We start from the raw sequence: 113919 nt of genomic DNA, 5'->3' as shown, positions 1-113919 counted from the left end.
CCGTCTCAAGGGGGCGACACCGGCGAGGAAATCAAAAGCATCATGGCCAAGAAAACCGAAAACAGCGGCCCCTCCGTCAGCGCCGAGGAGGCGCTGGAATTCCACGCCATGGGCCGCCCCGGCAAGCTGGAGATCGTCGCCACCAAGCCGATGGCGACGCAGCGCGATCTGAGCCTCGCCTATTCGCCGGGTGTCGCGGTTCCTGTGCTGGCCATCGCCGAAGACCCCAGCCGCGCCTTCGACTACACGACGCGCGGCAACATGGTCGCCGTCATCTCCAACGGCACCGCCATTCTCGGCCTCGGCAATCTCGGCGCGTTGGCCTCCAAGCCGGTGATGGAAGGCAAGGCGGTGCTGTTCAAGCGCTTCGCCGATGTCGATTCCATCGATCTCGAGGTCGACACCGAGGATGCCGACGAATTCATCAATTGCGTGCGCTTTCTCGGCCCGTCCTTCGGCGGCATCAACCTGGAAGACATCAAGGCGCCGGAATGCTTCATCATCGAGCAGCGCCTGCGTGAATTGATGGACATCCCGGTCTTCCATGACGACCAGCACGGCACCGCCATCATCTCGGCCGCCGGGCTGATCAACGCGCTGGAGATCACCGGCCGCGACATGAAGACCACGAAAATGGTCTGCAACGGCGCCGGCGCCGCCGGCATCGCCTGCATCGAACTGATGAAGGCGATGGGCTTTGCCCCCGAGAACATAATCCTGTGCGACACCAAGGGCGTCGTCTACCAGGGCCGCACCGAAGGCATGAACCAGTGGAAGTCGGCGCATGCGGTCAAGACCGACACGCGCAGCCTGGCCGAGGCGCTGGACGGCGCCGACGTCTTCCTCGGCCTGTCGGCCAAGGGCGCATTGACCACCAAGATGGTGCAGTCGATGGCCAAGAACCCGATCATCTTCGCCATGGCCAATCCCGACCCGGAGATCACGCCGGAGGAAGTGGCCGAAATCCGCACCGACGCCATCATGGCCACCGGGCGTTCCGACTACCCCAACCAGGTCAACAATGTGCTGGGCTTCCCCTACATCTTCCGCGGTGCGCTGGATGTCAGGGCCACCACCATCAATGACGACATGAAGATCGCCGCAGCGAGAGCGCTGGCCGACCTGGCGCGCAAGGACGTGCCCGACGATGTCGCCGCCGCCTATCAGGGCAACCGGCCGAAATTCGGCCCGAACTACATCATCCCGGTGCCGTTCGATCCGCGCCTGATCTCGGCCATCCCGCTCGCTGTGGCCAAGGCGGCGATGGAGTCAGGCGTCGCCCGCAAGCCGATCCTCGACCTCGACCGCTACGCGCAGGAACTGTCGGCCCGCCGCGACCCGATCGCCTCGACCTTGCAGCGCATCTACGACCGCGTCCGCCGCCAGCCCAAGCGCATCGTCTTTGCCGAGGGCGAGGAAGAACAGGTGATGCGCGCCGCCGTCTCCTATGTGAACCAGAAGCTCGGCACCGCGATCCTGCTCGGCCGCGACGATGTCATCAAGGAAAACGCCAGGCACGCCGGCATCGACCTCAACAAGCAAGGCATCGAGATCATCAATGCCAGGCTGTCGCGCCGCAACGGCATCTATACCGATTATCTCTACGAGCGCATGCAGCGCAAAGGCTTCCTGTTCCGCGACTGCCAGCGGCTGATCAACAACGACCGCAACCATTTCGCCGCCTGCATGGTGGCGCTGGGCGATGCCGACGGCATCGTCACCGGCGTCACCCGCAACTATTCCACGGCGCTTGACGATATCCGCCGCGTCATCGACGCCAAGCCCGGACACCGCGTCATCGGCGTCTCCATCGTGCTCGCGCGGGGCAAAACAGTCCTCGTCGCCGATACCGCCGTGCACGACATGCCCAATGCCGAGCAGATCGCCGACATCGCCGAAGAGGCGGCGGGATTTGCCCGCCGCATGGGCTACGAGCCGAGGCTCGCCATGCTTGCCTATTCGACCTTCGGCCACCCGCAGGGCGAACGCTCCGAGCGGGTGCAGGAAGCGGTGCGTATCCTGGACAAGCGCCGCGTCGATTTCGAATATGACGGCGAGATGGCCGCCGACGTTGCGTTGAACGCCCGCGCCATGGCGCAGTATCCGTTCATCCGGCTGACCGGCCCGGCCAACGTGCTGATCATGCCGGCGTTCCACTCGGCCTCGATCTCGACCAAGATGCTGCAGGAACTCGGCGGCTCCACCGTCATCGGCCCGCTGCTGGTCGGCCTCAACAAGCCGGTCCAGATCGTCTCGCTGAACGCCAAGGATTCGGACATCGTCAACATGGCTGCGATCGCGGCCTATAGCGCGGGAGCCTGATTGGCGGCAAAATCGCCAACCCATAAGAGATTGATAATATTCGGCTGCTATAGGGAACGTTCTCGCCCCCTATGGCCTTATGGCATTGGCGGCGCGCTCAGACCGCCAAAACGGGGATGCGGCCATGAAGCATGACACGGCATCTGTGGTCGGCCAGGGGGTCTATCACGACGAGCGCCTGGATGCGCTGCTGAGCATCACCGGCCGCATGGACGGTTATCTCTACCGTTGCCGCAACGATGCGTCCTACACCATGCTCTACATCAGCGACGGCATTTTCACCGTCAGCGGTTATCGGCCGAGCGACTTCATTCAAAATGCTGTGCGCGACTATGTCTCGGCCATCCACCCGGATGATCTCGCCGCCGTCTATGCCGCCGTCGATACCGCGCTCGAGGCGCGCTGCAACTGGAACGTCGACTACCGCATCGTGCCGCAGGTCGGCGAGCCGCTCTGGGTCCGCGAGATCGGCGGCGGCGTCTGGGACGAGGCCGGCGAACTGGAATTCCTGGAAGGTTTCGTCGTCGACATCAGCGACCGCAAGGTCGTCGAGGATCTCAACGCCGAGCTGCTGCTCGAACTCAAGGCCGCCAATGAGGAACTCTCCGTACAAAAGCGCGAGATCGAGCTGGCCAAGCAGCACAGCGACCACTCGGCCAACCACGATGCATTGACCGGCCTGCCCAACCGGCGCGCCTTTCACAACGAGCTGAGGTCGGTGATCGACCGCTGCGACAGCACCGGCCAGGCGGCCGGCCTGCTGTTCATCGACCTCGATAGGTTCAAGAAGGTCAACGACACGCTCGGCCACGAGGCCGGCGACGCGCTGCTGCATGAGGTGGCGGGTGAGCTTCGCACCGTCCTGCGCAGCGCTGATTTCGTGGCGCGGCTCGGTGGAGACGAGTTCGCATTCCTGTTTTCAGGAGAGGCTAGCCGGGCCCGACAGAAGGCCGTGGGCGTCGCCGAACGTATCCTGGAAAAGCTGCGGATCAAGGTGCCGACGCCGAATGGTGCCATCCATGTTGGTTGCACCGTTGGCGTCGCCATCTACCCGGCGGAAGCCTCCGATTCGGAGGCGCTGATAACGCTCGCCGACCGACTGATGTACATCGGCAAAAAGAGCGGCCGCAACCGGCTGGTCACCGCCGGGGCTTTGGAACCCGGGCCTACGTCCGACGACCTTCGCCGCACCGCCTGAGCGGAGCGCCGGACAGCCTCAACCGGCGGGCACCCCTCATCTGGCTCGGCGCTGCGCGCCGAAAGACGGCCCTACAGCAACCCCGCCAGTTGGGCCGCGCTGCGCAAATTCTGCCGCGGCCTTGGCCCAAGCTGCTGGATCACCAGCCCGGCGGCTAGCGAGCCGAGATCGCCGCAATCCTTCAGGCTGCGCCCGCTCGTGTAGCCGTAGAGGAAGCCGGCGGCGTAGAGGTCGCCGGCGCCGGTGGTGTCGACCAGCTCGCGGATCGTCGTCGCCTGGATGGTGACGGTCTCCTCGCCACGCACGATCACCGAGCCTTTTTCGGAGCGGGTGACAGCGGCAATCTTGCAGTCCTTGCGGATAGCCGCCAGCGCCTCGTCGAAGGATTTTGTCTGATAGAGCGACTTGATCTCGTGGCTGTTGGCAAAGACGATGTCGACAGTGCCCGAGCGCATCAGTTCGAGGAACTCGTCGCGGTAGCGGTCGACGCAGAACGAATCCGACAACGTCATCGACACTTCGCGTCCGGCCTCGTGTGCGAGCTTCGCCGTCTGCCGGATCGCCTCCTTGGCGCGCGGCGGATCCCACAGATAGCCCTCGAAATAGGTCACCTTGGCGCCCGACGCCTTGTCGGCCTCGACATCTTCCGGCCCGAGTTCGATGCAGGCGCCGAGATAGGTGTTCATCGAGCGCTCGCCGTCGGGGGTGACGAAGATCATCGAGCGCGCCGTCGGCGGCTGGCCCTCGAGCGGCCGGGTGTCGAAGGCGACGCCCTGGGCATGGATGTCATGCGCGTAGATTTCGCCGAGCGGATCGTTCGACACCTTGCCGAAGAACGCGGCGCGGCCGCCGAAGCTGGCGATGCCGGCGGCGGTATTGCCGGCGCTGCCGCCGGAGGCCTCGATCGCCGGCCCCATGCGGCTGTAGAGCAGCTCGGCGCGCTTGGTGTCGATGAGGTTCATCGCACCCTTGATGATGCCGTTGGTCTCGAGAAAAGCGTCGTCGCACTGGGCGATGATGTCGACAATGGCATTGCCGATGCAAAGCACGTCAAAATCCGGCATCAATGTCTCCGCCTTGGAACCTGCCGGCTTTCTGCCGCGCCCGGGCGGGTCTACAGCATCACCCCGAAAAATGGCAACCGATTTCCACCCTTTGCCCGCCCAGGCCGGCGCGCGCGCCTGGGACGAGGCTCCATCACAGTTCGACCGTGGCCGAAGCATCTGACCGCCGGGTCGCCTACAAGCTTGGCCTCAGATCAAGCGCTGGAAGCACCCTGCATGCAAGCAAAGACCGACATGACCACCGAACTGGCGCTGCTTGGCGTGCTGGCCGCCCTGTGGGGCGCGTCCTATACCTTCATCAAGATCGGTGTCGAGACGATCCCGCCGATAACCTTCATCGCTGCTCGCACCCTGATCGCCGGCGCCATCCTGCTCGTGCTGATCCGCTGGCGCGGCCTTTCCATGCCCAAGGACGGCGCGACCTGGTGGCGGTTCATGGTTCAGGCCTGCCTCAACAGCGTCGTGCCATTCACGCTGATCGCCGCCGCCGAGCGCTCCATCGACGCCGGCCTCGCCACCATTCTCAACGCGACCTCGCCGATCTTCACCTTCCTGCTGACCGCGCTCATCACCCGCCACGAAACCGTAACCGCGCGCAAGCTGTTCGGTGTCGGTGCAGGCATTGCCGGCATTTGCCTGATCGTCGGCACCCAGGCGCTTGGCGGGCTCGGCCATCAATTGTGGGCGCAGCTTGCCGTCATTGCCGCCACGGTCTGCTATGCCGGCGCCGCCATTTTCGGCCGCAGCTTTAGGGGACTCGACCCGATGCTGCCGGCCACCGGCTCGATGCTGTGCGGCGCGGTCATCCTCGTCCCCTTGAGCCTGGCCTTCGACCGCCCGTGGACGCTGTCGCCTTCAATGGCGTCGATACTGGCCTTGTTCGCATTGTCGGTGTTCTCCACGGCGCTGGCCTTCTGCATCTTTTTCCGCCTCATCCACACTCTGGGTTCGGTCGGCACGACGTCGCAGGCCTATCTGCGCGTGCCGATCGGCGTCGGCATCGGCGTCGTGTTTCTCGGCGAAAGCATCGGGCCGACGGCGCTCTGGGGCATGGGCTGCGTCGTCGCCGGCGTTGCGGCAATGACCATCCCAGCCCGCTCCCGGGCGCTGGCGCGCTAGATCATTATCAGATTTGGTTGAAATCTCATCATGATCTAACCCTTTGTTGGAGTATGATCTTTTCCAAAAACCGGTCCCCATTTTTTGGGATCATGCTCTAGTTAGTTCCCGTCCGGAATTGCGCCCGCTCCAGCAGGCTTGCGGCTGATAGGGTCTCCGCCTATGTCGGAGATGTCCGTTTGTTCCTGGGGGTGGAAACGCCGTGATCTCCAACGCTGCCCGCGCCGCCTTCAGCCGGCTGTTTTCTCCCGAATTCCGCGCGGTTTTCCTGAAGACGCTAGGCTTGACAGTGCTGGCACTGGTCGCCTTGTGGTTCGCTTTGACCGGGCTTGTCGATTGGCTGGCGCTGCCATGGGTTCACTCCTTGTTGCCCGGCCTGCCGTCCTGGGCCGGATGGCTGGGCGGCATTATCGCGGCCATCGCTCTTGCCTTCGGGATGGCGCTGCTGATCGCGCCGGTGACGGCAATCGTGGCCGGCCTGTTTCTCGACGACATCGCCGAAGTGATCGAGCGCACCGACTATCCGGCCGATACCGTCGGACGCGCCATGCCGGCGCTGCGCTCGCTCGTGTTGTCGGTGAAATTTTTCGGCGTCGTCATCCTGGGCAACATCGTCGCCCTGCTGCTTCTGTTGGTTCCGGGCGTCAACATCGCCGCCTTCTTCATCGTCAACGGCTATCTGCTGGGACGTGAATTCTTCGAATTCGCCGCCATGCGCTTCCGCCCGGAAGATGAGGCGAGGGCGTTGCGCCGGAAATATGCCGGCACCGTCTTTCTGGCCGGGCTGCTCATCGCTGCCTTCCTCGCCGTGCCCCTGCTCAACCTGCTGACGCCGCTCTTTGCCGCCGCCATGATGGTGCATCTGCACAAGGCGGTCGGCGCGCGGGAGAGCGCCGGGCGATAGGCCTATCAACGCAGAAGAAAACCGCGTCCCAATTCGTCATCCGGCTCGACGGTGAATTCCGCCCGGCCCGAATAGTAGGCGCGGCCACCGACGCGGGCGATGATCGCATCATGCGGGCCGGCCATGGTCGTGCGCGCCACCGCTCCGGAAAAGCGCGAGCCGGCGATGCTTTCGAAGGACCGCTCCTGACCAGGGTTGATCTCACCCTTGGCATGCATTGCCGCCAGCCGCGCGGTGACGCCGGAGCCGGTCGGCGAGCGGTCGACCTCGGCATCGGCAAAGACGCAGATGTTTTTTGTTGCCTCGCCGGAGAACGCATCGTGTCCATCGGTGAGGATGGTGCCGTAGAGGAAAGCGAGATCGGCATGGTCGGGATGCGATAGAGGGAACGCCGCCTTCAGCCGCTCGGTCAGCGCGGTTGCCGCGTCGACGAAATCGCGCACCCGGCTGCGGCCGAACTCCAGGCCGAATTGATGGCAGTCGGCCAGCGCGTAGAAGGCGCCGCCATAGGCGATGTCGAACGCAATCTTGCCGTATCCCCCCAATTCGATTTGTTGGTCATGGGCAAACAGAAAGGCCGGCACGCTTTCGAACGACACCGATCCCGCTTTGCCGTCCTTGACCTCCACCGAAGCGACGACCAAGCCGCACGGCGCCTCGATGTTGACCATGGTGATTGGCTCCTGTTTCGCCACCAGGCCTTCGTCGACGGCGTAGCGGCCAAGCGCAATGATGGCGTGGCCGCACATGGTGGAATAACCCTCGTTGTGCATGAACAGCACGGCCAGCTCGGCGCCGGGCAGGTCGGGCTCCACCAGCAGCGCGCCATACATGTCGTAGTGGCCGCGCGGCTCGAAGATCAGCAGCTTGCGCAAATGGTCGAGGTGGTCGCGCACATAGGCGCGCTTTTCCAGGATCGTGCCTTTGGGAATGTCTGGATAGCCGCCGGTGACGATCCTGAGCGGCTCGCCGCCGGTGTGCATGTCGACGACGGTGAGCGTCATGCGCCGGGACCCCCTAGCCTGAGGATTTGGAAAACAGCGCCTGCAATTTGCCGAACGGGATGGCGGCCCGGGTGAAGCCGAACGTGCCGTCCTGCTGGATCTCGCGCGCCGCGGTTTCCAGCATGCCGAAGGCGAAATTGGTCAGCCACGGACCGAGCGAGATGCGCTTGACCCCGGCCATGGCAAGGTCGGCGATGGTGAAGGCCGGGAGTGCCATGACATTGACCGGCCTGCTCACTGCCGAGCAGACGTTCCGGATGGTCTCGACATCTTTGAGGCCCGGCGCATAGAGCACGTCGGCGCCGGCCTTTTCGAAGGCCTGCAGCCGCTTGATAGTGTCGTCGAGATCCGGTTTGCCCCAAAGGAAATTCTCGGCCCGTGCGGTGAAGACGAAATCATGCTTGAGCGCCCGTGCGGCCTCAGCAGCAGCTGCAACGCGCTCGACGGCGTGTGAAAACTCATAGATGGGCTTGTCGGGATCGCCGGTATGGTCCTCGATCGAGCAGCCGGCGAGACCTGCCGCTTCGGCCGCAAAAACCGTCTCGGCGGCACTCGTCGCGCTGTCGCCCTTGCCTTTCTCGAGATCGGCCGACACCGGCAGGCTGGTCGCCGCCGTCAGCTCGCGGCAATGGTGGATCATCGCCTCGAAGGTCACTGCGCCATCGGGCAGGCCGCGCGAGAAGGCAAAACCGGCGCTGGTCGTCGCCAGCGCCTTGAAGCCGAAGGAGGCCAGGAGCTTGGTCGTGCCGACATCCCAGGGGTTGGGCATGACGAAGGTCGAGGCGTGCAGGTCGCGAAAGATCTTGCCCTTGTCCATGAGTGCTCCCTTCAGATGCGGAATATCGGCAGATTCTATCGTGCAGAAATGCACCGGGCAAACGAATGCGGTTGGCTCAGAAGCGTTTGGCGTTCTCTCCTGCCAATCTGTCCAGCGCGTCGGAATCCTTGACGTAGTGCAACGTCTTCTTGTCCCAATGATAGGTAACGGAAATTGTGTGGGCTTCAGGCTTGGGCGGCTGGCCGTCGCAGCTCTCGCCGTTGAGCACCGTGGCGTCGGTCACCGTCACTTTGACCGCGGCATAAGGCTGTCCGTCAGCGATCGTCTGGAAAGCAACATCCTGCTTGCGGCTGTAGGCGCACAGGTTCTCATCGAAGGTGAAGATCATGTCGATCAGTTGGAATTTGTCGTCGCGCACCATGATCAGCGGCGTGATCGCGTAGTTTTGGCTTGAATTGAAATGCGCGCTCATGGTGATCACGATGTCGTCGTTCGGCCCAACGGAAAGCTTGCCCGGTTCACGGAAATAGGTGCCGCGGTCGAGCGCGACATTGACGACGTCGAGCAGCTTCGGCCTGTCTGTGATGTCGTAGAGCGCCAGCACGGCATAGCCTTCGGCGCTGTCGGGAGAGTCGCCGAGGTCGTAGAGCATCGCCAGCCGGTCCTTACCCCCGGCCTTGATGGCGAGCACGCCGGCGTTGGAGAGGCCCGATGTCTCAGGCGGCGAACCGCCGCCATCCGGTCCCTCGATGTGGCGCATCTCGATCGGCAATCCACCCCGGTAGAAACCGTTGCTGTCACCTGCGAGGCCGGGAATGACCATCCTTGCGAGGTCCAGATAGGTCACATCCATGTGGCCGGGGATGGCGCTGCCGAATTCCGGGAAGCTGACGGCTTGCGCGCCGGCTGCGGTCCAAAGCCACGGCAGCAGCACAAGCGCTAGAGCAATTTCAGGAAAAGTGTGTGCAGTTTTCCGGCCCGAAATTGCGACAAAACAAAAAGATAGAGCGGTTCGCCGTTTCCATGAAACGGTGAAACGCTTTAGGATGGAGCGAAGCAGGTTCGTTGGCATGGGTGCCTCAGGCTGGCCGCGCGGAACCTAACACAGCTTCAGTGGATCGGCACCAGCCCGGCAAGTTCGCGCATGTCGTCGAACAGGACGCCGCCGGCGCCGGCCAGGCCATCGCGGTCGGAATAGGGATCGCCGTGATAGGAATAGACGCGCATGCCGGCAGCAATACCTGCTTCGGTGCCGGCGACGCTGTCCTCGATGACGATGCAGTCGGCGGGCGCAAAGCACATGGTCTTTGCCGCATGCAGGAACAGGTCCGGGAACGGCTTGCCGCGGCCGACCATGGTCGAAGAGAACATGGCATGCTCGAACAGCGGCAGCAGCCCGGTCTGGCCGAGCGTGATGTGCATCTTCGAGATACGCGCAGAAGTGGCGACGCAATAGGGAATGCCGGCCGCGCGAACCGCCTCGATGAAGTCGCGCACATAGGGGATCGCCTCGACGCCATGCGCAAACAGATCGGGCAGGCCGGCATTCCAGCGATCGACGAAATCGGCGCCGAGCCGCACCGTGGTCGTCTCTTCGATTTCCTTCTGCACCGAAGCCATGCTGCGGCCGGAAAAATATTTGCGGCAATATTCGAATGTGGTGGGATAACCGGCGGCAACAAACCACTCGGCAAGCCGCCGGTTGGCAAGGTTCTCGGTGTCGACCAGGATACCGTCGCAGTCGAAGATGACCAGTTTCGGTATGCTCATTCAGGCGGTGCCGGTCGATCCGAACCCGCCCGCGCCGCGCGTCGTGGCGCCGGCCAGCGAGCGCTCCTCAACCGTCACCTGCGTCACCGCGGCAAAGACGATCTGGGCAATGCGCATGCCGCGCGTCACCGCGAAATCCTCGTCGCCGAGGTTGACCAGCAGCACCTTAACCTCGCCGCGATAGTCGCTGTCGACCGTGCCTGGTGAATTGAGGACGGTCAGCCCATGCTTGAAGGCAAGGCCGGAGCGCGGCCGCACCTGGCCTTCCATTCCTTCGGGAATTTCCAGGATCAGACCGGTCGGCACCAAGGCGCGCTTGCCAGGCAGGATCAGCAGCGGCCGGTCTTCCGGCACCGCGGCGCGCAGATCCATGCCGGCGGCGCCGGTGCTTTCATAGGCGGGAAGAGGAAGTCCATCTCCATGCGGCAACCTGACGAAGCCGACAGTGGGACCAATGACGGAGGAATTTTGGAAGGCTGCGCGCATAAAATCGATCCTATCGGCGCGAACGGCGATTCGGTCAACTCGTCCGCAGGCCTATAAACGGCTTTCTTTCAGGCGTCAGTGTGACCTAGCGCAATTCCACCGGAACGACGGTCGTCTCCTTGATCTCCTCCATGACGAAGGAGGCCGAAACGTCCGACAGCGCCACCTTGGCGATCAGCCGCTGATAGAGCCGGTCATAGGCCTTCATGTCAGCAACGCGGGCGCGCAGCACGTAGTCGAGATCGCCGGACATGCGATAGACCCCGGTGATCTCGGGAAAACCAGTCACCGCCGCACGGAACTTCTGCAGCCAGTCCGGGTCATGATTGGAGGTGCGGATCAGGATGAACACCGAGAGCCCGAGCCCGAGCTTGTCGGCATCGACCAGCGCCACCCGTCCGGTGATGACGCCGTCCTCTTCAAGCCGCTTGACGCGGCGCCAGCAGGCGTTGCGCGACAGCGACACTTTTTCGGAGAGCTGATCGACCGACAGTGTGCCGTCGCGTTGCAGCTCGGCCAGCAATCTTCGGTCGATTTCATCGAATTCAAGCGCCATGTTGGGATGAATGTCCCGAACCACGGCGTTAGACAAGGACAAATTGAGACCGATGAACCTTTACCCCGTGGCAGGATACCCACATCGGGGCTTATCCCGGCAGGAGGGATCACCATGACGACGCTGTTTTCGAAGCTGTTCACCTCTCACCCGGCCAAGGTGGGCGAGACCTATTTCAGCCATATGGCCTTTGCCGCCTGGTTCTGCTCGCGCCTCCTGATGGCCGCTGGTGCGGCACTCGTTCACGCTTTCTTGCCGTTTCTCTTCGAAACTACGGCAAGCCGAATCGTTCGCGAACTCTACGAGCGGACGCACAACAGAGGCTCGCACGCGGTCAAGGAGCCCCAGGCTCTCTTGGATCGCGCCTAGGATTGGTTAGAATCCATGTGCCGATGGGCGGCCTATCTGGGTGAAGCGGTCTTCCTCGAAGACGTCGTCACCGCGCCTTGCCACTCGCTGATTGCCCAGAGCCATTGCGCCCAGGAAGCCAAGTCGCCGACCAATGGAGACGGTTTCGGCCTTGCCTGGTATGGCGACCGGCCCGAGCCCGGCCTCTACCGCGACATCCTGCCGGCCTGGTCGGATCCCAATCTGAAAAGCCTGTGCCGGCAGATCAAATCCGGCCTGTTCCTCGCCCATGTCAGGGCGTCGACCGGCGGCGCCACCAGCCGCATGAACTGCCATCCCTTCATCTCCGGCAACTGGTCGTTCATGCACAACGGCCAGATCGGCGGCTTCGAAAAGATCCGCCGCGCGCTGGAGAACTCGCTCTCTGACGCCGTCTTCGACCAGCGCGAGGGCACCACCGATTCCGAATTGTTTTTCCTGCTGATGATCGACGAGGGTCTTGCTGGCGACCCGCAAGGGGCAGTATCGCGCGCCACCGCTCGGGTTCTGGAGGCGTCACGCCACGCCGGTCTCGAACCGGCCTTGAAACTCACTGCGGCCCTTTCGGATGGGCGCGCGCTCTATGCCGTGCGCTACGCAAGCGATGCCCACGCACCGACCCTGTACACGTCGCTCCGCAACGGCGGTCGTTGCATCGTGTCCGAACCCTTCGACCGCGAAGGCGGCGACTGGCAGGCGATCCCGCCGGCGAGTTTTGTCACGATCACTGGCGATGGGATGAGCATTCGGCCGTTCGTGCCGGCTGTGGCAAGGCTGGCACTGGTCGTCTAGGCCCTAGTCTAAGCCGCATTCCTTCGCGCCCCCCTCTGTCCTGCCGGACATCTCCCCCACGAGGGGGGAGATTGGAGGTCACGGCGGCCTTCGCCAATTTTCAACGCAGGAAAAGGGGCGCCGAAGCCAAAGCTGCCAATCTTCCCCCAAAGTGGGGGAGATGTCCGGCAGGACAGAGGGGGGCGCCGTAGAGCGCCAACCTCTACCGACCGGCAAGCGCAATTTTGATCAAGCGCCGATGATCTCCGAATGCTGAACTTGGTTTTAAACCGCGATACGTTTGGCAGCAGCCGGAGCAATCATGGACCTCGCCTTTTCCTCGACCATCGATCTCGCCGCCGCAATCGCGGCGCGAAAGATCTCCGCCGTCGAAGCTCTGGACGCCCATCTGACCCAAATCGACCGACACAGCGAGGCGGTCAACGCGGTCGTCAATCTCGATCGGGAAGGCGCCCGCGAGCGCGCGAAACAAGCCGACGCGGTGCAGGCGCGCGGCGATGCGCTCGGACCGCTGCATGGCGTGCCTTTCACGTTGAAGGACATGCACCAAACCGCTGATATGAAGACCACGGTTGGTTTCGCACCATTCGCCGACTATGTGGCAAAGGCAGACAGCCCGGTCGTCGCCCGATTGAAAGCCGCAGGCGGCATCCTGATTGGAAAGACCAATGTCGCGACGATGCTGGGCGACTGGCAATCGGACAATCCGCTGTTCGGTCGCACCAGCAATCCGTGGAACCGATCGCGCACGTCAGGCGGGTCCAGCGGTGGCGCAGCGGCAGCGGTGGCGGCCGGCATGACGCCGTTCGATGTCGGCACCGACATGCAGGATTCGATCCGCCTGCCGTCGGCTTTTTGCGGCGTCTACGGGTTGAAACCGACCGAGCACCGCGTGTCCCTGGCCGGCGCCTTCCCCGATCCGAACGGCGCGGCGCGTAGCGTGCGGCTGATGTCCTGCCTCGGCCCGCTGGCGCGCAGCGTGGAGGATCTTGCGCTGATCTACAAAATCATCGCCGGCCCGGACGGAGCAGACACCGACCTCGCGCCGGTGCCCGTAGAGGCCATGCCCAGGCTCGACCTCAAGACATTGCGCATCGCCGTCGCGCCGTCCTTCCCCGGCTTTCCGGTGGCTGGTAAAATCGCTGTCGCGGTCGAAAGCCTGGCCAAGCGGTTGCAATCAGCAGGGGTGATTGTGGAAGAAGCGAACTTGCCTGAGATCGATCTGCATGACGATCTGGAGCAGGGCGGCGATCTGATCGGCATGATGCTGGAGGCAGCGCAGCCCGAACCGCCGGAGCAGCCAACGCCGATCACCAATTGGTTCGAGGCGCTCGCTCGCCGCGACCGCTCGATCCTGGCCTGGGACAGGTTCTTCGAAACCTGCGATGCCTTGCTGTGCCCGGTCGCCATGACCACGGCCTTCGCGCATTGTGAGCCCGGCACGCCGATCGAAGTCGACGGCAAGGAGCAAAGCTATTGGATGCTACCGGCCTATGGCGCGGTCTTCAACTATTCCGGCCATCCGGCACTCTCGCTGCCCTGCGGGCAAGACCGCGACGGCCTGCCCATCGGCCTGCAACTGGTCGGCAAGCGCTGGTCGGAATCGCGGCTGCTCGGCATCGCCAAGGCGATCGAAGCGTTCACCGGCGGCTTCAAGCGTCCGCCGGGCTACTGAGCAAACCGACCCAACCCATAAGGCGTCAGCAGCGGATCACGCTCGCCGTCGAGAATTTCGCGCGTGGCGAACAGCCCGACCGCCGGCGCCAGCGTTATGCCGGAATGCATGACGGCGACATAGAGACCTTCCGTGCCCTCGGCGCGGCCGATGATCGGAAAGCCGTCGATCGGCGTCGGCCGGTAGCCAACCGTGTGGAAATCAAATTCCAGTTCGTCGGCGCCGCGCAAAGCCGCCTTCATTGCTGCAAACAGCTCGCGCGCCGTGGCGTCGGGATTCTCACCGGGATCGCTCCCCGCGAAATCCGAGCCGGCGATGATGCGGCCCTCCGCCGTCTGGCGCATATGCAGCTTTTCGGCATGCACCAGCCCGTTGAGGAGCTTCTTGTAGGGCTGCGAGTGGACGATCAGACCGGGCGGCGTCTCGATCGGCAGCTTGATGCCGACGGTAGCGGCAATATCGGGCGCCCCGACACCGGCTGCGATCACCACCTCTTCGGCTGGCATCAGCCCATGCGATGTATCGACACCGGCAATCCTGCCATCGGTCTGGACAAGTGCGGTTACAGAACTGGAGAGAACGCGCGCACCTTGCCGTTCTGCGTCGGCCAGCAGCGCCTTGGCCGCTGCGACCGGTTCGGCCACGCCTTCTTCCGCGACATAGATAGCGAATTCCGGCGGCTCGACGAGATTGGGCTCGATTTGCGCTGCCCGCCCGGCGTCGACGCGTTCGATGCCGTAACCCCAGGAAGCGTGCTCAGCCGCGTAGGCTTCGAGCCTGTCGGCCGGCAGATCCCAGCACAGCCCGCCGCACCAGGCGAGCGGCAGGCCGGGCAGCTCGTTTGCCAGCCGCTTCCATTCGGCCATCGCACGGATGCGCAGCCGGAAATAGATTTCGGGATTGCCCCAGCTGGCGTTGATCCAGGCAAAGGAGTTTGGCGTGGCGACGCCGCCGGCACCACTATCGGAAATCACAGTCACCCGCGCGCCGGCTTTGGTGAGGTGCCAGGCGATGGACGCCCCGATAATGCCGGCGCCGATGACGATGACTTCTTTAGCGCTGCTCATACCGGACCTCTCAAAATGGGCTCCTCTGATGCCACCGCAGCGGGTTAAGCTCAAGGGCGGTCGAGGCCTGCCGGCCCGAAACGGTCGACAGGCCAGCAATGCGCTGCTAGAAGCCCGCGCCACAGACAGGATTCCACAAATTGGCAGAAGACATCGAACAGGCGGTATCGCGCCGCCGCACTTTCGCGATCATCGCCCACCCAGACGCCGGCAAGACGACGCTCACCGAAAAGCTGCTGCTGTTCGGCGGCGCCATCCAGCTTGCCGGCGAGGTCAAGGCCAAGAAGGATCGCATCCAGACCCGGTCCGACTGGATGAAGATCGAGCGCGAGCGCGGCATTTCGGTCGTCACTTCGGTGATGACCTTCGAATATGAGGACAATGTCTTCAACCTGCTCGACACGCCAGGTCACGAGGATTTCGCCGACGACACCTATCGTACGCTCTCGGCGGTCGACTCGGCCGTCATGGTCATCGACGCCGCCAAGGGCATCGAGCCGCGCACGCTGAAACTGTTCGAAGTCTGCCGGCTGCGCGACATCCCGATCATCACCTTCATCAACAAGATGGACCGCGAAAGCCGCGACCCGTTCGAAATTATCGACGAGATCGAGCAGAAGTTGGCGCTGGACACCGCCCCCATCACCTGGCCGATCGGCCGCGGCAAGACTTTTGCCGGCACCTACCACCTGGCGCTCAACGCTGTGCGCAGGGGCGATGCCGAGAAAGACCGCACGCCGGTCAACGGCCCCGACTCCAACCGCGTCGCCGGCCTGCTGCCGGAAAACGAGCGCGAGGCCTTCATCGAGGAGCTGGAGCTCGCGCGCGAAGCTTGCCGCCCGCTCGACATCGACGCCTTCCGCGAAGGTCATCTGACACCGGTCTATTTCGGCTCGGCGCTGCGCAATTACGGCGTGCGCGACCTGATCGAGGCGCTCGGCGCCTTCGGCCCGCCGCCGCGTGCGCAGGACGCAGACACCCGCAAGGTCGAGGCGACGGAGGAGAAGATGACGTCCTTCGTGTTCAAGATCCAGGCCAATATGGACCCCAACCATCGCGACCGCATCGCCTTCGTGCGCGTCTGTTCGGGCAAGCTCGAGCGCGGCATGAAGGCCAAGCTGGTGCGCACCGGCAAGCCGATGAGCCTGTCGGCGCCGCAGTTCTTCTTTGCCCGCACCCGCGTCACCGCCGACGAAGCGTTTGCCGGCGATGTCGTCGGCATTCCCAACCACGGCACGCTGCGTATCGGCGATACGCTGACCGAAGGCGAGGAGATACTGTTCCGCGGCGTACCCAACTTCGCGCCGGAAATCCTGCGCCGTGTGCGCCTCGGCGACGCGATGAAGGCGAAAAAACTCAAGGAAGCGCTGCACCAGATGGCCGAGGAAGGCGTCGTGCAGCTGTTTTCGCCCGAGGATGGCTCGCCGGCCATCGTCGGCGTTGTCGGCGCGCTGCAGCTCGACGTCTTGAAGGAAAGGCTGAATTTCGAATACACGCTGCCGGTCGAATTCGAAATGTCGCGCTTCTCGGTCTGCCGCTGGATCTCTGCCGACGACAAGGCCGAAACGCTTCGCTTCATTGAGGCGCATCGCGGCGACATCGCCCGCGACCTCGACAACGACCCTGTGTTTCTGGCCCAGCACGCCTTCTCGCTGAACTACGAAGCCGAACGCTGGAAGGCGATCCGCTTCGCAACCGTCAAGGACTACCAGGTCCGCGACAAGGCGGCGTAAGGCGCCCCTTTTCCTTCTGCCCGTTTACGGGGAGAAGGTTGCCCGAAGGGCGGATGAGGGGCAGCGCCGACGTTGAAGGGTCAATTGGCTCCAACCCGCGCCGGCCCTTCGCATGGCTCAGCGTGTTCGAAGCTCGAAAAGCCAAGCAATTGGCTTTTCGTCCGCTACGCGGACCGCCTCTCACCCCTCCGCAGCTTCCTCGATCTTGGCAATATCGATCTTGCTCATCTGCATCATCGCCGACATCACCCGCCCCGCCTTGGCCCGGTCCGGATCCAGAAGCAGGCGCGGCAGTTGCTCCGGCACGACTTGCCAGGAGACGCCGAACTTGTCCTTCAGCCAGCTGCATTGCGACGGTTCGCCGCCGCCTTCGATGAGCTTGTCCCAGAAATAGTCTACCTCTTCCTGCGTCTTGCAGTCGATCGACTGTGACATCGCCTCGTTGAACTTGAATTGCGGTCCGCCGTTGAGCGCCTGGAACCGCACGCCGTCGAGTTCGAACGTGGTTACCAGCGCCTTGCCGGCATCGGTATGGCCTTCGGGCCAACGCAGCACGCTCAGTACCTTCGAGTTCTTGAAGATGGAGACGTAGAAATTCGTCGCCTCTTCGGCCTGGCCGTCGAACCACAGGCAGGTGGTGATCTTTTGCATGTCATGCTCCTCGGGTGTTTGGTTGCGGTTACAGGTGAAGCGGCTGATTTGTAGAAATGATGCCATTCCCTTGCCGTCGTCCCAAGGACGGATGCCGGGCTAGCGATCCGACACTGGCCGGCAATCTTTTTCGAAACCCTGATTTTCAGCGAGACTCTGGCGCATTGCAAAAATGTGGCCAGACCATACTTGCCGGTCTATAAACCCTGCGGTCCAAATTAAGCGCCGCCACGCTCCGCGTTGAGCGCAGCCAGCCAGCCAAGGAAGATTCATGCCTGCCTATCGCTCCCGCACCACCACCCACGGCCGCAACATGGCCGGCGCCCGCGGCCTGTGGCGCGCCACCGGCATGAAGGATTCGGATTTCGGCAAGCCGATCATCGCGGTGGTCAATTCCTTCACCCAGTTCGTGCCGGGTCATGTCCATCTGAAAGACCTTGGCCAGCTGGTGGCGCGCGAGATCGAGAAGGCCGGCGGTGTCGCCAAGGAATTCAACACCATCGCCGTCGATGACGGCATCGCCATGGGCCATGACGGCATGCTCTATTCGCTGCCGTCGCGCGAGCTGATCGCGGACTCGGTCGAATACATGGTCAACGCGCATTGCGCCGATGCCATGGTCTGCATCTCCAATTGCGACAAGATCACGCCCGGCATGCTGATGGCCTCCTTGCGCCTCAATATCCCAAGCGTCTTCGTCTCCGGGGGGCCGATGGAAGCCGGCAAGGTGGTGCTCGCCGGCAAGACACAGGCGCTCGACCTGGTCGACGCCATGGTTGCCGCCGCCGACGACAAGATCTCCGACGAGGACGTCAAGGTCATCGAACGCTCGGCCTGCCCGACCTGCGGCTCGTGCTCCGGCATGTTCACCGCCAATTCGATGAATTGCCTGACCGAGGCGCTCGGCCTGTCGCTACCCGGCAACGGCTCGACCCTGGCAACCCACGCCGACCGCAAGCGGCTGTTCGTCGAGGCCGGCCATCTCATCGTCGATCTCGCCCAGCGCTACTACGAGCAGGATGATGAGTCCGCACTGCCGCGCAGCATCGCCTCCAAGGGCGCCTTCGAGAACGCCATGACGCTCGACATCGCCATGGGAGGCTCGACCAACACCGTGCTGCATATCCTGGCCGCCGCGCACGAGGGCGAAGTCGACTTCACCATGGAAGACATCGACCGGTTGTCACGGCGGGTTCCGGTGCTATGCAAGGTCGCACCGGCCAAGTCCGACGTGCATATGGAAGACGTCCACCGCGCCGGCGGCATCATGGCCATCCTTGGCCAGCTCGACAATGCCGGGCTGCTCAATCGCGACCTGCCCACGGTGCATACGGCGAGCCTTGGCGAAGCGCTCGACCATTGGGACATTTCCCGCACGTTGAGCCAGAGCGTCCGCGATTTCTTCCTCGCCGCTCCGGGGGGCGTGCCGACGCAGGTCGCCTTCAGCCAGGACCGCCGCTGGGACGAGCTCGATCTCGACCGCGAGAAGGGCGTCATCCGCTCAGCCAAGACGCCGTTCTCGAAAGACGGCGGCCTCGCCGTGCTGAAAGGCAATCTGGCGCTCGACGGCTGCATCGTGAAGACCGCGGGCGTCGATGAATCGATCCTGAAGTTCACCGGCCCGGCCCGCGTGTTCGAAAGCCAGGACGCCTCCGTCAAGGCGATCCTGTCCAACGAGATCAAGGCCGGCGATGTTGTCGTCATCCGCTATGAAGGACCGCGCGGCGGTCCCGGCATGCAGGAAATGCTCTATCCCACGAGTTATCTGAAGTCGAAAGGCCTCGGCAAAGCCTGCGCGCTGGTCACCGACGGCCGCTTCTCCGGCGGCACATCAGGCCTGTCGATCGGCCATGCCTCGCCCGAAGCAGCGGAAGGCGGCACGATCGGACTGGTGCAGGAAGGCGATACGATCGAGATCGACATCCCCAACCGCACGATCCGGCTTGCTGTCAGCGACGCTGAACTCGACGCGCGCCGCGCGGCCATGGAGGCAAAGGGCGCCATGGCCTGGAAGCCCGAGGAAAAGCGCAAACGCAAGGTGACGACCGCGCTGCGCGCTTACGCCGCCTTCGCCACCAGCGCCGACAAGGGCGCGGTGCGGCACGTGCCGGAGTGAGGGGGGGCGGCGCCGACCCCTACCTCCCCCTACCTCCCCCTTGTGGGGGTGAGAAGTGGTCCGCATAGCGGACGAAAAGCCAACTGCTTGGCTTTTGGAGCTTCGAATGCCCTGAGCCTGCGAAGGGCCGGGCATTACACGGTCCGCCGGCCGGGTCCCCGCTGCTTCGCAGCGTCCCGGCGTTCGCCGGCCTTTCATCGTGCCACTGGCACGATGAATTCGCCTTCGGCGAACCGGCTGCTCACCCCCACAAGGGGAGGGTAAAGCTCACGGCATCAACTGGTACTCATAAAGCTTCTGATACAGCCCGCCTTGGTTGAGCAGCGTGCGATGCGCGCCGCTTTCCACCATCTTGCCGGCCTCCAGCACCACGATCGTGTCGGCCTGGTGCACGGTCGACAGGCGGTGGGCAATGACGATGGTGGTGCGCCCGACCGTCAGCTGCTGCAGCGCGTCGCGGAAAAGCGCCTCGGATTCGGCGTCGAGCGCGCTGGTCGCCTCGTCCAGAAGCAGGATTTCGGCATTGCGCAGCATGGCGCGTGCGATCGAGATGCGCTGGCGCTGGCCGCCTGACAGCAGCGCGCCATTCTCGCCGACATCCGTGTCGTAGCCTTTCGCCTGGGCGCTGATGAAGTCATGTGCATTGGCGGCCCTTGCGGCGGCCATTACTTCCTCGTCGGTGGCGCCCTCGCGCCCGAGCCTGATGTTGTGCATGATCGTGCCGGCAAACAGGAACGTGTCCTGGCTGACATACGCGATCTTTTCCCTGACCGAGGTGAGCGTGGCACAAGAAATGTCCTGGCCATCGAACATCACCTTGCCGACCTGCGGGTCGTACATGCGCATGATCAGGTTGAGGATGGTCGACTTGCCGCTGCCCGAGGGTCCGACCAGCGCCGTCATCTTGCCGGCGGCAAGCGTCAGGTCCAGTCCCTCGAACACCGGCGCGCTTTCGGGGTAGGCGAAGCTGACATTGTCGAAATGGATCTCGCCCGGCCCTGCCCGCAGCGGCTTTGCATCCGGCTTTTCGGCCAGCGTCAGCGGCCGGTCGGCGAGCTGGAACATCATGCGCACGCCGACAATGCCGGTTTCAAGCGAGATGCGTACGCGGGCCAGGCGCTTGGCCGGCTCATAGGCCAACAGCAGCGCCGCGATGAAGGCCATGATGTTGCCCGGCATCTGACCGCCGCCGCCCAGAACCAGGAAGCCGCTGACAAAAACGGCGCCAGCGATGGCCAGCCCCGCAAGCGTTTCCATAACCGGGCTGGTGGCGGCCTCCAGCGTGGCGATGTTGTTGGCGCGGCTCTCCACGTCCGACACGGCCTTGTACATGCGCTTCCGCATGGCGCCTTCGAGGCCGAAGGATTTGACGACGCGCACGCCGATCGCAGTTTCCTGCATCACCTGCACGATCTGGCCGAGCGAACGGAATTCTTGCGAGGCAATTTTTCGGACGCGCTTCAGGATACGATTGACGCCGTAAATGGCGATCGGCCCGATCACCAGACAGATCAGGGACAGCGCCGGCTGCTGCCAGACCATCACCCCCACCAGCGCAGCCAGCGTCACCAGGTCGCGAACATAGGACGTGACGATTTGGTCGAGCACGCTGCGCGCGGCCTGGGCATTGTTCGTCATGCGCGAAATCAGTTCGGACGAAGAGGTCGAATGATAGAATTCGATGCCTTGCGCGAGAATGCTGTCATAGATCTTGCGCTGCCGGTCGGCGATGATGGCATTGCCGACCCTGCTCATGAAGTAGGCCTGGATGAAGTTTGCGAAGCCCTTGAGAATGAAAATCGCTCCGGTCGCCGCCGCGATCAGATTGACCTGCCCAATCCTCTTGTAAACCACGAATTCATTGGTGATTTCGCGCAGCATATAGGCGCTGGCTGCTGTCGTTGCCGCCACAACCAGCATCGACAGAATGGCCGCAGCGTAGCCAAATCTATGCGCGTGAAAGGATTCCCGCAAAAGCCTTGCGATAAGGCGCTGGTTTTCCGTCGAACGGAAGAAGCGAAACAAATGGCCGATCCCATGCCTGACTGACGAATTTCGGATTCGCCACCAGGGCGAAAGGCGGCTTATAGAGCGAGTTGTGGCCGGATGGAACCTTTCGCTGTTGCGGAGGCAAACGGCTGCGGCACGGTGTCTTTTGTGCCACGATTGCGGCGATTGATCTGCGGGGAGATGACGACAGATGGATTTCGACCTTGTTGTGCGCGGCGGAACGCTGCCCGACGGCACCGTCGCCGACCTCGGCATCATCGGCGAGACGATCGTCGCCATCGAGCCCGAACTGCATGTCAGCGCCGGCACGTCGATCGACGCCCGTGGCAATCTGATCTCGCCGCCCTTCGTCGATCCGCATTTCCATATGGATGCCACGCTGTCCTACGGCATTCCACGCATCAACGCTTCGGGTACGCTGCTGGAGGGCATTTCGCTATGGGGCGAGCTGAAGCCGCTCCTGACGCATGACGCGGTTCGCGAGCGGGCGCTCGCCTATTGCGACTGGGCGGTCTCGATGGGCCTGCTCGCCATCCGTACCCATGTCGATGTCTGCGATGACAGGTTGCTGGCGGTCGAGGCGCTGCTCGACGTCAAGAAGATTGTTGCGTCCTATATCGATCTGCAACTGGTCGCTTTCCCGCAGGATGGCTTCTACCGTTCGCCGACGGCGCGGCAGAACACGCTGCGCGCGCTCGACATGGGCGTCGACATCGTCGGCGGCATCCCGCATTTCGAACGCACCATGGCCGACGGCACGCGCTCGGTGACCGAATTGTGCGAAATCGCGTCGAAGCGCGGGCTGATGGTCGACCTGCATTGCGACGAGACCGACGATCCACTGTCGCGCCACATCGAGCAGCTTGCCTATGAGACCCACCGCCTTGGCCTTCAGGGCAAGGTGGCCGGCTCGCACCTGACTTCCATGCACTCGATGGACAATTATTACGTCTCCAAGCTCCTGCCGCTGATTGCCGAGGCCGGTGTGTCGGCGATCCCCAATCCGTTGATCAACATCATGCTGCAGGGCCGCCATGACACGTTTCCCAAACGCCGCGGGATGACCCGGGTGAAGGAGATGCTGGCGCTCGGCATCCGCGTCGGTTGGGGCCAGGATTGCGTTCTCGACCCCTGGTATTCGCTGGGCACCGCCGACATGCTCGACGTCGCCTTCATGGGGCTTCACGTCGCTCAGATGTCGAGCCCTGCCGACATGGCGCGCTGCTTCGACATGGTCACCAACGTCAACGCCGCCATCATGGGCCTCGATCATCTCGGCCTTGCCGTGGGCAAGCGCGCCAGCTTCGTCATTCTCGATGCCGGCAACCCGATCGAGGCCTTGAGGTTACGTGCCGAACGGCTGTGCGTCGTCGCCAGGGGCAAGGTGGTGGCCGAGCGCACGAAGCAGGAGACACGGCTGTCGATCGCCGGCCGTCCCGGACAGGTGAACCGGCGGCACAAAACTGCGTAGAAACAGCCGATTTCCGCCGCTGGTCTTACCGATTTGCCTCGTCAAAGCGGCCGCTTGCAGCTAGGGAGCCGCATGGCCCAGTCGCTCGTCCGCACCTTTACCATCAGGAACGTGCTTTTGGCCGGCATCCTTTTGATGCTGGCCGGCGACTTCATGTTCGCGCTGAACGACGCGATGGGCAAATGGCTGGTCGCCAGCTTCTCGGTCGGCCAGGTGGTGCTGATCCGATCGATCGGCGCCTTCATCGTGCTCGGCCCGATGATCGCCAACCAGGGCGCCGGCAGACTGTTCCGGATGGAGCGGCCGGTCCTCCAGATTCTGCGCGTGCTGGCGACCACGGTGGACACGGCGCTGTTCTATGCCGCCGTCGTCTATCTGCCGCTTGCCGACGTGATGAGCTTCTACATGGCCGGGCCGATCTATGTGGCGGCGCTGTCGCATTTCCTGCTCGGCGAAAAGGTCGGCTGGCGCCGCTGGGCCGCCATCCTGGTCGGCTTCTGCGGCGTGCTGATCATCTTGAAGCCCTCTTCGGCGGCGTTCTCGCAGTCCTCGCTGTTCGCACTGGTCGGCAGCATTGCCTTCGCCTTCGCCATCATCCTCAGCCGCCGCCTGCGCGGCACCAGCGACACCACGTTGGTCACATGGCAGACGATCGGCACGCTGCTGGTTGGCGCCGTGATGACCATCGGCGCCTGGAAGGCGCCGCCGGCACTCGATTTCGGCGCCATGCTCCTGCTCGGCATCGTCTCCTGCAGCGCGCATCTGATGATTACCAGGGCGCTGAAACTGGCCCCTGCCTCGACGCTGGCGCCGCTGCACTACAGCCTCCTTCTATGGGCGGTGATCTTCGGCCTGGCCTTCTTCGGCGACGTGCCGGGACCGCGCATTCTGATCGGCTCGGCCATCGTCGTGCTCGCCGGCCTGTTCATCTTCCACCGCCAGAAGGTGGTCGAAACAGTCGTGCCGCCGGAGAACGTGCCGAAAGGCGTGAATTGACCTAACCTTGGCGCACCGCCGCCAGATGCCGTGAAAACTCAGGCGTTTCCATCAGCGCCTTGCAACGGGCGAAGCGGCCGTCGGCATAGGCGCGGAAGTCCTCGACCGGGTTGTTGTTGGCAAGCTGGATCAGCCCCCACAACGTCCACAACAGGTCGCACATCGCCTTGTAGATAACGACGCGGCCGCGCTCGGCCGGTTTCGCCTCGCCGCCGAAATAGGCGCGCATCATCTCTTCCTCCTGCGCGGTGTCGAACCGGCCTTCGACCGAGAGGTCGCCGAGGTCCCAGAGCGGGTCGTTCATCCCCGAATATTCCCAGTCGACGATCCACATCCGCTCGCCCGTATCGAGAAAATTCTCGCACAGCGGATCGCAATGGCAGGCCGCAAGCGGCAGTCTATGCGCGGCAAGGGCGGCACGCACGGTGTCGGATTCGCGCACCACGTCGTGGTAGCCCGGCGGCAAGGCGACGTCCTTGGTCGATAAGACCTTGAGATAGTCGTCGATCATCGCAAACAGGTCGAAGCGGAACGGAAACACCGCACCGGACGTGTGCAGCTTGCGGAAGGCTTCGCCGGCGCGGGCCGGGCTGCCGGCGCGCAGCTTGAACTTGTCCGGCGACATCGTCACGGCGCCGGCAACGAAACGGCTCGCCAGCACGCCTGTCGCGGGGTCGACATGCAGCACCTCCGGACTGACGCCCGCTTTGGCCGCCTCACGCGCCGCCACCGCTTCATTGGCGCGGTTGATATATTCCTCGGTGCCTTTGCCGGGGATGCGCAGGCAGATATCGCCGGCCCTAAAGACGAGATTGGTCATCCCGCCCAGCCGCTCCAGCGGTCCGTCATAGCCCGCCAATGCCGGAATCGCTGCAAGTGTTGCGCGTGCCTCGTCGGTCCCCATGCCTGTTGCCCCTGGCGTGTTATTTCTTGCGACAACGGTTCCACAGTTTTCGCCGTTTGGCTATCATCCCGATCGAGGGTGAGCAGCGAGCTGGCGGAGAAACAGCCATGGCGGGCAACAAGGATCATGGCGGGCTTGGCGCCGCCTATTCAGCGCAACGGCCCGAGGACGTCGCCGCGATCTATGACAATTGGTCGGAAACCTACGATGCCGATATGTCGGCCGCCGGCTACCGCCATCCGACGATCTGCCTGGCCCTGCTCGCACGGCATCTGCCGCGCGGCGCGGCCCCGCTTCTCGATGCCGGGGCCGGCACCGGGCTGATCGGCGAGTGGCTGGCCATCACCGGCTATCCCCAGGTCGAAGCGCTCGATATTTCGCAAGGCATGCTGGCCAAGGCGGCGGCAAAGGGCGTCTATTCGGCGCTGCATTGCCTGGCGCTCGGCGGGCCGCTCCCCTTTGCCGACAATGCCTATGCCGGCATCGTCTCGGCCGGCGTTTTCACCTCCGGGCATGTCGGCGCCGAGGGACTGGACGAACTGATCCGCATCTGCCGGCCGGACGGCATCATCGTGCTGACGGTCAAGAACACGCTGTGGAACGCCGGCTTCGCCGAACGCATCGCTGTACTCGAAGCTGAGGGCAGGGTTGTCCGCGCCGAGGAGACGGCGCCCTATGTCTCGATGCCGGGCGAGTCGGATACCGTGCCCAGCCGCGGCCTCGTGCTTCGTGTGAGCTAATCCAGGTTTCGTCTACGCTTTGATCTTGCTCATCGCCGAATCGTACATCGGCTCGAGATGGATCTTGGCCGGCGTCCGTTCCATCGCCACCACCAGCTCATAGTCGCCTGAGCTGAGAAAATCGTCGCCGACGCCATCGGCATTGCGGACATAACCGTAACCGATGTTCTTGGCCAGCGTGTAGCCATAGCCGCCGCTGGTGAGGTAGCCGACCGGCTCGCCATTGCGCAAAATCGTCTCGCGTCCGACCAGCACGATACCGGGATCGTCGACCGTGAAGCCGGCAAAGCGTTTCTTCAGGTCGGCGCCGCTGATCTTTTCGAGCGCCCGCCGGCCGACGAAATCGGTGTTCTTCCTCAGCTTCACCGCCCAGCCGAGGCCGGCCTCCTGAGGCGTGTCGTTGGGGGTGATGTCGGAGCCCCAGGCGCGGTAGCCTTTCTCCAGCCGAAGTGATTCCAGCGCCCGGTAGCCGATCGGCCGGATGCCGTGCGGCTTGCCTGCCGCCATCAGCGTGTCGAAAATCTCGCCGGTGGCGGCGATCGGCACATGCAATTCCCAACCAAGCTCGCCGACATAGGTGACGCGCAGCGCCCGAACCGTATGGCCGGCAGTCGTGATCTCGCGGATATGGCCGAACGGGAAGGCGGCGTTCGAGACATCGGCATCGGTCACGGCAGCCAGAACGTCGCGGGCCCGCGGTCCCATCAGTGAGAGCGTGCCGAAATCCTCGGTGACATCTTTCAGCGTCACGTCGAGGCCCTTGCCGACATGGTCGGCGATCCAGGAGAGATCATGCGTGCGGAAGCCGGTGCCGGTCACGATGTAGAATTTGTCTTCGGCGAGCCTGGCCACCGTCAAATCGGCCTCGATGCCGCCGCGCGTGTTGAGAAGCTGCGTGTAGGTCAGCCGTCCCACCGGCTTGGCGACATCGTTGGCGCAGATCCAGTCCAGCGCCTTAGCCGCATCCGAACCCGTCATTTCGTATTTGGCGAAGGACGACTGGTCGAAGATGCCGACTTTCTCGCGCACATGGCGATGCTCCTCGCCGACCGGGCCAAACCAGTTCTGCCGGCCCATGGAATAAATGTCTTCGGATGTGGCGCCCTGCGGCGCGAACCAGTTCGGCCGTTCCCAGCCGAGCTTGGAGCCGAACACCGCGCGGTGCGCTTTCAGCCGCTCGTAGAGCGGCGAGACGATGCGCGGCCGGCCCGACAAATACTCCTCATGCGGAAAGCCGATCGTGTAATGCTTGCCATAGGCTTCCAGCGTGCGATCGCTGACCCATTGCCGATCGCGATGCAGGCCGGAAAAGCGCCTGATGTCGACCACCCAGAGGTCGAGCGGCGCTTCACCGTCGACCACCCATTGCGCCAGCACCCAGCCGGCGCCGCCGCCGGAAGCGATGCCGAAGGCGTTGAAGCCGGCGCCGACGAACATGTTGGCGCATTCGGGCGCGACACCGAGGATGAAATTGCCGTCCGGCGTAAAACTCTCCGGCCCGTTGATCATCTGCTTGACGCCGACCGTCTCCAGCGCCGGCACGCGCGCGATCGCCTGGCTCATATGCTGTTCGAAATGATCGTAGTCGTCGTCGAACAGGCGGAACTCCCAGTCATCGGGGACATCGCCGCCGGGCAGGCCGGTCGCCCAGGCCTGCGGGTTCGGCTCATAGCCGCCCATCACCAGCCCGCCGACCTCTTCCTTGAAATAGGTGCGGCGGTCGGGATCGCGGATTGTCGGCGCGTCGGTCGCCAGCCCGTCGATCTTCTCGGTGATGATGTACTGGTGCTTGACCGGTTGCAGCGGCACGCAAATGCCGGCCATCGCGCCGACCTGGCGTGACCATTGCCCGGCGCAGTTCACCACCTTGTCGCAAGCAATGTCGCCCTTGTTGGTCTTCACCGCGGTGATGTGCCCGTCCATCATGTCAAATCCGGTGACGCGGACATCCTCGAACAGCTTCGCGCCATGCATGCGCGCGCCCTTGGCCAGCGACTGCGTGATGTCGGAGGGGCTGGCCTGCCCATCGGTCGGCAGCCAGGAGGCGCCGACGAGGTCGCTGGTCTCCAGCAGCGGCCACACCTTTTTGACCTCCCCTGGCGACAGCAACTGCATGTCCATGCCGAAGCTCCTGGCCGTCGTCGCCAGCCGTTTATATTCGGTCCAGCGGTCGGCATTGGTCGCAAGCCTGAGGCACCCGGTCATCTTCCAGCCGGTAGCGAGCCCGGTTTCGGCTTCCAGTCCCTTGTAGAGCTCGACCGAATATTTGAGCACGCGGGTGATCGAGGCCGACGAGCGCAACTGGCCGACCAGCCCGGCCGCATGCCAGGTCGAGCCCGAGGTCAGCTTGCCCTGTTCCAGCAGCACGACATCGGCCTTGTGGTCGCGCGCCAGGTGATAGGCCGTCGAACAGCCGATAATGCCGCCGCCGATGACGACGATGCCGGCATGTGTAGGCAATGTCATGACTGTGTCCCGTACTTCGTGCGGTAATTGTCCAGCGCCGCGTCGAGCCGCGTCAGGTTCTCCGCGGTGTAGGCGACGTAGTCGATGCCGGGCGCGTCGAGGTAAAGTTCGGAAACCATGCTCCACATCGCCTCGCGCAGCAGCGAGGCGCATTGCATGGCCGCGTGCGAGCGGCGGATCGCCTCATCCGGCTCGCGCATGAAATACGCCGTGAGGAAAGTGAAGGACTCCGCGTCGCTCATCTCGGCGTTGGAGGCAACGCCGGCAAGATCGAACATCGCGGTGTTGAAACCGGCATATTCGAAATCGATGAGCCACAACCTGTCGCCATCGTCGAGGATATTTGCCGGCAAAAGATCATTGTGGCCGAACACGATCGGCAGCAGCTTCTGCGCCCGCTCCAGTTCGTCGGCCAGCGCCAGCAGCCTGGGCAGCTCGTCCCGCTTGCGGCTGCCGCCTTCGCTCAGCGTTCGCGCATAGTCGCGGATGACATGGAAGACCCAGAACATGAAGCCGGCGCCGGAGATGTGATTGGGCATCTCGCGATGGAACCCGCGCATAAGGGCTGCGACGCGGCCGATATTGGCGCGCACATCCTCGGCGACAAAGGTTTTCGCGCCGAGGAATTCCGTGACCATAATGCCGGGTTCGGAATGGCGGACCGCCGGCGCGAAGCCTGCGGCGTGCGCCGCGCGGGCCGTCATCACCTCGCGGTCGCGAAAGACGTGGTGAAATGGATAGTCCTGGCCGAAGCGCACGACATGCCGCCCGGCTGCGTCCTTGACCAGATAATTGGCGTTGCTGAGGCCGCCCGGCAGCGGCGCAATGTCGATGTTGCCGTTCCAGCAGGGCAAGGCCCGGATGCGGTCTTCAGCAGTCACGGGACCATCCCTGACTTTTGCGGAGCTTTCTTGGGCGCCATGCGCCGCGCAACGAGCGTTGGGAAACGCAAAAATCTCGTCGGTGCGGGACGCAGGAACTCCTATCCCGCGCCGCACCGACGAGCCCCTCTGGCCAGGTTTTGATACCCGGTCTCCGCCCCCGCGGATTTGAGAAACTTTTGTGCCAGTTCAAACCCAGACGGTCTGGCCAGACGGTCCGGTCCGTGAATTGCGGCTCTGCCATCACCCTCCCGTGGCAGTTCCGAAGCTGTCACGCCGTCAATGTCACGCCAGTGCTACCTAACTGTCAATGAAATGTTGTGACTTTTTTTGGGTGTTTTGCCCGAAACCACGAGCAATTCCTTTAAAAACGGCGGCATTGCCCTAAAACCGGGCAGGCCGCAAAATTCAGGAAGCCAGATGATCCATTCGAAACGGCATGGCGAAATCCTCCGCCTCCTCAAGGAAGAGGGCACCGTCACCATTGCCAGCCTCGCCGACCGGCTGGGGGTTTCGCTTGAAACGGTGCGCCGGGATGTCAAGCCACTGACCGGCAATGGCTCGGTGCTCAAGATGCATGGCGCCATCGGCCTGCCGTCGATGGCCGGCGAAGCGCCCTTCGAGCGGCGCATGCGCGACAATGCCGAGGCCAAGCGGCTGATCGCCCGCATGGTCGCTGCCACCATTCGCGACGGTGAATCGGTCATGCTGGACACCGGCACCACGACCTCGTTCCTGGCCCGCGAACTGCTCGGCCACCGGCGGCTGACGGTCGTCACCAACTCGTCCGATATCGCCCGCACGCTGGCCACCGTCAACGGCAACAAGGTCTATATGGCCGGCGGCGAATTGCGCAGCGATTCCGGAGCCGCCTTCGGCGCCTCGGCGATCGATTTCGTCAGCCGCTTCTCGGTCAGCCATGCGGTGATTTCGATCGGCGCCGTCGATGCCGCCGCAGGCCTTGCCGACTACGATCTGGAAGAGGCGGAGTTCGCCCGCATGGTGCTGTCGCGCGGCCAGCGCTCGCTGGTCATCACCGACCACACCAAGTTCGGTCGCCAGGGTCTAGTCCAGGTCTGCGGCTTCGACGGTTTTTCCGAACTCGCCACCGACCAGCCGCCGCCGCGCGACATTGCCTCGGCACTTGCCGAGGCTGGAGCGCGCCTCAGCATCGCTGCCGCCTAGCCAAATACCAGCGGCTGGTGCGCCGCAATCCCGGCCATGCCGCCACCCGAGCCGCGAAGGCGATGTTGTGCATCATGCGCGCCGCGTCGCCCGGCCGCAGAAGATGTCATTGTGGGGGAAGAATTTCTTTTTCACACATCCCGCTCTTCGCAATGTCCATGCAACTTGGCAGCTGCAAACAGCGCCTCGTCGAAATGCGGGCCGGGCGAATCGCCCGCATCAGCAATGAGGCCACCATGCTGCAAACGATGCCTTGTCTTTCCTCATGGCCTGGACGCTTGCGCGCTCCGACCTTGAAGCCGACCCGGCTTGGCCGGACATTCCGCAACTTTCCGCCGGCGACGGTGTATGACGGTGTATAAGGTGTCCAGGATCAAGAACCTCAAAACCTATGACTGGCGCTTCGCATGACTGATCCACTGTCGGCGATCCTGGGCTTCGGCCTGCTCGGCGTCGCCTGCCTCGCCTTCACAGAAAAGATCCTGCCGCTGCCGCCCTCGCATGTGCTGCTGCTGTTCCTCGGCATGACGGCAGCCCCCGATCTCCCGGCGCTGGCGATCCTGCTTCTGGTAACGACGCTGTCCGCCATCACAGGCTGCCTTGTCTGGTATAGTTTGGGTCGTCGGATTGGCTTGGATCGTGCCGACAGGCTGGTCCAGCGTTTCGGCAAATATGTCTGCTTGCGCTATGCGACCTACAGCAAGCTTGGTCAGGCCTATCGCCGCCATCATGTCCGGGTCTCCTTGCTGGCGCAGTTCATCCCGACGGTTCGCAACTATCTGCCGATCGCGGCCGGCGCGCTCCGTCTTCCACTCTTGCCCTTCGCGGCGGCGACGCTGCTCGGCGCCACGCTATGGAACACCGGCTTCCTCGTCACCGGCTACCTTATGCGCGGCAGCGGCCGGGATTCCTATGCCATCGGCTTTCGCATCATCGTCATCGTCATGGCGCTGGAGACGGCGTTCATGCTCGCGCTGCGCTACGGTTCAGCCTGCCGGCGGCGCCTCGGGTTCGGCTGACCAGGAGGCGCCTCAAGCCGTATGGGTATAAGCTCCGCCTTCGGCTTTCCTTCCCCGGCGCGCCGGTGTTTAGTCCGGCCATGGCTTTCACCATCCGCCAGCTGCAGTTCTTCATTGCCGTCGCCGAGCAAGGCACGGTGTCGGGCGCCGCACAAAACCTCTCCATCTCGCAATCCTCGGTCACCGAGGCGATCAAGGAGCTGGAGAGCGATCTCGGCGTCGAATTGTTCGAGCGCCATCCGCGTGGCCTCAACATTACCCACAAAGGCCACCAGTTCCTGCGCCATGCGACCAAGATCCTGGCCGACGTCTCCGACGCGCGCCGCGCTTTTTCCGACGACCAGGTGGTGGCCGGCGGGCGGCTGCAGCTCGGCGTCACCTCGCTGGTCGCGGGCTATGTGCTGTCCGATCTGCTGGCGCGCTACCGCCGCGCCTATCCCGGCGTCGATGTCTCGGCCATCGAGGACAATGGCGACTATCTCGAACATCTGCTGATCGGCGGCAAGCTCGACATTGCCGTCATGGTCACCTCCAATTTGCGCGACCGCACCGCGCTGCAGTCGGAAATCCTCGAGGTCTCGGCCTACCGGCTGTGGGTCCCGCTCGGCCACAAGCTGGCCAGCGCCGACATTATCGGCATAGGCGACATTGCCGGCGAGCCGCTGATCATGCTGACCGTCGACGAGATCGAGGAGAACACCGGCAAGCTTCTGGCGGCGATCGGCGCCAGGCCGCATGTCGCCTTTCGCACCCGCTCGGTCGAAGCCGTTCGCAGCCTCGTCGCCACAGGTGCGGGCGTGGCGTTGCTGCCCGACCTAGTCTACCGGCCGTGGTCGCTGGAAGGCGACCGCATCGAATCGCGCGACATTTCGGGTTCCCTGCCGGTCGTCCAGGTCGGCATGGTCTGGCGCCGCGGCTCCGGTCTGCCGCAGGCGTCGCGCGACTTCATCGGCCTTGCCCAGTCGCAGCGTATGGTACGCCAGCAGCGTTGATAGGGTGCGTGGTTATCTATCGGAAAAACCGATATCGCGTTTCTGATAAATGAATTTGCGAAACCGGAATTTTCCGAGCACTTTTCATGTCAGGGACGAAAGCCGCCATCAGAGCGGCAACGTGCCATCGGATGAACTGACGCTTTTCAGCCTGCGGCTGACCGCGGCGGCGACTCGCTTCGCAGTCAGGCGCCAAAATGGGAGATTGACGATGAATTCATTCCTGAAGACGTGCACCGCCTTGACGGTCGCGCTGACCTTTTCCGGTCAGGCCGTCGCCCAGGTCAAGGAACTTGGCAAGGGCGAAGGGGAGGTCAGCATCGTTGCCTGGCCGGGGTACATCGAGCGCGGCGAAACCGACAAGGGCTATGACTGGGTGACCTCCTTCGAGAAGGAGAGCGGCTGCAAGGTCAACGTCAAGACCGCGAACACCTCCGACGAGATGGTCTCGCTGATGAATGAGGGTGGGTTCGATCTAGTCACCGCTTCGGGTGACGCATCGCTGCGCCTCGTTGCCGGCAAGCGCGTGCAGCCGATCAACACCGATCTCATCCCGAGCTGGAAGGCGGTAGACGACCGTCTGAAGGATGCGCCCTGGTTCACCGTCGACAAGGTGCATTACGGCGTTCCCTATCAGTGGGGCCCGAACATCCTGATGTACCACACCGATGTCTTCAAGGAAGCGCCCAAGAGCTGGAACGTCGTCTTCGAGGAAATGAACCTGCCGGACGGCAAGTCCAACAAGGGCCGCGTCCAGGCCTATGACGGCCCGATCCACATCGCCGACGCCGCCAACTATTTGATGTTCCACAAGCCGGAACTCGGCATCAAGGATCCCTACGAACTGAACGAGGACCAGTACAAGGCCGCACTCGAACTGCTGCGTGTTCAGCGGACGCTGGTCGGTCGCTACTGGCATGACGCCGCCATCCAGGTCGACGATTTCCAGAACGAAGGCGTCGTCGCCTCCGGCTCATGGCCCTACCAGGTCAACACGCTGGTCGCCGCCAAGAAGCCGGTCGCCTCGACCGTGCCGGAAGAAGGCGTCACCGGCTGGGCCGACACCACCATGATGGAGGCCGACGCCGCGCACCCGAACTGCGCCTATATGTGGCTCGAGCATTCGCTGTCGCCCAAGGTCCAGGGCGACGTCTCGGCCTGGTTCGGCTCGCTCCCGGTCGTGCCCGCTGCTTGCAAGGGCAACGAGCTGCTCGGCGAGGAAGGCTGCAAGACCAACGGCTACGAGAACTTCGACAAGATCAAGTTCTGGAAGACGCCGGTCTCCAAGTGCGCAACCCAGAACGACCAGTGCGTGCCTTACTACCGCTGGGTGTCCGACTATATCGGCGTCATCGGCGGGCGTTGAGCTCCCTTAACCCTCCCCCTTGTGGGGAGGGTCGACGCGCAGCGTCGGGGTGGGGGCAACGCTGACGTCCGGTGCTAGTCACCCCACCCGCGGCTTCGCCGCGACCTCCCCCATCGAGGGGGAGGTGAAGTGCCGTGCCCGCTGGCCTGATTGGTGGCGGCAAGAGCTATTTCGACGAACACAAACCGGCAACAGACGGACAGCCCATGACATCGGCCGTTTCCTTCCAGAAAGTCTCTCGCCATTTCGGCAGCGTGCGCGCCGTCGATGCGGTCGATCTCGATATCGTGCCGGGCGAGTTCTTCGCCATGCTCGGTCCGTCGGGGTCCGGCAAGACGACCTGCCTGCGCCTCATCGCCGGCTTCGAGCAGCCGACCTCGGGCTCGATCTCGATCTTCGGCGACCGCGCCGAGGGCGTGCCGCCCTATCGCCGCAACGTCAACACGGTGTTCCAGGACTACGCGCTGTTCCCGCATTTGAACGTGCTGGACAATGTCGCCTACGGGCTGATGGTCAAGGGCATCGCCAAGCCGCAGCGGCAGAAGGCGGCGGAAGAGGCATTGTCACTGGTGCGGCTTCCCGGCTATGGCGCCCGCCGTCCCGGCCAGCTCTCCGGCGGCCAGCGCCAGCGCGTGGCGCTGGCCCGTGCGCTGGTCAACCAGCCCAAGGTGCTTCTGCTCGACGAGCCGCTCGGCGCGCTCGATCTCAAACTGCGCGAGAACATGCAGGAAGAGCTGAAGTCGCTGCAGAAGGCGCTCGGCATCACCTTCGTCTTCGTCACCCACGACCAGGGCGAAGCGCTGTCGATGGCCGACCGCGTCGCCGTCTTCAATGACGGCAAGATCATGCAGATCGGCACGCCGGAAGACATCTACCAGCGGCCGAAGACCCGCTTCGTCGCCGATTTCGTCGGCTCCTCCAACGTACTGCCGCCGGACTTCGTCCAGCGCTATTCCGGCCAGCACCGCTGGGGCAGCCTGCGTCCCGAATCCATCCGCATCGGCCGCGCCGCCAAAGGCGAGGGCGTTGCCGCGCGCCTGGTCGGAACCAACTATCTCGGCGCTACGACCAAGCTGGCGCTCGACGCCGACGGGTTGAGGCTGCACGCCATCGTGCCGGCCGGGACAAAGCTGCCGGCGGAAGGCGAAGCGGTGGTGCTGACGTTCAACCGCGAGCATTTGCATTTGATGGACGAGCCGGCATGATTGAGGTTTGCGCCAAGCACCCCCCTCTGTCCTGCCGGACATCTCCCCCTCAAGCGGGGAGATTGGCTGTTCCTCCCGGTTTCGCCAATCTTCAACGTTGGGGATTTGGCGAGACAGCGAAACTGCTGATCTCCCCCCTTGAGGGGGAGATGTCCGGCAGGACAGAGGGGGGTGTGAAGGAACGCGGCTTCTCAGGGTTCCTTCAGCACGCGGTCGCCCCATGACCATCGCCGCCCTCAACTCAAACCCCGCCCCCGCCATCCTGCCCGGCAGCGGTGGCATGCGCGGTGCGCTCTCGGATCTATTCTGGCGCCGGCCGCAATTGCTGCTGTTCCTCATGTTGCTGCCGCCGGTTTTGTGGCTCGGCGTCGTCTATATTGGCTCGCTGTTCGCGCTCCTGGCGCAGAGCTTTTTCTCGATCGACGAATTCTCCGGCCTCATCAACCATGAGTTCACGCTGAAGACTTACGGCGACCTGTTCCAGGCCGCCAATCTCGACATCATCCTGCGCACGGTGACGATGGCGGTGCTGGTCACGCTGGCGTCCGCCATCATCGCCTTCCCCATCGCCTATTATGCGGCGCGCTATGCCCGCGGCCGCTGGAAGGCGCTGTTCTATCTCGGCGTCATGCTGCCGCTGTGGTCGAGCTACCTGGTCAAGATCTACGCCTGGAAGCTGATCCTCGCTAAGGAAGGCATCCTGACCTGGCTGCTGGCCAAATTGCATCTGCTTTGGGTGCTCGACGGCTGGCTGTCGCTGCCGGTCGTTGGCGGCAACTCACTGTCGGTCTCCGCCACCGGCACCTTCATTGCTTTCGTCTATGTCTGGCTGCCCTTCATGATCCTGCCGGTGCAGGCGGCATTGGAGCGTGTGCCCGGCAATCTGATCGAGGCCTCGTCCGATCTAGGGGCGTCGCCGGGCCAGACCTTCCGCAACGTGCTGTTCCCGCTGGCGCTGCCCGGCATCGTCGCCGGCTCGATCTTCACCTTCTCGCTGACGCTGGGCGACTACATCATCCCGCAGATCATCGGCACATCTAGGCTGTTCATCGGCCAGGCCGTCTATTCGCAGCAAGGCACCGCCGGCAACATTCCGCTCGCCGCCGCCTTCACCGTGGTGCCCATTGTCATCATGGGTTTCTACCTCTGGGGCGCCAAGCGCATGGGGGCCTTCGATGCGCTCTGACGGTTCGCAATCCGCTCCGCTCGGCCTCAAGATCGCAGCCGCCTGCGGCCTGCTGTTCCTGCATCTGCCGATCCTGCTGATTTTCGTCTACGCCTTCACCACCGAAGAGAAGAGCTTCGTCTGGCCGCCGCCGGGGCTGACCACGCAATGGTTCGCCGTCACCTGGAACCGGCCGGATGTGTGGGAAGCGCTGTCGCTCTCGGTCCGTGTTGCCGCCATCTCGACGGCGATTGCCTTGATACTGGGCACGCTATGCGCCGCCGCCGTGTCGCGAACGAAATTCTTCGGCCGCGAGACCATCTCGCTGTTGGTCATCCTGCCGATTGCGCTGCCCGGCATCATCACCGGCATCGCGCTGCGCTCAGCCTTCTCGCTGGCCGACATCCCGTTCTCGTTCTGGACGATCGTGCTCGGCCACGCCACCTTCTGCGTGGTCGTCGTCTACAACAACGCCGTTGCCCGCTTCCGCCGCTCCTCGGGCTCGATGATCGAGGCCTCGATGGATCTCGGCGCCGACGGCTTCCAGACCTTCCGGCACGTCGTGCTGCCCAACATCGCCACCGCACTGCTCGCCGGCGGCATGCTGGCCTTCGCGCTGTCGTTCGACGAGGTCATCGTCACCACCTTCACCGCCGGCCAGCAGCAGACTGTGCCGATCTGGATGCTGGAGGAACTGATCCGTCCGCGCCAGCGACCGGTCACCAATGTTGTCGCCATGGTCGTGGTGCTGGTGACGCTGCTGCCCATCCTGTTGGCCTATTACCTGACCCGCGACGGCGACCAGATCGCCGGTTCCGGCAAATAACTCACAAGGGAGAGACGTCCATGGACACCCAGATGCTGATCGGCTCGATCTTCGACAAGGGCACCGAGACCGAGGAGCCGATCCTCAATCCAAAGACCGGGGCGACCATTCTCAATTTGCCGGAAGCAAGCCCGGCGCAGATCGAGGCTGCTGTCGCGGCGGCGGAAAAGGCGTTCGTCTTGTGGTCGCGCACCACGCCGGCGCAGCGCTCGAGCTATCTCCTCAAGATCGCCGATCGCATCGAGGCCGAGGCCAAAGAGTTCGCCGCGCTCGAGGCGCTGAACTGCGGCAAGCCGATCAATGCCGTGCTCAATGACGAGATCCCGGCGATCGTCGACTGCTACCGTTTCTTTGCCGGCGCTGTCCGTTCCATGCCGGGCGTGGTCGCCGGCGAATATCTTCCCGGCCACACCTCGATGGTGCGGCGCGACCCGATCGGCATCGTCGCTTCGATCGCGCCCTGGAACTATCCGCTGATGATGATGGCGTGGAAGCTGGCGCCGGCGATTGCCGGCGGCAACACCGTCGTCTTCAAGCCATCGGAACAAACACCGCTGACGGCGCTGAAGCTGGCCAAGATCCTCGCCGATGTCCTGCCCGCAGGCGTCGTCAATGTCGTGCTCGGCCGCGGCGACAGTGTCGGCAACACGCTGATCAACCACGCCAAGGTCAACATGATCTCGATCACCGGCGACGTCGCCACCGGCAAGAAGGTGCTGCAGGCCGCCGCCAAGTCGGTCAAGCGCACGCATCTGGAGCTCGGCGGCAAAGCGCCGGTCATCGTCTTCGACGATGCCGACCTAGGTGCGGTGGTCAACGGCCTGCGCGCCTTCGGCTACTACAATGCCGGCCAGGACTGCACCGCCGCCTGCCGCATCTATGCCGGCAAGAAGATCTACGACAAGCTCGTCGCCGATCTGTCCTCGGCCGTCTCGACCATTAAGTACAACCAGCCGGACGACACCGAGAACGAGATCGGCCCGCTGATCTCGCGCCGCCAGCGCGACCGAGTCTCAAGCTTCGTCGAGCGCGCTTCGGAATTGAAGCACATCGAGATCACCACCGGCGGCAAGCCGGGCGAGGGCTCCGGCTTCTACTACCAGCCGACCGTCGTTGCCGGCGCGCTGCAGGAAGACGAGATCGTGCGCCGCGAAGTGTTCGGCCCGGTCGTCTCGATCACCCGCTTCTCGGAAGTCGACGAAGCCGTGAACTGGGCCAATGACAGCGATTACGGCCTTGCGTCCTCGGTGTGGACCAAGGACGTCTCGCGCGCCATGGCGACGGCCGCCCATCTGCAATATGGCTGCACCTGGATCAACACCCATTTCATGCTGACCAACGAGATGCCGCATGGCGGATTGAAACAGTCCGGCTACGGCAAGGACATGTCACTCTACGCGCTGGAGGATTATACCGCCGTTCGTCATGTGATGGTGGCTCACGGGTAAAGGCCGCCAATATCTCTAAAATATTCGCCACGCCGTTTTCTGCACATTAAGCGTAAGTAACTTTTGCGGCGCGACGAGTGTTCACGTTTTACTGAATATTCAACCTGAACGAGCAGCCTCTTTGCCGAGAAACCGCGCGGCGAGGGGGTTTGCGCATGAACACGACCAAGATCAAATTGGTACTCATTGGTGGCTTCTGCATGCTGATCGCTGTGTTCGGCGGCAAGGACATTATCAAGAAAAGCGGCTGGCTCGAGGCGCCTGCCGAAATCCTAGCGGTCAATGTCGAATGCGACATGGAATCGACCGCCCACAAGATCGTCTACAAGACTGTCAGCACTGCCACGATCCCCTGCGAGCTGGTTGACGCGTTCAAGACTGTGCATGCGGACAAAGAGTGGAAGGTGACCCAGAAATTTACCGGCACCTTGCGCGTCGGCACCGGCACTGACGCCGTCGAGGCCACGATGGGGCTGAGCAAGAACGGCGACCGCGAACCGCAGGTCGGCGACAAGCTCACCGTTGTCCAGAACCCCGCCAACCCCACCCAGATTGAACGCACCGGCATGACCGGCACCCGCCTGACGATCGTCATCGGCGCCGGACTGCTCGGCGCGGTGCTCCTCTATATCGCCTTCCGACCGCGCAGGCAGGCATCGGCCTACGCGACAGCCGGCAACCTTGCCGGAGATGCCGGTGCGGACCAGCGCGCGCGCCAGGCCGACGCCATGATCGCGGCCGCCCTTGCCAAGCAGGCCACGCTACCCAATCAGCCGACGCCAACGGCGGCGGCCGGATTGGCCAGGGAAGGCCGCTTCGCCGGGCAGCGGACGAATTTCGGCCGCCGCAACTGACGGCCGAAAATCGCGGCGTCCTCTTGTTTTGACGCAATTCCGGACGGAAAACCGCTCACACTTTTCCTGGAATTGCTCCTACTCCACGATGCGGTAGATGTTCCAAAGGCTGGTGCCCGACACGACGTAGGGCTCCATCTCCTTGCCCCATTTTGCGTGCGCATCGATCTTGCCGATCCTGGCGAAGAACGCCTCCAACTGGGCAAGGCTCTCGACCTGGTGATGCGACTCGACCGTCGCCTCCCGGGCGCCGATCGAACCGGTCATGATCTGGAACTCGAGATCGGCGATGCCGACCTGAGAGCCGATCTCGCGCTCCCATTTCTTGAGCAGTTCGAGCACGGTCTGCTTGTGCCCGAACTTGGCGTCGATCTGCCATCTGGCGCTGAACATGTCTCTCCTCCTCACTCGTCCCAGGCCTGCACGACGGTCTGTCGCGCAATGCGGCCGTTCTTCAACTCCAGCATCGCTACACAGAACACTTTCGTTCCGTCCGGATAGGCGCAGGCCTGGGTAAAGGCGAGATTGTCGCCATCGGCGATGGTGGTGTCGACCTTGTGGGTCATTGCCCGGCTGCAGATGTCGTCCCAGAACGTGCTGATCGCCGCCCGGCCGCGGATCTCGCGCGGCTTGCTCGGCGGGTTGTTGCGATCGATCACCCGCACCAGCGCATCGTCGGCATAGAAGCTCGCCAGCATCCTGCCGTCCCGTCCTTCGATCGCTTTCTTGATCGCCGCGCCGTCCACGCTTTGCGTCTTTGTCAGCATTTTTTCCTCCATGGCCCGTCGATCGGGCGGTTGATGACCATAAGCCGTGCCCGGCGCTCATCGCCGGGCAGAGTCTTTCACTGCGACTTGGCTTTGACGGCGGCGAACACGCCGTCGGTCTGCTGTTTGAAAGTCGCGAAATCGACCTGGCTGCCGTTGAGCATCGTCGACCAGTGGCGCACGATTGCCGCCATCGCGATCGTCTCCTTGATCTCCTCATCGGTCGCGCCATTGAGCTTGGCGGCCTCGGTGTGGAAATAGATGCAGTACTGGCAGGGGATCTGCGAGGCGACGGCCAGGCCCATCAGCTCCTTGGTCTTGCCGTCGAGCGCGGTCTTGGGGTTGAGTTGCACGCCTTTGATCTCGGCCCAGGCGCCGGCAACCGCGACATCCGGCAGCGTCTTGAACATGTCCGGCACCGAGCCGAGTGTCGCCTCGATGTCCTTGTAGGCGGCCGCCGCTGTGGCGTCCTCGGCCTTGGCAGGGGCGATCGTGAACAGTGCGCCAACGCCTGCCGCTATCACCAGCGATTTGATCGACCTGTTTGACTTCACCATGTCATCCTCCGTTCGCAGCGCCTTCCGCGGCGACATTCGCCTGGCCTGCATGGAGAGAATTGGTAGCGCCTGCGCGCCCTTGGCCGCTTCGCCCGAAAGCGCCATGGCTCCTATGGCCCGTCCGGGCCAGTGTGCCTGGCGGAAAATGCCGCTGCCGCCGCCCGCGACGGCAGGTCGAGCTTCAGCAATATGTTGGCGACATGACGCTTGACCGTATGTTCGCTGAGCCTCAGTTCGGCAGCGATTGCGGCATTGCTCTTGCCGTCGGCGATCAGGCTCACCACCTCGCTTTCGCGCGCCGTCAATTGAGCCGGCTCGGCAGGCCTGGCCTTGGGACGGCAAGCGGGCTCGAGATGCTGTTCCGACGTCACCTGGACCAGCGCCAGCGGCTCGTCCAGCTCATCCACCGTGACACGCCCGGCATCGATGAAATGCAGGCCGGAACCGGCCGCCAGATCGGCGACCAGCCGCGACGCCAGAATATCGCCGCGCCCGGCATGGGCGGCGATCTGCATCGTCACCCGTGCCATTAGTCCCACCGGCGGCCCGCGCATTTCGACCTCGCCGACATGCGCGCCCTGGGCGCTTGCAATGCCCATATGCTGCGCCGCATCGCGCAGCGCCGCCGCGCAGCGTATGGCCCGCGCCGGCCCGTCGAAGCGCGAGATCATCAATTCGCCATGGATGCCGGCGACGCGTCCGCCATGGCGGCCGACCAGCTGCCGCCAGCTCTCCTGGAAGCGCTCGCTGCGTTCGCTCCACATGCGGTCGCCCACTCGCGCCGTATCGTATACGCGTGTCGCCAGAAGAGCGGCAAGCACGCGCTCCGCTTCTGCCACGGCACGCTCGCCGGTCAGGAATTCCTCGATCAGGTCTCCCACCCGGTCGACGTCGCCAGTCCAGATCGGGTGATCGCGGCCGGGGATTTCGACCAATCGCGCATTCGCGATCTTCTTGGCCAGGAAGCGGCTGGCGTCGGGGTCGACCCGCACATCGTTACGGCGATGGATGAGCAGGGTCGGTGCGCCGATCGCCGAAAGCACGCCGCGCACGTCGATGTCAGCATTCATCCGTGCCAGGGCCGCCGCTGCTGTCGGGCTCGCCGACAGCCGTTCGAAGCGCGCCCACCACTGGGTGAAATGCGCGTCATCGACCCTGCCTGGCGCAAAGTCGGGCAGAGTGGCGCCGGTGCCCCAGGTTGTGCCGGCGGTCGCGATGAAGGCCTCGAGGCGTTCGGGCGGCATCACCCATTTGTGGAAATGCGCATAACCGCCATAGAGCGTCAGCGCCCGTGTCCGTTCCGGATAGGTGGCGGCGAACAGCATTGCCATCGGCGCGCCTTCCGAGGCGCCGAGCAGGGCGGCGCGGCCGCTGCCTGTGGCATCCATCACCGCGCGCACATCGTCCATGCGGGTTTCGAGGCTGGGCAGATGGCGTGGGTCGACCCGGTCCGAAAGGCCGGTGCCGCGCTTGTCGAACAGGATCAGCCGCGAGAACGCCGAGAGCCGTTTCAACAGCCTGGTATAACCCTCGTCTTCCCATTGGAGGTCGAGGTTAGAAATGAAGCCGGGCACGAAAACCAGGTCGAACGATCCCTGGCCGACCACCTGATAGGCGATCCGCACGTCGCCACTGAGGGCATATCGCGTCTCGATCGGCCTCACGACTGCATCCCGCCCGGCCAGACGACTTCTGATCGTCGACCATAGCAGACGCCTGCCAGATGCGGCAGTCAAACTTTAGAAAACAGGAATATAGCCTGGCGGCCCGAACGGCATTCGCCCCGTTTATTCTGGCGATCGGCTATTTCTGGGGAGCGGCGCTCTGTACCTGTGGCTGGGTGTAGCCGATCCTCATATCGGCCTGCTCTTCGGTCTTTGGCCGCTTGATCCGGGCCGAGGCCTCGACGACGAGCTCGTCGAAACCTTCGCCGCCGCTGTCCAGCATCTCGAAGAACTGACGCCGCATCCTGGGCTCCCAGAACTTGTTGATGTGCTCGGCTACACCCGCCACGCCTTCCTCGCGCGGCCTGGAATGGAAGAAGGCGGCGATCTGGTTGGCCATGCGCACCAGCTTTTCCCTGGTGCTCGTGATGTGGTCTTCGTCATGCGACATGCTGGGCAACTCCCAAGACCACCCGTTCCGGGTGGGTGAAAACATCGAAATCGTTGCCGCGCACCAGCGCCACCAGCGTCATTCCCGCCTCTTCCGCTGTGCGGATGGCAAGCGCGGTCGGCGCCGAGACGGCCATGATGAAAGCCGAGCCGATGGCCGCCGTCTTCTGCACCATCTCGACCGAGACGCGTGAGGTCACGACAACGGCGCCCGAGGCACCGTCAATGCCGGCCTTTGCCAGCGCGCCGGCCAGCTTGTCCAGCGCATTGTGGCGGCCGACATCCTCGCGCGCCATGACGATGCCCTTGCCGGGGATGTAAAAGCCGGCTGCGTGCACCGCGCCGGTTTCCGAATGCAGCGGCTGCACCTTCGACAACAGCCTGACCGAGCGAACAATGTCGTCTGCGCCAAGCGTAAGCTTGGACGCACCAATCTTGTCGACCGAGCGCATCGCTTCCTCGATGGATTCGATGCCGCACAGCCCGCAGCCGACCGGCCCGGCCAAGCGCCTGCGTCGCGCCTCGAAGCGCGTATTGGCCTGGTCCTTCAGCCGGATCTGGATATCGATCCCGGCGCCATGGTCCTCGACCTCGATCGCCTCGATCTCGTCAGGCAAGGCGATGATGCCTTCGGTCAGCGAGAAGCCGAGTGCGAAATCCTCGAAATCCGCCGGGCTCGCCATCATCACCGCATGGGTGGTGCCGGCAAAGGAGAACGCCACCGGCGTCTCCTCCGGCACCATGCGGTTCGCGGCCACGGTGCCGCTGGCGCGGTGCGCCAGCCGCGATATCCGCGTCGTTGCTTTGCGGTGCGCGGCCAAGACTACTCCGCCGCCTGTAGCGGAGCGATGCGGCGGCTGTTGCGCGCCTGCTCGTCATAGTCGCGCTGCCAGTCCGAAGGCCCGTTCGACGCGCCGACCTGCACGGCGGTCACCTTGTACTCCGGGCAATTGGTCGCCCAGTCGGAGAAGTCGGTGGTGATGACGTTGGCCTGCGTGTCCGGATGGTGGAAGGTGGTGTAGACCACACCCGGCGACACCCGGTCGGTGATCAGCGCACGCAGCGTCGTCTCGCCCGAACGGCTGGTCAGCCGCACCCAGTCGCCATCGTGCAGGCCGCGGTTCTCGGCATCGTGCGGATGGATCTCCAGGCGGTCCTCCGAGTGCCACATGACGTTTTCGGTGCGCCTTGTCTGTGCACCGACATTGTACTGGCTGAGGATGCGGCCGGTGGTCAGCAGCAACGGGAAACGCGGCCCGGTCCGCTCGTCGGTCGCCACATATTCGGTGCGGATGAACTTGCCCTTGCCGCGCACGAAGCTGTCGATATGCATGATCGGCGTGCCGAGCGGGGCCTTCTCGTTGCAGGGCCATTGCACCGATCCGACACGGTCGAGCAGATCGAAGGAGACGCCGGCGAAGCTTGGCGTCGTCTTGGCGATCTCGTCCATGATCTCGGAGGGATGCTGGTAGTTCCAGTCAAGCCCGATCGCACGGGCAAGCTCCTGCGTCGCTTCCCAGTCGGCGTAGCGCGCCTTCGGCTCCAGCACCTTGCGCACCATGTTGATGCGGCGCTCGGCATTGGTGAAGGTGCCGTCCTTCTCCAGGAAGGTCGAGCCCGGCAGGAAGACATGCGCGTAGTTCGCCGTCTCGTTGAGGAACAGGTCGTGCACGACCACGCATTCCATCGCCGCCAGGCCGGCCGCGACATGCTTGGTATCGGGATCCGACTGCAGGATGTCCTCGCCCTGGATGTAGATGCCTTTGAAGGAGCCGTCGACAGCGGCATCCAGCATGTTGGGGATGCGCAGGCCCGGTTCGTCGTCGAGCTTCACGCCCCACAAGCTTTCATAGATGTCGCGCACCGCCTCGCCGGAGATGTGGCGGTAGCCCGGCAGTTCATGCGGGAACGAGCCCATGTCGCATGAGCCCTGCACATTGTTCTGGCCGCGCAGCGGATTCACGCCGACGCCCGGGCGGCCGATATTGCCGGTCGCCATCGCAAGGTTGGCGATAGCCATAACCGTGGTCGAGCCCTGGCTGTGTTCGGTGACGCCGAGGCCGTAATAAATCGCGCCGTTGCCGCCCTTGGCATAGAGCCGTGCAGCGCCCCGGATCAGCTCCGGGTCGACGCCCGAAAGCTTGCCGACGGTCTCGGGGCTGTTCTCCGGCAATGCGACAAAGGAGGCCCAGTCCTGGAACTCCGTCCAGTCGCAGCGTTCGCGGATGAAGGCTTCGTCGAAAAGCCCTTCGGTGACGATGACATGCGCGAGCGACGTCAGCACCGCCACGTTGGTGCCGGGCTTCAGCGGCAGGTGGTAGTCGGCCTCGACATGCGCCGACTTGACCATTTCGGTACGGCGCGGGTCGAGCACGATCAGCTTGGCGCCCTGGCGCAGCCGCTTCTTCAGCCGTGAAGCAAATACAGGATGGGCGGAAACCGGATTGGCGCCGATGATGACGGCGACATCGGTGAACTCGACGGAATCGAAATCCTGGGTGCCGGCCGAGGTGCCATAGGTCTGGCCGAGGCCGTAGCCGGTCGGCGAGTGGCAGACGCGGGCGCAGGTGTCGACATTGTTGTTGCGGAAGCCTTGGCGCACCAGCTTCTGAACCAGATAGGTCTCCTCGTTCGTACAGCGCGAAGACGTGATACCGCCGATCGAGGTGCGTCCGTATTGATATTGGATACGGCGGAATTCCTTGGCCGTATGGGCGATTGCCTCTTCCCAGCTCACCTCGCGCCAGGGATCGCTGACCTTTTCCCGGATCATCGGCGACAGGATGCGGTCCTTGTGGGTCGCGTAGCCATAGGCGAAACGGCCCTTCACACAGGAGTGGCCGTGGTTCGCCTTGCCGTCCTTGTAGGGCATCATGCGAATGACTTCGTCGCCCTTCACTTCGGCCTTGAAAGAGCAGCCGACGCCGCAATAGGCACAGGTGGTGACGGCGGAGCGCTCGGGCATGCCTTTCTCAAGCACGGTCTTTTCACGCAGCGCGTCCGTCGGACAGGCCTGCACGCAGGCGCCGCAGGACACGCATTCGGAGGCGATGAAGTCCTCGTGCATGCCGGCGACCATGCGCGATTCGAAACCGCGGCCCTCGATCGTCAGCGCGAAGGTGCCTTGCACCTCCTCGCAGGCCCGCACGCAGCGCGAGCAGACGATACATTGCGCGGGATCATAGGTGAAATAGGGGTTGGACTCATCGCGGGCGATGTAGTCGACCGCCAGCGAGCCATGGCCGGGCGCGACGCCGTTTTCCTGCTTGACGTGGTTGCGGCCCTCGATGCCGAAGCGGTTCTCGGTCAGGCCAACCGATTTCGCCACAACGTCGAACTCGCTGGCGCCGGTACCGGCCTTCTCGTTCCAGCCGGTCGGATGATCGGAAACGTAAAGCTCCATGACACCGCGGCGGATGGCGTTAAGCCGATCGGATTGCGTGCGCACCACCATGCCTTCGCCGACCGGCGTCGTGCAGGATGCCGGCGTGCCGCCGCGCCCTTCGATCTCGACGAGGCAGACGCGGCAGGAGCCGAACGAGTCCAACATGTCCGTGGCGCAGAGTTTTGGGATCTCGACCCCGCCTTCCATCGCCGCGCGCATGATCGACGTACCCTCCGGCACGCTGATACTGCGGCCGTCGACGATCAGCGTGACCTGCTTTTGCGCCTTCGATTCCGGGGTTCCGTAGTCGAGTTCTTCGATGAGTGTCGGGAAGTCGGCCTTGATATTCATCTGCCAGCTCCTATTCAGCAGCTACGCGCGCCGGCGCGGGCTTGAAATCTTCGGGGAAATGGGTGATCGAGCTCATCACCGGGTAGGGCGTGAAGCCGCCCAGCGCGCAGAGCGATCCGAACTTCATCGTGTTGCAGAGATCGGTGACCAGAGCCAGGTTCTTTTCCGGCTCGATGCCGGCGGCAAGCCTGTCGATGGTCTCCACCCCGCGTGTCGAGCCGATGCGGCAGGGCGTGCACTTGCCGCAGCTTTCGATGGCGCAGAACTCCATGGCGAAGCGCGCCTGCTTCAGCATGTCGGCCGTGTCGTCGAACACGGTGATGCCGGCATGACCGATCAGTCCGTCCTTGGCGGCAAAGGCTTCATAGTCGAATGCAGTGTCGAACAGCCCGCGCGGGAAATAGGCGCCGAGCGGGCCGCCGACCTGCACCGCCTTCACCGGCCGGCCCGTCGCCGTACCGCCGCCGATATCGTCGACGATCTCGCCCAGCGTCATGCCGAAAGCAGCCTCGAACAGGCCGCCGAACTTGACGTTGCCGGCGATCTGGATCGGGATCGTGCCGCGCGAGCGGCCCATGCCGAAATCCTTGTAGAAGGCCGCACCCTTGTCCATGATGATCGGCACGGAAGCCAGCGAGATGACGTTGTTGATCACCGTCGGCTTGCCGAACAATCCCTGGATCGCCGGCAGCGGTGGCTTGGCGCGCACCACGCCGCGCTTGCCTTCAAGGCTGTTCAGCAGCGAAGTTTCCTCACCGCAGACATAGGCGCCGGCGCCGACCCGGATTTCCATGTCGAAGGCGTTGGCCGAACCCAGCACGTTGACGCCGAGCACGCCTGCCTTGCGGGCGACCTCGACAGCCTTGTTCATGACAGCCACCGCATGCGGATACTCCGAGCGGATATAGACGAAGCCCTTGGTCGCGCCGGTGGCGATGCCAGCAATCGTCATGCCTTCGATGAGCACGAAGGGATCGCCCTCCATGATCATGCGGTCGGCGAAGGTAGCGCTGTCGCCTTCGTCGGCGTTGCAGACGATGTACTTGCGCTCACCGGCTGTATCGAGCACCGTCTTCCACTTGATGCCGGTCGGGAAGCCGGCGCCGCCACGACCGCGCAAGCCCGATTCCGTGACCTGCTTGACGATGTCGAGCGGCGCCATAGCCACCGCGTTCTGCAGGCCCTTCAGTCCGCCCAGTGACTTGTAGGCGTCGAGCGACAGCGGGTCGTTGATGCCGCAACGCGCGAAGGTCAGGCGCGTCTGCTTGGCCAGGAACGGGATTTTGTCGGGCGCGCCCAGCCAGCGCTTGTGATGGCCGCCGGTGAGGAAGCCGCTGTCGAACAGGCTCTTGACGTCCGAAGGCTTCACCGGCCCGTAGGCGACGCGGCCCTTTTCGGTCGCGACCTCGACCATCGGTTCGAGGAAATAGGCGCCGCGAGAGCCGTTGCGCACGATCTTCGCCTCGATGCTCCGTTCGGCGAGTTCCGCACGAATCGCCTTGGCGACCTTTTCGGCGCCGAGCGCCAGCGCGCCGGAGTCACCTGGAATGTAGATGCGCGGGATCATGAGCGTACCTCCGCGACGATCTCTTCGATCTTCTCGTCATCGAGCCGCCCGATCACCTCACCATCCAGCATCGCCGACGGTGAACAGGCGCAAAGCCCGAGGCAATAGACGGGCTCAAGTGTAACCGATCCGTCGCGGGTGGTCTCATGGAAATCGATGCCAAGCAACTGCTTGACCTTTGCGGCGATCGCATCCGAACCCATCGACTGGCAGGCTTCCGCTTGGCAGAGCTTGAGCACGTGCCGGCCGGCCGGCTTGGCGCGGAAATCGTGATAGAAGGTGACGACGCCGTGCACCTCGGCCCTCGACAGGTTCAGCCCATCGGCGATGACGGGCACCGCGTCCTGCGGTACGTGGCCAAATTCTTCCTGGATGCCGTGGAGGATCGGCAGCAGCGGGCCTTCGAGGCCTTTCAACTCCTGGATGATTGCCGCCGTGCGCGACTGTATCTCGGTACTTGCAGGCTGCATCGTCACGCAGCGCCCTCCCTATTGTAGCGAGCCATGCATATCGTCCAAAAGCATGAAGCGGTTTTGGAACAACGACATGCCTGCGCCGCTTTATCGCTAAGTGCTTAAGATTTCAGAGAAAACCTCTGAAATCAATAAAGCGGTTTCGTTGCACGATAGAAAATTTCTATCGTGCCGTTTCACCAGCTATGACTAGCTCAGCGATTGGCGTGGAAATCGTCTGCCAGCGCCATCGCCTCGTCCAGCAGCGCCTGTACCAGCGGCGTATGCGGTTCACGCGGCGTCGCCACCAGCCCGACCGTGTGGCTGGCATCCGGCTCGACGATCGGAATGGCGCGGATCGGTTCGGAAAAGCCGAATGTTTCCGCCAGGTTGAGCGGCATGATCGACGACCATTTGCCGGTCCTTATATGCGAAAACAGCACGATCATCGAATTGGATTCGAGCGTCGGTCGCACCTGCACCCCGGCCTCGGCCAGATGCTGGTCGATGATGCGGCGGTTCTGCATGTCCGGCGTCAGCAGGCAGAGCGGCAACTGGCTGATCTCGGCCCATGTCACTTTGTCGCGGTCGGAATAGGGATTTCCCACAGCCGTGATCAGTTGATAGCGTTCGTCATAAAGAGGCACGCTGGTCACTCGCCCGAGCGGCTCATTGTCGAGATAGGTGACGCCGGCATCAATGTCGAAATTGCCGAGCAGCGAGAGTACCTCGATCGAGGTTCGCGAAAGCACCGAGAAGGTCACGCCCGGATGCTTTTCGCGAAATGGCGTCGTCAGGCGCGCCACCATGGCCAAAGCCGTCGGAATGGCGGCGATGCGAATGCGCCCGGACAGGCCGTGACGCGCCGCCCGCATCTCCTCGCGCATGGCCCTGGAGTCGCCAACGATGCGGCGCGCCCAGACCAGCACCTGCTTGCCCTCCGGCGTCAGTCCCTGGAAGCGCGAGCCGCGATTGACCAGCATGACGCCGAGTTGGCCTTCCAGCTGCTTGATCCCTGCCGACAGCGTCGGCTGGGTGACGCCGCACGCTTCCGCCGCCCGGCCGAAATGCTCCTCCTTGGCCAGCGCGATGAAGAATTCCAGCTTGTCGATCATACCATCCGTCCGTTCGTTGCGCGCAAGGTCGGGGAAATTGCCTTTCGCCGCAAGCTCTACCCGCAATTGGCCATGCATCCACATCTTTGGGCCGGCTGGCTGTTTCCCCCGGCCGAACACGGCGCTATGTGGTTGGATGGAATACGAGGAGATCGGACATGCTGGGCTGGTTCCGCAAGCTTTTGCCGCGCGAAGATCGCTTCTTCGACCTCTTTGAACGGCATTCCCGCACCGTGGTCGGCGGCGCCGAGGCGCTGGAGCAGCTCCTGCAGGGCAAGGACATCGATCGTTGGTGCCAGAAGATCATCGATCTCGAGGACGAGGCCGATCATATCACGGCCGAAGTGCTGCTGGCGGTGCGGCGTTCCTTCATCACGCCCTTCGATCGCGGCGACATCAAGGACCTGATCCAGTCGATGGATGACGCCATCGACATGATGCACAAGACCGTCAAGACGGTGAAGCTGTTCGAAAAGAAGGAATTCGACCCGCTGATGCAGGAGATGGGTGGCGTCATCGTTGCCGCCTCCAGGCTGGTTGCCGAAGCGATCCCGCTGCTCAGCAAGGTCGGCACGCACACGGTACGCCTCAACGCCATCGCCGAAGAGGTGATGCGCGTCGAAAGCCGCGCCGACGATCTGCATGAGCAGGGATTGAAGGACCTGTTCAAGCGGCATGGCCGCAGCGATCCGATGGCCTACCTGATCGGCTCGGAGATCTACGGCCAGCTGGAGAAGGTGGTCGACCGCTTTGAGGACGTCGCCAACGAGATCAGCGGCATCGTCATCGAGAACGTTTAGGCAATGGAAGCCACCATCGCCTTTCCCGTGCTGATCGGCCTTGTCGCCGTCGCGCTGTTTTTCGATTTTCTCAACGGCCTGCACGATGCGGCGAACTCCATCGCCACCATCGTCTCCACCCGCGTGCTGAGACCGCAATATGCGGTCCTGTGGGCGGCTTTCTTCAATTTCATCGCCTTCATGTTCTTCGGCCTTCACGTGGCTGAAACCGTGGGAAAAGGTATCGTCGACGTCAGCATCGTCACGCCGGCGGTGATCTTCTCGGCGCTCGTCGGCGCTATCGTCTGGAACATCGTCACCTGGATTGCCGGCATCCCGTCCAGCAGTTCGCATGCCCTGATCGGCGGGCTTGTCGGCGCCGGCGTTGCAAAGGCTGGGCCCGGCGCCATCGTCTGGACCGGGCTTGGCAAGACGGTCGCCGCAATCGTCGTGTCGCCGGCGACAGGGTTTGTTCTGGCGCTGGTCCTCATCCTGGCCGTTTCCTGGCTGTTCGTGCGCCAGACACCGTTCGCCGTCGACAGCACTTTCCGCGTCATGCAGTTCTTTTCGGCCTCGCTTTATTCGCTAGGGCACGGCGGCAACGACGCCCAGAAAACCATGGGCATCATCGCCGTGCTGCTCTATTCGCAAGGCATGCTCGGCGGGACGTTCTACGTGCCGCTGTGGGTCGTCCTCACCTGTCAGACAGCACTGGCGCTCGGCACTTTGTTCGGCGGCTGGCGCATCGTTCACACGATGGGCTCGAAGATCACCCGGCTGAATCCGATGCAGGGCTTCTGCGCCGAGACCGGCGGCGCCATCACCCTGTTTGCCGCCACCTGGCTCGGCGTCCCCGTGTCGACCACCCATACCATCACCGGGGCCATCATCGGTGTCGGCGCCGCCCGCCGCGTCTCGGCCGTGCGCTGGGGCATTGCCGGCAACATCGTCATCGCCTGGATCGTCACCTTGCCGGCCACGGCTGCAATTTCGGCGCTCACCTACCTTGCGGTTGGCCTGGCAAGGTGAGGCGGACACCGTGGTGCTTGGAGTCGCTGCCAATCTGCACTATCTGAGCCGCAGCCAAACGCCTTAGGGAATAATGCATGTCCGTCACCAAGGAAATCGTCACCGAGCGTCTGAAGACGGTCAACGGGCCGGACTTCACCGGCAACATCGTCGACCTCGGCATGGTTTCGGAGATTTTCATCGCCGATTCGAAAGTGTTTTTCTCGATCACCGTTCCCGCCGCCCGCGCACAGGAGATGGAGCCGCTGCGCGCCGCAGCCGAGCGTGTCGTCAAGGCGATCCCTGGTGTCGCCGGCGCCGTCGTCGCGCTGACGGCGGAGAAGAAGGGCGGCGGCATGGAGGCTCCGGTTGCGTCGCGCCCGGCGCCCAGGCCGGCACCGACGGCCGCGCCCGCCGCGCCGCGCCCAGCTCCACACTCCCCAGCCCCGCACGCCCCGGCCTCGCAAAGCTCGGGCAAGCGCGGCGTGCCCGGAATCGAGGCGATCATCGCGGTGGCGTCCGGCAAGGGCGGCGTCGGCAAGTCGACCACCGCTGTCAACATCGCGCTTGGCCTCGCCGCCAACGGTTTGCGTGTCGGCGTGCTCGATGCCGATATTTATGGCCCGTCCATGCCCAGGCTGCTCAACATCCATGGCCGGCCGCAGACCGTCGACGGCAAGATCCTGAAACCGATGGAGAATTACGGCCTTAAGGTGATGTCGATGGGCTTCCTCGTCGACGAGGAGACGCCGATGATCTGGCGCGGTCCGATGGTGATGTCGGCGCTGACGCAGATGCTGCGCGAGGTCGAATGGGGCCGCCTCGACGTGCTCGTCGTCGACATGCCGCCCGGCACCGGCGACGCGCAGCTGACCATGGCCCAGCAGGTGCCGCTGGCCGGCGCCGTCATCGTCTCGACCCCGCAGGACCTGGCGCTGATCGACGCCCGCAAAGGATTGAATATGTTCAAGAAGGTCGACGTGCCGCTGCTCGGCATCGTCGAGAACATGAGCTATTTCATAGCCCCCGATACCGGCAAGCGCTACGACATCTTTGGCCATGGCGGGGCGCGGCGCGAGGCCGAGCGACTCGGCGTGACCTTCCTCGGTGAAGTGCCGCTGGAAATGGGCATTCGCGAAAGTTCTGATGAAGGTGCTCCGGTGGTAGCGTCGAAGCCAGACAGCGCCGAGGCGAAGATCTATCGCGGCATTGCTTCGAAGGTCTGGGACCGGGTCAACGAAGAACGCGGCGCGGCCGAAGCGGCGGTGCCGAACATCGTGTTCGAGTAGCTCGGATATGCCTTCCCCTTGAGGGGAGGGTGGCCCGAAGGGCCGGGTGGGGTCCGCGGTGACACGCTCGACGCTATTTCTTTACAAGTCGAGGCAGCTCAACTCAGGTTGAGGCAGTTGAGGCGACCCCACCCGCCTCGCTTCGCGAGGCACCCTCCCCTCAAGGGGGAGGGGAACCCACCTTCTCACCAAAGCTTGAGAAAAACTGCCCGGCCAGCTTCTTCGAAGTCGATTCGATGAGCCGGCTGCCGAGTTGGGCGATCTTGCCGCCGACTTCGGCTTTGGCCGCGTATTTGAGGACCGTCGCATCCGGCCCGTCCGCCGTCAGCGTCACGTCGGCGCCACCCTTGGCGAAGCCGGCAATACCGCCCTTGCCCTCGCCCTGGATGGTGTAGGAGTGCGGCGGCTTCAGGTTCTTCAACGTCACCTCGCCGTTGAATGTCGCCTTGATCGGTCCGATCTTCAACACCACCGTCGCCGCCATTTCGGTCGGCGATTTCATCTCCAGGTGCTGGCAGCCGGGAATGGTCGCCTGCAAAACCTTCGGATCGTTCAGCGCGTCCCACACTTTCTGCAGGGGGGCGGCAATGCGTTCCTCGCCTTCGATCACCAAAGCCATCGACACCTCCCGGACAGACTTCGAAGGCCTAACGCACGGTCTGGTCTGTGTCTATCGCACCAAAGTCCGGTTGCGACGGTGCGCCCTCTTGCCTGCTTCCGCGCGTTGCCATATCGATTTGTCTTACAAATACGGAGACCATGATGGCAGGCGCCCCCACCGGAAAGAAGAAGTTTCGCTCGCAGGAGTGGTTCGACAATCCCGACAATCCAGGCATGACCGCGCTCTACCTCGAGCGCTACCTGAACTACGGCCTGACGCGGGCCGAGCTGATGTCGGGCAAGCCGCTGATCGGCATCGCCCAGACCGGCTCGGATCTGTCGCCATGCAACCGCCATCATATCGAGCTCGCCAAGCGCGTGCGCGAAGGCATCGTCTCGATGGGCGGCATCCCCTTCGAATTCCCGTGCCATCCGATCCAGGAGACCGGCAAGCGCCCGACCGCGGCACTCGACCGCAACCTTGCCTATCTCGGCCTGGTCGAAGTGCTTTACGGCTATCCGCTCGACGGCGTCGTACTGACCATCGGCTGCGACAAAACCACGCCGGCGCTGCTGATGGCGGCGGCCACCGTCAATATTCCGGCCATAGCACTTTCGGTCGGACCGATGCTCAATGGCTGGCACAAAGGCAAGCGCACGGGATCCGGCACCATTGTCTGGGAATCGCGCCAGCGGCTCTCCGCCGGCGAGATTGACTATGACGAGTTCATGGACATCGTCGCCTCATCGGCGCCGTCGACCGGCTATTGCAACACCATGGGCACCGCCACCACGATGAACTCGCTGGCAGAGGCGCTCGGCATGCAATTGCCGGGTTCGGCTGCCATCCCGGCGCCCTATCGCGAGCGCGGCCAGATCTCCTATGAGACGGGCAAGCGCATCGTCGAGATGGTGCATGAGGATCTGAAGCCGTCCGACATCATGACGCGCAAGGCCTTCGAGAACGCCATTGTCGTCAATTCGGCGATTGGCGGCTCGACCAATGCGCCGATCCACCTCAACGCGATTGCCCGCCATCTCGGCGTGCCGCTCACCAATGACGACTGGCAGACGGTCGGCCTCCATGTGCCGCTCATCGTCAATCTGCAGCCATCGGGCGAATATCTCGGCGAAGACTATCACCATGCCGGCGGCGTGCCGGCTGTGGTGGCCGAGTTGATGAAGGCCAAGCTGCTGCCTTATCCCGAAGCGATGACCGTCAATGGCAAGACTATCGGTGACAATTGCAAGGGTGTCGCCAACGAGAACACCGACGTCATCCGCACCGTTGCCGAGCCGCTGAAGGCCAATGCCGGCTTCATCAATCTCAGCGGCAATCTGTTCGATTCCGCCATCATGAAGATGAGCGGCATCTCGCCGGAATTCCGCGAACGCTATCTCTCCAACCCGAACGACCCGGAAGCCTTCGAAGGCAACGCCATGGTCTTCGATGGTCCCGAGGACTACCACGCCCGCATCGACGATCCGGCGCAAGGCATCGACGAGCACACCATCCTATTCATGCGCGGCGCCGGCCCAATCGGCTATCCCGGCGGCGCCGAGGTCGTCAACATGCAGCCGCCCGCTTATCTCATCAAGAAGGGCATTCACGCGCTGGCCTGCATCGGCGATGGCCGCCAGTCGGGCACATCCGGCTCGCCGTCTATCCTCAACGCTTCGCCGGAGGCCGCCATTGGCGGCGGCCTGGCGCTGCTCAAGACCGGCGACCGTGTGCGCATCGACTTACGCAAAGGCACTGCCAACATCCTCGTCTCCGACGAGGAAATCACGCGGCGCCGTGCCGAACTGCAGGACGATGGCGGCTATCATTATCCCAAGCATCAGACGCCATGGCAGGAGATCCAGCGCTCCATGGTCGACCAGTTCTCGGAGGGCATGGTGCTGAAGCCGGCGGTGAAATACCAGGACGTCGCGCACACCAGCGGCGTGCCGAGGGACAATCACTAAGCACCCGCTTGATATGAAAATGCCGGCCTGATCGGGCCGGCATGAAAGCCTTGGCGTAAGCTTGTTTGGATGGCGGCCTCAGGGTGGAGGCGGGCCGGACGAAGCGGCGATGGCTGTGATGCCGGAGAGTCGTCCTGCCTTGCGGATGACTGGTGTGTGATACTGTTTCTTCATAGGACCCGTTGCCCGTTTTAGATCACTGCTCGCACGCCAACTGATCCCACCTGTCAGTATGACATTGCAGTCCTCGTCAGTTTCGGGTTTTTTGACACGAAATCAAGAGGGGTCCAGAGAGTCGTCCATGATGATGGTTTTCCGCCACGGGCGTATCCTTGCCGCCTAGCCCGATCGACATTGCCCCGGTCGACATTGCTATTGTCGGCGCGGGCATGGCCGGTCTCTTCCTGGCGTGGCGCTTGTCCCAAAGTGAAAAGCCCGCAAGGATCGCTGTTTTCGAATCCGCCGGTCGCGTCGGCGGTCGGGCCTCCACGGTCTCATTTCCCGGAGAGCCGAACTTCGGCATCGATCTCGGCGCGATGATGCTGATGCCGCAACATCGGCTACTCAAAAAACTCATGGCGACGCTGGATGTAAAGCTGTCGGGTATGGACGTCGTCACCGGCGCCAACCGGCTCCATCTGCGCGGTAGGAGCCTGCCCTACGCCGCTATATCGCGCTTTGCGCCGCGCCGCCTGTTTGCCTATGACGTGACGCGTCGGCTGCAGGAAAAAGGCCCGTCCCGCCTGCTGCGAAAGGCGGCAGCACTGATCCTGCCGGGTTCGGAGGCCTTCGGCAGCGCCGAATGGAACGGCGCCGCAGGCTTCGTTTATGGCGGCCGCAAGCTGGCGGATTGGGCGACTTGGGATGTGCTGGCGACGGTCTTGACCCCGGAGGAAATGGCTTTTGCCGAGGACGCGGTGGGCTATTCGTTGCTCCTGCGTGGACCCAACGCCGCCGAGACGTTCAGGCTTGCGCTCGGCGAGCTGAGCGGCGGCCGCTCCTATTGTTCCCCCGATGGCGGGTTCCAGCCGGTTGCGGAGCGAATGGCCGGGCGGATCGCTGTCAGCGGCGGCGCCGTCCATCTCGATCACACCGTGACCGCCATCGCCCGCTCGGCGCAAGGGATGGTCTTGTCTGTCGAGGGGCAGGGCGGGACGGTCGAGGCGCGCAAGGTCGTGCTGGCGTTACCGGTCCGCCCCCTGCGGACCCTGCTGGAAAAGTCCGGCATCGAGCAGCCCAGCGATCTGCCGGCACCGGAACCCTGGCCGATGCTCACGCTGGCCGCCTGCTATGCCAGCCCGTGGTGGGCTCGAAACGGCATCGCGGCCGGCCACAGCGTGACCGATCTGCCGGCTCGCCAGATATGGCAGTTCACAAAAGCGGACGCTCGCGACGCGACGATTCGTCGGAGCGTCGCCATGGCCTATTGCGATGGCAAGCACATGGTATTCTGGCGCTCACTGCTGCCTGAGCTCGCTCGGCGCCACGGCTTTGCGGTTTTGGCCGAGGGACATTCCGCGCTGGAGGCCTTTCACGGCCAGATGGTCGAAGTCCATGGCAAACACGGCGCCATCTCGAAACCCATCGGCGGGTTTGCGCAGGATTGGGGTGCGCCGGCCTATGGCGGCGCGTCGCATGTCTGGGACCGTGGCATAGATATCTCCGGTATAAAACTGGCGAGCCATACGCTCGCTCCGGGCATTCATGTCTGTGGCGAAGCGTGGTCCAACAATCACGGCTGGATCGAGGGCGCGCTGGAAAGTGCGGAAGACCTGTTGCAGCGGGAATTCGGGCTCGACGCCTGGTTTGCCTGAGACTCCGGAAAGGCGATGAAAAACGATCCTACATTCCCATATGAGTGGTCGGCTATCGGACGGAAAGTATCAACGTGACTAAACGGCGCTCTTCCCTCGGTTTCCTCGGCATGTTCGGCCGCTCGGGTGACTTGCGGGAACTGGACAACGCGCTGCGCGGCGCCGACCTTCACCCGGCACTGGTGCCAGAGGGAGTAAAGCTCACCATCGTCAATCTGATGAAGGATCACTGGCCGGACGAGCCCCCGCCAGAGGCTTATCGGTCCGTGGCGCAGCTGTTTGGTTATTGCATCGCAGGCCCACAAACCTTTGAGCAGGCCAATGGGCCGGAGCGGCGGCTGGACGCTGAGCGCCGCATCGAGGCAGCGCTTGAAACCGGCGACAGCCTGGATGCCCAGATCGTGCTGATGGCGCTGCATGGCAAGCTGATCAGCGCCGAAGTCGTCGAGCGCTTTGGGCTAAGTGCGGACTGACCTTCGTAAGGTGAAGCTTACCCGCCCATGCCGCTGCGTGGCAGCTTGATCATCTCGCCGAAGCGGGCGCGCAATTTGTCGTCTAGCAGCTTCGGCACATGGCGCGGGAAGCGCTCGGCAAGCACGCGCTTCTTTTCGATGATCGCCCGCTGCAAGATGTCGGGCCGGCCCTTCTCGTTCCATTCCTTGGGCGAAAAGCGGTCGCCGACGGCCGGATAAAAATACTCGGTCTGCATCAGGCGCAGCGTCTGCTCGTTGCCGAGATAGTGGCCTGGGCCATTCATGCAGACTTCGGTGATGGTGTCGATCGACAGCGCTTCGTCGGTCACTTCGATGCCCCGCACGCAGCGCAGGCAGTGGCCCAGCATGTCATTGTCTATGATCAGGCTCTCCAGGCAAAAGCCGAGCAGCGAGGCGTGCATGCCCGCCGATTCATAGACCAGATTGAGGCCGGCAAGACCGGCCATCACGTCGGTGATCCCCTTTTCATAGCCGGACTGGATGTCGGGCAGTTTCGAATCCGTCATGCCGGCGGCCGAGCCGCCCGGCAGGTCGTAGAACTGCGCCATCTGCGCGCAGGCCGAAGTCAGTACTGCCTGCTCGGCCGAGCCGCCCGACATGGCGCCGGTCCTCAGGTCGGAGACGAACGGCCAGGTGCCGAAGATCGCCGGATGCCCGGGCTTGATGGCGTTGACGTAGATGAGGCCGACCAGCACTTCGGCCACCGCTTGCACCACAGCGCCGGCAATCGCCGCGGGAGCGGTGGCGCCGGCCTGGCCGGCCGATAGAAGCAGGATCGGGATGCCGCCGTCGACACAGGCTTCGAGCACGCCGCAGGCGTCCTCGGCAAACTTCATCGGCGGCACGACGAAGCAATTGGAGTTTGACACGAACGGCCGGGCGCGAAAGTTCTCCTCGCCGCCGGCGATCGCATAAAGCATTTCCAGCGCCGGCTGCACGTTCTCGCGCACCGTGAACGAGGTGCCGACATGCTTCGACGTGCCCATCACGCAGGCGTAGAGCGTGTTGAAGTCCATTTCGAGCGGATCGGGAATGTCGCGCGGCACCATCGGCCGCTGGAAGAAATGGATGTTGTCGAGCCCTTCGACGAGGCGAGCGGCATCATAAATGTCCTGCACCAGCGACTCGCGGTATTCGCGCTTTTCGACATCGACCAGATGCACCGCCGCACCCGCCGTGCCGTAATGCACGCGCTTGCCCTGGATCAGCATGTCATGCCTGGGGTCCTGGCCGTGCAGCGTAAAATTTCGCGCGGCTCGTCTGATCGTGTCCATCACAAGCCCGCGTGGGAAACGGACGCGGCCGTCATCGCCGTAAACGGCGCCGACCCCGGTCAGCGCCTCGACGCAGGAGGGAATGGCATTGGCGAAGCCGACGGTCTCCAGCAGCGTCAGCACCGCTTCATGGATGCGCTCCTGGTCGTTCCGGTTGAGCGGGTCGTAACTGCCGCCTTCAAGCCCGGCACGTACCGGCCTGATGTCGTCGGCCAAAGGTGCTGCCCGCATGGCGCGGCGCGCTTCGCGCCCGCCGGATCGTCGCGAACGCTGGTCGGCTGATGTATCTTTAGGAGCCGCATCCTTAAGAGCCGCATCCTGCTGCTCAACAGCCACTGACATGGGGGGCACTCCACCTTTAGCTTGCGAAACACGACGCGGTGATTGGTCCACCGTCGGCCTGCTTCGTCCCTCTGTCAGCCGACTATGCCGTTGCCATTGGCCCAGCCTATGGGCCAGTCAACGCAGCCGAGTATGCCAGAGAGCTAATGCAGAATGTTGGTGATCATGCCAAGGGCCGGGCTGTTCAAAGCCCCGGCACAGGCAAATCAGGCTGCAGCGGGCCTGCGTCCGGCTGCGGTCGCGAGCTCGCGAATACCCGGCTCGATGTGCTGCAGTGCGATCGAGGAAATGCCCAAGCGCATGAAACGCGACGGCTTTTCGGTGCGATCGAAGAAGCGATCGCCCGGCTCGATGATGACGCTGCGCGAGGCCGCGGCCTCGGCCAGTCCACGTGAATCGGTGCCGCGCGGGCCTTCCAGCCAGAGCGATGTGCCGCCGGCCGAATCGGTCGAGCGCCATTCCGGCAGGAATGCGGAAATCGCATGGACCAGACGCTTGCGCCGCTCGTCGAAGGCCGACGACAGCCGCCGCACCAGGGCTTCGTGATGGCCGAGCGACAGGAACAGCGCGACCGCGCGCTGGTTGTTGGCCGGCGGGTGCCTGAGCATGAAGCGACGCAGCGCCCTGAGCTCGGAGATTAGTCCAGCCGAAGCGACGATGTAGCCAAGCCGCAGGCCCGGAGCCAGCGTCTTCGACATCGAGCCGACATAGACGACGCGACCCGAGCGATCGAGGCTCTTCAGCGCCTGCTGCGGCGCCTCGTCGAGAAGCTGGCTGTCATAGCCGTCCTCGATGATGATCTGGTTGTGGCGGTTGGCGCGCGCCAGAAGGTCCTGCCGCCGCTCCGCCGACAGCGGCACCATGGTCGGGCAGTGGTGGCTGGGGGTGACGAAGACAAAGCCGGAATCGTTGGGAATGGACGAGGTGACGATGCCGGACTGATCGACCGGAACCGGCTGGATTTCGGCGCCTGCCAAGCGGAAGATCGAGCGCGCGTCGGGGTATCCCGGGTCTTCCATCGCGACCTTGGAGCCCTTTGTCATCAGCAGTGTCGCCAGCATATAGAGCGCGTTCTGGGCGCCCAGCGTGACGATGATCTCGTCCGGATTGGCGAAGATGCCGCGCCGCGGCAACAGCCGCGCCTGGATCTGCTCGATCAAGAGCGGATCGTCACGATCGACCATGTCGGAGGCCCAGTTGCGGATTTCGAGCACGGCCAGCGCCATGCGGTTGCACTCACGCCATTCGGCTGTCGGGAACAGCGCCGGGTCGAACTGGCCGTAGACGAAGGGGTAGGAGGACTTGATCCAGTTGTCGTGCTTGGCCGGTGGCGGCATGTCGCTGGCGGCGATCTGCCGGCGTGCCTTCCAGTCGATCTCGTTCTGCTGGTCGGGCGCCTTCTGGTGCGGCTTGGCGGGGGTGGCCAGCACATCCGGATTGACGAAATGGCCGCGCCGTTCGCGCGCCACCAGGAAACCTTGGTCGACCAATTGCTGGAACGCCAGCACCACAGTGCCGCGCGCGACGCCGAGTTTTTCAGCCAGGATGCGGCAGGACGGAAGCGGCATCGAAGCGGCGATCTGCCGGTCGAGAATGGCGGCGACGATCGCCTGACGGATCTGCGCCTGCAGGGTCTGGCCCGATTCCGCCGAAATCCGGAACAGGCCGGACCATATGGCCGTGTCGTTACGCTGTGGCATGGAAGGTGTTCCTCGATGGCCAGTCTTTTTGCTTGGCTGGACCAGCGGAAGGTAACCGTGGCACAAGGGGTTGCGCCAATCAATTTTTCTGATCGCTGGGATTTATGCCAGTGATCTATGCGCGACGCGCAGCGTCGTCGCATCCCCGGGTGACGCTTGCGTCATCCCGCAGCGCGGACGCCCGCGCGATGCGAAGCGTCGTCGCGCCTCATTATCCCCAGCGCGACGCGCAGCGTCGTCGCTACTCCCATCAAATCATCCAGCGCGGCGCGCAGCGTCATAGCTCCATCACATCGCACTATGCTGCACTGCGTCATCCCCACGCATTGAAACATGCGGAATTCGGCTCAATAAGATCAGCGCGACGACACGCGCCGGAAACATCCGGTCTGATAAGATGTCGTGAAAAACGATCAGGAGCCGAAAGTGGATCATTCCTCCTTCGACAAACAGCTTGTCGCCTTGCGTGCTGCGCGCGCGGCGGCATCGGGTACGATGCGCGAGGCTTTTGCCGCCGACCCCAAGCGCTTCGAGACGTTCTCGGCCAGCGACGGCGACCTTTTGCTCGACTGGTCGAAATGCGCGGTCGACCAGGGCACGATGGAACTGCTCGAGAAGCTCGCCGCCGCCGCCGATCTCGAAGGTCGCCGCGCCGCAATGTTTTCCGGCAAGAAAATCAACATCACCGAAGACCGCGCCGTGCTGCACACGGCGCTGCGCAACCTCTCGGGCAAGGGCGTCACCGTCGATGGCCAGGACGTCAAGGCGGATGTGCTGTCCGTGCTCGACGCCATGGGCGCTTTCGCCGACGCCATTCGCTCCGGCAAGGCCGCCGGCGCCACCGGCAAGAAAATCACCGACATTGTCAACATCGGCATTGGCGGCTCCGATCTCGGCCCGGCCATGGCGACGCTGGCGCTGGCGCCCTATCACGACGGCCCGCGCGCGCACTACGTCTCCAACATCGACGGCGCCCATATCCACGACACGCTGAAGGGCCTGTCGGCCGAAACCACCCTGTTCATCATCGCCTCGAAGACCTTCACCACGGTCGAGACGATGACCAATGCCGAGACGGCGCGCGAATGGGTGCAGAAGGCGCTCGGCAAGGAAGCTGTCGGCAAGCATTTCGCCGCCGTCTCGACCGCGCTCGACCTGGTTTCCAAGTTCGGCATCGAAGCGGATCGCGTGTTCGGCTTCTGGGACTGGGTCGGCGGCCGCTATTCGCTGTGGGGCGCCATCGGCCTGCCGGTGATGATCGCCATCGGCCCGCGCAACTTCCGCGCCTTCCTCGATGGCGCGCATGAGATGGACGAGCACTTCCGCACCGCACCCCTGCAGAAGAACCTGCCGGCGCTGCTGGGGCTGGTCGGCTGGTGGCATCGCGTGATCTGCGGTTATCCGGCGCGTGCGGTCATCCCTTATGACCAGCGCCTTTCCAGGCTGCCGGCCTATCTGCAGCAGCTCGACATGGAATCGAACGGCAAGGGCGTCACCCTCGACGGCACGCCGGTGACGACGCCGACCGGACCGCTGGTCTGGGGCGAGCCCGGCACCAATGGCCAGCACGCCTTCTTCCAGCTGCTGCACCAGGGCACCGATTCCATCCCGGTCGAGTTCCTTGCCGCTGCCGTCGGCCATGAGCCGGATCTGAAGCACCAGCACGATCTACTGCTTGCCAATTGCCTGGCCCAATCGGAAGCGTTGATGAAGGGCCGCACGCTGGACGAGGCTCGCGCGCAGATGCTGGCCAAGGGCATGAAGCCGGCCGATGTCGACAGAATAGCCCCGCACCGCGTCTTCTCCGGCAACCGCCCCTCGGTGACGATCCTCTACCGCAAGCTCGACCCGCGCACCTTCGGCCGGCTGATCGCGCTTTACGAGCACCGCGTCTTCGTCGAAGGCACTCTGTTCAACATCAATTCCTTCGACCAATGGGGCGTCGAGCTCGGCAAGGAGCTGGCGACCGGCCTGTTGCCAGTCGTGGAAGGCAAGGAGAGCGCCGCCAAGCGCGACGCATCGACGGCCGGGCTGGTGGCGCGCATCCAGCAACTGCGGGGGGCGCAATGAAAAATCCGGCCGACATCAAGGGCATATTGTTCGACAAGGACGGCACGCTTGTCGATTTCAACGCGACCTGGCTCGGCATCGCCGATTTCATGGCCATGGATGCTGCCGAGGGCGATCGCTGGAAAGCCGACAGGCTGCTTTCAGCGGCGGGCTTCGATTTTGTCGCCAAGCGTTTCAAGCCGGATTCCATCTTCGCCTCGGGCACCAACATGGATGTCGTCGAACTATGGTTCCCGCGCCTGTCCGACGAGGACCAGATGCTGGCCGTCGCCCGTTTCAACGAGATCACCTCGGTGCAAGGCTCATCGATGGCGGTGGCCTTGCCCGGCATCGTCGCGGCGCTGACGGCTCTGCACAAGCGATCCTACCGGCTCGGCGTCGCCACCAATGATTCGACTGCCGGTGCCGAAAAGACCATGGTCACGCTCGGCGTCGCGCAGCTGTTCACCGCCGCCTATGGCTATGACGCGGTCGCCAATCCGAAACCGGCGCCGGACACGATCGTCGCCTTTTGCGACCTGACCGGGTTGAAGGCGTCCGAGATCGCCATGGTCGGCGACAACCGCCACGACCTGGAGATGGCGCGTGCCGGCGGCTGCGGCCTGGCGGTCGGCGTGCTCTCCGGCACCGGCACGCGGGAATCGCTGGCGTCGATCGCCGATGTCGTTCTGGATTCGGTTGCCGACTTGCCGGACTTTCTGTCGGCGCGGGTCAAGGAGACGGTCTGACGGGGGCCTGGGGCAAACTCAATTCGGCTCGGGATTTCCCCGCCAATGGCCGAGTTGGGGGAAGCAGCCATGAAACTATGGAGCTTCTGGTTTGTTTTCGGACATAGTGGGCTACTCATCAGCAGAGCAAACGTACCCGCATCTGCCGCACATGGTCTTGGCGCTTGCGTTATCGATGTCTTCGCCAGGCTGAAGCTCGAAGCCGCGATTTTCGCACTTTGGGCAAACTATGAAGCCGATACGTTGAACAACTTTAATCCACGCCATTCGACTTCTCCTATCAACGGCTAATCCAATCTATTTTCTGCCCCTTGAGGTTTGTCCACAATGAGTAGAATCCGGCCATTCAGAGCGACTGGGCTTTGCCGCGTCGCGCTAGCAATCTTCCGGCTCGAACCAAAACACACCGCTCGGCTTGGTCACATCACCCTTTGCGTCGCCGAAATCCGGCACCTGATATTCGGCGAGCAATCGTAGCCGCGACAGCGGCAGATCGGCGCGGCGGGGATCGCCGACCAGCACCTCGATGCCGGCTGCCAGGCAGCGGTCGAGGAACGGGATCATCCGCAGAGCAACCTCGCGGCCGTAGAACACGTCGCCGGCAAGCACGAGGTCGACCGCTGGCGGCGGGCCCGTCGTGATATCCTGGTCGACAATGGTGATCTCGACGCCGTTGGCCAACGCGTTGAGGCCGATCGCGGCGACGCCGTTGCGATCGATCTCCGCCGCGATCACCGCGCTGGCGCCGGCCTTGGCGGCGGCGATGCCGACGAGGCCCGAGCCGGCGCCGAGGTCGAGCACGCGGTGACCGGCCACGATTTGCGGATGGTCGAGTATATAGCGCGCCAGCACGGCGCCGCCGGCCCAGGCATAGGCCCAGTAGGGCGGCTGCGGCTCAGCTTCGTGCTCCTCGGTCTGGCTGCCGTCTTCCGGTCCATGAGCTCGCCACTCGACAAGCCGCCTCAGGCCGCTGCCGGAATGAGCCGTATAGAGCTGGATTTCACGAAGGGCGGGAACGGGCGCAAGCCGCAGGTTCGCCTTGATGAACACTACTGCATCGGGACGCCGACTATCGTCCGCCATCCCGCCGTCGCTAGGCTCGCCGTTCAAATTATTCCCGCAGCGCCCGGCGCAAAATCTTGCCCACCGGCGTCTTCGGCAGCTCGGTCCTGAACTCGATGTATTTCGGCCGCTTGTAGCCGGTCAGGTTCTCGCGGCAGTAGGCGGTCAGCGCCTCGACGGTCAGCGCCGGGTCCTTCTTGACCACGAACAGCTTCGGCACTTCGCCCGAATGCTCGTCCGGCACGCCGACCGCCGCCACTTCGAGCACGCCCGGATGCTGGGCGACGACTTCCTCGAGTTCGTTGGGATAGACGTTGAAGCCGGAGACCAGGATCATGTCCTTCTTGCGATCGACGATCTTGGTGTAGCCGCGCTCGTCCATGAAGCCCATGTCGCCGGATTTGAAGAAGCCGTCCTTGGTCATCACCTTGGCGGTCTCGTCCGGCCGGTTCCAGTAACCGGCCATGACTTGCGGCCCGCGGATGCAGATCTCGCCGACTTCGCCGAGCGGCAGGTTGTTGCCGTCATCGTCGCGGATGACGATCTCGGTCGACGGCAGCGGCAGGCCGATCGTGCCGGTGAAATTGCTGTCGCTGAACTTGTTGGCGGTGGCCACGGGCGAGGTCTCCGATAGCCCGTAGCCCTCGGTGATCGAATTGCCGGTCAGCGCCTTCCAGCGCTCGGCAACCCCCTTCTGCACCGCCATGCCGCCACCCAGCGTCATGATCAGCGGCTTGAAGTCGAGCTTGCGGAAATCCTCGTTGTTGAGCAGCGCGTTGAACAGCGTGTTGAGGCCGGGGAAAATGTGCATCGGGTATTTCTGCAGCTCCTTGACGAAGCCGGGAATGTCGCGCGGGTTGGGAACGAGCACGTTCTGGGCGCCCTGCTGCATGCCCATCAGCGCGTTCACCGTCAGCGCGAAGATATGGTAGAGCGGCAGTGCGCAGATGAAGTTGAGATGCGCCGGTTTCGGCTTGATCGCATAGGCGTCCTGCAGCCACAGCGTGTTCTGCGCGACATTGGACAGCACATTGGAGTGCAGCAGCACAGCACCCTTGGAAATCCCCGTGGTTCCGCCGGTATATTGCAGGAAGGCGACGTCGCTGGCTTCCATCTTGGCCGGTTTGAAGGCGATGCCGGCGCCGGCTTTCACCGCCGCATTGAACTTGACATGGCCGGGCAGCGACCAGGCCGGCACCATCTTCTTCACCCGGCGCACGACGAGGTTGACGATCGTGCCCTTGAGGACGCCGAGCATGTCGCCCATCGCCGCGACCACCACATGCTTGACCGCCGTCCTGGCAATCACCGCGTCCAGGGTGCTGGCGAAATTCTCCAGAATGACGATCGCCTGCGCGCCGGAATCCTTGAGCTGATGTTCGAGCTCGCGCGGCGTGTAGAGCGGATTGATGTTCACCACGACATAGCCGGCGCGAAGCAAGGCCATCATCGCCACCGGATATTGCAGCACATTCGGCATCATCAGCGCCACGCGTGCGCCCTTCTGCAGGCCCTTCGATTGCAAATAGGCGCCGAAGGCGGCCGATTGCCGCTCGAGTTCGGCATAGGAGATCGACTTGCCCATGCAGACGTATGCCGGCTGGCCGGAAAACTGCTTGCAGGCGCCGACGAGGAAGTCGCCGATCGAACTGTAGGGCAGGGCGCCGATCTCCGCCGGCACGACTTTCGAATAGCTTTTTAGCCATGGCTTTTCCGGCAACCCCGCGGCAAGCGCCGTCAGCGTATTCGGCAGTTTTTTGGCCACGCCCGTCGACGGCTTCGAGGCGGGCTTCGCCGCGGCTGTCTTGGCGGCTGGCGGCTGGGCGGGCTTTGCAGCGGGTGCTGTCTTCCCAGCGCGGTTGACCGCAGGTTTCGCCGCCGGCTTGGCGCTTGCCTTCGCCTGCGTCGAGGTTGCCGTTGGCTTGACGGCGGGAGTGGCTTTGGCCGGTGGCGCTTTCGACTTGGCGGCAGCGGCGGCCGGTTTTGAAGCTTTCGCCGCTTTTGCTTTCGCCGGGGCCGTTGTCTTTGTTGCTTTCGCCACCTCTAGCCTCCCTGGGTCGTTCTGTTGCCTGCTCCTGCTGCGCCGCCTCGATGTGGTGAGGCGTCCTCCGCTGCAGCGATGTCGCGGATTCCCGGAAAATCCAGCGTGTCATCTATCTATTGCGACTATCGGCGGCCGTGCAAGTCTTGCCCCAGCGGCAGGACGGCAAAGGTTTGCCGTCGAAATCCTTCCCGCGATGCCAGCTCAGGCAATGCCGTCCTGTCATCTCGGTGGCGAAACCCAGGCTTGTGGATTTTTGGCTTAGGATTGCTGCGATCAATGAAAAAATGCGGTCGTTAACAATCCCGTGATTAGCAGATTTTGCTATTTGTTTCTGCAGTTCGTCAAAGACCGAGAAATATTTTCTGCTTACGGTGGGGTAGGCAAACAGGGTGTTCCAAAGCCGGAAAAACGGTGCTTATATGCGCGCTTCGCGAGCCTATAGAGGGGCTTGGAAGAACATCAGGGAGTGCTCAATGAAAAAGAAACTGACTTTTGCAGCCGCGTTGCTGGCTGCAAGCGTCCTCGGCGGTGTGGCCAATGCCAAGACGCTGGTCTATTGCTCGGAGGCCTCGCCGGCCAACTTCGACCCGGGTACCACGACGGGCGGCAACGACTTCGACGCCTCGTCGCGCACCGTCTATTCGCGCCTGGTCGAGTTCAAGCATGGCGGCACCGAAGTTGTGCCCGGTCTCGCCGACAAATGGGAGATTTCGGACGACGGTCTGGTCTATACTTTCCACCTGCATCCGGGCGTGAAGTTCCAGACGACGGATTTCTTCAAGCCGACGCGTGATTTCAATGCCGACGACGTCGTCTTTTCGTTCGATCGCCAGTTCAACAAGGAAAACCCCTGGAACGGCGAGAAGTACCTGCCGAACCTGACCTGGGACTACTACACCGGCATGGACATGCCGAAATACGTCGCCAAGTGGGAAAAGGTCGATGACCTGACCGTGAAGCTGACGCTGACCGAGCCGAACGCGCCGATGCTGGCCAATCTCGGCATGGACTTCGCCTCGATCGTGTCGAAGGAATATGCCGACCAGCTGGAAAAAGACGGCAAGATGGCCGACTTCTCGACCAAGCCGGTCGGTACAGGTCCGTTCCAGTTCGTCGACTACCAGCTGGATTCGGTCATCCGCTATGCGGCCAACCCGGACTACTTCAAGGGCAAGGAAAAGATCGACGATCTCGTCTTCGCGATCACGCCTGACGCCACCGCCCGCATCCAGAAGGTGCTCGCCGGCGAATGCGATATCGCGCCCTATCCGAATCCTGCCGACATCGGCACGATCAAGGCCAACGCCGACGTGACCCTGATGGATCAGGCTGGCCTCAACATCGGCTATATGAGCTACAACACCACCATCCCGCCGCTCGACAAGCCTGAAGTGCGCCATGCGCTCAACCAGGCGATCGATCGGGAATCGCTCATCAAGTCGCTGTTCCAGGACGCTGGCGCCACGCCGGCCGTAAACTTGATCCCGCCGACCATGTGGTCGTGGAACAAGGACGTGAAGTCCGACGCCTATGATCCGGAAGCCGCCAAGAAGGTGCTGGCCGATGCCGGATTGAAGGAGATCCAGCTTTGGGCCTCCGACCGCGTCCGTCCCTACAACCCGAACTTCCAGCGCGCCGCCGAACTGATCCAGGCTGACTGGGCCAAGGTCGGCGTCAAGGCGGAAATCGTCAGCTACGAGTGGACGAAGTACCGCGAAGAAGGCAAGAAGAAGGAACGCCCGGGCGCCTTCCAGATCGGCTGGACCGGTGACAATGGCGATCCGGACAATTTCTTCGCCACGCTGTTCGCCTGCTCGGCTATCGGCGTGTCGAACTACTCCAGCTGGTGCGACAAGGACTTCGAGGATCTGATCCAGAAGGCCAAGAAGACCAGCGACCAGGCCGAACGCACCAAGCTCTATGAAGAGGCGCAGGTTGTCTTCCAGAAGCAGGCTCCGGCCTTCCTCATGGCACACAGCCAAGTCTACGCAGTCGTGCGCAAGAATGTCAGCGGCTTCATGATGGACCCGCTCGGCATTCATCGCTTCGACGGCGTCGACAAGGCCGAATAGAACTGTTAGGCGGGCGGCGCGCAATCAGGCGCCGCCCGCTTTTCAAGATGCTCCGATATCTCCTAAATAAAATCGTCTTGGTGCTGCCGACGCTGATCGGCATCACCATCTGCGCCTTCGCTTTCGTCAGGCTGCTGCCCGGCGATCCCATTCTTGCCATGGCCGGCGAGCATGGCGTGTCGCCCGAGCGTTACGCGGAACTGAAGGAACAGTTCGGCTACAATTTGCCGATCTGGGAGCAATACGCGCATTATGTCCGCGATGCCGCGACCGGTAATTTCGGCGTGTCGATTTCGTCCAAGCGGCCGGTCATCGAAGATTTCATGACGCTGTTCCCGGCAACCATCGAGCTCTCCGTCTTCGCCATGATCTTCGCCATGGTGCTGGCCATACCGGCCGGCATCATTGCTGCGGTCAAACGCGGCTCCTGGTTCGACCAGGGGCTTATGGGCACCGCCCTCGTCGGCTATTCCATGCCGATCTTCTGGTGGGGCCTGCTGCTGATCATCTTTTTCTCCGGCTATCTCGGCTGGACCCCGGTTTCAGGCCGCATCGGCCTTCAGTTCTTTATCAAGCCGATCACCGGCTTCTTGACCCTCGACAGCCTGCTCTACGGCAAGTGGGATGCTTTCCGCTCGGCATTGAGTCACCTGGTGCTGCCGACAATTGTGCTCGGCACCATCCCGCTGGCGGTGATCGCGCGCCAGACGCGCTCGGCCATGCTCGAAGTGCTGGGCGAAGACTATGTGCGGACCGCCCGCGCCAAGGGCCTGTCGTCGTCCCGCGTCATCGGCGTGCATGCGCTGCGCAATGCGCTGATCCCGGTGGTCACCACCATCGGCCTGCAGGTCAGTACCCTGCTCGCCGGCGCCATTCTCACAGAAACCATCTTCGCCTGGCCGGGCATCGGCAAGTGGATGGTCGAATCCATATCCAAGCGCGACTATGTCGTCGTGCAGTCAGGCTTGCTGCTGATCGCCCTTATCGTCATGGCGGTGAACCTGATCGTCGACGTGCTTTATGCCGTCATCAACCCGCGCATCAGGGCGGCGTGATGAGCCAGTCGACCGAAATCGCCCCGATGGCCGCCGGCAACCCTGACCGTCTGACCGGCTTCAGGACCTTCTGGCACTATTTCTCGGTAAACCGCGGCGCCGTCATCGGCCTGTTCGTCTTCATCCTTTTGGTGCTGGCCGCGCTCTTTGCACCGCTGCTGGCACCCTATGCGCCCGACATCCAGGACAAGACAGCTTTCCTGCGTCCGCCGGCCTGGCAGGCAGGCGGCAGCATGGAATATCTGCTTGGCACCGACGCGGTCGGCCGCGACATGCTCTCGCGTCTGCTCTATGGCGCGCGTTTCTCGCTGCTCATCGGCGCCGTCGTGGTCACGCTGGCGCTTGTCGGCGGCATCACGCTCGGCCTTTTGGCCGGCTATTTCCGGGGCTGGGTCGACGTGGCGATCATGCGGGTCATGGATCTGATCCTGTCCTTCCCGTCGCTGCTCTTGGCGCTGGTTCTGGTCACCATCCTCGGCCCCGGCCTGTTCAACGCCATGCTGGCCATCGCGCTTGTCCTGCAACCCCACTTTGCCCGTCTGGTGCGCGCTGCCGTCATGGCCGAAAAGAGCCGCGAATATGTGGTCGCCGCCAAGGTCGCCGGCGCCGGCCATATAAGGCTTATGCTGCGCACCATCCTGCCCAACTGCCTGGCGCCGCTGATCGTCCAGGGCACGCTGTCCTTCTCCAACGCCATCCTGGAGGCGGCCGCTCTCGGCTTTCTCGGCCTTGGTGCCCAGCCGCCGACGCCGGAATGGGGCACCATGCTCGCCTCGGCGCGTGAATTCATCCTGCGCGCCTGGTGGGTGGTGACCTTCCCCGGTCTGGCCATCCTCATCACCGTGCTTGCCATCAACCTGATCGGCGACGGTCTGCGCGATGCGCTCGATCCGAAGCTGAGGAGGTCGTAATGGCGCTGCTCGACATCCGCAATCTCGTCGTCGAGTTCCAGACCGCATCCGGCCCGTTCCGCGCGGTCGATGGCGTCTCGCTCCATGTGAACGAACGTGAAGTGCTGGCCATCGTCGGCGAATCCGGCTCCGGCAAGTCGGTGTCGATGCTGGCTGTGATGGGGCTGTTGCCGTGGACGGCGACGGTCACTGCCGACCAGATGAGCTTCAACGGTCGCGATCTTCTGAAGATGAGCCCGGCCGACCGTCGCAAGATCGTCGGCAAGGACATGTCGATGATCTTCCAGGAGCCGATGGCCAGTCTCAATCCGTGCTTCACCGTCGGCTTCCAGATCGAGGAAGTGCTGCGCTTCCATATGGGCATGGACAAGGCCCAGCGTCGCGAGCGCGCCATCGAATTGCTGACGCAGGTCGGCATTGCCGAGCCGGCCGAACGGCTGAACTCGTTCCCGCACCAGATGTCGGGCGGCCAGTGCCAGCGGGTGATGATCGCCATCGCCATCGCCTGCAATCCCAAGCTTCTGATCGCCGACGAGCCGACCACCGCGCTCGACGTTACCATCCAGAAGCAGATCCTCGACCTGCTGGTCTCGCTGCAGGTCAAATACGGCATGGGCCTGATCATGATCACCCACAACATGGGCGTCGTCGCCGAGACCGCCGACCGCGTCATCGTCCAGTACAAGGGCCGCAAGATGGAAGAGGCCGACGTGCTGTCGCTGTTTGAATCGCCGAAGAGCAATTACACCCGCGCGCTTTTGTCGGCGCTGCCGGAAAATGCCGTCGGCGACCGGCTGCCGACCGTCTCGGACATGCTGTTCGAACCGGCTGCCGGGGGCGTCTGATGAGCATCAAGGTCGTCGAAGGCAAGGACATCGTGCGCGACTATCACGTCGGCGGCGGCCTGTTTCGCGGCGCGCGCACCGTGCATGCGGTCAAGGGCGTCTCGTTCAGCGTCGACAAGGGCAAGACGCTGGCCATCGTCGGTGAATCGGGCTGCGGCAAGTCAACGCTGGCGCGCATCATCACGCTGATCGATCCGGCAACGTCGGGCGAACTGTTCATCGACGGCAACAAGGTCGACATCGCAAGGAACGGCCTGACCAGGGAGATGCGCCGCAAGGTGCAGATCGTCTTCCAGAACCCTTACGGATCGCTCAATCCGCGCCAAAAGATCGGAGATGTGCTGGGCGAGCCGCTGCTCATCAACACCGACAAGCCGGCCGAAGAGCGGCGCGACCTCGCCATGAGGATGCTGAAGAAAGTCGGCCTCGGAACCGAGCACTACAATCGCTATCCTCACATGTTCTCGGGCGGCCAGCGCCAGCGCATCGCCATTGCCCGCGCGCTGATGCTGAACCCGAGCCTGCTGGTGCTTGACGAACCGGTCTCCGCGCTTGATCTTTCGGTGCAGGCGCAGGTGCTCAACCTGCTCGCCGACCTGCAGGACGAATTCCAGCTGACCTATGTCTTCATCAGCCACGATCTGTCGGTCGTGCGCTACATCGCCGACGATGTGATGGTGATGTATTTCGGCGAAGCCGTCGAATACGGCTCGCGCGAGGAGGTCTTCGCCGACCCCAAGCACAACTACACCAGAACGCTGTTCGCCGCGACGCCGCGCGCCGACGTCGCCTCGATCAAGGCGCGGTTGGCGAAGAAGAAGGCCGCCTGACCTCTCACCGAGAATTGTTTTTGAACAATCGGAAATGCGTCGCGGCGGTGGTTTGCCGGCAGGATTGATCGCTATCTGCGAGCTGCCGGGCGCAAGCCGCGTCGCAGGTTGGGGTGCGCCCCATCACTCACCCGCTCCGTGCTGGTAAAGCTCGTCCATGCTGAGCATTGCCAGGGTTGCGAAGGGGGCCTGTTTTTTCACCCGACCGCGGCTCAAGATCACCACGTCGTCGCAGAACGATATGGTGCTGTAATGATGACTGATGACAATGGTGGTGCGGCGGCCGGCCCGCGATTTCAGCGTCTCGACAATAGCGGCTTCTGACAACCCATCCACCGCACTGGTGGCTTCGTCGAGGATGAGAATATCGGGATCGCGCACCAGCGCCCGCGCCAGGGCGATCCTTTGCCTTTGTCCGGCTGACAGGTTGATGCCCCGGTATCCGACCAGCGTCGCGTAACCCTGCGGCAGGTGCTCGATGAATTGATGTGCCTCGGCCAGCCTTGCGGCGCGCATGGCGTCGCTGGCCGAGGCCGTGTCGTAGCCGTAGATAATGTTTTCAAAAATGGTGCCATCGACCAGTTCCAGCTCCTGACTGGCCAGGGCAATGTTCCGCCGCCACTGGCTTGGGTCGACTTCATCGAGCGGTGCCCCATCGACGAGGATCCTGCCGCTGTCGGGTTTGACGAAGCGGCACAGGAGATTGACGATCGTCGTCTTGCCGGCGCCCGAGCGGCCGATCAGCGCAGTCGAGCGGCCGCTGCGGATGTCGAACACCGCCTTATGCAGCACCGCCTCGCGCGCGTCGGGGCCTGACAGGGGACCGGAATAGGCGAAGCTCACATCATCGAAGCTGATCCCTTGGCGCAAGCCGTCGAACGGCAGGCTGCCCTGCGGCGCCTCGGGCTTGTCGGAAGGATCGAGCAGCCATTGTACCTCCTCCAGCGAGCCGCTCATGCCTTGCAACTGACTCCAGGACATCTGCAAGGCGCGCATATGCGGCTGCAGTCGGTAGAGCAGGATGAGGAAGGCGACGGTCAGCGGGAAGCTTACATTCGCCAGCCAGGCTCCGATCACCACCGCCAGGAACAGCATTGCGTGCAACACCTCGGTCAGTGGCGGCAAGACGCCCTGGCGGATTGAAAGCACGAAAGCCGCCCGCCGCACCCCGTCGGACGCTTTGGCGAAGACCGCCTTTTCGCGGTTCTCCTGCCCGAAGATGCGAATCAGGCGCCCGGCATGCACCAGATGCAGCATCTGCGACGCCAGTGCGCTGTTGCGCGAGACGACGCTGCGGCTCGGCGCCTTCAGATTGGACGACAAAACCCCGTGCGCCAGCTGGACAAGCGCCAGCCCTAGAGTCACCAGCAGCGTCATCTGCCAAGAGAGGAGCAGGAGGAAGGCGAGCAGGATGACGGCGGCCGAGGCACTGACGATCGCGCCGAGCAGGGCCTGGATAGCGTCGGATGCTCGCCAGGATTCGTTGGAGATGATGTTGAGCAGCCGCCCGGGGCTTTGCTGCAGGAAAAAGGGGTAGCCGACCCTGAGCAACTGCTCCGACAGTGCGCTACGGATCGAATAACCTGCCTTGCCGTAGATGTAGCTGGTCAGCAGAGTGTTGGCGAAGGCAAAGACATTTTTCAGTACGATCGAACCGAGGATCGCGGCCGAAATGGCGATCAGCCGCTGGCGCTCGCCGAGGTCCGCTCCAACCTGCTGGAGGAGGGCGGAGAAACCGGCCATGCCTGATGTTTCGCCACGTCCCATAATGATGCCGAGCAGCGGAATGATGAGACCGATGCCGAGGCCTTCCAGCGCGGCGCCTGCAAGCCCGAGCCCCACCACGACGGGAACGAGCCGCAACAGCCTGCCACCAAGCGCGCGGCGCAGCATTGGCAGGGCTGACGGAATCAGTGACATTATCGCGCTCTGGCCTCCGCATTGGCTTCGCTGGCTTCTCGGTCGTGGCGCAGCGGCAGCCGTTTTGGCCATCCCATCATGACGAGCAGCGCAAATCTGGCGGCACCTGCCAGATTCATAACGACAATAGGCCAGTGCGACAGATCGAGGTCGCGGTCAAAGCGAGGACGGCCCGCCAGTTCCCTGAACGCGGCCCGCGCGGACCAATAGACATGGCGAAGCAGCCAAGGGGCGTGGCGGACATGTTTCAGGCACAGCGCACCATTACCGAGGCTATAGTCGCGGTGCAGCCTGTCGATCGATTTGCGGTCTCGCCGGCCGTGATGATGCAAGACCGTCATGTCGGGCACATACTCGACCGGCATGCCGAGCAGCATCGCCCGCACGAGATAATCAGTATCTTCAGCCGAGCGTAGCGGGCCGCCAGCGCCGAAGCGTTCGTCGAACGACCCGATGCGGGCCGCGACGTCGCGGTGCATGGTCATGTTGCAGCCGAGCACGAAGCCGCCGGGGTGGACCGCCGGGGTCAGCCGCTCGCTTGCCTCGTAGAGCTTTATGGTGAAGGGCAGGTCCTGGGCATCACCGAGCTCGACCCGGCCGCCGCGGATCAGCCACTTCTCGCCACTCCGGTAGTGCCGCTCCAGGTCGCGGAGATAGTCGCGGTCGAGCTTGCAGTCGTCGTCGACGAAGACCAGCACGCGGCCTCGCGCTCGCGCCAATCCGGCATTGCGGGCAGCGGCTAGTCCGGGGCGAGTCTCCGAGACGGCTGTGACTGGGATGTCGGAAGTTTCGGCGATAGCGGCCAGCCGCTTTGACGTGCCGTCCCGTGAACCATTATCGACCACCACCAACTCTGCCGCGAAGGTGGCGTGCACCCGGCATGCCGCCTGGATCGAGGCTATGCAAGCCTCCAGCACAGCGGCGCGGTCGCGCGTGCAGACGATGAAACTGACCTCGAGCGACGGCCGCTCCGATCGGGGAGATGTCGGGACAGGCGCACTCGCAAACTGGTGATCGCGCAGGAGCGGGTGGGGCCTGTCGGTCATACCAGTCCCCGCTGATAACGCGCAAGCACCGCTTCGGCCGGCGTGGTTTTGAAGAAGTAGGCCACCGCGTCCGCCCGCTTTCCGGCCCTTATCGAGAGCAGGCTGAGCCAAGGCGCCCAGACGCCGGGACGCAGCGCATATTGTTCGCGGCGCCGGATGAAATTCCATCTCGCCGTCCGCGTGAGCAATTCGTGGGTCAGCGGCGGTTCTCCTTCGTCGCCGACGAGTTGGTAGAGGAAATAAAACAGGTTCAGCGCGCCTGCCTCGAAGCTTGGCCGTGTGTCGGTCGGCAGCTCGGAAATCCGCTCTTCGAGCGCACGGATGAAATCGGCTGCGCGCGAAACCGTGTCGAAAGAGACGGCGTCGCCGATGTCGCGCAGATCAGCTGTGGTTTCCGCAAGCCCCTCACGCTCGAGATTTTCGGCCACGATCCGCAAATGCGTCCTGCGCATTTCCTTGGCATGCCGCATGGTCACGCTTCCCGCATGGATGCGATAGACGAGCAGGCTATCGGGCAATATGGTCGCCGGGAAACGGCCGGCAAGCCGTCTGAAGAGATCAAAATCCTCGGCATGTCTATATTTAGGATCGTAATAGAGATCGTTGTTCCCAATGACATTCCTGTTGTAGATCACCGTCGGATGTAAGAATATCGTAAAGAACATCGACAATATGTCGAGCCGGCCGAGCCGGAACACCGGGTCTAGCCTGCCTTTGGCGATACGGCCGTGAAGCAAGGTATCGACGCAGGCGCCGCAGAAGCCGAGATCGGGCCGCCGCTCGAACAGTGCGACCTGGCGCGAGAGGCGCCGGGGATAGGCGACATCGTCCGCATCCATTCGCGCAACAAGCTCGCCCTGGGCCAGTCGTAGCCCTTCATTCAGGGTGGCGACGAGGCCGCGGTTCTCACGCGAGATGACAGAAACGCGATTGTCTGCCCGGCGGTATCGTTCGAGAATCTCGAGCGAGTTGTCAGTCGATCCGTCATCGATAGCGATGACCTCCAGGCGATCGTAGTCTTGCCGCAGAATGCTCTCCAGCGCAGCGGTGAGATAAGGCCCGGCATTGTAGACCGGCAGCAGGACGGAGACGAGCGGCGCGGTGGTCATCTCTGCGCATCCGTTCGCCGGAGTTCGAGTGCGGCGCGGCCATCGGGGGATCCGCCGGGATAGGCGTCCGCCGCCCTGCCGAGCCAGCCGGCATCGCCAGAGCGTGCCTGGGAGCGGCGGCGCGCTACATAGGGGAAGCGGCGCTTGAGGCCGTTGAGCGGCTTTTCGAAAGCCGTCCACGAGATCGAAGCGACGGCGATCGTGGCGGCGCTCGCGACCAGGAAACGCCCTGGCCCCTGCTCCGAGACATTGAGCGGGATCCAGGGCTGTGACTTGACGGCGAGCGACAGAAGGATCGGATGGTAAAGATAGACGCCGTAGCTGATGCGGCCCAGTGACAGCAGCGGTGGCAGTTCGAAAACCCTGCCGAGGACGCCGCCAAGGCCGGCTGAACAGGCGGCCACAACGGCCACCAGCGGCACTAGGGGCAGGATCTGCAGCAACGCCCAGCGGGCCCATTCCAGCATAGGATCGGCCGGCGCAGGGATAAGCCACTCAATCGCCAGGAAGACAGCCGCAAGGGCTGGCCAGCCTAGCCGCATCCATTGCGGCAGGCCGGCGCCTCTGGTCCGCCGGCAGGCAAGCAAAGCACCAAACGCCAGCGCGTCCATCGATGCTGGCGGCAGCAGGTCGCGCGCTAGCGCCGGGGTGGCGGTGATCGGCCAGTAGAAGCGATAGGCCAGCGACAACAGGATGACGCCGATAGTGATCGCTTCCACCCGCCGGCGGGGTGCGAGAAGCACGACCAGCGGCCAGGCGATATAGAACTGCTCCTCGATGCTCAGGCTCCAGAAATGGCAGAGTAGCCAGGGCGTCCATTCGTTGCGCAGCGCGTACCAAAAATTCGACAGGTAAAGCGCATGCCAGACGAGCGATCCACTGGACTGCTCCAGATCGGTCAGCCAGACGAACCCAAGCACGGCGAAATAGGGCGGGAATATGCGCAGCGCGCGCCTGATGTAGAAGGAACTCAATGCAGGGCCGGCTTTGAATTCGGCCGCGGCGCGCGCTTCGAGCAGCAGTCGTGTGATCAGGAAGCCGCTCAGCACAAAAAAAAGCCGCACCCCGATGTGGCCCCAAAAGGAGGACCCGTTGGGTGCAAGGAAATGGGAATAGAGAACCATCGTGACAGCGATGGCGCGCAGAGCGTCCAACTGATTGTCACGCGCGACCGCCATCAGCCATTTCCGCCGGTCTGAAATCTCCGATGAAGCCAGCGGCCCTGCATTCCGGGCCTCAGGTCGAGGCCTGCCAGCGTCGAGAGTGCGCCGACAACATCAAACCCGCGCCTTGTGCGCGGGACAGCCTCGAAATCGGTGCTGGCCAGCGAAAAATTCAAGCTGATCAACTTGGCGGAATTTTCCACGGCGCACTTCCCAGTACCAAATCCCCCAAGAAATGGTGCAACCGGGCAATGGTGCAGTGCAACACAAAATATCTATCGAGCTGTAATATGTGTGTGAGTTAGTGCTAAAAATGGGTATGATTTGCGAGTGCGTTGCGTCGCTGAGGGTTTTTCACGTCCGCAATGCTGCATGAGCAGTAGTACCATGTCAGAAAGGCACGGTTTAATTACACAACTATAATCCGGAGTGTCTGATATAGGTCAAAATTGACGAAGATTATTCTAAGATAGTGGTTTTGTATCTTATAAATTATGCTTGTATTGTCGGGTTCTCTAGTCTGTCGATCTTGCGCGATGCAGCATAGTCGATGGTCAAGCGTCTGACGACGCAATCCTGTGGCGGCGGCCATATGGCGCATGTCGACGAGGCAGACAGGAAGTGCCGGTGTTGGCGTAGGGAGTGACGTGCATTAGCCTTGCACCTGCCGTCACGCTTGCGTCGGATGGAGAACTGGTGCCGCTTAGGTGACTCGAACACCTGACCCCATCATTACGAATGATGTGCTCTACCAACTGAGCTAAAGCGGCCCAGGAAGCGCGAAGCCTCCAGGATCGGCTGGGTGATAGACTCAACCGGCCGCTAATTCAAGATGGGCAACCGTGATTTCAAGGCTGGATCCGGCAATTCGTCCCGTCATTTTCCATTGGCGCGGAATAAGCCATCGCCTCGTTTGCTTTTTCGATTACGCGGAGACGTCGCGCCGGACTGCGCGCAAATCGCCCGGCAAGGCGGCAAACGGACTGATTTTATTGCTAAAAGGCATCGAAATGGGCGTTGAACAGGCCTGTAAGGCAGAATGCGGGCGCTCGCCCGTTGATTGATTGGTCGCCTGCGGCTAACGATCATGGCAATGTAAGCGAACGGACAGGGGAATTCGCTTGGACGCGATCGAAAAAGCGATCCGCAACGCCTTCGAGAAAGGCAACGCCGAGGACCGGGCATTTCGCGAGCGGGTCTATCGGTCGGCTTTCGCGGCGCTCGACCGCGTGCTCCAGGCCAATCCCGGCGTGACGGTGGAAGCCGCCATCAAGCGCCGTAAGGCGGTGCAGGAAAAGATCGCCGAGATCGAATCCGAATTCCTGCCCGCGGTCCCCGATGTCGCCGCGCAGACGCAGAGCGCTGCGCAGACACAAGATACCGCGCTGACGCAACGCGTTGCGCAGCCGCAAGACGCCGTACAGGGCGCCGCCGAGGCGCCCGCGGTCGATGCCCCGACAGGTGTCGCGGCCGGACCGTCGCCGGCGATCGTCGTTGATGAACCGGTTCAGCCCGAGGCATCCGACGCGCCGCGTTCGCGCGTGCTGCCGGTCGTCCCCGACATCATGCCTGACGCCACGCTGCCCGGCGCCCCGGCGATCGATATGGCCGATTCCGCGCCGGCCGAGGCCGCGGCGGAAGTGGCGCCTGACCGTGATGAAAGGCGGATAAGGGGCCGCCGCCTGCCGCTGACGGCGATCTTCTTTGGCGTGACGTTGCTCGCCGCCGCCGGCATCGGCCTCTATTTCGCCGTGCAGACCGGGGTCTTCAAGACGCCGGCGCAACTCGACACGGCGCCGCCCGAAGCGCCGCCGACCGTCGACGATGACGACTTCACGCCGCCTGCCGATACAACTGAGCCGCAGCAGCCTGGCGCGCCGCAGCAGCCTGGTGTCGCCGAACAGACGCGCGAGTGGATCAACGTGTTTACACCCACCGATCCAACGCATGTGGCGACCCCGTCCGACGCCAAGGCCGATGTCGTGCAGGATGACACCGGCTCCTTCCTGCGCATCCGCTCCGGTGCTTCCGGCTCGGCCATCAGCTTCGATGTCGGGCAGGGCGTGCTGGAGAAGCTTGCCGGCAAACATGCCGTGTTCGACATCGTCGCCCGCGCCGAGGACGGCAAGGACACGCAGATCTCCGTCGACTGCAATTTCGGCGATCTCGGCGACTGCGGCCGCAAGCGCTATGCGGTCGGCCAGCAGCGTAACGAATATCTGTTCGACGTGAAATTCCCCGACAAGCCCCCGGGCGCGGCCGGCAGCATCGCCATCAACTCCGACTTCGACAAGCAGGGCAAGGCGGTCGACATCTACGAGATCCGCGTTTCGATCGAACCGTAAGCGCCGCCTAGCGATCAAGCAGCGCCTGCAGCGTCTCGATGCGGTCGGCTTCGGCGGTCGGCTTGTCCCAGCGCAGCCGTGAGATGCGGGGAAATCGCATCGCAACGCCGGATTTGTGGCGGGTCGAACGGTTGAGACCTTCGAACGCCACCTCCAGCACCAGGCCTTGGCTGCGGTCGGCGCGCACCGAGCGCACCGGGCCGAAACGCTCTACCGTGTTGTCGCGGACAAATTTGTCGATCTGCTTCAGCTCCTCGTCGGTGAAGCCGAAATAGGCCTTGCCGACCGGCACCAGTTCCTCTGCGCCTTCCGGCCCCGACCAGACGCCGAACGTATAGTCGGAATAAAAGCTTGACCGCTTGCCATGGCCGCGCTGCGCATACATCAGCACAGCATCGACCGTGTGCGGATCGCGCTTCCACTTGAACCACGGGCCTTTCGGCCGTCCCGCGAGATAGGGCGAATCCCAGCGCTTCAGCATCACGCCTTCGATGATCGGGTGCGGCGGCGCGCGGCGCAGTTCCTCCAGCGTTTGCCAATCCGGGAATTCGACGAATGGCGACAGATCGAAACGGTGCGGGTCCAGCGTTGTGATGAAGGCCTCAAGACGGGCCCGCCGCTCGCGGAAAGGTAGCGCGCGCAAATCTTCGCCGTTGATCTGCAGCGCATCGTAGCAGCGCATGAACGCCGGGTATTGCTGCTGTATCTTCGGGGCCACGCTCTTGCGATTGAGCCGCTGTTGCAGGTCCGAAAACGTGCCGGTCGCCGCGGGCTCGCCGACCAGCAATTCACCATCGAGCGCGGCGGAAAAATCCATTGCCTGGGCGAGATCGGGAAATGCGCCGGACACATCGTCGCCGGTGCGCGAATAGAGCCGGCGCACGCCGCCCTCGCACACCGCCTGAACGCGGATGCCGTCCCATTTCCATTCCGCGGCATAGGCGGCCGGATCGAGCTTTTCGAGGTCGCCGTCGCCGACCGGGTTCGACAGCATCACCGGACTGAACAGGGCAAGTGCGGTCCGCTTCGGCTTCTCGGCCTTGCCTTCCAGCCACGCGAACAGCGAGATATAGGGCGGCGTCAGCCCGTGCCACAGCTCCTCGATCTCGGCGACATCGACCTTGCCGAAATCGGCCAGCGCCTGTTTGGCCAGCCGCGCCGAAACGCCGATGCGCAAGCCGCCGGTGACCAGCTTGATGATGGCAAAGCGCGCCGAAATGCCGGCGCTGTCGAGCAGCCCGGCCAGCACCTTGGGTCCGTCGGAGCGGCTCGCCGCCTGCAGCGTCGCCACGACGTCGCCAAGCGTCGGCTCCCGGTTGGGGATATGTCCCGGCGTTTGCGGCCAGACCAGCGACACGGTTTCAGCGAGGTCGCCGACATAGTCGTAGGAATAGCCGAACAGCACCGGATCCATGCGCTCGGTGACCAGCGTGCGCAGCATCGCCGGCTTGACCGCCGCAATGTTGAGGTCGCCGGTGATCGCCGCCAGCGCCAGCCCGCGGTCGGGGTCCTCGACGCTGCGGAAATAATCGACGAGCAGTGTCAGCTTGCCATTGCGCGACGGCGTCAGCACCAGGCGGTCGAGGAGTTCGGCAAAGCGGTTCATGGATGCAAGGACCGCGTTGACGGCAGAGGTTTGCGCTCTGGCACACCCCCCTCTGTCCTGCTGGACATCTCCCCCGCAAGGGGGGAGATTGGCAGCCTTGATCTTGCCGCCCATCTTGCGAGGTTGGCGATTGGCGAAAGCGGAGGTGACATCTGATCTCCCCCCTTGCGGGGGAGATGGCCGGCAGGCCAGAGGGGGGTGGGAAGGATCGCCGCGCCGGCGATTTCTGGATCAAAAATCACCATCAATCGCCCTCGTCCTCATAGCCCACAAGGTGCAGTGGCGTGGCGGCGATGCCTTCCAGCTCGCACCAGCGCACCAGCGCTTCCTCGCGGCCATGCGTCACCCAGATTTCGCCGGCGCCCGTCTCCTTGACGGTGGCGGTCAGTTCGTCCCAGTCGGCGTGGTCGGAAATGATCAGCGGCAGTTCGACGCCGCCTTGCTTGGCGCGCTGGCGGATGCGCATCCAGCCCGAGGCGAAGCACGAGATCGGGTCGGGAAAGCGCCGCGCCCAGCGGTCGGCGAAGGCCGATGGAGGGCCGACAACGATGACCCCAGTGAAATCCTGCTTGCCGCCGCTGTCGACGGTTGCCGGCTCCAGCGTGCCGAGGTCGATGCCCTGGCTCTGGTAATATTCGCTGAGCTTGGCCAGCGCGCCGTGGATATAGATCGGCCTGTCATAACCGGCATCGCGCAGCAGCCGCATCACCCGCTGTGCCTTGCCCAGCGCATAGGCGCCGACCAGATGCGATCGCTCGGGAAACTGCGCCGCCGATTTGAGCAGCCGGGCGATCTCCTCCGTGTCGGGCGGATGGTGAAACACCGGCAGACCGAAGGTCGCCTCGGTGATGAAGACGTCGCATTGGACCGGTTCGAACGGTGCGCAGGTCGCGTCCTTCTGGCGCTTGTAGTCGCCGGAGGCGACGATGCGCCTGCCCTTGTGCTCGACCGCGATCTGCGCCGAGCCCAGCACATGGCCGGCCGGATGGAAGGTGACGCTGACATCGTTCAGCGCCATAGCTTCGCCAAGCACGGCCGCTTGCGTTGTCCCGGCAAAATCCTCGCCATAACGCAACCCCATAATGTCGAGCGTCTGCTGCGTCGCCAGCACCGAACGATGGCCGGATCGGGCATGGTCGGAATGGCCATGCGTGATCAACGCCCGGTTGACTGGCCGCACCGGGTCGATGAAGAAATCGCCGCATGGGCAATAAAGGCCTTCAGGCCGGGGATGGAGCAGGTCGCTGGCGCGCATCCAGTCAAGATAGTGGCTAATTCCAGCGCGGGAAGCCTGTTGCAAGAGACTGCTGACTCGGCCTACAGCCAGCCACCGGCCGCATCAGCCGGCGGGGCCATCGCCATGCAACCGCTGAAAATCTCGTCCGGCGACCTGACCGCCGACCGTCGCGCCGACTATGCCGAGATGCTTTTCGGGTCGGGCGAGCACGCGGCAGCGACGGAGCTGCTGCTCGGCGCGCTGGAACTGGCGCCGCAATGGGCGGCGGGCTGGTTCCGCCTGGGCGAGATGCAGGAGGCAACGGGGCTGCTCGACCTGGCGACGCAGGCCTGGGCGACGGTGCTGAAACTGGACCCGGCGGATCGCCTGGGTGCTGCGCTGAAGCTGCAGCTGATCGGCAAGGCGCCGGCTGCCGCAGCGCCACCCAGCGCCTTCGTCGAGACGCTGTTCGACCACTATGCCGAGACTTTCGAGGACTCGCTGGTCGACAAGCTCGGCTACCGGCTGCCGGAGTTTCTCGATCGCGCCATTCGCGCGGCAAGACCGGGCCGCTTTTCGCTGGCGCTCGATCTCGGTTGCGGCACCGGTCTGATGGGCGAGAAACTGCGGCCGGTCGCCGAACGGCTGGAGGGCTACGACATCTCCGCCGCCATGCTGAAAAAGGCCCGCGCCAAGGGCGTCTACGACCTGCTCGCCAAGGCCGATCTGCAGCATTTCGCCTATGCCGGGCCGAAAGCCGATCTGGTGGCGGCGGCCGACGTGTTCATCTATGTCGGCGCGCTCGATCGCGTGGTGAAGACCGTCGCCGGCATTCTGGCCACCAATGGCCTGTTTGCCTTTTCCGTCGAAACGCCAGCCAAGGGCGGGGCGGGCGGCGACGCCGGTTTTGCGCTGCAGCCGTCTCGTCGCTACGCCCATTCTCAAGCCTATGTCGAGCGGGTGCTTGCCGCAAACGGCCTGTCGGTGCTGTCGATGCAGCCGACCGTCATCCGCTGGGATCGCCGCCAGCCGGTCGGCGGGCTTGCCGCGCTGGCGGTGCCCTCGTCCAAGGGTTGATGTCTCGTCTTGTTCGAAAACGTGAATAGGATTTTTGCGGCTGGCGCGGCATCAGGTAGGATACAAGCCGAGAAAAGCCCTCGGCAGGCATTGAGGAGGAACACATGCGCTGGAACATGATGGTCTTGGTGTCTTGCCTGGCAATGACCGGCTGCATGGGCAGTTCGATGTCGGAGCGGCAGGACCAGGACGTGCAATCGTCGCTGCAATATGACAACGTGGCTTGCGACCAGTTGCTGGCGCAGCGCAACGAACTGGCGCAGCAATACCATCTGTCGACGGACGCCAAGCCGAGCTTCTCCAATCCGGCGATGGGCTTCGGCCCGTTCACGCCGGATATGCGCTCCAAAAGCAAGCGCGATACTGATCTGGCAAGTGGCAAGATCGACGCCATGAACCGCTCGATCGTCCGCCGCGACTGCGGCACGCCCAACAAGCAGAAGAAGTTCAGTCTGCCGAGCTGAACCTGGACTTCCTCAGTACCCCGCCTTGCGGTCGACCACGTTATCAAGCTTTTCGCCGCGCTCGAAGGCATCCATCTGCCGCAACATGCTCGGCGCCAGGTGGACAGGGTCGGAGGTCGCCGCCGCGTGCGGCGTCACGAACACTTTCGGGTGACTCCATAGCGGACTGGTCTTCGGCAGCGGCTCGACCTCGAACACGTCGAGGCTCGCCTCCTTCAGCGTGCCGTCGCCCAGCGCGCGCAATATGTCGGCGTCCTTCTGCAGCCGGCCGCGCCCGGCATTGATCAGCACCGAGCCGCCGAGGCCGTTGCGCTTGCGCAATTCCTTCAGCACGCCGTAATTGATGATGCCGTGCGTATCCGGCGTCAGCGGCAGCAGCACCACCAGTATGTCGGTGGCGTTGAGGAAGGGGATCAGCCCGGCCTCTCCGGCATAGGTCGCAACGCCTTTCATGGCCTTGTCGCTGCGCGACCAGCCATTGACGGCAAAGCCGAGCGACAACAGCACCGACGCCGCGGCGCGGCCGAGATTGCCGAGCCCCATAATGCCGACCGAGATGTCGCCGGCCGGCCGCTGCGGCGGTTCGTGCCAGGTCTTCTTCGGCTGCTGGGCACGATAGAGCATGCCCTGGCGATGATGGTCGAGCACCCGCCAGACGACATATTCGGTCATGTATTGGGTGAGGTTGTCGGCTACCACTTTGACGATCGGCACATCGGGCAGGCCGGGATCGGCGAAGATATGGTCGACGCCGGCGCCGATCGAGAAGATTGCGCGTAGATTGGGCAGCGATTTCAAGAGGTTCGGCTTCTGCTTCCACACCACCGCATAGGTGATCGACGGATCCGAAGCGCCGTCCGGCTCCAGCACCACTTCGCGCTCGGCCGACAGCAGCTCGCGCCAGCGCTGCGGATGAAAGCCGGTGACGGCAAGCAGGATTTTGCCTTTTTCCATTTGCGGATTGTATTCCCTGTTATTCGCTGACGATACCGACCGGCGCCGTCTCGATCTTGAACGCGGCCGAGATCAGCGCCTTCGTATAGTCGGTCTGCGGCCGCTCGAAAATCTGTTCGGAAGGGCCGGCTTCGACGATCTTGCCATTGCGCATGACGATGACGTCATTGGCAAGGGCGCGAATGACTTTCAGATCGTGGCTGATGAACAGATAGGCAAGGTCGTGCCTGGCCTGCAGATTGCGTAAGAGGTCGACCACTTGCGCCTGCACGCTCATGTCGAGCGCCGAGGTCGGTTCGTCCAGCATGACGAAGCGTGGATTGAGCACCATGGCGCGCGCAATGGCGACGCGCTGGCGCTGACCGCCGGAGAATTCATGCGGATAGCGGTTCCTGGTCGCCGGATCGAGCCCGACCTCCTTCAGCACGGCGACGACCTTGTCGTCGCGTTGGTCGGGCGACAGCTTCGGCTCGTGGATCTTCAAGCCTTCCTCGATGATCTCCGAGACCGACATGCGCGGGCTGAGCGACCCGAACGGGTCCTGGAAAACGATCTGCAACTCGCGGCGCAGCGGCCGCATGGCGTTGAAGGAAAGCTGGTTGATGTCGCTGCCATTGAACTGGATGGTGCCGGTCGATGAGATCATCCGCGCCAGCGCCAGGCCGAGCGTCGTCTTGCCGGAGCCGGATTCGCCGACGACGCCGAGCGTCTGGCCGGCGCGTACGGTGACGTCGATTCCGTCAACTGCCTTCACATTGTCGACGGTGGTGCGAAAGAAACCCTTCTTGATCGGGAACCAAACCTTGATGTCCTTGCCGGTCATCACAGGCTTGGCGGCGTCGTTGGCGGCCGGCGGCTTGCCTTTCGGCTCGGCGGCCAACAGGTGCTTGGTATAGGCGTGTTGCGGGTTGGCGAAGATGTCCCTGGTCGGCCCGGTCTCGACGATCTTGCCTTTGGTCATCACGCAGACGCGGTCGGCGATCTTTCTGACAATGCCGAGATCATGGGTGATGAACAGCATTGACATGCCCTTGCGGCTCTTCAGCCCCGCCAGCAATTCGAGGATCTGCGCCTGCACGGTGACGTCGAGCGCCGTCGTCGGTTCGTCGGCGATCAGCAGTTCCGGTTCGTTGGCCAGCGCCATGGCGATCATGACGCGCTGCCGCTGGCCGCCGGACAATTGGTGCGGATAGGCGTCGAGCCGCTTTTCCGGTTCGCGAATGCCGACCTCGTTGAGCAGCGCCAGCGTGCGCGCCTTGGCCTGGCGGTCGCCCATGCCCTGATGCAGCGCCAGGATCTCGACGATCTGCTGCTCGATCGTGTGCAGAGGATTGAGCGAGGTCATCGGCTCCTGGAAGATCATGGTGATCTTGTTGCCGCGCACGCTGCGCAACTGCTTTTCGTTCATCGCCAAAAGGTCGGCGCCCTGGAACAGGATCTTGCCCGAGGGATGGCTGGCCGTCGGGTAGGGCAGCAGCTTCAGAACCGACAGCGCCGAGACCGATTTGCCGGAACCGGATTCGCCCACAAGCGCCACCGTCTCGCCCTTGGCGAGATCGAAGGAGATGTGGTCGACGGCTATCGACTGGTTGCCGCCTTGCGTGAAGGCAACGCTGAGATCGCGGACCGAGAGCAGGGGCTCGCTCATCGGAACGCCTTGCGCGGATCGAACGCATCGCGCGTCGCCTCGCCGATGAACACCAGCAGCGACAGCATCAGCGAGATGACGATGAAGCCCGATATACCGAGCCAGGGGGCATTGAGGTTACTCTGCGCCTGTTTTAGCAGTTCACCGAGCGACGCGGTGCCGGGCGGCAGGCCGAAGCCGAGATAGTCGAGCGAGGTCAGTGTCGAGATCGAGGCGCTGACCAGGAAAGGCATGAAGGTCAGCGTCGCCACCATGGCATTAGGCAGAAGATGGCGCAGCATGATGGTGCGGTTGGACACACCAAGCGCGCGGGCCGCGTTGACATATTCGAAGTTGCGTGCGCGCAGGAATTCGGCGCGCACCACGCTGACAAGCGACGTCCAGGAGAACAGCAGCATCAGCCCGAGCAGGATGAAGAAGCCCGGCGGCAGGATGGCGGCGACGATCAGCAGCAGATACAGCAGCGGTATCGCCGACCAGATTTCTATGAAGCGTTGAAAGAGAAGGTCGGTCCAGCCGCCGAAATACCCTTGCAGCGCGCCGGCGGCGACGCCGATAACCGACGAACCCGCAGTCAGGATCAACCCGAACAGCACGGAAATCCTGAACCCGTAGATGATGCGCGCCAGCACGTCGCGCGCCTGGTCATCGGTACCCAGCCAGTTCCAGTTGCCGACAATGCAGTCAGGATCGGCAGCGCCTTGCGGATATTGGCTGCATCGCCTCTGCGCGTCGTATTCCCATGACGGTTTTGCGGGAGCGGCGTCGGGGATCGCATTGTTGACGGTGCGGTAGGAATAGCGGATTGGCGGCCAGATCATCCAGCCATTGGCGTTGATCTCGTCGCGGATGACCGGGTCGCGATAGTCGGTGACGGCGTAGAAGCCGCCGAATTTTTCCTCGGGGTAGGCGACCGCCACCGGGAACAGGATCTCGCCTTTGTAGTAGGCGACGATCGGCCTGTCGTTGGCGATCAGTTCGGCAAACAGCGACAGCACGAACAGAGCGAGGAATATCCACAACGACCAGTAGCCGCGCCGGTTGGCCTTGAAGTTCTGCCAGCGCCGCTTGTTGAGCGGCGACAGCCAGGGGCGGGCGATCCTTGTCGGTGTGATCTCGGCTGCAGCCTGCGTCATCAGACGTCTCTCCGCTCGAAATCGATGCGCGGATCGACCCATGTGTAGATCAGGTCGGACAACAGCGTCACGAACAAACCAAGCAGCGAAAATATATAGAGGTTGGCGAACACGACCGGATAGTCGCGCGCCAACACGGACCTGAAACCGAGCAGCCCGAGACCGTCGAGGGAAAAGATGTTCTCGATCAAAAGCGAGCCGGTGAAGAAGGCCGAGATGAAGGCCGCTGGAAAGCCGGCAATGACGATCAGCATTGCGTTGCGGAACACATGTCCGTAAAGCACCCGCCGCTCCGACAGGCCCTTGGCACGGGCCGTCACCACATACTGTTTGCGTATCTCTTCCAGGAAGGAGTTCTTGGTCAGCAGCGTCGTCGTCGCGAAGGCCGACAGCACCAGCGCCGTCAGCGGCAAGGTCATGTGCCAGAAATAATCGACGATCTTGTCGGGCCACGACAATTGGTCCCAATTGTCGGAGACGATGCCGCGCAGTGGGAACCAGTCCCAGAAGGAGCCGCCCGCGAACAGCACCATCAGCAATATGCCGAACAGGAAGGCCGGTATGGCATAGCCGACGATGATCACGCCGCTGGTCCAGACGTCGAAGGCGGAGCCGTCCTTGACCGCTTTGCGGATGCCAAGGGGGATCGAGATCAGATAGGACAACAGCGTGATCCACAGCCCAAGCGAGATCGACACCGGCATCTTCTCCAGGATCAGGTCAAGAACCGAGATGTCACGGAAATAGCTGTCGCCGAAATCGAAGCGGGCATAGTTCCACAGCATCATGCCGAAGCGTTCGAGCGGTGGTTTGTCGAAGCCGAATTGCTTTTCCAGCTTCTTGATGAATTCCGGATCGAGCCCTTGCGCGCCGCGATACTTCGAGCCGACGTCACCGGCCACATCGAAATTGCCGCCGCCTCCTGCATCGCCGCCGCCGCTGCCGAGGCGGTCGCTGCCGCCCTGGTTGGTCAGGCTGGCGATGACCTGCTCGACCGGTCCACCCGGTGCGAATTGAGTGACGACGAAAGCAACCGCCATGATGCCGAACAGGGTCGGTATCATCAGCAGGATACGGCGCAGTATGTAGGCGCCCATCAGCTTTCACCCTCCCCCTTGTGGGGAGGGTCGATCCGCGAAGCGGAGCGGGGTGGGGGTAGTCTCGATCCGGCGTACGCCGTCACACCCCCACCCCGGTTCGCCATTCGCGCTGCGCACGAAGTGCTCACCGACCCTCCCCACGAGGGGGAGGGTAAAGTGCCGCGCAACAGCCTACCCTTTGCCAATTTTTGCCGCCTTGCCCTTGTCGACCCACCACAGCGCTTCGACCGGGAAGTCGAAATCGGGTTTCCGCTCGGGAAAACCGAACATGTCCCAATAGGCGCTTCGATGATTCGCCAGGAACCAACTTGGAATCCAATCCCTCCGTGCACGCAAGACCCGGTCGAGCGCGCGCATGGCAATTGTCAGGCTTTCGCGACCCTCGGCGGCACCTGCGGCGTCAACCAGGGCGTCGATGGCCGGGCTCGACGTTCCCGGCAGATTGCGAGAGCCCGATACGGTAGCTGCTCGCGAATGGAAAATGGTTTCGAGGTCGTCACGGGTTGGCGTCGCCGGAAACGAGGCCGCGACCGAGACGAGGTCGTAGTCGAACGAATTCTGCCGCAGCTGATATTGCGCGGCATCCACCAGCCGGATCGAGGCATCGATGCCGACCGCCTTCATGTTTTCGACCCAGGGCGAGTAGACCTGTTCGAAGACTTCGTCGTCGACAAGAAACTCTGCGGACAACCGACCACCCTTGTCGTTCACGACGAAATTGCCGGACCGTTTCCAGCCGGCCTCGGCCAGAAGCTTGGCCGCCTTGCCAAGCAACTGCCGGTCGCGGCCGGAGCCGTTCGACGCGTCCTGGATCACGGCTTCGCCAAAAGCCTCGGCGGGAATCTGCTCACGCAGCGGCTCAAGAAGAGCCAATTCTTGTGGCGACGGTCTGCCCTCGGCGCGAAATTCGGATTTCTCGAAGCAGGATTGCGAGCGCTCATAGGAACCGTAGAAGAAATTGCGCCGCGTCCATTCGAAGTCGAAGCAGAGCCCGATCGCCTGCCGCACGCGCGAGTCGCGAAACTGCTCGCGCCGCTGGTTGACGGCGGTGCCCTGCATCGAAGGCACCGTTTCGGCCGGGAATTCGTGCTTCACCACCTTGCCGGCAGTGAACGCTGGGAAGTCGTAGCCGGTCGCCCAGACGCGCGAGGTGAATTCCTCCCTGTAGAGGATTTCTCCCTTCTTGAACGCTTCGAAGGCAACGCTACGGTCCTGATAGAACTCAACGCGGATCCGCTGAAAATTGTTCTGGCCGCGATTGACCGGCAGGTCGTTGCCCCAATAATCAGCCACACGCTCATATTCGATCCAGGCCCCTGCCGACCAGCGACCGACCTTGTAGGCGGCTGACCCCAACGGCGGGTTCATCTGCGAGGAATCGAACGGGTTGGCCGTGTAGAACGCCTTCGACAGGACCGGGAACTCGACGACGTTGAGGATGGTGCGGCTTGTCTGCTTGCCGGAAAACCTAAGCTGCAGCGTGTGGGCATCCACGGCAATCGCGTCATCCAGATGCGTTAGCGGCAGGGAATAGTACGGGTGCCCCTTGTCCTTGAGCAGCTTGAAGGTGAAGGCGGCATCCTCTGCCGTCAATGGCGTGCTGTCATGGAAGCGGGCCTGCGGGCGCAGCGAGAAGGTGAAGTCGTTGCGGTCGTCGGAAATCGTCACGCTGTCAGCGATCAGCCCGTAAACGGCGTCAGGTTCGTCGTACGCTCTCACCATCAGTGAATCGAAGCACATCTCCGTGCGCTGGGGCGAATCGCCTTTGGGAACGAACGAATTCAGCGTGTTGAAGGTCAGCGGCGTCTGGTTGGCAAGCCAGTTGCGCGGCAGGAAGTTGAAGACGCCACCTTGCGGCGCATCGACATTGACATAGTCGAAATGAGTGAAGTCCGGCTTGTATTTGAGGTCGCCGAAAGCCGACAGTCCATGCAGTTTCACGCCGGTTGGGCTGGCGGCGAAAGCCTTGCCCGGCAGCAGCGCAGCAACGGCCGCGGCGCCACTGAGGGCCAGGAAATCGCGGCGAGGGAGCCCCGCCATCAATTGCTGCCCTTGTACTTGGCGGCCAGGGCCTTTTCCTTGTCCGCATCGATCCACCAGGAATCGATATCGGCGCCACGGTAGCCGGGCTGCTTTTCCGGGATGCCGAACTTGTTCCAGTAAGCCAGCCACACAACGGCGCGATAGTATTGCGGCACCACATAGTAATTCCACAGCAGCACGCGATCGAGCGCATGGGTGGTGGCGACGAGGTCATCGCGATCCGTGGCAAAAATGATGCGGTCGACAAGGGCGTCAACGACCGGGTTCTTGATGCCGGAATAATTGCGCGATGCCGGTGTGTCGGCGGCCTTGGAGCTCCAGAAATCGCGCTGCTCGTTGCCGGGCGATTCCGACTGTTGGAGCTGTCCTGTGATGACGTCGTAATCGAAATTTCTGACGCGGTTGGTATACTGGCTCGGGTCGACGATGCGCAGTGTCGCATCGACGCCGATCTTGCGCAGATTGGCGATCCAGGGGCTGGAAATGACCTGGTCGGTTTCATTCGAGCCTAGGATTTCAAACTTGAATGGCTCGCCGGTCTTGGCGTTGACCATCTTGCCGCCCTTGATCACCCAGCCGGCCTGGGCGAACAGGTCGACCGCCTGCTTCAGATATTTGCGCTCCGCCTGCGGCGAATCGTAGACCGGCAACTTGAATTCCTGGGTGAATACTTCCGGCGGCAGCTTGTCGCGGTACTTCTCCAGGATCTCCAATTCCTTGCCTTGCGGCAAGCCGCTGGAGGCTAGGTCCGTGCCCTGGAAATAGCTGTGGGTGCGAGTGTTGAAACCGAAGAACAGCGTGCGGTTCATCGATTCGAAATCGAACGGGTAGGTGAGCGCGGCCCTGACCAGACGATCGGCAAACAACCTATGTCTCTGGTTGAGCATGAAAGCCTGCATCGGCTCGGGCGAGGTGGTCTTGAACTCCTGCTTGATCACATCGCCGGCCTTGATCGCCGCGAAATCATAAAATGTCGCCCAGCGCTTCGAGCTGTTTTCCGGCTTGATATCGTCGAGGCCACCTTTCTTGAACGCCTCCCAGGAGGCGTTGTCGTCAAGAATGTAGGTAAAGTGCTGCGTGTCGAAATTCTCCCGACCGATTTTCACAGCCAGCTTGGCGCCCCAATAGTCGGGGACGCGCTGCCAGACGATTTCCGACCCCGCCTTGAAGCTGGCGATCTTGTATGCAGCCGAGCCCAGCGGCGGCTCCAGCGTCCCCTTGGTGATGTCGCGCTTCTTGCCATTGGCGTCGGTGCCTTCCCACCAATGCTTGGGCAGCACGACAAGGTCGCCGAGGATCTTGGGCAGTTCGCGATTGCCCTTCTGGTCGAAGTGGAACTCGACCTCACGGTCCGAGACAGCGACGGCGTCGGTGACGTTTTCGAAATAGCGGCTGTACATCGGGCTGTTGGCCTTCAGCACCTGGAACGACCAGATCACGTCGTCAGTGGTGATCGGCTGTCCGTCATGCCATTTCGCCCGTGGGTCGAGCCGGTAGGTGGCCGAGGAATAGTCGGTAGGGTACTTGTAGGCATCGGCGATGAGCGGGTGGCTGACGCTGCCTTCGTCAGTCGCTTGATCCATGAGCGTGTCGTAGAGCAGGCCGCCGCCAAATGGCTGCAGGCCGGCCGCCGGCGAGCCCTGCACGATGTAGGGATTGAAGCTGTCGAACGTGCCGGAAACGACCGAATTGTAGGTGCCACCCTTCGGTGCATCCGGATTCACATAATCGTAGCGCTGGAAGTTCTCGCCATATTTGGAGGGGCCGATCAGCGAAGAGGTGGTGTGCCATTCCTGGGGGAAGGCTGCCTGCAGGCCGCCTGCGAGGGCGCCCACAACCAGAAAGGACCTCAGAAGCGTTCGGCCAACCGTCATGCGTTCTCCTCTTCGCGATGCCCGGCAATCCTAAATGATTTGACGCCGGTGAAAACCGCCATGCGGCGGCTTTGTCGCCGCATATGCGATTTTCCTAACAAAAAGCCGGGCTGAACCCGGCTTTTTTGAGATCATGGAGATGACAATTCGGTTATTTGGCGGGCGCCGGTGCCGGCGTCGCAGGGGCTGGAGCTGCCCCTTCAGCCGGCTTGGCCGGAGCAGCACCCTCGGCCGGCTTGCCCGGCGCGGTTGCATCAGCGGCGGCACCTGGCGTCGGCAGCGGCTTTGGGCTGTCCGACAGCGTTCGCAGATAGGCGATGACGTTGGCGCGGTCCTCGTCCTTCGGCAGGCCGGCAAAGCCCATCGCAGTGCCCTTCACGAATTTCTTCGGCGAGGTGATGAAGTGGTTGAGGTTGTCATAGGTCCACTTCTCCGCGCCGCCCTTGGAAAACTCTTTCATGCCGGCCGAATAGGCAAAGCCCTCATGCTCGGCGACGGGGCGGTCGACGATGTCCCAGAGATCCGGGCCGACCTTGTTGGGGCCGCCTTTTTCGCCGGAATGGCAGGCCTGGCATTTCTTAAAGACGGCCGCACCTTGCTCGACATTGGCGGTGGCCAAAAGGTCGGCGATCGGCTTGGCCTCTGCCGCGGGTCCGGCGGCGCCGCCTTCGGCAGGCTCCGTCGCCTCGATGGCGAAGCCGGGCTTTTCCGGCGCCGGCGAGGCAAACAGGGCGTCGGAGACCAAACCGACCGAGAAGACGACGAAACAGGTTCCAAGCAACCCGGCGAGCAGTTTGTTGACTTCGTTGGAATCCATACGCCCCAGGGCTCCCTTTTCCGGCGGACCTCTCCGTCCACTCCGTCCGTCGGTATCGTGACCCACCCCGTCGAGCCGGTCAAATCGGGCGGAAACTAGGTCTTTTGCTTGGGCGTTGCAACACCTATAAGGGCGCTTCCAGTGAGACCTTTTGCCACTTTCCCCATCCTCTTTCGAACGCCTTGCAACCTCGATGTCCACGCTCATCCTGATCCCGGCCCGCATGGCCTCGACGCGCCTGCCGGGCAAGCCGCTGGCCGACATAGCCGGCGCGCCGATGATCGTCCATGTCGCCCGCCGCGCCGCTGAGGCTGGGCTTGGCCGGGTGGTGGTGGCAACCGACACGCGCAACGTGGCCGAAGCGGTGCGCGCGCACGGTTTCGAGGCGGTGATGACGCGCACCGACCACGAATCCGGCTCCGACCGTATCTTCGAGGCGCTGACCGCGCTCGACCCCGATCGCAAGGTCGAAACCATCGTCAATGTGCAGGGCGACCTGCCGACCATCGATCCCAAGATCATCGGTGCGGCGCTGAAACCGTTCGAGGACGCTGCGGTCGACATCGCCACGCTCGGCGTCGAGATCGTCCGCGACGAGGAAAAGGCCAACCCCAACGTCGTCAAGATCGTCGGTTCGCCGTTGTCGGCGACGCGGCTGAAGGCGCTCTATTTCACCCGCGCCACCGCGCCCTGGGGCGAGGGGCCGCTCTATCACCATGTCGGCCTCTACGCCTATCGGCGCTCAGCCCTCGAACGCTTCGTCGCTTTGAAGCCGTCGCCGCTGGAGCGGCGCGAGCGGCTGGAGCAGTTGCGGGCGCTGGAGGCCGGTATGCGCATCGATGCCGAGATCGTGCAATCGCTGCCGCTCGGCGTCGACACGCCGGAAGACCTCGAACGCGCCCGACAAATTCTTTCCTGAGACCTTCAACCTGGATATCGGCATGCCTGACAAGACCAACAGAATATCCTTCCAGGGCGAACCGGGCGCCAATTCCGACACCGCCAGCCGCAACATGTTCCCTTCGATGGAGCCGTTGCCGTGCCCCACCTTCGAGGATGCCTTCAACGCGGTCGAGACCAACAAGGCCGACCTCGCCATGATCCCGATCGAAAACACCATCGCCGGCCGCGTCGCCGACATCCATCATCTCTTGCCGGAATCGAAACTCCACATCGTCGGCGAATATTTCCTGCCGATCCATTTCCAACTGATGGTGCTGCCCGGCGTCAAACGCGAAGAGATCAAGACCGTGCACAGCCATATCCATGCGCTGGGACAGTGCCGCAAATACATCCGCAAGAATGGCTGGAAGCCGGTGATTGCCGGCGACACGGCGGGTTCGGCGAAGCTGGTTTCCGAGCTCAAGGACCGCACCATGGCCTCGCTGGCGCCTGCGCTCGCCGCAGAACTCTATGGCCTCGACATCATCGAGAAAAATGTCGAGGACACGGACTCGAATGTCACCCGCTTCGTCGTCCTGACCAAGGACAAGCGATTGGCCGAACGGCCCTCGGCCGACACCAAGATGATGACGACCTTCATGTTCCGTGTCCGCAACGTGCCGGCTGCGCTCTACAAGGCAATGGGCGGTTTCGCCACGAACGGCGTCAACATGACGAAGCTGGAGAGCTATCAGTTGGGCGCCTTCACCGCGACGCTGTTCTACGCCGATATCGAGGGCCATCCCGACGATCCGCTGGTCAAGCTGGCGCTGGACGAACTGCGCTTCTTCTCGCGCGAAGTGCGCATTCTGGGCGTCTATCCCGCCAGTGAGTCGCGCGAGCAGTGGAAGGTCGCGGACTAAGGTTCCCCTAAACCAGCAGGGTCAGCGGCACATAGTCGATTTCCATGAAGGTTTCGACTTCCGGGATCCAGCGGTCACGCACGAAGGCGACGTGGTCCGGGTGCTCATTGTATCTGGTGTAGGCGGCCTGATCGACGAACTCCATCGAGAAGCCGAAGTGATAGTCGTTCTTCGGGCTGACTTGCCGCAGCGGCTCGAAATGGGTGACGCCCTTGATTGCGCTGAGAATGCGCTTGGCATCGGAGAGGAACCGCTTTTCCTCCAGCGAGTACTGCGGGTGCTTCAGGGTGAAAACCACGGTGTGACGGATCATTTTTTGCTCCCGTTAAGCATTCCAGGAAAAGTGTGAAGCGGTTTTCCGTCCGGAATTGCGTAAAATAACAACTCTTATTCGCTGTCGACCCAGGCGCGGATCAGATGATGCGCGATCGCGCCTTTCGGCGGCGTGACCAGATTGTCCTTGTGCGTCCTCTCCAGCATGGAACGCACCTCGTCGCGAAAAAACCAGCGGCAATCTTCCAACTCGTTGAGATCGGCCTGGATGTCGTCATTGAGCGGTTCGCCGAAACAGCCGATCATCAGCGAATAGGGGAACGGCCAGGGTTGGCTGGCATGGTAGACGACGCGGCCGAGCCGGATGCCGGCTTCCTCCAGCGTTTCGCGGCGCACCGCCGCCTCGATCGTCTCGCCCGGCTCGATGAAGCCGGCAAGCGCCGAGTACATGCCGGGCCCGAAATGTCGGCCGCGGCCGAGCAGGCATTTTTCCCGCGTCGCCGTCAGCATAATCGCCACCGGATCGGTGCGTGGAAAGTGCTCGGTGCCGCAATTTGGGCAATGGCGCTTGTAGCCGCCGGCCCGCATTTGCGATTCATGGCCGCATTTGCTGCAGAAGCGATGGGTGGCATGCCAAGCAAGCAGGGCGGCGCCTTGCGCCAGCGCGCCCGCTGCCGCCTCGTCGATCAGCCCCTGAATATAGACCGAGCGATAATCGATCGCCTTCATGGTCTCCGGTAGCTGTTCGGGATCGAGGCCGACCGGCACGGCAAGTACCGGGCCGCTCTCGGCAAAGCCAAGCAGCACGCCTTGTGCGAGTGATGGCTGCAGCTTCTGGCTCTCAGCCAGATCGAACCAAGGGTCGAAGCTGCCATCGTGCAATTTCAGATACAGCCGTCCGCCATGCATCGGCAGAAGACGTGCCGAGGGATCGGCTAACGCCCTTTCGACGGAATCGTCGGCGCGGTTCTCGGATTGCCGATCAATCGTGTTTCCGGCGAAGCCGACGAACTGGCTCGGTTCGCGCAAGGGCGCGTCAAAAAGGCGAAAGGTCATGGAAGCTCGAACGTCTAGGAATGGACACAGGCGGCTTATAGCGCCGCCTTGATCTGTTGCGCAAACTGGCGGATGCCTGAACGCTCATAGGGCTCGCGCATGCCGTGCCCCCACACCGGCCCCGGCCAGCCCGGATCGCCTTCCGAGCGGGCGATGACGTGGACATGCAATTGCCGAACGATGTTGCCGAGCGCGCCGGTGTTGATCTTGGTGCAGCCCGTGGTTCTTTTCAGCGCCTGCGCCACCATGTTGGTTTCGAAGGTCAACATCGCCTGGTCGAGCGGCGTCATGTCGTGGATTTCTTCGGCCCCCGGCCGCTGCGGCACCAGGACCAGCCATGGCCAGCGGCTATCGTTCATCACCCTGAGCTCGCACAGGCCGAGCCACATCAGCTGCTCGCTATCCGCCTCCAGCCTGGAGTCGAGCGTGAATCCGGCCTTGAGGCCCGGTAGCATTGGCGTTTCCCTTGCGCTTCTCGCATTATTCCCAAACTCATGACGCTAGAGCGGCTGCACGGGGGCTGCAAGCGATTCATTGAGCGGCGGAGTTCACGGGCATCCGATTCTCAATGCACCCTTGCATTTGATCGCTGAATTGCCGATATGGAACGCGGGAGGTTGGTGGTGGACGATCCACTCGCCAACCGGGTCAGGTCCGGAAGGAAGCAGCCCTAACGAGCCCGGAACGGGTCATTGTTCCAGCCTCCCACCTCATCGGCCCCTCTCGCGACATTGACGACGCATTGCAGCGCGGGCGAGACTATTAGCAGGAATCGGCTACGCTGAGACGCGGCCTTTTGGAGCTTTACGGGCGAATGAGCGAAGCCGGAAATTCGGACCCCGAAACCCTGGAGAAGCAAAAGGCCGTCGCCTATCGCGTGCTGGCGCGCAAATATCGTCCGTCGAATTTCTCCGAACTGATCGGCCAGGAGCCGATGGTCCGCACTTTGACCAACGCTTTCTCCACAGGCCGCATCGCCCAGGCCTGGATGCTGACCGGCGTGCGCGGCGTCGGTAAGACCACGACGGCGCGCATCCTGGCGCGGGCGCTCAACTACAAGACGCCGACGGTCGACCATCCCTCGGTCGACCTCGCCCTCCTGGGCGAGCACTGCCAGGCGATCATGGAAGGCCGCCATGTCGACGTCATCGAGATGGACGCCGCGTCGCATACCGGCATCGACGACATCAGGGACATTATCGAGCGCGTGCGCTATGCCCCGGTGTCGGCGCGCTACAAAGTCTACATCATCGACGAAGTGCACATGCTCTCCACCCAGGCCTTCAACGGCCTGTTGAAGACGCTGGAAGAGCCGCCGCCGCACGTCAAATTCATCTTTGCCACCACCGAAATCCGCAAAGTGCCGATCACCGTGCTGTCGCGCTGCCAGCGTTTCGACCTGAGACGCATCGATGCCGGCGCGCTGGTCGCGCATCTCGCCTCGATTGCCGGCAAGGAAGGCATATCGGTCGACGAGGACGCGCTGGCGATGATCGCGCGCGCCGCCGAAGGCTCGGCCCGCGATTCGCTCTCCATCCTCGACCAGGCAATCGCCCATGGCGGCGGCGCCGTCAGCGCCGAAGCGGTGCGCGCCATGCTGGGTCTCGCCGACCGCGCCCGCATCGTCGACCTGTTCGAACATGTCATGAAAGGCGATGTGGCGGCCGCCCTTGCCGAATTCCGCAACCAGTACGACACCGGCGCCGATCCGGCTGCCGTGCTGACCGATCTGGCCGAATTCAACCACCTCGTCACCCGGCTGCGCTTCGTGCCGACGGCTGCCGACGACGCTTCCCTGTCCGAGGATGAGCGCCGCCGCGGCGCCGACTTCGCCAGCACGCTGTCGGTCAAGGTTCTGTCGCGAACCTGGCAGATGCTCTTGAAAGGCATTCCCGAGGTGCAGTCGTCCAACCGACCGGTCAGCGCCGGCGAGATGGTGCTGATCCGGCTGGCGCATGCCGCCGACCTGCCGACGCTGGACGAGGCGCTGAAATCTCTGGAGAGCGGCGCTCCGGCGTCCGGTGGTGCGTCACGCCCGAATGGTGCGCCGGTAAATGCCGGCAATGGCGGCGGCGCCAGCGCCGTAGCGCAGACCCGGGTGCCGTCCGGGCCAGCCGGTGCGCAAATCATGCGGCTGGTCGACGCGCCCCCGGTCGCCTTTGTCGCGCCTCCGCAGCCGGTCGTGGAGCCGCAATCGCCGCCGCTGAAATCGCTGGCCGATATTGTCGCTCTTGCCGACGCGCAGCGTGACATCGCCTTCAAGGTGCTGGTCAAGAGCTGTATTCGCCTGGTGAGCATCGAGCCCGGCCGTATCGACGTCGGCCTGACCGCCGATGCGCCCAAGATGCTGCTGAACGACTTGACGACGAAGCTGCGGGCCTGGACCGGCCGCAACTGGCTGGTGTCATTGTCGAAGGAAGAGGGCGGCCAAACGCTGGCCGAGATGGAATCGACCAGGCGCGAGACTGCTTTCTCCGACGCGAAAAGCGATCCGGCTGTGGCCGCCATCCTGGCGCGCTTTCCCGGCGCCAAGATCATCGACGTGCGCATTCCCGACGCGCCGGAAGTCGACACCGACAAGGCCGAAGCGCCGGTCGAGCCGCCGTCCGACGACGACGAAACCTGACCATAGCCACGAATCCGCAAAGGACCCGACCATGAAAGATCTTCTCGGCCTGATGGGCAAGGCGAAGGAAATGCAGGCCAAGTTCCAGGCCATGCAGGACGAGATCGCGACGATTGAAGCAAGCGGGCAGGCGGGCGGCGGGCTGGTCAATGTCACGCTGACCGGCAAGTTCGAAATGAAGTCGCTGAAGATCGATCCGTCGCTGTTCAAGGAGGACGAGGTTGAGATTCTCGAAGACCTGCTGCTGGCCGCTCACAATGACGCCAAAAATAAGGTCGAGCAGATTATGCAGGAGAAGACCAAGGCGCTGACGGCAGGCTTGCCGATCCCGCCCGGAATGAAATTGCCGTTCTGAGCCGGCTCCAACCAGTTAATTGATTATGAAGGGAAATCGGCTGCGGAGGCTGTTGTTAAAGACTTTCTCCGGCTTTGTTCACGCGGACATATCTGGGCATTTATAAAGTTTTACCTATGCTGCACGAAAGCTAATCCTTTAGCCATCTTTTTGCCTTTAAGAGTCTCATTCTTGCCACATCTCGGGGCGGGCTGGCATCTGGACAATGAGGCATTTTTGTTGATCGCGACGCGATGGAAGACGCCGCTTCTGCTCGGCATCATCTTCTCCCCTATGTTCCTGGCCGGTTGCAGCCAGACCACGTCTTCGCACGGCCTGTCGGTCGCCAGCCTGACCGACGCCATCACGCCCAGTTTCCTTTCGACGCGCGCCTACCGCAACACGCCGAAGGAGAAGGAATGCCTGGAGCGGGCGATGTTCTTCGAGTCCAACCGCTCGAGCCGTGACGGCATGATCGCCGTCGGCACGGTGGTGATGAACCGGCTGCGCTCCGGCAATCATGGCAGCACCATTTGCCAAGTGGTTGGCGAACCGGGCCAGTTCGCGCCCGGCGTGATGACGCGGGCGATGAATTCGAAAGCGATGCCCGATGTCGAGGAGGCCGCCGATGCGGTGCTCAAGGGCGAGCGCAAGGCCAAGCTGAAGAACACGATGTACTTCCACACCGCCGGCCTGAGGTTCCCCTACAAGAACATGCATTACACCATGGTTGCCGGCGGCAACGCCTTCTACGAGAAGCGCGGCCGCAACTGGCAGCCGCTGCCGGATGAATCCACGACCATGGTTGCCTCGGGGACGCCGCGCGCGCCTGTGCCTGAAGCGCCGGTGCAGGTTGCCTACGCCGAGCCGGTGGTGAAGACCATTGTCCGTCCAGATCCTGCCAAGCAGGCCGCGGCGGTTCGCGCAGCCAAGGCGACACGTGCCCCGGCCGAGCAGACCTATGTGACGGCTTCCGCGGCGCCCGCCAAGAGCGCCCGCGTCGCCGCCAAGCAGACGGAGGTGGCGATGCAGGAGCCGATGGCCGAGCCGGATGCCTCGCGTTTCGGCGGCACGCTGAACGCCCGCTACATCACCTCGGTTCCATCGGCGACGCAGGAAGCGTCGATGGGCTTCCAGTCGACGCCTGAGAACACCGACGCTATCGGCGCAATGATCGTCGATCAAACCCGGCCGCTCTCAGCCTACTGACGCCTAAAACAGTTTCCGAGCCCGCCATGGCAGCATGGCGGGCTCGGTGCGTATGCGGCATGTTTCAAAGCGCGCGGAAAAATCCTAGATCAGTGCGATGTCGAAGCGAATCGCCGGTCCCGAGATCGAACGCCTGATCCAGCTCCTGGCCAAGGTCCCGGGACTAGGGCCGCGTTCGGCCAGGCGTGCGGCACTGCACCTCATCAAGAAGAAGGAGCAGCTTTTGTCGCCGCTCGCCGCCGCCATGGCTGAAGCCGCCGACAAGGTGCGCATCTGCACGACCTGCGGCAATGTCGATACCTCCGACCCTTGCATGATCTGCACCGATCCGCGCCGCGATGCCTCGACGCTGATCGTCGTCGAGGATGTCTCCGACCTCTGGGCGCTGGAGCGGGCGGCGGCCATGAATGTGCGCTACCACGTGCTCGGCGGCACGCTGTCGCCGCTCGACGGCATCGGCCCCGACCAGCTCAATGTCCGCTCGCTGGTCGACCGCGTCGCCGGCGGCGAGGTGAAGGAGGTGATCCTCGCCGTCAACGCCACGGTCGAGGGCCAGACGACGGCGCATTATCTCACCGACCAGCTCTCGGGTTTCGAGATCAAGGTCACCAGGCTTGCGCATGGCGTGCCGGTCGGCGGCGAACTCGACTATCTGGATGAGGGGACGCTGGCGGCGGCCTTGCGCTCGCGGACGGCGTTTTGACGCAATTGGCGGGCAGGATGTGCGACATGAAAGCTTCGCATTCTTCGAGGTTTGCGCCAAACACCCCCCTCTGTCCTGCCGGACATCTCCCCCTCAAGGGGGGAGATCAGCAGCTTCTCGGGCGGCATTCTTCTTTCAACGCTGGTGGTTGGCGAAAACCGAAGCGACAGCCAATCTCCCCCCTTGAGGGGGAGATGTCCGGCAGGACAGAAGGGGGCGCGACAGAACGCGGATCTTTCGGATTGGCGCTCGTTGCGCTTCTCGCATCCCTTGTTGCCCTGCTTTTTGTAGCCCCCGCCTCCGCCGCCAAAATCGACGACCAGTTCCGCGCCTGGCTGCAAACCGATCTCTGGCCGGAAGCCCAGACCAAAGGCATCTCCAAATCCACTTTCGACGCCGCTTTCGACGGCGTGAAGCCGAACCTCAAATTGCCCGACCTCGTCCTGCCCGGCGAGAAACCCAAAACTCCGCAAAAACAGCATCAGGCCGAGTTCGGTTCGCCCGGCGCCTATTTCGCCGAAAAGACGGTGCGCGCCGTCACATCAGGCGGGCGCACGCGCGAGGCGGCCAACGCCAGGACGCTTGCTGCGATCGAAAAGCGCTACGGTGTCCCGGGCGAGATACTGTTGGCGATCTGGGGCCGCGAGACCGGCTTCGGCGCGGCGAAAATGCCCTACGACGCCTTCGAGGTTCTCGGCACCAAGGCGTTCATGTCGACCAGGAAGGACTTCTTCCGCACCGAGGTGCTGGCGGCGCTCGAGATCGTCGAGCATGGGTTGGCGCCGGTCGGCGCCATGAAATCGTCCTGGGCCGGCGCGCTCGGCCAGCCGCAATTCATGCCGACCTCGTTCCTGAAGCACGCCGTCGACTACGACGGTGACGGCCACCCCGACATCTGGAATTCGACGCCGGACGTGCTGGCCTCGATCGCCAACTATCTCGTCCACTATGGCTGGGTGAAGGGGCGTGGCTGGGGTTTCGAGGTGACGGTTCCGGAAAGCGTTTCCTGCTCGCTCGAAGGTCCCGACCAAGGCAAGAAGATCTCAACCTGGGCGGCGATGGGAATCAGCCGCGTCGGCGGCAAACCCTTTCCGGCCAACGAACTGAAGGCGGAAGGGTTCCTTTTGATGCCGGCCGGACGCAGCGGCCCCGCCTTTATCGCCACGCCCAATTTCTACGTGCTGAAACAGTACAACACCAGCGACCTGTACGCCCTGTTCATCGGCCATGGCGCTGACCGCATCGCCCATGGCGATGCTGATTTCGTCGGCAGCTGGGGTGCGGTTGGCGGCCTGCATCGTTCCGACATCGCCGCGCTGCAACGGGCGCTGGAGGCCAAGGGCTACGATGTCGGCAGCGCCGACGGCCTGCCCGGCTTCAAGACCCGCCGCTCGATCGGCAGCTGGCAGGAAAAGAACGGCCGCCCCGCCACCTGCTTCCCCGACGCCGATCTGGTTGCTGCCATCAAGTAACACCGAAAAGAGCAGATTTTTCCCCATCGGCGGCTGCAATTGGCTCGCCCATGCTTCGACGCGCACAGCATATTCCGGTCCAGTATGCCGGCTCGCAAAATGCCCGTTGCCGGTTGGAGGGCTGCCGGATAGGGTGTTGACCAACTGGAAAAAAATCAACACGGTATGTGTCTAACGGTCGTCCTCCGGCCGCGAAAAAGATTACTGCAGCCCTGAGCCGGGAACTCGGGGTCAACAATCAACAAAACAGGGAACAATCATCATGATGATGGAAAAGTTTGCTCTACGTTCGCGCGTCTGGCTCGCAGGTGCAGCCATGTCCGCTCTGCTCATTGGCGTCGCGCCGGCCTTTGCCGTGACCCCCGCCGACACGCTGGTCGAAGGTTTTGCCATCGACGACATCATCTCCATGGATCCGGGCGAGGCGTTCGAACTGTCGACCGCAGAGGTCACCGGCAACACCTATGATCTGCTGGTCCGCCTCGACCTCAGCGACACCTCCAAGGTCAAGGGCGACCTTGCCGAGAGCTGGACCGTTTCCGACGACGGCCTGGTCTATACGTTCAAGCTCAAGCCTGGCCTAAAGTTCGCTTCGGGCAATCCACTGACCGCGGCCGATGTCGCCTATTCCTTCGAGCGCGCCATCAAGCTGGACAAGCCGCCGGCATTCATCATCAACCAGTTCGGCATCAGCGGCGACAATGTTGCCGACAAGGCCAAGGCCGTCGACGACACCACCTTCCAGTTCACCGTCGACAAGGCCTATGCGCCGAGCTTTGTGTTAAACTGCCTGTCGGCAACGGTCGCTTCGGTCGTCGACGCAAAGCTGGTCAAGGAACATGTCGCCGCGGTGACGCCGAGTGCCGACTACAAATGGGACAACGATTTCGGCAACGCCTTCCTGAAGACCGGTTATGCCGGCTCCGGCGCCTACAAGCTGCGCGAATGGCGGGCCAATGAGGTCGTCGTGCTCGAGCGCAACGATAATTACAATGGCGAGAAGGCCAAGCTCGCCCGCGTCATCTACCGCAACATGAAGGAAAGCTCGGCACAGCGCCTGGCGCTCGAAGCAGGCGACATCGACGTTGCCCGCAACCTCGAGCCGAACGATCTCGACGCCATCGCCAAGAATGCCGATCTCACCACGACCAGCGCGCCGAAGGGCACGGTCTATTATATCAGCCTCAACCAGAAGAATCCGAACCTCGCCAAGCCCGAGGTTCGCCAGGCGTTCAAATATCTGGTCGACTACGATGCGCTGAGCACGACCATCCTCAAGGGCATTGGCGAGATTCACCAGACCTTCCTGCCCAAGGGCGTGCTGGGCGAACTGGACGAAAATCCGTTCAAGTTCGACGTCGCCAAGGCCAAGGAACTGCTGACCAAGGCCGGCCTTGCCGACGGCTTCAGTGTAACCATGGACGTACGCACGGGGCAGCCGACCACCGGCATGGCGGAATCGATCCAGCAGACGCTTGGCCAAGCCGGCATCAAGCTGGAAATCATCCCCGGCGACGGGAAGCAGACGCTGACCAAATACCGCGCCCGCAATCATGACATCTATATCGGTCAGTGGGGCCAGGACTATTTCGATCCGAACTCCAATGCCCAGACCTTTGCCTCAAACCCGGATAATTCGGATGAAGGCAAGACCAAGACGCTGGCCTGGCGCAATGCCTGGGACATCCCGGACCTGACAAAGCAGACCGAAGCAGCCTTGCTTGAGAAGGATGCCGGCAAGCGCGCCGATATGTACAAGAGCCTTGAAAAGACGATCCTCGACACCAGTCCCTTCGTCATCATCCACCAGCAATTGGAAGTGGCAGGCCTGCGCAAAAACCTGAAAGGCTTTGCGCTCGGTCCGAGCTTCGACTCCAACTTCGTCGGCCCGGTCTCCAAGGAATAGCGACGGCGGACGCGCCTGATGAGCGCGATTGAAAACCAGGCGACGGCGGGGCAGGGAAGCGCCCGCGCCGTCGCTATTTTATTGGCCATCGGCCGCTTCCTGGTCATCGCCGTCACCACCTATCTCGGCCTCCTCGCGGTGACCTTTTTCATCGGCCGCGTCATCCCGATTGATCCGGTGCTGGCGGTGCTCGGCGACCGCGCACCGGCCAATGTCGTCGAGCGCACCCGCCGCGAGATGGGGCTCGACCTGCCGTTGATCGAGCAATTCTATATCTATCTCAAGCATGCGCTGAACGGTGATTTCGGCACCTCTGTGCTGACCACCAATCCTGTGATGACCGACATCCGCCGTGCCTTTCCGGCAACGATCGAACTGGCGACTTTGGGCACTCTGATAGGCTCGTTGATCGGCGTGCCGCTCGGCGTGCTGGCAGCGGTAAAACGCGGCAGTCTCATCGACCAGATCGTTCGCATTGTCGGCCTGATCGGCTATTCCGTGCCTATCTTCTGGATCGGGCTTTTGGGGCTTGTCCTGTTCTACGCCAAGCTCCAATGGGTGGCTTTTCCCGGCCGCCTCGACATCGTCTACGAGTACACATTCACACCGATCACCGGCTTCTACCTGCTCGACGCCGCGCTGCAGGGCCAGTGGGATGTCTTCTACGACGCTTACCGCCACATCATCCTGCCCGCAGGGCTGCTGGGCTATTTCTCGCTCGCCTATATCAGCCGAATGACGCGCTCCTTCATGCTGAATGAGCTGTCGCAGGAATACATCGTCGCCGCGCGCGCCAAGGGCCTGTCTGAAACGCGAATCATCTGGGGCCATGCGCTGCGCAACGCCGCGGTGCCGATGGTCACGGTGATCGCGCTGTCCTATGCCGGGCTGCTCGAAGGTTCGGTGCTGACCGAGACGGTGTTCTCCTGGCCCGGCATCGGCCTCTACATCACCAATTCGCTGCAGAACGCCGACATGAACGCCGTGCTCGGCGGCACCATCGTCATCGGTTCGGTGTTCATCGGCATCAACCTCCTGTCCGACGTTCTCTACAAGGTGCTCGATCCGAGGACGAAGACAGGATGAGCGCCGAAGCAATCCAAACGCGCCGCGATTGGCTGCTCAGCGATCGGCCGGCCTCGCGCATGCAGGCACGGCTCGGCCGCGCCTACGTCGCTTGGCGGCGCTTTTCCGCCAACCGGCTGGCGTTTCTCGGCCTGCTCATCATCATCGCGCTGCTGCTGGTCGCCGCCTTTGCCGATGTGCTGGCGCCCTATTCGCCGACTATCGGCGATCTCAAGAATGCCCGGCTTTTGGCGCCGAGTGCGGCGCATTGGTTCGGCACCGACGATCTCGGCCGCGATATCTATTCGCGCATTCTTTTTGGCTCACGCTGGACCCTCTATGTCGTCATTCTCGTCGCCGTGATAGCGGCCCCCATCGGCCTTTTGGTCGGCACCGTCGCCGGCTATGCCGGCGGCTGGACCGATGCCATTCTGATGCGCATTACCGACATCTTCCTCGCCTTCCCCAAGCTGATCCTGGCACTGGCCTTTGTCGCCGCCCTTGGCCCTGGGATCGAAAACGCGGTGCTGGCCATCGCCATCACCTCGTGGCCGCCTTACGCTCGAATTGCGCGGGCCGAGACGATGACCGTGCGCAATTCCGATTACATCAAGGCGGTGCAATTGATGGGCGCCTCGCCGTTCCGCATCGTGCTGCGCCACATCATGCCGCTCTGCATCTCCTCGCTGATCATCCGGGTGACGCTCGACATGGCCGGCATCATCCTCACCGCCGCCGGCCTCGGCTTCCTCGGCCTCGGCGCTCAGCCGCCTCTGCCGGAATGGGGCACCATGATCGCGTCCGGCCGCCGCTTCGTGCTCGACCAATGGTGGGTGGCCGGCGCACCGGGCTTCGCCATCCTGATCGTCAGTCTCGGCTTCAACCTGCTCGGCGACGGCCTGCGCGACGCGCTCGATCCCCGGAGCGGCGACCAATGAGCGGTGATCAATGAGCGGTGATCAATGAGTGGTGCACTTCTCGATATCGACGATCTGCGCGTCACCTTCCCGACTCGCACTGGCCTCATCCAGGCAGTGCGCGGCGTCACTTTTTCGCTTGGCCGAGAGCGGCTGGGCATTGTCGGCGAAAGCGGCTCCGGCAAGTCGCAGACCGGCCGCGCCATCATGGGGCTGACGCCGCCGCAGGCTCTGGTTTCGGCCAAGAAGCTCGCCTTGGACGGCATCGATCTTTTGGACATACCCGCCCGCCAGCGCCGGGCGCTGCGCGGCAAACGCATCGCCATGATCCTGCAGGATCCGAAATACTCGCTCGACCCGGTGATGAGCATCGGCCGCCAGATCGTCGAGACGCTGCGCACGCATGAAAAGGTCTCCAAGGCCGAGGCGCGCGAGCGTGCGCTGGCCATGCTGGAAGCTGTGCAGATCCGCGACCCTTCGCGTGTCTTCGACCTGCACCCGCACGAGGTGTCCGGCGGGATGGGCCAGCGCGCCATGATCGCAATGATGCTGATCGCCGGACCGGAACTGATGATCGCCGACGAGCCGACCTCGGCGCTCGACGTCACCGTGCAGCTCGATGTGCTCGGCATCCTCGACCGCTTGGTCAGTGAGCGCGGCATGGGTCTGATCTTCATCTCGCACGATCTGCGGCTGGTCGCCTCCTTCTGCGACCGCGTCATCGTCATGTATGCCGGCAAGGTGGTCGAGCAGCTCAAGGCGTCGGAGCTGCGCGACGCCAAGCATCCCTACACGCGCGGCCTACTCAACTGCATGCCCAGGATCGGTTACGAACGCCACCCGCTGCCGGTGCTCGACCGCAAGCCGGAGTGGGCGGCATGACGCCAGCCATTTCGATTGAAGGGCTGGAGGTGGTGTTCGACCGTTTTCGCGCGCTGAAAGGGGCGAACCTTGAGGTGAAGTCCGGCGAATCCTTCGGCCTGGTCGGCGAGAGCGGTTCCGGCAAGTCGACGCTGCTCAAAGCCATTGCCGGCCTGGTGCCTGTCGCATCCGGTACTATCACGGTCAATGGCAAGACGCTGGGAGCGCGCCGCGACAAGGCTTTTTATCGCGAAGTGCAGATGGTCTTCCAGGACCCCTATGGTTCGCTGCACCCGCGTCAGACCGTCGACCGCCTGCTGCAGGAGCCGCTCGCCATCCACGGCTTTGCCGATGGCGAACAACGCATCCAGCGCGCATTGGATGAGGTTGGCCTCGGCAAGGGCTTCCGCTTCCGCTATGCGCACCAGCTCTCCGGCGGTCAGCGTCAGCGCGTGGCTATCGCGCGGGCGCTCATCCTCGAACCGTCGATCCTGCTGCTTGACGAACCAACCTCGGCGCTCGACGCTTCGGTGCAGGCCGAAGTGCTCAACCTGCTCGAAGAGGTTCGCCGTCGGCGCAAGCTGACCTTCCTGATGGTCAGCCACGACCTCGCCATCATCACCCATATGTGCGAGCGCCTGATGGTGATGCAGAATGGCGAAGCGGTGGAGAACCTGACGGCGGGCCAGCTGATCGGGCACCGCGTGGAGAAGGATTACACACGCAATTTGCTTAGGGCGAGCGAGGGGTTTGTTCGGACGGCGTGAACTAGTTTCTTCCGCAGAACAATCGCTTGGGGAATTCCATGGAAGAATGGAAGTTTGCAGATCCGCCCAATGTCGCGGTGCTATCGGACAAGAGCATATTCAAACGGGGCGACTGGATCGCATACGTTGTGCATGAAGCTGACGATGACGAGAACTACAACGATGAAGGCGGCAGTTGGCAATTCTATAGCAGCGACTCTCGAGATTGGGATGAACGCGAGATAATGCTCGTTGGCCTGCAAGAGGTGGTGCAGCAGGATGAAAGCATCCTGGCATTGGCCGACTTGCCAAAAGGCTGGCATGCTTGGCGGACCTCAAAATCATCGCCATGGCAGCGAACGAAATCGCGCCCCGAACCCTCTAACGATAACGAATGATCCGCAAAGCGTTAAGCGGGGTCTTGCGCCAGTTCGCCGTTCTCCGGAACAGATGGTTCGTCCCCCTGCTTAGGCTCCTTGATCCTGAACCACGTCACATAAAGCGCCGGCAGGAACAGCAGCGTGATCGCCGTGCCGGCGATGATGCCGCCCGTCATGGCGTAGGCCATCGGGCCCCAGAACACTTCGCGCTCGATCGGGATCAGCGCTAGGCTGGCGGCCGCGGCCGTCAGCGCGATCGGCCGCATGCGGTGCTCGGTCGCTTCGATCACGGCTTCCCAGCGGTCTTGGCCCTCGGCCACCAGATCCTCGATCTGCACGATCAGGATAACCGAGTTGCGGATCAGGATGCCGATCAGCGCCAGGACGCCCAGAATGGCGACGAAGCCGAGCGGTGCGCCGCTCGGCACCAGGGCCGCGACCACGCCGATCAGGCCGAGCGGCGCCACCGCCACCACCAGGAACAGGCGCTGAAAACTTTGCAACTGGATCATCAGGATGGTCGCCATCACGAACAGCATCAGCGGCACCACCGCTGCGATCGGTCCCTGGCTTTGGCGCTTTCCTCGACCGAGCCGGCGGTTGCAACGGAATAGCCGGTCGGCAGTTTGGCGATGAAGGCGTCGACCGACGGCTTCAATTCGTTGACGACGGTGGCCGGCAGCACGTCGCCGACCAGGCCGGCGCGAACGGTGATCGTCGGGATGCGGTTGCGCCGCCACATCGTCGGCGTTCGAGGTCGTAGCGGAAGTTCGCGACCGCAGCGAGCGGGATCGCTTCGCCGTTCCCGGTGACGGGTGAGCTGTCACGGACTGCCCCGTACGTGTATCGGTCGGCTGGTTAAGACCGGTCTGTCGAAGTGGTCCGCATCGACGACAGGCCCAATCGCCCGGCGGCGGTGCCAACTTGAGGAAAACGTGAAATAAGGTCAGAAGAGGCCTTGGCATTCATCTAACGAGAACGGGCGTCGGCCCGATGAGGGACGAAATGAAGAACGCAGCCATTTCTGAGCGCAAGAACCAGTCGATCTCGCGCGGCGTCGGCATGACGACGCAGATCTATGCCGACCGCGCCGAGAATTCGGAGATCTGGGATGTAGAAGGCCGCCGATACATCGATTTCTCCTCCGGTATCGCCGTCGTCAACACCGGCCACCGCCATCCCAGGGTGATCGAGGCGGTCAAGGCACAGCTCGACCGCTTCACCCATACCTGCCACCAGGTCGTACCCTATGAGAGCTATGTGCGGCTGGCCGAACGGCTGAACGGCATGCTGCCCGGCAAGTTCGAGAAGAAGACCATCTTCGTCACCACGGGCGCTGAAGCCGTCGAGAACGCCATCAAGATCGCCCGCAACGCCACTGGCCGCCAAGCCGTCATCGCCTTTGCCGGCGGCTTCCACGGCCGCACCTTCATGGGCATGGCGCTGACCGGCAAGGTCGTGCCCTACAAGGTAGGCTTCGGCGCCATGCCGGGCGACGTCTACCACGCGCCATTTCCGGTGCCGCTGCACGGCGTGTCTACAGCCGATTCGCTGGCCGCGCTCGACAGACTTTTCAAGGCCGATGTCGATCCGGCTCGCGTTGCCGCCATCATCATCGAGCCGGTCCAGGGCGAGGGCGGCTTCTACGACGCGCCGCGCGAATTCCTGACGGCGCTGCGCAAGCTCTGCGACCAGCACGGCATGCTGCTGATCGCCGATGAGGTGCAGACCGGCTTTGCCCGCACCGGCAAGATGTTCGCCATGGATCATCATGAGGTCGCGGCCGACATTACCACCATGGCGAAAAGCCTGGCCGGCGGCTTCCCGCTGGCGGCGGTCACCGGCCGCGCCGAGATCATGGATGCGCCCGGTCCTGGCGGGCTCGGCGGCACCTATGGCGGCAGCCCGATCGGTGTCGCCGCAGCACACGCCGTGCTCGACGTAATCGAGGAAGAAAAGCTGTGCGACCGCGCCAATACGCTGGGCGCCCGGCTGAAACAGCGGCTGCAGTCGATCCGCGACGATGTGCCCGAGATTGTCGACATCAGGGGTCTCGGCTTCATGAACGCGGTCGAGTTCAACGACGTCAAGAAGGGCCTGCCGTCGGCCGAGATCGCCAATGCGATCCGGCTGAAGGCGCTCGACAAGGGGCTGATCCTGCTGACCTGCGGCGTCTACGGCAACGTCATCCGTTTCCTGGCTCCGATCACCATCCAGGACAATGTCATGAACGAGGCGCTCGACATTCTGGAAAGCTCGATCCGCGAAGTCTGCGCTGCCTAGCGCAAACCCCTACCTCCCCCTTGTGGGGAGGTCGGACCGCAGGTCCGGGTGGGGGGCCTCGCGCCGACCCCAACCCCGCTGCTTCGCAGCGACCCTCCCCACAAGGGGGAGGGTAAGTGCGTCTAGCCCGCAGCCCGTGCCGGCTCATCCTGCTGGAACGCTGCCAGTGCAGCCTTCAGCCCGTCAGGTCCCTCAGCAATCGTCTGCGCCATCGGCGAAAACCCGGCCCCGAGCATCTTGCGGCCCAGCATATGGTCGCCCGGCCTGTTGACGGATTCGATGCCGAGCAGCCGGCTTCCAGCATAGTGGTAGATCGAGAACTTGTTCTCAGCGAGGTTGCCCAGCACGACATGGCTGTCGCCGCCCGAGGTCAGCCCGACCATCTGCAGTTTCATGTCGCCGATGTCAGACCAGAACCACGGCACCGCCGCATAGGCGTCCGTATGGCCGGTGATCGTGCGTGCGGCAAGCCGCGCCTGGTCGGTGGCGTTCTGCACCGATTCCAGCCGCACGTCGCCGCCGGTCGACCAGTGGCGGTAGGAAGCGGCGTCGCCGATGGCCAGAATATCAGGCACTGAGGTGCGCATCTGTTGGTCGACGCGGATGCCATTGGCGACAGTCAGTCCGGCAGCCTGCGCAAGTTCGACATTCGGCACGGCGCCGATGCCGACGATGACCATGCGCGCGGGCAGCCTTTCGCCGGTGGAGGTGATGGCAGCGCAGACATGGCCGTTTTCCCCTTCCAGCCTGGCAATGGTGGTGCCGGTGAGGATACGCACGCCGATCGCCTCCAGCCGTTGGCGGACATGGCTCGCCACCACCGGCGCCACGGCGCGGCCAAGCAGCCGGTCGACAGCCTCGACCAGGGTGACGTTGCGGCCGGCGGCCCTCAGCGTTGCCGCGATCTCCAGCCCGATGAAGCCGCCGCCGAGGATGACCACGTCTTCGCTTTGGGCGCTGAGCGCGCGGATCAGCCGCGCATCGGCGATCGAGCGCAGCGACAGCACGCCCGAGAGGTCGGCGCCCGGCAGCGGCAGAAGCCGCGGCCGCGAACCGGTGGCCAGGATGAGCCGGTCGAACGGCAGCACGCCGCCGCCCGCTACCTCCAGCTTGCAGCCTGCCGTATCGAGGCTGTCTATTCGGATGCCCGGCCTGAAGTCGATGGCGCTGCCGGTGTAAAAGGCCTCGCCGCGCAAGGGTTGCGGCTTGGCATCGGCGTCCTTGATGAAGGTCTTCGACAGCGGCGGCTTGTGATAGGGCAGATCGGTTTCGTCGCCGATCAGTATGACAGGCCCGTCATAGCCTTCCTCGCGCAGGCTGGCGGCCGCTTGCACGCCCGCATGACCCGCACCGACAATGACGACCCCGTTCTTCATCGCAACCCGAATTCCTGTTTCAAATCTGGAGCATGATGCCGAAAAGTGTGAAGCGGTTTTCGGACGACATCATGCTTTGATTGTGAGCCGTTCCGCCAGATGGCGATTGTCTGCCGCCGTCGCAAGAGCCCCGGTCCGGGTCGCACCCGGAACGGTCGCTTGTCAATCGCGGCGTCTCTCACCTTGGCTGCTGGCTACGATTTAAAGTTGATAGTTCTAGTTTAGAATAATTCTAAACTGTTGTTTCAATTGAATTTTCTAGGGTTCACCAGTTGACTTCCGGCCCTCGCCATCGTTTTATGGAGGCTCGCGCGTCAGCGCATCCCTTTGATGTTTGGGCCTTGAACCCGTTCGATTGGAGGCATTTGGTGTCTTTCTCCCGTGAGCCGCAGAGCGGCGCGGCATCTGTGGTGTCCTACGGCATGCCTATGTCCCGGCACCGTTTGGCACGCGCGCCTTTTACCGAATCCCCTTTGAACTGGAGACTGATGATGACAGCGCGATATGGCGGCAGACTGGCTGCGATCGGTGCCACGGCTATGTTGACGGCGGCGGTTTTCATCCTGCCGGCCAAGGCGGCGGAGATCGATGCCAAGGCGGTCATCAAGACCTATTCCGACATCGCGCTGGCCAAGTACGAGGATTCGCTGACCACGGCGCAGGCGCTCGACAAGGCTGTCGACGCGCTGCTTGCCAACCCGTCGGCGGACACGCTGAATGCCGCCCGCGATGCCTGGAAGGCGTCGCGCGTGCCCTACCAGCAGACCGAGGTCTACCGCTTCGGCAACAAGATCGTCGACGACTGGGAAGGCAAGGTGAACTCCTGGCCGCTCGACGAAGGCCTGATCGACTACGTCGCCAAGAGCTACGGCACCGAGTCCGACGCCAACGCGCTCTACACCGCCAATGTCATCGCCAACAAGGACATCGAGATCGACGGCAAGAAGGTCGACGCCTCGAAGCTTTCGCCGGAGTTCCTCGCCGGCACGCTGCAGGAGGCCGGCGGCATCGAGGCCAATGTCGCCACCGGTTATCACGCCATCGAA

At 63.2% G+C, this 113919-nt stretch carries 100 protein-coding genes, 1 tRNA gene, 1 other RNA gene and 1 pseudogene (1 of these 103 running past the window's edge); 55 read left to right on the top strand and 48 right to left on the bottom strand.

Going from position 1 to position 113919, the window contains the following annotated elements:
• The first annotated feature begins 42 nt into the window (after positions 1 to 42).
• Complete coding sequence (locus NKJ57_RS13205) at positions 43 to 2322, top strand: NADP-dependent malic enzyme (RefSeq protein ID WP_023685127.1); 2280 nt, start codon at positions 43 to 45, stop codon at positions 2320 to 2322.
• 124 nt (positions 2323 to 2446) lie between these two features.
• Positions 2447 to 3520 (top strand): GGDEF domain-containing protein, encoded by a 1074-nt coding sequence (locus NKJ57_RS13200; protein ID WP_352511029.1) that lies wholly within the window; start codon positions 2447 to 2449, stop codon positions 3518 to 3520.
• A 71-nt stretch (positions 3521 to 3591) separates the two neighbouring features.
• On the opposite strand, the gene NKJ57_RS13195 is transcribed toward NKJ57_RS13200, so the two are convergent.
• Entirely contained in the window at positions 3592 to 4584 is a 993-nt protein-coding gene (locus NKJ57_RS13195; RefSeq protein WP_023709632.1) for an adenosine kinase, read from the bottom strand.
• A gap of 216 nt (positions 4585 to 4800) precedes the next feature.
• On the opposite strand from NKJ57_RS13195, the gene NKJ57_RS13190 reads away from it, so the two are divergent.
• Entirely contained in the window at positions 4801 to 5703 is a 903-nt protein-coding gene (locus tag NKJ57_RS13190) for a DMT family transporter (RefSeq protein WP_352511027.1), read from the top strand.
• 202 nt (positions 5704 to 5905) lie between these two features.
• Positions 5906 to 6607, top strand: coding sequence for a sulfate transporter family protein (locus tag NKJ57_RS13185; protein WP_352511025.1), 702 nt, complete (start codon positions 5906 to 5908; stop codon positions 6605 to 6607).
• Between the two features lie 5 nt (positions 6608 to 6612).
• Here the strand turns inward: NKJ57_RS13185 and NKJ57_RS13180 are convergent, their stop codons facing one another.
• From NKJ57_RS13180 to NKJ57_RS13155, 6 genes are all read right to left on the bottom strand, one after another.
• Positions 6613 to 7611 carry a proline racemase family protein gene (locus NKJ57_RS13180; protein WP_023743199.1) on the bottom strand — a complete coding sequence of 333 codons (999 nt, stop codon included), beginning with the start codon at positions 7609 to 7611 and terminating at the stop codon, positions 6613 to 6615.
• A gap of 13 nt (positions 7612 to 7624) precedes the next feature.
• On the bottom strand, positions 7625 to 8428 hold the full coding sequence (locus tag NKJ57_RS13175) for an isocitrate lyase/PEP mutase family protein (RefSeq protein ID WP_352511024.1): 804 nt from the start codon (positions 8426 to 8428) through the stop codon (positions 7625 to 7627).
• 76 nt (positions 8429 to 8504) lie between these two features.
• Positions 8505 to 9323 (bottom strand): hypothetical protein, encoded by an 819-nt coding sequence (locus NKJ57_RS13170; RefSeq protein ID WP_352511022.1) that lies wholly within the window; start codon positions 9321 to 9323, stop codon positions 8505 to 8507.
• A gap of 176 nt (positions 9324 to 9499) precedes the next feature.
• On the bottom strand, positions 9500 to 10159 hold the full coding sequence (locus tag NKJ57_RS13165) for an HAD family hydrolase (RefSeq protein ID WP_352511020.1): 660 nt from the start codon (positions 10157 to 10159) through the stop codon (positions 9500 to 9502).
• Positions 10160 to 10645, bottom strand: coding sequence for a dUTP diphosphatase (gene dut / locus NKJ57_RS13160; RefSeq protein WP_023698959.1), 486 nt, complete (start codon positions 10643 to 10645; stop codon positions 10160 to 10162).
• A gap of 85 nt (positions 10646 to 10730) precedes the next feature.
• The gene (locus NKJ57_RS13155; protein WP_023690042.1) at positions 10731 to 11201 is read right to left on the bottom strand and encodes an Lrp/AsnC family transcriptional regulator; all 471 of its coding nucleotides are present in this window, start codon (positions 11199 to 11201) and stop codon (positions 10731 to 10733) included.
• Between the two features lie 114 nt (positions 11202 to 11315).
• On the opposite strand from NKJ57_RS13155, the gene NKJ57_RS13150 reads away from it, so the two are divergent.
• The 3 genes from NKJ57_RS13150 to NKJ57_RS13140 all read left to right on the top strand — a co-directional run bounded on the left by NKJ57_RS13150 (position 11316) and on the right by NKJ57_RS13140 (position 14055).
• Positions 11316 to 11570, top strand: coding sequence for a DUF6356 family protein (locus tag NKJ57_RS13150; RefSeq protein ID WP_023685117.1), 255 nt, complete (start codon positions 11316 to 11318; stop codon positions 11568 to 11570).
• A gap of 15 nt (positions 11571 to 11585) precedes the next feature.
• On the top strand, positions 11586 to 12380 hold the full coding sequence (locus NKJ57_RS13145; RefSeq protein WP_023685116.1) for a class II glutamine amidotransferase: 795 nt from the start codon (positions 11586 to 11588) through the stop codon (positions 12378 to 12380).
• 301 nt (positions 12381 to 12681) lie between these two features.
• Entirely contained in the window at positions 12682 to 14055 is a 1374-nt protein-coding gene (locus tag NKJ57_RS13140; RefSeq protein ID WP_352511018.1) for an amidase, read from the top strand.
• On the opposite strand, the gene NKJ57_RS13135 is transcribed toward NKJ57_RS13140, so the two are convergent.
• A complete protein-coding gene (locus NKJ57_RS13135) occupies positions 14049 to 15122 on the bottom strand; it encodes an NAD(P)/FAD-dependent oxidoreductase (protein ID WP_352511016.1) in 1074 nt (357 codons plus the stop codon). The genes NKJ57_RS13140 and NKJ57_RS13135 overlap by 7 nt on opposite strands.
• Positions 15123 to 15262: 140 nt before the next feature.
• Between NKJ57_RS13135 and NKJ57_RS13130 the strand changes: the two genes are divergently transcribed.
• A complete protein-coding gene (locus tag NKJ57_RS13130) occupies positions 15263 to 16855 on the top strand; it encodes a peptide chain release factor 3 (protein ID WP_352511014.1) in 1593 nt (530 codons plus the stop codon).
• A 180-nt stretch (positions 16856 to 17035) separates the two neighbouring features.
• Here the strand turns inward: NKJ57_RS13130 and NKJ57_RS13125 are convergent, their stop codons facing one another.
• Positions 17036 to 17506 carry a VOC family protein gene (locus tag NKJ57_RS13125; protein WP_352511013.1) on the bottom strand — a complete coding sequence of 157 codons (471 nt, stop codon included), beginning with the start codon at positions 17504 to 17506 and terminating at the stop codon, positions 17036 to 17038.
• Positions 17507 to 17777: 271 nt separating this feature from the next.
• Between NKJ57_RS13125 and ilvD the strand changes: the two genes are divergently transcribed.
• Positions 17778 to 19622 carry a dihydroxy-acid dehydratase gene (ilvD, locus tag NKJ57_RS13120; RefSeq protein ID WP_352511012.1) on the top strand — a complete coding sequence of 615 codons (1845 nt, stop codon included), beginning with the start codon at positions 17778 to 17780 and terminating at the stop codon, positions 19620 to 19622.
• Positions 19623 to 19889: 267 nt separating this feature from the next.
• On the opposite strand, the gene NKJ57_RS13115 is transcribed toward ilvD, so the two are convergent.
• On the bottom strand, positions 19890 to 21647 hold the full coding sequence (locus NKJ57_RS13115; RefSeq protein WP_352511011.1) for an ABC transporter ATP-binding protein: 1758 nt from the start codon (positions 21645 to 21647) through the stop codon (positions 19890 to 19892).
• Positions 21648 to 21822: 175 nt separating this feature from the next.
• On the opposite strand from NKJ57_RS13115, the gene NKJ57_RS13110 reads away from it, so the two are divergent.
• Both NKJ57_RS13110 and NKJ57_RS13105 read left to right on the top strand, forming a co-directional pair.
• The gene (locus NKJ57_RS13110; protein WP_352511010.1) at positions 21823 to 23103 is read left to right on the top strand and encodes an amidohydrolase family protein; all 1281 of its coding nucleotides are present in this window, start codon (positions 21823 to 21825) and stop codon (positions 23101 to 23103) included.
• A 72-nt stretch (positions 23104 to 23175) separates the two neighbouring features.
• Positions 23176 to 24099 carry a DMT family transporter gene (locus tag NKJ57_RS13105; RefSeq protein ID WP_352511009.1) on the top strand — a complete coding sequence of 308 codons (924 nt, stop codon included), beginning with the start codon at positions 23176 to 23178 and terminating at the stop codon, positions 24097 to 24099.
• Position 24100: 1 nt separating this feature from the next.
• On the opposite strand, the gene NKJ57_RS13100 is transcribed toward NKJ57_RS13105, so the two are convergent.
• Positions 24101 to 25003, bottom strand: a complete 903-nt coding sequence (locus tag NKJ57_RS13100) for a phosphotransferase (protein WP_352511008.1) — start codon at positions 25001 to 25003, stop codon at positions 24101 to 24103.
• Between the two features lie 107 nt (positions 25004 to 25110).
• Here NKJ57_RS13100 and NKJ57_RS13095 point away from each other — a divergent pair, with 107 nt between their 5' ends.
• Positions 25111 to 25743 (top strand): class I SAM-dependent DNA methyltransferase, encoded by a 633-nt coding sequence (locus NKJ57_RS13095; RefSeq protein WP_352511007.1) that lies wholly within the window; start codon positions 25111 to 25113, stop codon positions 25741 to 25743.
• Positions 25744 to 25755: 12 nt separating this feature from the next.
• On the opposite strand, the gene NKJ57_RS13090 is transcribed toward NKJ57_RS13095, so the two are convergent.
• A complete protein-coding gene (locus NKJ57_RS13090; RefSeq protein WP_352511006.1) occupies positions 25756 to 28209 on the bottom strand; it encodes a GcvT family protein in 2454 nt (817 codons plus the stop codon).
• Positions 28206 to 29090: a phosphotransferase family protein gene (locus NKJ57_RS13085; protein WP_023736174.1), complete on the bottom strand. Its 885-nt coding sequence runs from the start codon at positions 29088 to 29090 to the stop codon at positions 28206 to 28208. The genes NKJ57_RS13090 and NKJ57_RS13085 overlap by 4 nt, the downstream gene beginning before the upstream one ends.
• A 420-nt stretch (positions 29091 to 29510) precedes the next feature.
• Here NKJ57_RS13085 and NKJ57_RS13080 point away from each other — a divergent pair, with 420 nt between their 5' ends.
• The 9 genes from NKJ57_RS13080 to NKJ57_RS13040 all read left to right on the top strand — a co-directional run bounded on the left by NKJ57_RS13080 (position 29511) and on the right by NKJ57_RS13040 (position 39150).
• Entirely contained in the window at positions 29511 to 30275 is a 765-nt protein-coding gene (locus NKJ57_RS13080; RefSeq protein WP_023685103.1) for a DeoR/GlpR family DNA-binding transcription regulator, read from the top strand.
• Positions 30276 to 30682: 407 nt separating this feature from the next.
• Positions 30683 to 31294 carry a DedA family protein gene (locus tag NKJ57_RS13075; RefSeq protein ID WP_023712606.1) on the top strand — a complete coding sequence of 204 codons (612 nt, stop codon included), beginning with the start codon at positions 30683 to 30685 and terminating at the stop codon, positions 31292 to 31294.
• A gap of 80 nt (positions 31295 to 31374) precedes the next feature.
• Positions 31375 to 32286: a LysR family transcriptional regulator gene (locus NKJ57_RS13070; RefSeq protein WP_023673412.1), complete on the top strand. Its 912-nt coding sequence runs from the start codon at positions 31375 to 31377 to the stop codon at positions 32284 to 32286.
• A gap of 211 nt (positions 32287 to 32497) precedes the next feature.
• Complete coding sequence (locus NKJ57_RS13065) at positions 32498 to 33652, top strand: ABC transporter substrate-binding protein (protein WP_023736171.1); 1155 nt, start codon at positions 32498 to 32500, stop codon at positions 33650 to 33652.
• Between the two features lie 206 nt (positions 33653 to 33858).
• A complete protein-coding gene (locus NKJ57_RS13060; protein ID WP_023732490.1) occupies positions 33859 to 34857 on the top strand; it encodes an ABC transporter ATP-binding protein in 999 nt (332 codons plus the stop codon).
• Between the two features lie 220 nt (positions 34858 to 35077).
• The gene (locus tag NKJ57_RS13055) at positions 35078 to 36043 is read left to right on the top strand and encodes an ABC transporter permease (protein ID WP_352511005.1); all 966 of its coding nucleotides are present in this window, start codon (positions 35078 to 35080) and stop codon (positions 36041 to 36043) included.
• Positions 36033 to 36848, top strand: a complete 816-nt coding sequence (locus NKJ57_RS13050) for an ABC transporter permease (protein WP_352511004.1) — start codon at positions 36033 to 36035, stop codon at positions 36846 to 36848. Before NKJ57_RS13055 ends, NKJ57_RS13050 begins: the two co-directional genes overlap by 11 nt.
• Positions 36849 to 36868: 20 nt before the next feature.
• Positions 36869 to 38296 (top strand): gamma-aminobutyraldehyde dehydrogenase, encoded by a 1428-nt coding sequence (locus NKJ57_RS13045; protein ID WP_352511003.1) that lies wholly within the window; start codon positions 36869 to 36871, stop codon positions 38294 to 38296.
• Positions 38297 to 38451: 155 nt separating this feature from the next.
• Positions 38452 to 39150: a hypothetical protein gene (locus tag NKJ57_RS13040; RefSeq protein WP_352511002.1), complete on the top strand. Its 699-nt coding sequence runs from the start codon at positions 38452 to 38454 to the stop codon at positions 39148 to 39150.
• 78 nt (positions 39151 to 39228) lie between these two features.
• Here NKJ57_RS13040 and NKJ57_RS13035 read toward each other — a convergent pair whose 3' ends face one another.
• From NKJ57_RS13035 to NKJ57_RS12990, 10 genes are all read right to left on the bottom strand, one after another.
• Complete coding sequence (locus tag NKJ57_RS13035; RefSeq protein WP_352511001.1) at positions 39229 to 39543, bottom strand: hypothetical protein; 315 nt, start codon at positions 39541 to 39543, stop codon at positions 39229 to 39231.
• 11 nt (positions 39544 to 39554) lie between these two features.
• Positions 39555 to 39917: a nuclear transport factor 2 family protein gene (locus NKJ57_RS13030; RefSeq protein ID WP_352511000.1), complete on the bottom strand. Its 363-nt coding sequence runs from the start codon at positions 39915 to 39917 to the stop codon at positions 39555 to 39557.
• Between the two features lie 77 nt (positions 39918 to 39994).
• Positions 39995 to 40474 carry a carboxymuconolactone decarboxylase family protein gene (locus tag NKJ57_RS13025; protein ID WP_352510999.1) on the bottom strand — a complete coding sequence of 160 codons (480 nt, stop codon included), beginning with the start codon at positions 40472 to 40474 and terminating at the stop codon, positions 39995 to 39997.
• 110 nt (positions 40475 to 40584) lie between these two features.
• Entirely contained in the window at positions 40585 to 42138 is a 1554-nt protein-coding gene (locus NKJ57_RS13020) for an alpha/beta fold hydrolase (RefSeq protein ID WP_352510998.1), read from the bottom strand.
• Positions 42139 to 42277: 139 nt separating this feature from the next.
• Positions 42278 to 42589, bottom strand: a complete 312-nt coding sequence (locus tag NKJ57_RS13015; protein ID WP_352510997.1) for a formate dehydrogenase subunit delta — start codon at positions 42587 to 42589, stop codon at positions 42278 to 42280.
• A complete protein-coding gene (fdhD, locus tag NKJ57_RS13010) occupies positions 42579 to 43409 on the bottom strand; it encodes a formate dehydrogenase accessory sulfurtransferase FdhD (RefSeq protein WP_352510996.1) in 831 nt (276 codons plus the stop codon). The genes NKJ57_RS13015 and fdhD overlap by 11 nt, the downstream gene beginning before the upstream one ends.
• A 2-nt stretch (positions 43410 to 43411) precedes the next feature.
• Positions 43412 to 46324, bottom strand: a complete 2913-nt coding sequence (gene fdhF, locus NKJ57_RS13005; protein WP_352510995.1) for a formate dehydrogenase subunit alpha — start codon at positions 46322 to 46324, stop codon at positions 43412 to 43414.
• A gap of 10 nt (positions 46325 to 46334) precedes the next feature.
• On the bottom strand, positions 46335 to 47891 hold the full coding sequence (locus NKJ57_RS13000) for a formate dehydrogenase beta subunit (protein WP_352510994.1): 1557 nt from the start codon (positions 47889 to 47891) through the stop codon (positions 46335 to 46337).
• Positions 47888 to 48367: a formate dehydrogenase subunit gamma gene (locus tag NKJ57_RS12995; protein ID WP_352510993.1), complete on the bottom strand. Its 480-nt coding sequence runs from the start codon at positions 48365 to 48367 to the stop codon at positions 47888 to 47890. Before NKJ57_RS12995 ends, NKJ57_RS13000 begins: the two co-directional genes overlap by 4 nt.
• Before the next feature lie 191 nt (positions 48368 to 48558).
• On the bottom strand, positions 48559 to 49458 hold the full coding sequence (locus NKJ57_RS12990) for a LysR family transcriptional regulator (RefSeq protein ID WP_352511132.1): 900 nt from the start codon (positions 49456 to 49458) through the stop codon (positions 48559 to 48561).
• A gap of 158 nt (positions 49459 to 49616) precedes the next feature.
• Here NKJ57_RS12990 and NKJ57_RS12985 point away from each other — a divergent pair, with 158 nt between their 5' ends.
• The 3 genes from NKJ57_RS12985 (at position 49617) to NKJ57_RS12975 (ending at position 52534) form a co-directional block, all read left to right on the top strand.
• Positions 49617 to 50258, top strand: coding sequence for a DUF47 domain-containing protein (locus tag NKJ57_RS12985; protein WP_023673429.1), 642 nt, complete (start codon positions 49617 to 49619; stop codon positions 50256 to 50258).
• A gap of 3 nt (positions 50259 to 50261) precedes the next feature.
• Positions 50262 to 51266, top strand: coding sequence for an inorganic phosphate transporter (locus NKJ57_RS12980; protein ID WP_023688789.1), 1005 nt, complete (start codon positions 50262 to 50264; stop codon positions 51264 to 51266).
• A gap of 77 nt (positions 51267 to 51343) precedes the next feature.
• Positions 51344 to 52534 (top strand): Mrp/NBP35 family ATP-binding protein, encoded by a 1191-nt coding sequence (locus NKJ57_RS12975; protein WP_027049316.1) that lies wholly within the window; start codon positions 51344 to 51346, stop codon positions 52532 to 52534.
• A 160-nt stretch (positions 52535 to 52694) separates the two neighbouring features.
• Here NKJ57_RS12975 and NKJ57_RS12970 read toward each other — a convergent pair whose 3' ends face one another.
• Entirely contained in the window at positions 52695 to 53153 is a 459-nt protein-coding gene (locus NKJ57_RS12970; RefSeq protein WP_023696771.1) for an SRPBCC family protein, read from the bottom strand.
• Positions 53154 to 53296: 143 nt separating this feature from the next.
• Between NKJ57_RS12970 and NKJ57_RS12965 the strand changes: the two genes are divergently transcribed.
• The 3 genes from NKJ57_RS12965 to NKJ57_RS12955 all read left to right on the top strand — a co-directional run bounded on the left by NKJ57_RS12965 (position 53297) and on the right by NKJ57_RS12955 (position 57389).
• Positions 53297 to 55102 carry an IlvD/Edd family dehydratase gene (locus NKJ57_RS12965; RefSeq protein WP_352510992.1) on the top strand — a complete coding sequence of 602 codons (1806 nt, stop codon included), beginning with the start codon at positions 53297 to 53299 and terminating at the stop codon, positions 55100 to 55102.
• Positions 55103 to 55434: 332 nt separating this feature from the next.
• Positions 55435 to 56916: a flavin monoamine oxidase family protein gene (locus NKJ57_RS12960; protein WP_023823786.1), complete on the top strand. Its 1482-nt coding sequence runs from the start codon at positions 55435 to 55437 to the stop codon at positions 56914 to 56916.
• A 110-nt stretch (positions 56917 to 57026) separates the two neighbouring features.
• Positions 57027 to 57389, top strand: a complete 363-nt coding sequence (locus NKJ57_RS12955; protein WP_081726128.1) for a hypothetical protein — start codon at positions 57027 to 57029, stop codon at positions 57387 to 57389.
• 17 nt (positions 57390 to 57406) lie between these two features.
• Here the strand turns inward: NKJ57_RS12955 and NKJ57_RS12950 are convergent, their stop codons facing one another.
• On the bottom strand, positions 57407 to 59026 hold the full coding sequence (locus NKJ57_RS12950) for a trimethylamine methyltransferase family protein (protein WP_352510991.1): 1620 nt from the start codon (positions 59024 to 59026) through the stop codon (positions 57407 to 57409).
• 206 nt (positions 59027 to 59232) lie between these two features.
• A complete protein-coding gene (gene pdxR, locus NKJ57_RS12945) occupies positions 59233 to 60726 on the bottom strand; it encodes a MocR-like pyridoxine biosynthesis transcription factor PdxR (protein WP_023669484.1) in 1494 nt (497 codons plus the stop codon).
• A gap of 426 nt (positions 60727 to 61152) precedes the next feature.
• On the opposite strand from pdxR, the gene pgi reads away from it, so the two are divergent.
• From pgi to NKJ57_RS12930, 3 genes are all read left to right on the top strand, one after another.
• Positions 61153 to 62796 carry a glucose-6-phosphate isomerase gene (pgi, locus tag NKJ57_RS12940; RefSeq protein WP_023688784.1) on the top strand — a complete coding sequence of 548 codons (1644 nt, stop codon included), beginning with the start codon at positions 61153 to 61155 and terminating at the stop codon, positions 62794 to 62796.
• Positions 62793 to 63524, top strand: coding sequence for an HAD family hydrolase (locus NKJ57_RS12935; RefSeq protein WP_023688783.1), 732 nt, complete (start codon positions 62793 to 62795; stop codon positions 63522 to 63524). The genes pgi and NKJ57_RS12935 overlap by 4 nt, the downstream gene beginning before the upstream one ends.
• A gap of 69 nt (positions 63525 to 63593) precedes the next feature.
• Positions 63594 to 63815 (top strand): hypothetical protein, encoded by a 222-nt coding sequence (locus tag NKJ57_RS12930; protein WP_352510990.1) that lies wholly within the window; start codon positions 63594 to 63596, stop codon positions 63813 to 63815.
• 84 nt (positions 63816 to 63899) lie between these two features.
• On the opposite strand, the gene NKJ57_RS12925 is transcribed toward NKJ57_RS12930, so the two are convergent.
• Together NKJ57_RS12925 and NKJ57_RS12920 are read right to left on the bottom strand one after the other, a co-directional pair.
• A complete protein-coding gene (locus NKJ57_RS12925; protein WP_352510989.1) occupies positions 63900 to 64607 on the bottom strand; it encodes a class I SAM-dependent methyltransferase in 708 nt (235 codons plus the stop codon).
• A 28-nt stretch (positions 64608 to 64635) separates the two neighbouring features.
• Positions 64636 to 66627: a long-chain fatty acid--CoA ligase gene (locus NKJ57_RS12920; protein WP_352510988.1), complete on the bottom strand. Its 1992-nt coding sequence runs from the start codon at positions 66625 to 66627 to the stop codon at positions 64636 to 64638.
• A 476-nt stretch (positions 66628 to 67103) separates the two neighbouring features.
• Here NKJ57_RS12920 and NKJ57_RS12915 point away from each other — a divergent pair, with 476 nt between their 5' ends.
• The 5 genes from NKJ57_RS12915 to NKJ57_RS12895 are packed head-to-tail and all read left to right on the top strand — an operon-like array spanning position 67104 to position 72343.
• Positions 67104 to 68702: an ABC transporter substrate-binding protein gene (locus NKJ57_RS12915; RefSeq protein ID WP_023669491.1), complete on the top strand. Its 1599-nt coding sequence runs from the start codon at positions 67104 to 67106 to the stop codon at positions 68700 to 68702.
• Positions 68703 to 68749: 47 nt separating this feature from the next.
• The gene (locus NKJ57_RS12910; RefSeq protein ID WP_023703511.1) at positions 68750 to 69757 is read left to right on the top strand and encodes an ABC transporter permease subunit; all 1008 of its coding nucleotides are present in this window, start codon (positions 68750 to 68752) and stop codon (positions 69755 to 69757) included.
• 26 nt (positions 69758 to 69783) lie between these two features.
• The gene (locus NKJ57_RS12905; RefSeq protein WP_050485757.1) at positions 69784 to 70668 is read left to right on the top strand and encodes an ABC transporter permease subunit; all 885 of its coding nucleotides are present in this window, start codon (positions 69784 to 69786) and stop codon (positions 70666 to 70668) included.
• Complete coding sequence (locus NKJ57_RS12900; protein ID WP_023692618.1) at positions 70668 to 71513, top strand: ABC transporter ATP-binding protein; 846 nt, start codon at positions 70668 to 70670, stop codon at positions 71511 to 71513. Before NKJ57_RS12905 ends, NKJ57_RS12900 begins: the two co-directional genes overlap by 1 nt.
• Positions 71513 to 72343 (top strand): dipeptide ABC transporter ATP-binding protein, encoded by an 831-nt coding sequence (locus NKJ57_RS12895; protein ID WP_023682050.1) that lies wholly within the window; start codon positions 71513 to 71515, stop codon positions 72341 to 72343. Before NKJ57_RS12900 ends, NKJ57_RS12895 begins: the two co-directional genes overlap by 1 nt.
• A gap of 123 nt (positions 72344 to 72466) precedes the next feature.
• Here NKJ57_RS12895 and NKJ57_RS12890 read toward each other — a convergent pair whose 3' ends face one another.
• From NKJ57_RS12890 to NKJ57_RS12865, 6 genes are all read right to left on the bottom strand, one after another.
• Positions 72467 to 74263, bottom strand: coding sequence for an ABC transporter ATP-binding protein (locus NKJ57_RS12890; protein WP_027049321.1), 1797 nt, complete (start codon positions 74261 to 74263; stop codon positions 72467 to 72469).
• A complete protein-coding gene (locus NKJ57_RS12885) occupies positions 74263 to 75309 on the bottom strand; it encodes a glycosyltransferase family 2 protein (protein ID WP_023755184.1) in 1047 nt (348 codons plus the stop codon). The genes NKJ57_RS12890 and NKJ57_RS12885 overlap by 1 nt, the downstream gene beginning before the upstream one ends.
• A complete protein-coding gene (locus NKJ57_RS12880) occupies positions 75306 to 76418 on the bottom strand; it encodes a glycosyltransferase family 2 protein (protein WP_023755183.1) in 1113 nt (370 codons plus the stop codon). The genes NKJ57_RS12885 and NKJ57_RS12880 overlap by 4 nt, the downstream gene beginning before the upstream one ends.
• Positions 76415 to 77596, bottom strand: a complete 1182-nt coding sequence (locus tag NKJ57_RS12875; RefSeq protein ID WP_023669499.1) for an acyltransferase family protein — start codon at positions 77594 to 77596, stop codon at positions 76415 to 76417. Before NKJ57_RS12875 ends, NKJ57_RS12880 begins: the two co-directional genes overlap by 4 nt.
• Positions 77596 to 77784 (bottom strand): hypothetical protein, encoded by a 189-nt coding sequence (locus tag NKJ57_RS12870; RefSeq protein ID WP_023715289.1) that lies wholly within the window; start codon positions 77782 to 77784, stop codon positions 77596 to 77598. The genes NKJ57_RS12875 and NKJ57_RS12870 overlap by 1 nt, the downstream gene beginning before the upstream one ends.
• Positions 77785 to 78275: 491 nt before the next feature.
• Positions 78276 to 78351: transfer RNA gene (locus tag NKJ57_RS12865), tRNA-Thr, on the bottom strand.
• A 72-nt stretch (positions 78352 to 78423) separates the two neighbouring features.
• On the opposite strand from NKJ57_RS12865, the gene NKJ57_RS12860 reads away from it, so the two are divergent.
• Entirely contained in the window at positions 78424 to 78645 is a 222-nt protein-coding gene (locus NKJ57_RS12860; protein WP_155921595.1) for a hypothetical protein, read from the top strand.
• Positions 78646 to 78702: 57 nt separating this feature from the next.
• Positions 78703 to 79926: a hypothetical protein gene (locus NKJ57_RS12855; RefSeq protein WP_352461746.1), complete on the top strand. Its 1224-nt coding sequence runs from the start codon at positions 78703 to 78705 to the stop codon at positions 79924 to 79926.
• Positions 79927 to 79933: 7 nt separating this feature from the next.
• Here NKJ57_RS12855 and NKJ57_RS12850 read toward each other — a convergent pair whose 3' ends face one another.
• Positions 79934 to 81532 (bottom strand): cisplatin damage response ATP-dependent DNA ligase, encoded by a 1599-nt coding sequence (locus tag NKJ57_RS12850; RefSeq protein WP_352461745.1) that lies wholly within the window; start codon positions 81530 to 81532, stop codon positions 79934 to 79936.
• 244 nt (positions 81533 to 81776) lie between these two features.
• Complete coding sequence (locus NKJ57_RS12845; protein ID WP_352511131.1) at positions 81777 to 82787, bottom strand: ligase-associated DNA damage response exonuclease; 1011 nt, start codon at positions 82785 to 82787, stop codon at positions 81777 to 81779.
• 105 nt (positions 82788 to 82892) lie between these two features.
• Here NKJ57_RS12845 and NKJ57_RS12840 point away from each other — a divergent pair, with 105 nt between their 5' ends.
• On the top strand, positions 82893 to 83825 hold the full coding sequence (locus NKJ57_RS12840; protein ID WP_023682041.1) for a methyltransferase domain-containing protein: 933 nt from the start codon (positions 82893 to 82895) through the stop codon (positions 83823 to 83825).
• 104 nt (positions 83826 to 83929) lie between these two features.
• Entirely contained in the window at positions 83930 to 84289 is a 360-nt protein-coding gene (locus tag NKJ57_RS12835; protein WP_023682040.1) for a hypothetical protein, read from the top strand.
• Positions 84290 to 84301: 12 nt separating this feature from the next.
• Here NKJ57_RS12835 and NKJ57_RS12830 read toward each other — a convergent pair whose 3' ends face one another.
• The 7 genes from NKJ57_RS12830 to NKJ57_RS12800 form a co-directional block, all read right to left on the bottom strand.
• Positions 84302 to 85243, bottom strand: a complete 942-nt coding sequence (locus NKJ57_RS12830) for a 2-hydroxyacid dehydrogenase (RefSeq protein WP_023682039.1) — start codon at positions 85241 to 85243, stop codon at positions 84302 to 84304.
• A 19-nt stretch (positions 85244 to 85262) separates the two neighbouring features.
• Positions 85263 to 86891, bottom strand: coding sequence for an ABC transporter ATP-binding protein (locus NKJ57_RS12825; RefSeq protein WP_023682038.1), 1629 nt, complete (start codon positions 86889 to 86891; stop codon positions 85263 to 85265).
• Complete coding sequence (locus tag NKJ57_RS12820) at positions 86888 to 88027, bottom strand: ABC transporter permease (protein ID WP_023682037.1); 1140 nt, start codon at positions 88025 to 88027, stop codon at positions 86888 to 86890. The genes NKJ57_RS12825 and NKJ57_RS12820 overlap by 4 nt, the downstream gene beginning before the upstream one ends.
• Positions 88027 to 89124 (bottom strand): microcin C ABC transporter permease YejB, encoded by a 1098-nt coding sequence (locus NKJ57_RS12815; protein ID WP_023669509.1) that lies wholly within the window; start codon positions 89122 to 89124, stop codon positions 88027 to 88029. The genes NKJ57_RS12820 and NKJ57_RS12815 overlap by 1 nt, the downstream gene beginning before the upstream one ends.
• Before the next feature lie 174 nt (positions 89125 to 89298).
• A complete protein-coding gene (locus NKJ57_RS12810; RefSeq protein ID WP_023682036.1) occupies positions 89299 to 91167 on the bottom strand; it encodes an extracellular solute-binding protein in 1869 nt (622 codons plus the stop codon).
• Positions 91167 to 93044, bottom strand: coding sequence for an extracellular solute-binding protein (locus tag NKJ57_RS12805; RefSeq protein ID WP_023745252.1), 1878 nt, complete (start codon positions 93042 to 93044; stop codon positions 91167 to 91169). The genes NKJ57_RS12810 and NKJ57_RS12805 overlap by 1 nt, the downstream gene beginning before the upstream one ends.
• Positions 93045 to 93195: 151 nt before the next feature.
• Positions 93196 to 93861: a c-type cytochrome gene (locus tag NKJ57_RS12800; RefSeq protein WP_023688767.1), complete on the bottom strand. Its 666-nt coding sequence runs from the start codon at positions 93859 to 93861 to the stop codon at positions 93196 to 93198.
• A gap of 193 nt (positions 93862 to 94054) precedes the next feature.
• On the opposite strand from NKJ57_RS12800, the gene NKJ57_RS12795 reads away from it, so the two are divergent.
• Together NKJ57_RS12795 and NKJ57_RS12790 are read left to right on the top strand one after the other, a co-directional pair.
• Positions 94055 to 94780, top strand: coding sequence for a 3-deoxy-manno-octulosonate cytidylyltransferase (locus tag NKJ57_RS12795; RefSeq protein WP_352510987.1), 726 nt, complete (start codon positions 94055 to 94057; stop codon positions 94778 to 94780).
• A 22-nt stretch (positions 94781 to 94802) separates the two neighbouring features.
• On the top strand, positions 94803 to 95666 hold the full coding sequence (locus tag NKJ57_RS12790) for a prephenate dehydratase (protein WP_023692604.1): 864 nt from the start codon (positions 94803 to 94805) through the stop codon (positions 95664 to 95666).
• A 7-nt stretch (positions 95667 to 95673) separates the two neighbouring features.
• Here NKJ57_RS12790 and NKJ57_RS12785 read toward each other — a convergent pair whose 3' ends face one another.
• From NKJ57_RS12785 to NKJ57_RS12775, 3 genes are all read right to left on the bottom strand, one after another.
• Positions 95674 to 95979 (bottom strand): Dabb family protein, encoded by a 306-nt coding sequence (locus NKJ57_RS12785; protein ID WP_023669515.1) that lies wholly within the window; start codon positions 95977 to 95979, stop codon positions 95674 to 95676.
• Between the two features lie 74 nt (positions 95980 to 96053).
• Positions 96054 to 96995, bottom strand: a complete 942-nt coding sequence (nudC, locus tag NKJ57_RS12780; protein WP_023715298.1) for an NAD(+) diphosphatase — start codon at positions 96993 to 96995, stop codon at positions 96054 to 96056.
• 35 nt (positions 96996 to 97030) lie between these two features.
• Positions 97031 to 97450 carry an HIT domain-containing protein gene (locus tag NKJ57_RS12775; RefSeq protein ID WP_023682032.1) on the bottom strand — a complete coding sequence of 140 codons (420 nt, stop codon included), beginning with the start codon at positions 97448 to 97450 and terminating at the stop codon, positions 97031 to 97033.
• A gap of 157 nt (positions 97451 to 97607) precedes the next feature.
• Between NKJ57_RS12775 and ffs the strand changes: the two genes are divergently transcribed.
• The 12 genes from ffs to NKJ57_RS12715 all read left to right on the top strand — a co-directional run bounded on the left by ffs (position 97608) and on the right by NKJ57_RS12715 (position 109232).
• An RNA gene (ffs, locus tag NKJ57_RS12770) (signal recognition particle sRNA small type) lies at positions 97608 to 97704 on the top strand.
• 105 nt (positions 97705 to 97809) lie between these two features.
• Positions 97810 to 99621: a DNA polymerase III subunit gamma/tau gene (locus tag NKJ57_RS12765; RefSeq protein ID WP_352510986.1), complete on the top strand. Its 1812-nt coding sequence runs from the start codon at positions 97810 to 97812 to the stop codon at positions 99619 to 99621.
• Positions 99622 to 99652: 31 nt separating this feature from the next.
• On the top strand, positions 99653 to 99976 hold the full coding sequence (locus tag NKJ57_RS12760; RefSeq protein WP_023669519.1) for a YbaB/EbfC family nucleoid-associated protein: 324 nt from the start codon (positions 99653 to 99655) through the stop codon (positions 99974 to 99976).
• A gap of 219 nt (positions 99977 to 100195) precedes the next feature.
• The gene (locus NKJ57_RS12755; RefSeq protein ID WP_023736155.1) at positions 100196 to 101164 is read left to right on the top strand and encodes a cell wall hydrolase; all 969 of its coding nucleotides are present in this window, start codon (positions 100196 to 100198) and stop codon (positions 101162 to 101164) included.
• Between the two features lie 97 nt (positions 101165 to 101261).
• The gene (gene recR / locus NKJ57_RS12750; RefSeq protein ID WP_023696745.1) at positions 101262 to 101867 is read left to right on the top strand and encodes a recombination mediator RecR; all 606 of its coding nucleotides are present in this window, start codon (positions 101262 to 101264) and stop codon (positions 101865 to 101867) included.
• A 194-nt stretch (positions 101868 to 102061) separates the two neighbouring features.
• Complete coding sequence (locus NKJ57_RS12745) at positions 102062 to 103339, top strand: lytic murein transglycosylase (RefSeq protein ID WP_352510985.1); 1278 nt, start codon at positions 102062 to 102064, stop codon at positions 103337 to 103339.
• A gap of 262 nt (positions 103340 to 103601) precedes the next feature.
• On the top strand, positions 103602 to 105245 hold the full coding sequence (locus NKJ57_RS12740; RefSeq protein WP_023730913.1) for an ABC transporter substrate-binding protein: 1644 nt from the start codon (positions 103602 to 103604) through the stop codon (positions 105243 to 105245).
• A gap of 18 nt (positions 105246 to 105263) precedes the next feature.
• Positions 105264 to 106331 carry an ABC transporter permease gene (locus NKJ57_RS12735; protein ID WP_023669524.1) on the top strand — a complete coding sequence of 356 codons (1068 nt, stop codon included), beginning with the start codon at positions 105264 to 105266 and terminating at the stop codon, positions 106329 to 106331.
• The gene (gene nikC, locus NKJ57_RS12730; RefSeq protein ID WP_023682024.1) at positions 106328 to 107248 is read left to right on the top strand and encodes a nickel transporter permease; all 921 of its coding nucleotides are present in this window, start codon (positions 106328 to 106330) and stop codon (positions 107246 to 107248) included. The genes NKJ57_RS12735 and nikC overlap by 4 nt, the downstream gene beginning before the upstream one ends.
• Positions 107249 to 107272: 24 nt before the next feature.
• Positions 107273 to 108109, top strand: coding sequence for an ABC transporter ATP-binding protein (locus NKJ57_RS12725; RefSeq protein WP_352510984.1), 837 nt, complete (start codon positions 107273 to 107275; stop codon positions 108107 to 108109).
• Positions 108106 to 108855 (top strand): ABC transporter ATP-binding protein, encoded by a 750-nt coding sequence (locus NKJ57_RS12720; RefSeq protein WP_352510983.1) that lies wholly within the window; start codon positions 108106 to 108108, stop codon positions 108853 to 108855. Before NKJ57_RS12725 ends, NKJ57_RS12720 begins: the two co-directional genes overlap by 4 nt.
• Before the next feature lie 38 nt (positions 108856 to 108893).
• On the top strand, positions 108894 to 109232 hold the full coding sequence (locus tag NKJ57_RS12715) for a hypothetical protein (RefSeq protein WP_352510982.1): 339 nt from the start codon (positions 108894 to 108896) through the stop codon (positions 109230 to 109232).
• A gap of 11 nt (positions 109233 to 109243) precedes the next feature.
• Here the strand turns inward: NKJ57_RS12715 and NKJ57_RS12710 are convergent.
• Positions 109244 to 110024: pseudogene (locus NKJ57_RS12710) on the bottom strand (efflux RND transporter permease subunit); the annotation flags it as partial.
• A 195-nt stretch (positions 110025 to 110219) separates the two neighbouring features.
• On the opposite strand from NKJ57_RS12710, the gene NKJ57_RS12705 reads away from it, so the two are divergent.
• On the top strand, positions 110220 to 111497 hold the full coding sequence (locus tag NKJ57_RS12705; protein WP_023818836.1) for a 4-aminobutyrate--2-oxoglutarate transaminase: 1278 nt from the start codon (positions 110220 to 110222) through the stop codon (positions 111495 to 111497).
• Positions 111498 to 111619: 122 nt separating this feature from the next.
• Here the strand turns inward: NKJ57_RS12705 and NKJ57_RS12700 are convergent, their stop codons facing one another.
• Entirely contained in the window at positions 111620 to 112873 is a 1254-nt protein-coding gene (locus NKJ57_RS12700) for an NAD(P)/FAD-dependent oxidoreductase (protein WP_352510981.1), read from the bottom strand.
• 491 nt (positions 112874 to 113364) lie between these two features.
• Between NKJ57_RS12700 and NKJ57_RS12695 the strand changes: the two genes are divergently transcribed.
• Positions 113365 to 113919 carry the 5' portion of an imelysin family protein gene (locus tag NKJ57_RS12695; protein ID WP_352511129.1) on the top strand. 738 nt of this gene lie beyond the right edge of the window, so 555 of the gene's 1293 nt are visible here — the first part of the coding sequence; it begins with the start codon at positions 113365 to 113367; its stop codon lies beyond the right edge, outside the window.

This window comes from Mesorhizobium sp. M0077, assembly GCF_040322955.1.
GTDB lineage: Bacteria > Pseudomonadota > Alphaproteobacteria > Rhizobiales > Rhizobiaceae > Mesorhizobium.
This window is presented reverse-complemented; position numbering and strand designations above follow the sequence as displayed.

What these genes read in the sequence shown, in the direction of transcription:
- NKJ57_RS13070 (WP_023673412.1), top strand. Translation starts at nt 31,375, where the DNA reads ATGGCTTTCACCATCCGCCAGCTGCAGTTCTTCATTGCCGTCGCCGAG.
- NKJ57_RS13045 (WP_352511003.1), top strand. Translation starts at nt 36,869, where the DNA reads ATGGACACCCAGATGCTGATCGGCTCGATCTTCGACAAGGGCACCGAG.
- NKJ57_RS13205 (WP_023685127.1), top strand. Translation starts at nt 43, where the DNA reads ATGGCCAAGAAAACCGAAAACAGCGGCCCCTCCGTCAGCGCCGAGGAG.
- NKJ57_RS12810 (WP_023682036.1), bottom strand. Translation starts at nt 91,167, where the DNA reads ATGGCGGGGCTCCCTCGCCGCGATTTCCTGGCCCTCAGTGGCGCCGCG.
- NKJ57_RS12885 (WP_023755184.1), bottom strand. Translation starts at nt 75,309, where the DNA reads ATGACCGACAGGCCCCACCCGCTCCTGCGCGATCACCAGTTTGCGAGT.
- NKJ57_RS12910 (WP_023703511.1), top strand. Translation starts at nt 68,750, where the DNA reads ATGCTCCGATATCTCCTAAATAAAATCGTCTTGGTGCTGCCGACGCTG.
- NKJ57_RS12725 (WP_352510984.1), top strand. Translation starts at nt 107,273, where the DNA reads ATGAGTGGTGCACTTCTCGATATCGACGATCTGCGCGTCACCTTCCCG.
- recR (WP_023696745.1), top strand. Translation starts at nt 101,262, where the DNA reads ATGTCGAAGCGAATCGCCGGTCCCGAGATCGAACGCCTGATCCAGCTC.
- NKJ57_RS12745 (WP_352510985.1), top strand. Translation starts at nt 102,062, where the DNA reads ATGTCCGGCAGGACAGAAGGGGGCGCGACAGAACGCGGATCTTTCGGA.
- NKJ57_RS13095 (WP_352511007.1), top strand. Translation starts at nt 25,111, where the DNA reads ATGGCGGGCAACAAGGATCATGGCGGGCTTGGCGCCGCCTATTCAGCG.
- NKJ57_RS13105 (WP_352511009.1), top strand. Translation starts at nt 23,176, where the DNA reads ATGGCCCAGTCGCTCGTCCGCACCTTTACCATCAGGAACGTGCTTTTG.
- NKJ57_RS12835 (WP_023682040.1), top strand. Translation starts at nt 83,930, where the DNA reads ATGCGCTGGAACATGATGGTCTTGGTGTCTTGCCTGGCAATGACCGGC.
- NKJ57_RS12915 (WP_023669491.1), top strand. Translation starts at nt 67,104, where the DNA reads ATGAAAAAGAAACTGACTTTTGCAGCCGCGTTGCTGGCTGCAAGCGTC.
- NKJ57_RS12740 (WP_023730913.1), top strand. Translation starts at nt 103,602, where the DNA reads ATGATGATGGAAAAGTTTGCTCTACGTTCGCGCGTCTGGCTCGCAGGT.
- NKJ57_RS12815 (WP_023669509.1), bottom strand. Translation starts at nt 89,124, where the DNA reads ATGGGCGCCTACATACTGCGCCGTATCCTGCTGATGATACCGACCCTG.
- dut (WP_023698959.1), bottom strand. Translation starts at nt 10,645, where the DNA reads ATGCGCGCAGCCTTCCAAAATTCCTCCGTCATTGGTCCCACTGTCGGC.
- NKJ57_RS13075 (WP_023712606.1), top strand. Translation starts at nt 30,683, where the DNA reads ATGACTGATCCACTGTCGGCGATCCTGGGCTTCGGCCTGCTCGGCGTC.
- NKJ57_RS13050 (WP_352511004.1), top strand. Translation starts at nt 36,033, where the DNA reads ATGCGCTCTGACGGTTCGCAATCCGCTCCGCTCGGCCTCAAGATCGCA.
- NKJ57_RS12700 (WP_352510981.1), bottom strand. Translation starts at nt 112,873, where the DNA reads ATGAAGAACGGGGTCGTCATTGTCGGTGCGGGTCATGCGGGCGTGCAA.
- NKJ57_RS13065 (WP_023736171.1), top strand. Translation starts at nt 32,498, where the DNA reads ATGAATTCATTCCTGAAGACGTGCACCGCCTTGACGGTCGCGCTGACC.
- NKJ57_RS12820 (WP_023682037.1), bottom strand. Translation starts at nt 88,027, where the DNA reads ATGACGCAGGCTGCAGCCGAGATCACACCGACAAGGATCGCCCGCCCC.
- NKJ57_RS12895 (WP_023682050.1), top strand. Translation starts at nt 71,513, where the DNA reads ATGAGCATCAAGGTCGTCGAAGGCAAGGACATCGTGCGCGACTATCAC.
- NKJ57_RS12925 (WP_352510989.1), bottom strand. Translation starts at nt 64,607, where the DNA reads ATGGCGGACGATAGTCGGCGTCCCGATGCAGTAGTGTTCATCAAGGCG.
- NKJ57_RS13155 (WP_023690042.1), bottom strand. Translation starts at nt 11,201, where the DNA reads ATGGCGCTTGAATTCGATGAAATCGACCGAAGATTGCTGGCCGAGCTG.
- NKJ57_RS12705 (WP_023818836.1), top strand. Translation starts at nt 110,220, where the DNA reads ATGAAGAACGCAGCCATTTCTGAGCGCAAGAACCAGTCGATCTCGCGC.
- NKJ57_RS13055 (WP_352511005.1), top strand. Translation starts at nt 35,078, where the DNA reads ATGACCATCGCCGCCCTCAACTCAAACCCCGCCCCCGCCATCCTGCCC.
- NKJ57_RS12890 (WP_027049321.1), bottom strand. Translation starts at nt 74,263, where the DNA reads ATGTCACTGATTCCGTCAGCCCTGCCAATGCTGCGCCGCGCGCTTGGT.
- NKJ57_RS13125 (WP_352511013.1), bottom strand. Translation starts at nt 17,506, where the DNA reads ATGCAAAAGATCACCACCTGCCTGTGGTTCGACGGCCAGGCCGAAGAG.
- NKJ57_RS12790 (WP_023692604.1), top strand. Translation starts at nt 94,803, where the DNA reads ATGCCTGACAAGACCAACAGAATATCCTTCCAGGGCGAACCGGGCGCC.
- NKJ57_RS12905 (WP_050485757.1), top strand. Translation starts at nt 69,784, where the DNA reads ATGGCCGCCGGCAACCCTGACCGTCTGACCGGCTTCAGGACCTTCTGG.
- NKJ57_RS12990 (WP_352511132.1), bottom strand. Translation starts at nt 49,458, where the DNA reads ATGATCGACAAGCTGGAATTCTTCATCGCGCTGGCCAAGGAGGAGCAT.
- NKJ57_RS13135 (WP_352511016.1), bottom strand. Translation starts at nt 15,122, where the DNA reads ATGAGCAGCGCTAAAGAAGTCATCGTCATCGGCGCCGGCATTATCGGG.
- NKJ57_RS12875 (WP_023669499.1), bottom strand. Translation starts at nt 77,596, where the DNA reads ATGGCGGTCGCGCGTGACAATCAGTTGGACGCTCTGCGCGCCATCGCT.
- NKJ57_RS12840 (WP_023682041.1), top strand. Translation starts at nt 82,893, where the DNA reads ATGCAACCGCTGAAAATCTCGTCCGGCGACCTGACCGCCGACCGTCGC.
- NKJ57_RS13140 (WP_352511018.1), top strand. Translation starts at nt 12,682, where the DNA reads ATGGACCTCGCCTTTTCCTCGACCATCGATCTCGCCGCCGCAATCGCG.
- NKJ57_RS12980 (WP_023688789.1), top strand. Translation starts at nt 50,262, where the DNA reads ATGGAAGCCACCATCGCCTTTCCCGTGCTGATCGGCCTTGTCGCCGTC.
- NKJ57_RS13150 (WP_023685117.1), top strand. Translation starts at nt 11,316, where the DNA reads ATGACGACGCTGTTTTCGAAGCTGTTCACCTCTCACCCGGCCAAGGTG.
- NKJ57_RS13100 (WP_352511008.1), bottom strand. Translation starts at nt 25,003, where the DNA reads ATGGGGACCGACGAGGCACGCGCAACACTTGCAGCGATTCCGGCATTG.
- NKJ57_RS12785 (WP_023669515.1), bottom strand. Translation starts at nt 95,979, where the DNA reads ATGATCCGTCACACCGTGGTTTTCACCCTGAAGCACCCGCAGTACTCG.
- NKJ57_RS13015 (WP_352510997.1), bottom strand. Translation starts at nt 42,589, where the DNA reads ATGTCGCATGACGAAGACCACATCACGAGCACCAGGGAAAAGCTGGTG.
- NKJ57_RS13080 (WP_023685103.1), top strand. Translation starts at nt 29,511, where the DNA reads ATGATCCATTCGAAACGGCATGGCGAAATCCTCCGCCTCCTCAAGGAA.
- NKJ57_RS12760 (WP_023669519.1), top strand. Translation starts at nt 99,653, where the DNA reads ATGAAAGATCTTCTCGGCCTGATGGGCAAGGCGAAGGAAATGCAGGCC.
- NKJ57_RS13030 (WP_352511000.1), bottom strand. Translation starts at nt 39,917, where the DNA reads ATGCTGACAAAGACGCAAAGCGTGGACGGCGCGGCGATCAAGAAAGCG.
- NKJ57_RS12825 (WP_023682038.1), bottom strand. Translation starts at nt 86,891, where the DNA reads ATGAGCGAGCCCCTGCTCTCGGTCCGCGATCTCAGCGTTGCCTTCACG.
- ilvD (WP_352511012.1), top strand. Translation starts at nt 17,778, where the DNA reads ATGCCTGCCTATCGCTCCCGCACCACCACCCACGGCCGCAACATGGCC.
- NKJ57_RS12720 (WP_352510983.1), top strand. Translation starts at nt 108,106, where the DNA reads ATGACGCCAGCCATTTCGATTGAAGGGCTGGAGGTGGTGTTCGACCGT.
- NKJ57_RS12965 (WP_352510992.1), top strand. Translation starts at nt 53,297, where the DNA reads ATGGCAGGCGCCCCCACCGGAAAGAAGAAGTTTCGCTCGCAGGAGTGG.
- nikC (WP_023682024.1), top strand. Translation starts at nt 106,328, where the DNA reads ATGAGCGCCGAAGCAATCCAAACGCGCCGCGATTGGCTGCTCAGCGAT.
- NKJ57_RS13090 (WP_352511006.1), bottom strand. Translation starts at nt 28,209, where the DNA reads ATGACATTGCCTACACATGCCGGCATCGTCGTCATCGGCGGCGGCATT.
- NKJ57_RS13035 (WP_352511001.1), bottom strand. Translation starts at nt 39,543, where the DNA reads ATGTTCAGCGCCAGATGGCAGATCGACGCCAAGTTCGGGCACAAGCAG.
- NKJ57_RS13175 (WP_352511024.1), bottom strand. Translation starts at nt 8,428, where the DNA reads ATGGACAAGGGCAAGATCTTTCGCGACCTGCACGCCTCGACCTTCGTC.
- NKJ57_RS12805 (WP_023745252.1), bottom strand. Translation starts at nt 93,044, where the DNA reads ATGACGGTTGGCCGAACGCTTCTGAGGTCCTTTCTGGTTGTGGGCGCC.
- NKJ57_RS12795 (WP_352510987.1), top strand. Translation starts at nt 94,055, where the DNA reads ATGTCCACGCTCATCCTGATCCCGGCCCGCATGGCCTCGACGCGCCTG.
- NKJ57_RS13110 (WP_352511010.1), top strand. Translation starts at nt 21,823, where the DNA reads ATGGATTTCGACCTTGTTGTGCGCGGCGGAACGCTGCCCGACGGCACC.
- NKJ57_RS12955 (WP_081726128.1), top strand. Translation starts at nt 57,027, where the DNA reads ATGTTCGGCCGCTCGGGTGACTTGCGGGAACTGGACAACGCGCTGCGC.
- NKJ57_RS12900 (WP_023692618.1), top strand. Translation starts at nt 70,668, where the DNA reads ATGGCGCTGCTCGACATCCGCAATCTCGTCGTCGAGTTCCAGACCGCA.
- nudC (WP_023715298.1), bottom strand. Translation starts at nt 96,995, where the DNA reads ATGACCTTTCGCCTTTTTGACGCGCCCTTGCGCGAACCGAGCCAGTTC.
- NKJ57_RS12985 (WP_023673429.1), top strand. Translation starts at nt 49,617, where the DNA reads ATGCTGGGCTGGTTCCGCAAGCTTTTGCCGCGCGAAGATCGCTTCTTC.
- NKJ57_RS12765 (WP_352510986.1), top strand. Translation starts at nt 97,810, where the DNA reads ATGAGCGAAGCCGGAAATTCGGACCCCGAAACCCTGGAGAAGCAAAAG.
- NKJ57_RS12800 (WP_023688767.1), bottom strand. Translation starts at nt 93,861, where the DNA reads ATGGATTCCAACGAAGTCAACAAACTGCTCGCCGGGTTGCTTGGAACC.
- NKJ57_RS13000 (WP_352510994.1), bottom strand. Translation starts at nt 47,891, where the DNA reads ATGATCCCGCGCATCTACATTCCAGGTGACTCCGGCGCGCTGGCGCTC.
- NKJ57_RS13060 (WP_023732490.1), top strand. Translation starts at nt 33,859, where the DNA reads ATGACATCGGCCGTTTCCTTCCAGAAAGTCTCTCGCCATTTCGGCAGC.
- NKJ57_RS13200 (WP_352511029.1), top strand. Translation starts at nt 2,447, where the DNA reads ATGAAGCATGACACGGCATCTGTGGTCGGCCAGGGGGTCTATCACGAC.
- pdxR (WP_023669484.1), bottom strand. Translation starts at nt 60,726, where the DNA reads ATGCCACAGCGTAACGACACGGCCATATGGTCCGGCCTGTTCCGGATT.
- NKJ57_RS12715 (WP_352510982.1), top strand. Translation starts at nt 108,894, where the DNA reads ATGGAAGAATGGAAGTTTGCAGATCCGCCCAATGTCGCGGTGCTATCG.
- NKJ57_RS12970 (WP_023696771.1), bottom strand. Translation starts at nt 53,153, where the DNA reads ATGGCTTTGGTGATCGAAGGCGAGGAACGCATTGCCGCCCCCCTGCAG.
- NKJ57_RS13195 (WP_023709632.1), bottom strand. Translation starts at nt 4,584, where the DNA reads ATGCCGGATTTTGACGTGCTTTGCATCGGCAATGCCATTGTCGACATC.
- NKJ57_RS13180 (WP_023743199.1), bottom strand. Translation starts at nt 7,611, where the DNA reads ATGACGCTCACCGTCGTCGACATGCACACCGGCGGCGAGCCGCTCAGG.
- NKJ57_RS12830 (WP_023682039.1), bottom strand. Translation starts at nt 85,243, where the DNA reads ATGGAAAAAGGCAAAATCCTGCTTGCCGTCACCGGCTTTCATCCGCAG.
- fdhF (WP_352510995.1), bottom strand. Translation starts at nt 46,324, where the DNA reads ATGAATATCAAGGCCGACTTCCCGACACTCATCGAAGAACTCGACTAC.
- NKJ57_RS12845 (WP_352511131.1), bottom strand. Translation starts at nt 82,787, where the DNA reads ATGCGCGCCAGCGACCTGCTCCATCCCCGGCCTGAAGGCCTTTATTGC.
- NKJ57_RS13145 (WP_023685116.1), top strand. Translation starts at nt 11,586, where the DNA reads ATGTGCCGATGGGCGGCCTATCTGGGTGAAGCGGTCTTCCTCGAAGAC.
- NKJ57_RS12935 (WP_023688783.1), top strand. Translation starts at nt 62,793, where the DNA reads ATGAAAAATCCGGCCGACATCAAGGGCATATTGTTCGACAAGGACGGC.
- NKJ57_RS13190 (WP_352511027.1), top strand. Translation starts at nt 4,801, where the DNA reads ATGCAAGCAAAGACCGACATGACCACCGAACTGGCGCTGCTTGGCGTG.
- NKJ57_RS13165 (WP_352511020.1), bottom strand. Translation starts at nt 10,159, where the DNA reads ATGAGCATACCGAAACTGGTCATCTTCGACTGCGACGGTATCCTGGTC.
- NKJ57_RS13040 (WP_352511002.1), top strand. Translation starts at nt 38,452, where the DNA reads ATGAACACGACCAAGATCAAATTGGTACTCATTGGTGGCTTCTGCATG.
- NKJ57_RS12850 (WP_352461745.1), bottom strand. Translation starts at nt 81,532, where the DNA reads ATGAACCGCTTTGCCGAACTCCTCGACCGCCTGGTGCTGACGCCGTCG.
- NKJ57_RS12775 (WP_023682032.1), bottom strand. Translation starts at nt 97,450, where the DNA reads ATGCTACCGGGCCTCAAGGCCGGATTCACGCTCGACTCCAGGCTGGAG.
- NKJ57_RS13025 (WP_352510999.1), bottom strand. Translation starts at nt 40,474, where the DNA reads ATGGTGAAGTCAAACAGGTCGATCAAATCGCTGGTGATAGCGGCAGGC.
- NKJ57_RS12950 (WP_352510991.1), bottom strand. Translation starts at nt 59,026, where the DNA reads ATGTCAGTGGCTGTTGAGCAGCAGGATGCGGCTCTTAAGGATGCGGCT.
- NKJ57_RS12880 (WP_023755183.1), bottom strand. Translation starts at nt 76,418, where the DNA reads ATGACCACCGCGCCGCTCGTCTCCGTCCTGCTGCCGGTCTACAATGCC.
- NKJ57_RS12735 (WP_023669524.1), top strand. Translation starts at nt 105,264, where the DNA reads ATGAGCGCGATTGAAAACCAGGCGACGGCGGGGCAGGGAAGCGCCCGC.
- NKJ57_RS12975 (WP_027049316.1), top strand. Translation starts at nt 51,344, where the DNA reads ATGTCCGTCACCAAGGAAATCGTCACCGAGCGTCTGAAGACGGTCAAC.
- NKJ57_RS12930 (WP_352510990.1), top strand. Translation starts at nt 63,594, where the DNA reads ATGAAACTATGGAGCTTCTGGTTTGTTTTCGGACATAGTGGGCTACTC.